This window comes from Deltaproteobacteria bacterium (genome assembly GCA_016178705.1).
Lineage (GTDB): Bacteria > Desulfobacterota > Binatia > HRBIN30 > JACQVA1 > JACOST01.
Window position 1 is genome coordinate 1 of record JACOST010000008.1, and the last position, 112,782, is coordinate 112,782.

Here is a 112,782-nt window from a genome sequence, read left to right on the forward strand (position 1 = left end):
GAAGGCGATGAACTGCGCCATCCCCTGCTCCGCCAGCACCTTCGTGATCGCCGCCGTCAGCGTCGTCTTGCCGTGATCGATGTGCCCAATCGTCCCCACGTTACAGTGCGGCTTCTTGCGCTCGAATTTCTGCTTCGCCATCTGCTGCGTGCCTCAACCTGCGTCTGTTGTCGTGCACAAAAGCCCAGGAGCGGAATCGAACCGCCGACCTCCTCCTTACCAAGGAGGTGCTCTAGCCGACTGAGCTACCTGGGCGTACCGCGCACACTGACCAATCGAATCGGGCTCCTTAACTTCACTTCTCAAAAAGCGGGAAACGGGATTCGAACCCGCGACCCTCAGCTTGGAAGGCTGATGCTCTAACCAACTGAGCTACTCCCGCACAACATCCTTCCCAATCGTCGCCGAATGCGCGCCTTCAAGTCATGGTGGAGAGGGGAGGATTCGAACCTCCGAAGGCTGACGCCGGCAGATTTACAGTCTGCTCCCTTTGGCCACTCGGGTACCTCTCCGTCGCTATGGAGCCGATGGCCAGACTCGAACTGGCAACCTACTGATTACAAGTCAGTCGCTCTACCATTGGAGCTACATCGGCCAACCGCCACGCCACTCCGCCCTGCGGATCCCCAATATTCCTATCCACCCGACGATTGGCCTGGCGCAAAAAGTGCTTCCTACCAACAGCCCCCCCCTGTGTCAATACGATCTTCAGCGGCTCGGATTGATCGCCGCGCGCCATTCCGTTGCCCGGCGCGAAAATCGGTTGTAGTCACCACCCATGACTCCGGCGGCCGCACCAGCGGGGAAGCTGAGCGAATCACAAGCCGCGCGCGAAATCACCCGCCTGAGTGCCGCAATCGAGCACCACAACCACCGCTACCACGTCCTTGATCAGCCGGAGATCCCCGACGCCGAGTACGACCAGTTGTTTCGCCGCTTGGTCGAACTCGAAGAGGCGTTTCCCCACCTGCGCAACCCGGCGTCCCCGACCCAGCGAGTCGGTGCCCCGCCGGCGCAAACGTTCGCCAGCGTTCGCCATACGATTCCAATGCTGTCGCTCGGCAATGCCATGTCCGCCGCGGAGTTCCAGGAATTCGATGAGCGGGTTCGCCGCGGACTCAAGACCACCAACGCAGTCGAGTACATCGTCGAGCCCAAGCTGGACGGTCTCGCCGTCGAACTCGTGTATGTCGACGGCGCCCTCACCATCGCTTCGACGCGCGGCGATGGCACCACGGGTGAGAACGTGACGGCCAACGTGAAGACGATTCGCAGCGTCCCACTGGAACTCCGCCGTCAGCGCGGCGCACCGATTCCAGCGCGGCTCGAAGTTCGCGGTGAGGTCATCTTTCCGCGCGCCGCGTTTGAACGACTCAACCGCGACCGGGCCAAACGCGACGAGCCGCCTTTCGCCAACCCCCGCAACGCCGCCGCGGGATCATTGCGCCAACTCGATTCGCGCATCACCGCGCAGCGCCCGCTCGACATCTTCTGTCACAGTTCGGGGCAAATCGAAGGCGCTGCCTTCGCGTCTCATTGGGACTTCCTTGCTGCGCTGCGCGGTTGGGGCCTCAAAATCAATCCGCTCAATCGTCGCTGCACCGGCGCCGATGAAGTGGTTAGCTACCACACCGAGATCAGCCAACGTCGCGAGTCGCTGCCGTATGAGGTCGACGGCATCGTTGCCAAGGTCAACAGCATCGATCTCCAGCGCCGACTCGGCGAGGTTTCGCGCTCGCCGCGCTGGGCGATCGCGTTCAAGTTCAAGGCCCAACAAGCGCGCACGCGAGTCAGGAACATCCTCGCCTCGGTCGGACGTACCGGCGCGCTCACCCCGGTCGCCGAACTCGAACCGGTGCCGGTGGGCGGCGTGACCGTCTCCAACGCGTCGTTGCACAACATGGACGAAGTTGAGCGCAAAGACGTGCGCATCGGCGACATGGTGATCATCGAGCGCGCCGGCGATGTCATTCCTTACGTCGTTGGAGTCGTCACCGGCGAGCGTACCGGCAGAGAGCGCAAGTTCCGCATGCCCGCAACCTGTCCCGTGTGCGGCAGCAAAGTCCTGCGCGAGGAAGGCGAGGCCGCGTACCGCTGCATCGGCATGAGCTGCCCCGCCAAGCTGCGTGAGACTGTCCGGCACTTTGCCTCCAAGTACGCGCTCGACATCGACGGCCTCGGCGACAAGTTGGTCGCGCAGTTGATCGACAGCGGGCTGGTGAAGACCATCGCCGATCTCTACGACCTGACCAAAGAGCAACTGACCGATCTCGAACGCATGGCCGATAAGTCGGCGCAAAACATCGTCGACGCGATCGCCGGCAGCAAGCGCACCACGCTTGCTCGCTTCATCAACGGGCTCGGGATTCCGCAAGTCGGCGAGCACATGGCCGCGGTATTGGCCGAGCAGTTCGGCAGCATCGACGCGTTGCAAAGTGCAACCGAAGAAGAGTTGCTCGCCGTGCGCGACATCGGCCCCGAAACGGCACGGGAGATTCGCGCCTTCTTCGACCAGAAGGACAACCGCACCGTGATCGCACGGCTCACGCGCGCCGGCATCCGTCCGACCGTCGAGCGCCGCACCCGCGGCGACAAACTAGCGGGCAAAACTTTCGTCCTCACCGGCGCCCTGTCGATGCCGCGCGACGAAGTCGTTCGCTTGATCGAGGCCCAGGGCGGAAAGATCACCGGCAGTGTGTCGAAGAAGACCGACTACGTCGTCGTCGGTGACGAACCCGGCTCGAAGTTCGACAAGGCCAAACAACTGGGCGTCCGCACGCTCGACGAACGCGGGCTGCGCGCACTCGTCGGTGACTGAATTGATGGCCGACGCATCGCAGGCCGTACGTCTCCAGCTCGTCATCACCGGACGCGTCCAGGGCGTCGGCTTCCGCTACGCGGTGCTCGATGAGGCGCGGCGCCTCCAAGTGGCGGGCTGGGTACGCAACCGCCGCGACGGCAGTGTCGAAGTGATCGCCGAGGGTTCCCGCGGGCGCTTGGAACAGCTTGCCGTTTGGTGTCACGATGGGCCGCGCGGCGCGCTGGTCTCGCATGTCGAGACCAACTGGGGCGAAGCGAGCGGCGAGTTTCACGAATTTTCCATCCGTCACTAGAGCGAGAGGAGGCGATCATGGCAACGCTCAATACTGTGCTCGGTCCGTGCAACGCAGCCGACCTCGGCGTCACCTTGATGCACGAGCATCTGGTGATCGGCTGGCCGGGGTGGGATGCGGATGTCGCCGCGCCGGCGTTCAACCGCAAGGACACGATCAAGCTCTGTGTCGACCACATGCAGGAGCTGAAGGCGCTCGGGATGCGCACGCTGCTCGATCCCTGCCCGATTGATCTTGGTCGCGACGTCGAGTTAGCCGCCGAAGTATCTCAAGCCACCGGCGTGCGCATCATCTGCGCCACCGGCCTCTATAAGGAAGAGTCCGGCGCCACTCCGTACTTCAAATTCCGCGGTCAGTTCACCGACGTGATCAAGGAGATGGCGGAGGGCTTCATCAACGAGATCGACGTCGGCATCGGTTCCACCGGCATCAAGGCTGGCGTCATCAAGATCGCCACCGGCGCGCACCAGATCACAAAATATGAAGAGAAAGTCATTCGCGCCGCGGCGCGCGCCCACAAGGCCACCGGTGCGCCGATTACGACGCACACCGAGGACGGCACGATGGGCCGCGAGCAGCTCGATTTGTTCGCCTCGGAGGGTGTCGACTTGAAGCGCGTGATCATCGGCCACTCGTGCGGCAGCGCGGATCTCAAATATCACACCGACATGCTCGACCGCGGCGCCTACCTCGGCTTCGATCGCTTCGGACTCGACTTCATCCATCCCGATCGGTTGCGCAAGGCCGCATTGATCGGCCTGCTCGGCATCGGCTGCGAAAATCAGATCGTACTCTCGCACGACACCGTATGGTGCTGGCGTGGCCGCTCGCTGCCGGTGCCTGAGTCGCAGCTAACGAACTGGAAGCCGACGCACGTTTTCAAGAACATCGTGCCGGCACTGCGCGACGCTGGCGTGACTAAGGAGAAGATCGACGCGATGCTGATCCACAACCCGCGGCGATACTTCGAGGGCGTGTAGCGCGGCGGTCGGAAGAAGAGGCCTCCACCCTAACCCTCCTCCGCGGCGAGTGGTGCCGCAGAGGAGGGAACTCTTGCGCGTCGCGCCTGCACCTTCAGGTTCCCTCCTCCGTGAACACTTCCGTGAACGGAGGAGGGATAGGGTGGAGGCCACCCGAGCCTCGGGCCTTGCCAATTCTATGAGCCGCCGCGGACGGCACGCACGGAGACGCCATTGGTCTTGTTGTGCGCGCCCACGTAGGGGGTGAAGAAGCCCACGTCCCACGCGAGGTCCGGGACGAGCTGGTAGGTAGTAGACGACCAGCAGAAATCGGACTGCGTGCAACTGCACGTCAGCACCGTACAACTCGCGGCGCAGTTCATGTTGAACGCCGCGTCAACCGCGGGGTTCACGTTCTGATAGTTCGCGATACTGTGTAGCTCATTCACGTTCGGGATGCGCCAGTCCGTATGCCCGGCAAATCCACCCCCCGCATTCAGCGTCGCCAGGAAGGCCGTCACCATCGTCCCGTTCATCGTGTACGGCGGCGACGTCATGCCCCAGGTGTAAGTGTCGTCCTTGTCGTGGATAGAGCCGTCGTCGCTCTTCTTTTCCCACATCAGCCCGGTCGCGTTGTCGGTGATCGTGCCGTCGCCATTGTCGTTGAACGAGTGCGTGGCGCCCTTTTGCACCGCGCCGTCGCTGCCGGCTCCGTACGACGTGGTCTGCCCCGTCGCCAGCACCGGCGCTGGCGCCGGCGGTACTGGCGGCGCTGGATTCACGTTCCCGTCGCGAACGGCCCGCGCGTAGTTGCTACTCGACTTCGGACCCACTGCGAAGGCACCGTTATCGAAGTGGACGCCCCACGCGCTCGATGGCGTGCTCTGCATCGTGCTGGACGACCAGTAGTAGTCGTTCACCGTGCAACTGCACGTCAGCACCGTGCAACTCGCGACGCACCCCGTGTTGAAGGCCGGGCTCACCGCTGGATTGGAGTTCTGGTAGTTGATGATGCTCTGCACTTCCTTGGCGTTCGGCAATCGCCAGTCGGTCTTCCCGGCGAAGGCCATGCTGTTCAGCGTCGCGATCTTGGTCGTCTGAGCCGTGGTCCACGTGTAGATGTCATCCTTGTCATGGATGGAGCCGTCGTCCGAGAGCTTCTCCCATACCAACTTGGTGTTGTTGTCGGTGATCGTGCCGTCGCCGTTGTCGGTAAATGCGAGGGGCGTCCCGGCTTTCACATCGCCGTCTTGCCCGGTGCCGGCGCACGCAATGATCGCCCCACCCGCATCCCAGCAGGTCGTCTGCCCGGTCTCAGGGAACGCTTGCGCGACGCAGTTGCTGGCGTTGAAGCCGCAGCCCGCCGTGCAGGTCAGCGACCCGCCGAGGGCGTAGCCGAGTCCGGTGCATGTCTGACCACCGAGATCGGAGGCATCGCACTGCTCGCTGCCGTCCTTGATACCGTTGCCGCAGGTTGAGGACGCTGCCGTTCCCACCACGCCGAAAATGGTGACACCGCTCTGGATGTTGCTCGCCACGAGGTTCGTATCATTCGCGGTGGCCGTCTTGGAGCCGGCGTAGAGCCCGTTGGGGATGGTGAAGGTCTTCAAGCCGTTGGCGCCGCTCACGTTCGACCCGGCGGGTACACTGCCGGTGACGAGGCTGCCGTTAACGAAGGCGGTCTTGCCGCTGAGCATATCGGCGGCGACCGCGGTGCCACTGCTAGTGTCGACCACCGAGGAACTGCCGTTGATGCCAAACAGATTGACGCCGCTCTTGATGTTGCCCGCCACCAAGTCGGTGTCACCCACACACTTGCCGGATCCATTGTGGTAGCCGGCAACGATGGTTTGATCGGCGGTGCCCGGCGTCAGTGTGACGGCGCCGTTGTTCGGCATGGTGCCCGTGATCCCGACTGAGCTGGCGTTGGAGAAGGTCTTGCCGCTCAGCACATCACCTACCGCCGCCGTCCCCGTGGCGGTGCGACAGTCGCAGCCGCTGACATTGAAGCCGCACGTGGCCGTGCAGCTCAACGTGCCGATAGCGTAGCCGAGACTCGTGCAACTCGCGCCGCCCAAATCGCTGCCGTCGCAGGCTTCGCTGCCGTTCTTCGCTCCGTCACCGCAACTCGATCCGCATTGGAGGTTGGGCTGCCCGTCGGCGTCCGGCCCGTCGATGGCGGCCACCACCGCATCGAGACCGGCCAGCGCGTCGCTGATCTTGGTGGGATCGCTGACTGGTGGAAGCAACGTCGCCATCACCGTGCGTACGTCCGCCAGCCATTCGAGCGCGCGCGGATACTGTGTGACGATGGCTTGCTGCGCGGCGCACGCATGCGAGGCGGCGATGCAGCCGCTCCACTCGTGCAGCGTGTCGATCGAGCCATCGCCGCCGAACTGCGCGCACCAGGTGTTGATGTTGTCCGCTTCAATCGGCTCGCTCAGCGCTGCCCCGGGTCCGAGCACGTCGGGCACACCGTGGGTGACGTTGAGCATGCCCGGCGCGCACTTCTTGTCGATCGCCGCCGTCAGCTTCTCGCCCAAGCTCTTGCCGGTGCCGCGGGTGTCGTGGATGTTGCGAAACTGGGTGGCGCAGCTCCCCGCCACAATCGTGGTGATGGCAGCGTGATCTTTGATCACCTTGCCGGCGATGGACTGCAGGCAGGTGGCCACCGCGTTGAGGTAATTGTCGGCGTAGGTTTTGGAGGCGGTCTTCACCGTGCTCTGGCAAGTGTTGAGGCTGGTTGCGGGCAGCGGCACGGCCGTAGCCGTGCTGGCCCACAGCAGGGCCGCAGTGATAGCGATCGATGATCGTGTTCTCATGATGATCCACCTCTCCCTTTTTTCGGACTGCTTTATTCGCTGCTCGCTTTGATTGCTGCGGTGAGCACGGCGGTCATGCTGGGCACTCCTGGCGGACCGCCGGACAGGCACGGAGGCCTGTCCCCACCGGATCGGATCTGGACTCCGGTCCGTCATTCCCGCAATCATCAGGCGGGAATCCATCCGATCCTTCGCCCACATGGCGAGGAACCGTCAGCGATCGGTAGGCAACTAGCGCGTGCGTGCGTGCGTGCGTGCAAAATACCGGCCGGGATTGCAGGCTCCAAGCGCGATCCGACCGGTGGCGGCGCACGAAGACATGTGGGTAATTTTGTACTGGACAGATCGGAAGCTTGTCAACCGGAGGAAAACCCGTAGTAGTTGCCCCGCATCCGCACGGTGAGCGACACTCGGATTCGGAGCCTCCACCCTAACCCTCCTCCGCGGCGAGTGGTGCCGCAGAGGAGGGAACGTTCACGCACGCTGCGCACTGAATTGATCGTCGCCTTGATTCACCAACCACCTTCAGGTTCCCTCCTCCGTGAGCACCTCCGCGAACGGAGGAGGGCCAGGGTGGAGGCCTTCCCTCTTGATCCGTTCCGCTCACGACGGGTTCGACTTGACGATTCGCGCGTACAACGCGCGCCGCGGGAGATGATGCGTCGCCGCCAGCCGATGCGCGATTTCGGCTGTATGCAGTCCTTCACCCTTGAGCCGCGTGATCGCGGTGTCGAGATCTTCGATTGGCGCCACCCGCGCAGCCTTGCCGCCGGCGATCACCAACGTCACTTCGCCTTGCACGCCGGCGCTCGGCAGTCGCGTGAGCACGTCGGTGGCCGTGCCGCGGAGAATCTCCTCGAACAACTTCGTCACTTCGCGCGCGACGACGACTTCGCGGTCGGCTCCGAGTGCAGCGATCAAATCGGCCAAGCTCTCCGACAAGCGCCGCGCCGCTTCGTATACAACGATGGTTCGCTCTTCGCCGATGAGTGTGTCAAGGAATTTCCGCCGCGCCACGGCACGCGCCGGCACGAAGCCCTCGAAGACGAAACGATCAGTGGGCAAGCCACATACGCTCAGCACCGCGGCGACCGCCGACGGACCGGGGATCGGCACCACCTTGATACCTGCTTCGACGGCCGCACGCACCAAGCGAAAGCCGGGATCCGCGATGCCGGGTGTGCCGGCGTCGGAGATCAACGCGATCGACTTGCCGGCCTTCAGCCGCTCGATCAATTCGGGGGCGCGTTCGCGCTCGATCTGGTCGTAGTAGCTAATCAGCGGTGTGTGGATGTCGAAGTGCGCGAGGAGTTTGCGGCTGTGGCGAGTGTCTTCGGCGGCGATCAATTGCACCTCGCGCAAGATTCGCAACGCGCGCGCCGAGATGTCCTCGAGATTTCCCAGCGGCGTCGCAACAACGTAGAGCGTACCTGGCATCGCCGAGCCTCACATCGTTGACGCGCGCTCATGCCGACAAGACGGCTTCATCATGGCGTCGCCCTACCCGGAAGCGATCGGCATGTCGAGTGCCGCTGGCGTGGCGTCACCCGCAACGGCGCGTTACACTGCGGCGCGTGCACTCAGTAGCGATTCGTGACGCGTGTGATGATGACGGGCCGGCATTGATCGCGCTTATCGACGCCGTCTTCCGCGAGTATCCCAACTGCATTCTCGACGTCGATGGCGAGGCGCCGGAGTTGCGCACCATCGCCACGACGTTCGAAGCCGCGGGCGGGCACTTCTGGATCGCCGAGCTATCCGGCCGCGTGGTGGGTTGCGTCGGGTTCACACCCGCGCACGCCGCAGGCGGCATCGAGCTGCGCAAACTCTACGTTGCCAAGGACGCGCGCCGCATCGGACTGGGAAACCGCCTGTGCGGATTGATCGAGAGCGAAGCGCGGCGACGCACAGCCGCGTTCGTCGAACTGTGGAGCGATACCCGTTTCCTCGACGCGCACCGGTTATACGAAAAGCGCGGCTACACGCGTGGGCCGCACACCCGAACGTTGCACGACATCAGCGCAAGCGTCGAGTACTTCTATCGCAAAGACCTGTAGCCGGCTGGCCCGGCTGCAGGCACCTAGACAACGCCTGTCGCCGTGCGTGTGGGCGGACGCGTAACCGTCGGCGTGCGCGTGATCGTCGGCCGCCGCGTCAGCGTCCGAGTCGGCGTGATAGTGGGTCGGCGCGTATTCGTCGGCGTCGGTGTCACGGTTGGACGACGGGTGCGCGTTCTCGTGCGCGTGGGAACCGGGCTGCGCGTCAACGTGGCCGTGGGAGTCGTTGTCCGCGTCCGCGTCGGCCGCCGGGTGAGCGTGCGAGTCGGCGTGAGCGACGGCCGCCGGGTGATCGTCGGCGTCGTCGTTATGGTGGGCCGGCGAGTCGCGCTCGGTGTACGGGTCGGCGACGGCCGGCGTGTGACCGTCATCGTCGGCGGCGCTGTTGGTGGCGGTGTAGACGTTGGTGACGGCGTCAGCGTCTGCGTTGGCGATGCCGTTTCGGTTCGGGTCGGCAGCGGAGTACCGCCGTTGTCGAAGTTGGTGCGCCACCAGCGCGCTAGATCGCGCAACGCTAGCGGCGGGTTGGTCGGCGGCGGCTGATGCAGCACGGTATCGGTGCGGTTGATGCCGTGACAGTTGGTACACGCGCGGATTTCACCGGGCGAGAACGTCACCCAGAAGCGCTCGCGCACCACCGGATCGCCGGCGTCGGTCACGAGTTGCCAAGTCAGCGCCCGACGCGCCGGAACCAACGCGGCATAGCTGCCGTCATCAGCGAGCTTGACCGTGCTCGGTGGCGCACCCGCCAGATCCGGGTTCAGTCCGTCGTGCAAGAGCTGCGCGATCGGCCTGCGGCCACCGTTGAACTGGCTGTAGCCGCGCACGAGATCGCCTTGGAACAACTGCAGGTACGCAATCTCCGTCGGCGTCGCGCCCGCATCAGCGGTCTGCGTCGAGCTGCCGGCGATCTTGAGATTGAACTCCTGTTGTCGATCGGCGCGCCGGGTCACGTTGCGGCTGACCATCAGCGCCAGGCTGTTGCTCTGCAGAAATGCGCGCAAGCGATCGATGCCGGCCTGTCCGCCGAGTTCGTCGCTGAGCACCTGCGTCTCAATCTCGGGCAACGGGCTAACGTGGCGCGCCGGCCGCGTGCGCGCGCGCACTTCGACCGGATCGAGTTCCCACAACCGACCGCTATAGGTCGCTTGCTCGTAGCGCTGATTGTCCCAATACGAAATCGTCTTCGTGATGCCCGCCGGGATCAGTTGCGCGCCCGGCGTGCGGTAGGGCGAACCCGCAGACAGACGCACCAGATGGAAGTCGTAGCGCGACGACAACTGGCCCGTCGCGGTGCGGTCCTGATACGCCGACACGGTCTGCACCGCGATCAGACTTCCGTCCGACAACGGCACCGGGTTGCGAAAGTGGCCCGAATTGCTCGACGGCTGCGCGACGTTGTCGGGCAAGATGCGGTTAGTAAGAGGATCGGTGATGTAGTCCACCTGCATGTCGTCAGCGTTAACGCTTTCGGCGCCGTTGAGGCCGATGATTTGTCCCGCAGCGTGCGTGCCGAACTCCGGCGCGTGGGTGCCGTAAAAGTATCCCGGCCGATTCGGATCCTCCTTGAGTTGCAACAACAGCTCGGCGGTGCGACGACCGGTCGGCGCGATAAACTCGGGCAGGTTGTCGTTGGCCGAATCGAAGTAGCCCGCCAGCTCGTGCCGCCCGACGTGATTGAGCGTCTCGATGCCGGTGCCGTCTTCGTTGAGCTGCCACGGAAAAAAGAAATTAAACTCGTGGGCGTGCTGGAACGATCCGTTCGGCTGCTCGCGCAGCTCGGGAAAGATCTCGGCGCTGGAGTTGAGCGCCTCCGTACTCGTTTCCGATGCGTAGTTGAAAGCGCCGTAGCCGAGCGTGCCCTCGGCGTTCTGCTGATCGCGCTGCAAGTGATCCCAGCGGGTGAAGATCAGCCTGCCATCGGCGGCGATGATCGGCGTGAAATCGCCCGACACCGAGTGATCGAGCAGCTGCAAGTCGGAGCCATCGGGATTCATCGACCACAACCCGGTCACCGTCGCCGTCGACTCGTACTCATCGAGCTGCGGGTAGGTGAGCGGATCGCCGCTGCGTGGCCGGTCGGAGGCAAAGATGATGCGATCGTCGGTTCCATAAATCGGCGCGACGTTGTTACTATTGAGCGGCTGGGGCAACTTGGTGATCTGCACCGTCTCCCCAATTCCGAAGCCTGTCACTTCGTAGATCTGCCAGAAGACCGGGCTGTAGTCGTTCATCGTGGTGCCGCCGACGACCATCGAGAACAGCGCCTTGGTGCCAGACCAGTGCACCGACGGTTCGCGCACGGCGATGTCCTGCTCCGGCGTGGTACCGTAGCCGGCCTCGGCGGTGAGGTTGCGCAGTGCGCCATCCGCGTAGCGGATGTACAGATCGCCGCCACGCGGCGCCGCCTCGGTGTCGCCATTCTGGTTACCGAAGGTCGAGTTCACGGTCGCGAAGTCGGCGCCGAACGGAGGCTGGGTGACGAAGAGGAGGACTGGATCGGCGGCGCGCGCAGCGTGCGCGTGCAGCATCGTGATGGCGATCAATCCGGAAAGGAGCAGGTTTCGTGTGCGGCGTGACATGCGTTCTCCGATGTTGCGGCGTCGTCTCATGCGCGCGTCCTCTGCCGTGAGAAAACGAAGAGCCCGAGCAAGACACAGACCGCACTTCGCCGACTCGCCCGCCTCCCATCGCCGCTGCGCCAGGTTGGCACGCAGATGTCGCTTCGGTGGCGGGCGCCAATGTCGTGATCGCCGGTGCCGCGCTGCGCCTATGGCAGGTGCGTGAACTCGATGTCGAGCAGATCGAATGACTCCCAGTCGGCCGCATCGAAGTGCCACCACTCGGTCGGCAAGCCGACGAAGCCGGCGCGAGCCATTGCCAATTCGAGCAAGGCGCGATTGGCAATCACCGGCGCCGGCAGCTGCATGTAGTCGCGGTGTGCGCGCTCACTGAAGTCGTCGAAGTCGGTCGGCATCGCGGCCGCTTTGCCGTCTGCCATTGTCAGCGTCAGGTCGACCGCGGCACCGCGATTGTGGCGCGAACCCTTGGCGGGATTGGCGACGTAGCGCTCGTCGGGCACCAGCGCCCACATCTGTTTCTGGACGGACCGCGGCCGGTAGCAGTCGAACACCTGCAACCCGCGCCCCACGCGCTCCAGGTCGGCTTGCGCCCGGCTGAGCTTCTCCGCCACAGCTCGGCGCAGGAAACACTTCGCCCGCGGATAGAGAATGAGATGCGTAAAGTTGTCCGAGGTCGCGTAGCGGATGTCGAGCCGGATGTGCGGATTGATCGTCTCGATGTCGACGAGATCGGTTACATCGGCGGGCTGCGCCCGCATTGCAAAAGTCAAAACGCAAAACGCAAAAGGCAAGAGTATGCGCGGCGCAATCATGCGGCCTGAGTAAACGCGTTCGTGTAGGCGGCTTCGCTGAGACAAAGTGCAGTGCGAAAGCGCGCATGTTCGTTGCCGCGTTCACGATCGAGGCGCTCGCGCAGCCGTTCGATCAGCACAGGTTCAGCGTCGAGACCATTGGTGACATCGGCCAGGGAGATGTGGTGCACTTCCGCCAGCAGGCACATCGCGAAGTAATCGAGTTGGCTCGCGTTCGGTTTGCGCCGCCACGCTTCGACGGCTGAGAGACAGTCAGTCACTCCCGTGGCAACACGGACAGGAGTCACCCCGTCGCTGCCGCTGCCCTCCAGTCCTGGCGCGAGGAAGGTCAACGCAGGCTCCGTACCAGTCAACGCGACCGGATGCGGAATGTAGTGCGGCGACGTGTACTCCACCGCCGCGAACAGGGCCCGGCGGTACCTCGCACGATCGAAGTGGTTGGCCACCAACTGCTGCCAGAGATACTCCGCTACACTCTGCCCCGCCGCCCGGGCGCGCGCCGCCAACGTCTGGATCGCGTCGGCGAGGTACCCTTCACGAACCGCAACCCTCGTAAAGTCATCGAGCGAGATGGTGAGCGCGAGCGCATCGATGCCGTCACGCTCATCGCGCGACTCATCGACGTAGCTTGCGCCGATCGGCTCGTTCGCGCGGACGGGCTCGAGGATCATCGCCAACCGATCGCCGTACTGCGAGACCTTGCCAAAGCCGCGACGACAGTTGTGCAACCGCACCGGCCGCGCCGCCACCACCGGCAGTGTGCCAAGGTGAGCCAGACCGAAGCCACTCATCAGCGAGCCGTACGCAATCAGCGTCAGCGGTGGACGCGCCATGGCCACTCTCTGCTAGCACAAGCCGTCATCCGTTGTCGCCGAGGGCGTTGTCGCAGAGCCGATTGACATCGTCGACCATCGCATCGTACCCATTCACCTGATTCATGGACGAGGATGTGTCTCGAACGGTGGCGGGAGCGCGGCTACGCGTTGGTTGGTCGGTGCTGCGTACCCCCGCGCTGGCATGCACGCTGCTGGCCGCCTGGCTCGCGGCGGTCGAAGTGGTGGCTCGTACCGACACCGTTCGAGCGTGGCTACCGGCACCCAGCGTCGGCAGCACGAATCGGCAATTCGAGGTTCAGCTGTCCCGATTGGATCGCTTCGCTGAGCGCGAGGGGGCGATCGACTCCCTCTTCATCGGCAGCTCGGTGGTCTGTCGCGCCATCGACCCGATCACCGTGAGCAGTGCGTACCACCAGCGTACCGAGCATGACCTGCACGGCTTCAGTTTCGGCGTCAATGGTATGGGTGCGCCGACGAGCGGTCTCATGGCCGAGATCCTGGTCGCGCAGTACCATCCGAAGGTCCTAATCTTCGGGACATCGCCCTTCGATTACTTGCCCTCGGGACCAGGGCGCGCGGCAATCGAAAGCTCGCCCTGGCTCCAATATCGCCGGGGTCACTCGACTCTCGCGGGATGGCTGACCACGTACTCGCTCGCCTATCGCTACTATCTGACGCACCGGGCATGGAGAGGACCGCGCTTCTGGTCCGACCTGCAGCGCGCGCAACGGGTCGAGAAATACATTTCGGCGTACGGCTTCGGTTTCGACCCTCGCCCTCCGTGGCGAGGCCGTAAGGGGAGCGGCCGTCGTTCGGATCATCCCGCCACCTTCGAGATCACCCGTGATGCCCGAGATGGACTGGCCCGCATCGCGCAACTGCATCAACACGGTCTGCGAGTCATCGTCGTCGAGGTGCCGGTGCAGAACCAGGCGATCGACGCACTACCCGGCGGCGAACAAGGCTATCGTTCATTTGTCGAGGCGCTGGAACGCTACGCCACCGAGCAGAGGATTCCGTTCTGGCCAACCCGATCGCTCAATCTCATTCCTCCCGACGGCTGGCGGAATCAAGGCCACGTGAACGTCGTAGGGGCACGCTCCTTCAGCCGCTGGCTCGGCGAGCGACTCGCGACCGACGACCTCAACCCGCGGGCGGCAGACGCGCTCGTGGTCGGTGATCGCTAGGCGCGTGGAAATCACCTCGGTCACCTTTGCCGTATTCGTCCTGGCGGTACTGGCGATCTTCTACCTGCTGCCGGCACGCTTACAACTGCGGTGGCTCTTGCTCGCCTCCTACGTCTTCTACGCGACCTGGTCCTGGCAGTTCGCGCTGGTGTTGGCGGCGCTAACGCTGGTGAACTTCGCGATGGCCCACGGCGTGCGCGCCGCCGATCGGCCGCGCCGCGGCGTGCTGGTGCTCGGCATCGCCATCAATATCGGCGTGCTCGCCGGGTTCAAGTACGGCGACACGTTGCTCCACATCCTGGCTTCCGGTGCCCAAAACGGTGTGCGCATCTTGCTACCCATTGGGCTCTCCTTCTATTCGCTGCAGGCGATCTCGTATCTCGTCGACGTGGCGCAGGGGCAGATCGCCGCCGAAACCGACTTCGTCGCCTTTGCCCTCTACCTAGCCTACTTTCCGAAACTGCTAGCGGGCCCGATCGAGCGCGCACGCAAATTTCTTCCTCAACTCTCCCAGCCACGCGTGGTGGATGACGCGCAACTCGCCCGCAGCGCGACCCTCATCGCGATTGGAGTGGTGCGCAAAGTCGTGATCGCCGACTCGCTGTTCGAAATGATCCCGCCGGCGACCTTTGCGACGCCGGCGCGTGCGAGCGGACTCGCTGTATGGCTGGTCGCCTACTCGTTCGCGCTCTACAACGACTTTGCCGGGTACACGAGTCTGGTGCGTGGGGTGAGCCTGCTGTTCGGAATCGAGCTGTCGCCGAACTTCGCCAGCCCGTATTTTGCGCGCAGCTTCTCCGAGTTCTGGACGCGCTGGCACATCTCCCTCTCGCAGTGGTTGCGTGACTACATCTATCTGCCGCTGAGTCGCGCGCTATTGCGCCGCAACCTCAGCCGTTCGAACGTTCCGAATCTCCTCCTGCCGCCGTTGACCGCTATGATCATCTGCGGGATGTGGCACGGCGAGGCGTGGCACTTCCTCGCATGGGGCGCCCTCCACGGCGTGTACCTAGCCGGCGAACGCGTCGCCACACTGTGGCGGCCACGGCGGCCGGCGCAGCAACTCCCGGCTTGGCGGCAAGCTCTCGCGATGCTGCGCGTGTTCACCTTGGTCGCATTGACGCTGATTCCCTTCCGCCTGAAGCTCACCGCAGCGGAAACGTTCACACGCGCGCTGCTGCGCGCCTCCGGCTGGTCACTCCCCGACCCGCGCGTCTGTGTACTGATCGCGCTCACGCTGTGGATCGATTGGGCACAGTCACGCCACGGGGACGAGCTCGTCTTCCTCCAGTGGCCGTGGGCAGCGCGCGCCGCGCTGCTCACCGCGGCGGTGCTGGCGGTTCTGTTGGTGGCGCAGAGTGATCTAAGCGCGCCATTCGTGTATCAACAGTTCTGAGATGCGTCGTTCACACGAGCCGACCCTGACCGGCATGGTGGTCGAGCGCGCGCGCCGCGCGCCGGACGATCTGGCGATCGTCTACATCGGCGAAGACGGCGTGCAGCAGCGCATCACCGCCCAAGCAGTGCACCACGATGCGGGTCTGGCCGCGCGCGCCTTAGCCGACGAGGGCGTCGAACCGGGGGACTGCACCCTGCTGGCTATGCGCTACTCGCGTTCGCTCATCGCCGCATGGTTTGGTGCGCTCTATCGCGGCGCGCTTCCGTCCGTCTTGCCCTACCTGACCGAACGGAGCGATCCAGCAACGTACGCCGCGCGCGTGCGCGGATTTGTCGGTGAGGCCGGCGCGCGTACGGTGATCACCGCGCCCGAAGTCGTCGAACACCTCCGGCCCCTCGTCGCCCCGCTTGGGTGTCAGGTAATCAGCAGCGAGCAGGTGCACCTCGACGCTGCGGCTGAGCCACTAAGCCCGGTACAGCGACGCGCTGATGACCCTGCATGGCTGCAATTTACTAGCGGCACGACCGGCGGGCGCAAGGGTGTGGTCGTGTCCCACGCCGCCGTCCTGGACTTCCTCGACGCCTACTGCAGCACGCTCCCCATACATGCGAACGATGTGATGATCACCTGGCTGCCGCTCTACCACGACATGGGGCTGGTGAGCGGGCTTGCCCTCCCACTCTCAATGGAGATTCCTACGGTGATGATGTCGCCCGCATACTGGGTGCGCAATCCGGTGGTTCTGATGCGCGCGATCCACGAGTTCCGCGGCACGCTCTGCAACATGCCGAACTTCGGGTTCGATCATTGCACGCGGAGCATTCGCGACCGCGACCTGGCCGGGATCGACCTCAGTAGCTTACGCCGGGCCGGGTGCGGCGGGGAGCCCGTGCGGCACGCCACGTTCGAACGATTTCGGCAGCGCTTCTCCGCGTACGGACTGCGCGAGAGCGTATTCATGGTCGGCTACGGGATGGCGGAAAACGTGATGACGGTCACGCAAACGCGCAGCGACCGTATGCGGGTCGAGTGGATTGCCCGCGACGAGTTGCAGGCCACGGGGCGCGCAGTCCCGGCCACGCCGGAGTCCGCTGGAGCAATCGCCGTGGTCAGCAACGGCCCACCACTCAACGGAACCGAGGTTCGCATCGTCGACGAACAGGGGACCACGCTGCCGGAACGCCGGCTCGGCGAGATCTCGGTGCGCAGCGCCCACATGATGAGCGGCTACTACCGGCTCCCGGAACTGAGCGCCGTCGCGTTGCGGGACGGCTGGATACGTTCGGGTGACCTCGGGTTCCTTGTGGATGGCGAGTTGTTCATCTGCGGACGCAAGAAGGACCTGATCATCGTCGCCGGCCACAACCTGCATGCCGAAGAGGTCGAGATGCTCGCCGAATCCGTGACGGGAATTCAACCGGGCCGCGCGGTCGCGTTCGGCGTCAAGGACGAGCGGCTCGGCACCGAGAGGCCGGTCGTCGTGTGTGAGCTGCAACTCGACATCACCGGCGATGACACACGTCGCGTCGACCGCGAATTGCGGCGGCTCGTCTTGCAACAGTTGGACGTCGCCTTGGGCGACGTGCGGTTCGTCGCCAAGGGCTGGATCATCAAGACCTCGAGCGGGAAGCTCGCCCGCGCCGCCAATCGCGACAAGTACCTCGCCGACGTGGAGCCGACGTGACCGGCAGCGAAATCCGCGCCCAACTCCGAACGTTCATCTGTAACGAGTTGATCCGCGATCCGGCGTTCGTGATCAACGACGACGAGCCGTTGATCACTGGCGGTCTGATCGATTCCTTCTCGCTCGCGTATGTCGGCGTCTTCATCGAAGAAGCGTTCGGCGTCTACATCCCCGACACGGACTTGACCGTCGAGAGCATGGATACGCTCGATCAGATGGTGACGCGCGTCTTGCAAGGCTGAGGGATTTGCTTCCCCCGCGAGCCATGACGATTCCAGAGACGATCGCGCGGCACGCCGCGCACGCTCCCGAGCGCTCCGCCGTGGTTTTCATCACCGAGGATGGCGTTCAGCAACTCGTCACCGCCGGAGAGCTACACCGCCAAGCCGAGCACCACGCGCGAGTGCTGCAGACGTTGGGGGTGGAGCCGGGCGACCTCGTAGTCATCGCGCTGCGCTACTCGTGGTCGCTGGTCGCAACGTTCAACGGTGCGACCTATCTCGGGGCGGTCCCGTCAATCTTTGCCTATCTGACGGACAAACAAGATCTCGCCATCTATGCGCAACGGGTGGCTGCATTGGTTGCCGCGTCCAGCGCCCGCGTGGTCATCTGCGTCCCCGAGGTGGCGAGGATCATCGCGACCCTCGTAGCGGTAGGTAAGTGTCGAGTACTGAGTAGCGCCGACATCGCGTCGATCGCGCCGCCGGATTCGCAGGCACTGCCCACCCGTCGCGGTGCCGACGAACTGGTGCTGGTGCAGTACACCAGCGGCACGACCGGTCAGCAAAAGGGCGTCGCCCTCTCACACCGCCAGGTGTTGGATTTTGTCGACGCATTCGTCGCCAGCCTTGGCGTCACGCCAAGCGACGTATTCGTGAGCTGGCTACCGCTCAATCATGACATGGGCTTGTTCACCGGGCTCCTGCTGCCGGTGTTGACAGGTGTCCAGTTGGTCATCATGTCGCCGACGTATTGGATTCGGAATCCGGTCACGCTCTTGCAAGCGGTCCACGACTTTCGGGGCACACTGTGCTGGATGCCGAACTTCGCCTTCAAGCACTGCGTGCGGCGCATCCGCGACTCTGAGCTGGCGGGGATCGATCTGAGTTCTTGGCGGGTACTCACCAACGCCGCTGAGCCCGTCCGGCGCGATGCCGTCGAATCGTTCGGGCAACGGTTCGCTCCGTCCGGATTGCGCCGCGGTACCGTGAGGGCCGCGTATGGGATGGCGGAGATCGTTCTGCTGGCGACAAGCACGCCGGGAGATGGTCCACCGCGCGTCGATTGGGTACAAGGGTCGGAGCTGCGGGGGCAGCAGCGCGCCGTCCCCACGCAACCGGAGGCGGCGGGCGCCCTCGCGCTCGTGAGTTGCGGGCGACCACTCCCCGGCACCGACCTTGCCATTGTCGACGAATCAGATCGGGCACTCCCCGAACGCCAGATCGGCGAGATCGCGCTGCGCAATCACTATGTCGCTCGCGGCTACCACCAACGACCAGGGGCAGACACACAAACGATGCGCGACGGCTGGTTGTACACCGGCGACATCGGCTACTGCGCTGACGGCGAGCTGTACATTTGCGGGCGCAAGTCGGACATGATCATCGTCGCCGGTAGTAACATCTATCCGGGGGAGGTGGAGACCATCACCGACTCGATGCCCGAGGTCCATCCCGGCCGCGCGGTGGCCTTCGGCGTGCGCGATGACGAGCGCGGCACCGAGCGTATTGTCCTCTTGTGCGAGTTGCACCAAAGCCTGACGGATGAGGAGATCCGTCGGCTCGATCGCGCGCTGCGACGACTCACCTTACAGCAACTGGACGTAACCCTCGGCGACGTACGGTTTGTCGCCAAGGACTGGATCATCAAGACCACCAGCGGCAAGCTGGCGCGCCGGGCGAATCGCGACAAATACCTGCAGATCTTCGCCACACCGTCTACGACGACCTGAAGGTTCACAGGCCGCCTGGCCGCGGTTGCACGCTCTCTCTGGTTCTGGCAATCGTTGGTCCGCATCGCATCATCTTGAGAATCGCACGATGGCTCACTTCGCCGACCGACTGATCCACCGCATCCGCCAGCTCGGCCATCCCTTGTGCGTCGGGCTCGATCCACACTTGCCGAGCATCCCGCCGCTGTTTCGCCGCGGCTCGATGAGCGCAAGCGATCCGCAAACCGCGCCGGCGGTCGAGTCGTTCCTGCTCGCGGTGCTCGATCGCGCCGCCGACCGCGCGGCGATCGTCAAACCGCAGAGTGCCTTCTTCGAGCAACTCGGCTGGCGCGGCGTGCAGGTCCTTGATCACCTCGTCGCCGCTGCGCGCGCGCGCGGCCTGCTCGTGCTGCTCGACGCCAAGCGTGGTGACATCGATTCCACCGCGGCCGCCTACGCCGCCTATCTCGATCCACACGGTGCGCTCCCGGTCGATGCGATCACCGTCAATCCGTACATGGGACGCGATACGCTCGCCTCGTTCGTCGACGTGGCCTCGCACAATGATCGTGGCGTGTTCGTGTTGGTGAAAACCAGCAACCCCGGCTCGGGCGACTACCAAGACCGGCTGATCGACGGCCGACCACTGTTCGAACGGATCGCCGAGTCGTTGGCGGAGATCGCCGATCGTCTGCGCGGACCCGCTACCGGCTGGTCGTCGCTCGGCGTGATCGCCGGTGCAACCTATCCAGCGCAAAGCCGGCGCATCCGTGAGCTGCTACCGCGCGCGCTGTTTCTCGTTCCCGGCTATGGCGCGCAAGGCGGCGGGGCGCGCGATGCCGTGAGCGGCTTCGCGCCGGGTCCGGACGGTCGACTCGAAGGCGGCTTCGTCAACTCGTCGCGCGGCATTCTCTTCCCCGCCGATGGTGCGACCGGCGACGCTCGCGCGTGGGAGCAAGCAATCGACGCGGCCATCGACCGAGGAATCGCCGAGCTGACTGCGGCCGTACAACCAAGCTGAGATCATGCCGAGTCTGTTCGTTGCACGCGCCGATCTCGACCCACTCAGCCAGTCGCCAGTCCTATTCGACGCGCTGATCGCCGAAGACGACGCCGGCGCAACGTTTCAGAAGACACTTACGCACGACGATCCCGGTGTCGCCGCGCAGCGCGTGACTGCACGCTGGCCGCATCATTTGCCGGGTGAGTTGATCATCGCGCTCACCGGGCAAGCAGCGGTCATCGCCACGCGTCGCAAGGGGCTCATCGGTGAGCATTGGCGCGGCCATGGCGTGCGCATTCGCGAGGCACGCTTTCGCGCGCCGGTCTTGCTCGGCGAGACCTTCTACACGCGGGTGGAAGTCGGCCGCACGCACAAGCTCGGCGACAACCTGCACGTCAGTTTTCGCCTTCGCATGTGGAAGCGCAGCGACGATGGCCGCGAGATCGAAACGTTTCGCAGCGAGCAAGAAGCAATGTTCTTCCCTGGGTGACGTGATCGTCACAAGGCAAGGAGTACCGACATGACGCAATTCAGCCGCGCAGAAATCGAAGCCGCTTGGAAGCATCGCATGGCGCTGCAAGACGCCAACGACTGGGAGGGGTTTGGAAAGACCTTTACCGCCGACGCCGTCTACATCGAACATCACTACGGCGTATTCGAGGGGCGCGAGAAGATCCTCGCCTGGCTGGTGCCGGTGATGGAGCACTGTAAGGAGTGGACCTTCCCGGTCGAGTGGGTGAACATCGATGGCAACCGCGTCGTCCACAAGTGGCTCAACCGCCTGCCCGGCAAGCGGACGGACGGTTCGTACTACGAGTTCGCCGGCATCACCGTGATGGAGTACGCCGGCAACGGCACCTTCTCGCTGCAAGAGGACATGTACAACCGCTTCGAGACCGACAAGGTGCTCGCGGAGTGGAACGCGGCGCACGGAAGCTGACCCTGATGTGAGATGAGCGGATTCACCGCAGAGCGCGCCGAGAGCGCAGAGCCCGAGACTGGGAGATCACGAAGTGGATATTACCTGCGGTCGCCCGAAGACGAAGAAATCGGGATTGTTGTAGGAGCGCTGCTTGCTGCGCCCCTCGCCGGCCCGAGCAAGCGCGGCCCCTACGGCCTCAGCCCTTGCAGCAATCTTCGACCGAGGAGCCAAACGAAAGTTCCATTGCCAATGAGGCTAACGACAGCGCTCGAATACTCTCGCGGCGACTCTCTCTCTGCGATCTCCGCGTTCTCGGCGGTGAGTCTTTCGTCTCACCAGGGCTAATTCGACGATCGCATGGCGAAAGCCCGCACACTCGAAGACACGCTGACGGCGCTGCACCAACTGCGCGGCGATCCGTCGAGCGCGGCGTCGCTCGCCACGCTTCGTCAAGTCCTCACCGGCAAAGCCTCGCACGCCATCGCCAAGGCCGCGCAGATTGCTGGTGAGTTCGAGATCTCCGCGCTCACGCCAGATCTCGTCAATGCGTTCGATCGTCTCATGAACAACGCGGTGAAGAGCGATCCGGGCTGCCGCGGCAAGGCGGAGATCGCCGACGCCCTGTATCGCATCGGCGCCGACGAGACGGCGGTGTTCCTGCGCGGCATTCGCCACCAACAAATGGAACCAGTGTGGGGCGGCCGAGTCGACACCGCCACCGCGCTGCGCGGCGCCTGCGCGCTCGGGTTGGTCCGCATGAACTACCGTGACGTGCTGAGCGAGTTGGCCGACCTGCTTGCCGATCCTGAAGTTCAGGCGCGCGTGGCCGCGGCGCGCGCGCTCGCCTACAGCGAGAACGAGCAGGCCTTGCCGCTGCTGCGATTGAAGGTGCTGGTGGGCGACGACGAGCCGGAAGTGCTCTCCGAATGTCTCACCGCGCTTTTGAAAATCGCGCCTGGGCCGTCGCTGGCCTTCGTGGCCAAGCAACTCGATGCGCCGCGCGCACCCACTCGCGAGGCCGCCGCATTGGCGCTCGGTGGCTCTCGCCTACGCGACGCCTTCTCGGTCCTGCGCGACTGGTGGAATCGCCTCGCCGACCCCGACCCGCGGCGGGTCGCCCTGCTCGCCATCGCCATGCTCAAGCACGACGAGCCGATCGAGTTTCTGCTTTCGCTGATCGCCACCGCGGACGGCCCGACCGCGCGCCAAGCAATCACGGCGTTGGCGCTCTACCGCCACGACGAGGTGTTGACCGCGCGCGTCGAGCAGACCGTCGCGCAACGCAAGGATGCGAAACTCCGCCCCGCCTTCACCGAGTCGTTCGGCGCGCCAGCGGAGCGATGACCGTGACTGAAGTCTGATGCGCGCCACGCTCAGGCTCGCCCGGCGTCGGCGCGGCGCGCGTAGTGGGCGGCGCCGAGGAGCGCGGCGCGCGGATTCAGCGCGACGCAAACCGGGACGCTCTTCATGACCTCGGCGAAGCGGCCTTTGTCGATGAACGCCTCCATGAATCCGCCGCGCCGCAACACCGCGAGGAGCTTCGGCGCGATGCCGCCGCCGACGAAGACGCCGCCGAGCGCGACGCACTGGAGCGCAAGGTCGCCCGCCTTCGCACCGTAGATCGACGCGAACAGTGCGAGCGTGTGCACGCACACCGCATCGTCGCCGGCGAGTCCCGCCTCGGCGATGCGCGCGCTCGGATCGCCTAGGCTCAATTTCTCTGTGAGCCATGCGGGCTCCGCCTCCGCCCCATGCGCACGCAGAAAGAGATAGATGTTGTGCAAGCCGGGTCCGGAGAGCACGCGTTCGTAGCTCACGTGTCCGCCGAACCGATCGCGCAAGAAACGCAGCAGTGCGATTTCCACATCGCTGCGCGGCGCGAAACCGACGTGCCCACCCTCCGACGCGATCGGGTGATGGCGCGCCCCATCCCAGTACAACATCGCCTCGCCCAACCCCGTCCCGGCCGCAATCACCGCGAGGTTCCCCTTCCCTCTCGCTCTCGTGCCCGCATTCAACACGGCGAGTTCGGTGTCGGCGAGATGCAGCATGCCGTACGCCATCGCCTCCAAATCGTTGAGCAGCGCGACGCGTGGCACGGCTATCAGATCAGCGAGCGCCGCCGAATCGAGACGCCAATCCAAGTTGATCAGATGACTCGCCCCATCAATCACCGGCCCCGCCACCCCGAGACACACGCCGCGTAACGGCAACGTCGCCGGTGCGTCGCGGAGAAATTTGGTGAGGATCTCATCGAGCGAGGCGTGTTGCGCGCTGGCATACGTGGCCTCGCGCACCAGTCGCAATTGCTCGCCGACAACCTCGAACAACGCGAGCACCGTCTTGGTGCCACCAACATCGCCGGCCAGAATCATGGCAGCGCTGTCTTATGCCGGCCGCGCATCACACACCAGCGCGCGACGCGCGCGCGGCCAGCGTCAACAGCGCCGGCAAGAGCACGATCGACAGCGCCAAGCACAGGAAGAGTCCGGCGCCGGCGAGCATCCCGAGTGAGGCGAGCGGCGGATAGCGCGACAGGCCAAGGAAGCCGAAGCCCGCCACCGTCGTCAACGCGGTGACCACCACGGCGCGGCCCGCGGAACGAATGGCGGGCGCGACTCCCGCCTGCTCGCGCGCGCGCGCGACGATGTATACGCCGTAATCGACGCCAATGCCGAAGATCAACGGAGTGACGATCAAGTTCACCGGATCGAGCGGCATGCCGCTCGCCCACATCGCGGCGAACAGCATGACGATCACCAAGACGACCGGCGCCAAGATCGCGAGCGCGGTCGCCAGACTTCCGAACGTGAGCAACAGCAAGACGAGATTGCCGCCAATGCCGAGCGCGAAGAACATCGCCAACTCGCGCCGCAACACCGCGCGCAGCGCATCTTCCAACAATCCACGCGCCGCCAGCGCAAACGCCATCGCCCCCAGATCACGCCGCAGCCGATCGGCAATCGCGCGCAAGTCGGCACCGGGCGCGGGCTGCAAATAGGTGGCGACCATGTAGTCGCCCGCGGCCGCGTGTACATGGTGATCGATGAGCACGCGCAGCGGTGCGAGCGAGGGATCGTCGATGCGTACAATCTCGCCGAGGTCTCGCGCGAAAGAGTCGAAGAACGCCGTGAAGCGTGCGGGTACGAAGCCGTGCGCGGCCAGCGCGCCGCGCAGCGTGTCGAGCGCGGCCGCGCGCGGCAACTGATTGTAGCGATCGAGTCGCGCCTGCTGCACCCGCGCCGACGGCAGCAGCGCGTCAACACTTTGCACTGTTTGCAACACGCCTTCGGCTTGATACGCGCGCAACTGCCGCGCCACCGTCTCACCATCGGCCAACGCCTGATCGAGATCGGCGCGTCGCACCAACACCGCCGCGCCTGTGCTCTGCTCGCCGAAGTACGCAGCAACGGCGTCCTGTACGCGCACGGCTTCCGAGTCGCGCGGCCGAAGATGCGTTAGCGCGACATCAAGCTCGACATGCCGGGCCGCCACCACACACGCAATGCCGAGCAGCAACGCACCAGTCGCACGCGGCAGCGGGCGCATCGCGGCACGTTGCGCCCAGCGCTCCAGCCGCACGGTATCGGCCACGCGCAGCCGCGCACTGCCCGACCACAGAAAGCCGAGCGCGGGATAGAGCGTGAAAAACTGCGCCGTCGTCAGCGCCATGCCGAGCGCGGTAAGAATGCCGAGCTGACTGACGGCAGTGAGCACAGACATCCCGATGACGAGAAACGCGACCGCGGTGGTCGTCGACGCGGCGAGGTTCGCCCGTCCGAGCCCAGCGAGGGTCGCGGTCACCGCATCGCGCGGCGTGGGATTCTCGGGACGCTGCCGCTCTTGCGCCAAGCGCGTGAAAAAATAGATCCCCGAGTCGATCGACAGCCCGTAGAGAATCGCCGCGAAGCTGATCGACACCGCATTCAGCTCATTGAAGAGCAGCAGCGAGAGCGCGAAGGTCAGCAGTGTCGTGACGATCAACGGATACGCCACCAACGGCAGAATGCGCAGACTCCGGTAGCCGACGGCGAAGACCGCCAGAACCCCCACGAGCGCGAGCGCGGTGTAGCGGGCGATGTCCCACTTCAAAGTAGCGGCATCTTCGAGCGCATAGGCGTAGCTGCCCGTGTAGCGCACGCGGACCAGGTCGGCGGCCGCCGGCAGTACGGAACGCGTGGCGGCTTCCGCAGCGTGGACTTGCTCCATCAATCGTGCGGTGAATGCGGCATCGAACGCCGACGCCTTCGGGCGCACCAACAGGAGCAACGCGCGCTCGTCGGGTGATGTGAAGTAGCCGCTGCCAAGCGCCGGCGCGGCCCTGCCGTACGACGCGGCGAGTGCGCGACCCGCCAGTCGGCGCACACCGAGGGGATCATCGAGCACCGCACGCGCCATGCTGAGATCGAACGGCGCGCTCAGGATTGCGCGATCAGCCGTCACTTGCGCCGCGATACCCTCGGGCGTCAGCCGTTGCGCCAACTCGTCGTAGTCCGACTCGGGCAGATAGTTAAACAGATAGCGGCCGAGCATGCCGTCGAGCACTTGATCGACGTCGATGCGCACCTGCACGTTAGCCACGGTGTCGAGCGCCGCCAGGCGGCCGGCAAACTCGTCGGCGAAGCGCTGTTGCCGCACCGGATCGGCGCCGTCGAGCAAGACGATCAGCTCGTTCAGCTCGCCGAAGTCTTTGACGAACGATTTGAAATCATCGAACTCGGGCGCGCCGCGCGGCAACATGCCGAGCACGTCGATATCCAGCCGCAGCCGCACCAGCGACACGGCCGACAGCAGACACGCCACCACCGACGCGATGACGATACGCCGCTGATGGCGCTCGATCGCCGCCACCCAAGCGCAATAGGTCAGTCGGGCCATGGTCTACGGCGCAGCGAGCCGGAACAGATCATCGCGCAGTGCTGGATTTACTTCGTAGCGTTGGACGGCGATGTCGACCGCGAGGTCACGCGCAGGATACCGCATGGTGATGTGGAAGGGCAGCGCAACGCCGTCGATCTCGCGATAGTCGTCATAGCCGATGATCATGCGCGGCTGGCCCGCTTCGTAGCTGGTTTCTTCGCGAATGGTCGCGGCACTCGCATCGAGGCGAATCTCGCGCACAATCTGCCCGGCTTCGCGGCAGACGATGACGGCGCCGTGATCATTCGATACTGAACTGCTTGGGGCGCACGCCCCCGGAAACGCAGCCTGACCGCGCAGGAAGGCTTCGGCGAAGTCGGCTTGCGAAAACGGCAGCGCGCCATCGGGCGGCGGATCGACGATCACCCGATCCTCCAGCGGCAACGACACCTGCGAGTGCGCGCCCGTACGCACGTAGTCGAATACGGTGAAGCCGATCGGCAGCAACATGCGCAAGCGAAAGCGGTCCGGCTTCTTCACCAGCAGCACGCCGGTGGTCGTGTGGCGTTCATCACCACGGCGCGACTCGGCGGTAAAGCGCGCGCGCAACGATGTGATCTGTTCCTCACGCGCGAGCACAGTGGTGAAGCGCGCGGCGGCATTCGGTTGCGCGCGCGGAACCTCTGCCGGTGGCGGCACGCAACTGAAGGCGACGGCTGTCAGCAGGTGCCAATGAAAGTTCACCACGAAGGCACGAAGAGCACGAAGGACGGCGGCCATGAGTGCTCTCAGGCGGGTTGTCGTAACCTCATTGGCGATGGAGTTACGCTGGGAACTCATGAACCCTTCCTGCTGGTCCCTCTTCGTGCCCTTCGTGTTCTTCGTGGTGAAGCTTCGTCTGATCAAGGCTTACGATGCTCCGCGGACTCATCCGCGCACAAGCTGGGCGAAGTGCAGCACGAGTTCCGCCGCGGCGCGCAGGCGCTCGTCGACCCGCAGGCTCGCGCGTACGATCACGCTCGAGCCGAAGCGGCGGACCACCTGCGCCCGGACTCGGATGCGATCGCCCACCACCAGCGGCGGACGACAGCGGAAGCGATCGACCTTCGCCAGCGTCGCCGGCGCGTCGCGCTCGTCGGCGCGCGCCGCCGCCAGACCCGCGGCCTGCGCCATCATTTCCACGAGCAACATCGGCGGCAATACGCCGTCGGCATCGACGAAGGGATCCGTGCGGCTCACCAGTTTCTCGGCGACCGCAGTGTAGCCCGGGTCGATAGACAGCACGCGGTCGAGCAGGATGAACGGATAGCGGTGGGGCAGCGGCATTTCTTGAGGCTGGGATTCAGGACTCATTGGCGCTGCTCACTGCCGCCGGCCGATGATCCACTGGCGTCGAACGACGCGTCGGGCACATCGCGGTTGCGTTGGACGTTGCGCAAGGTGATGTCGAGCTGATCGCCGAACCCGTCTTCAAGCCGCAACTGTTGCGCCAACAGATCGGGGCCGCCGAAGTGAATCTCGATGGAGCGAAACAAGCGCTGCCATGCAGCCACGCGGGGTTTCAGCTTCACTTCGATGGTGTCCGCATCGGCTTGCCGCGCCGCCACTTCGAAACCTTCTTGCAGCGTCCGCGTCGAGCCGGTGAAGATGGCACCGAGTTGGGTAAACATGCCTGCAATCGGCGCCATCGCGATCGCTTGCTTCTCGCTCGCCGGCAAGTTCATCAGGCTCGGAATGCTCACGTCCTTCCCATTGATCACGATCGTCGTCGGCTGCGGTTGGTCGACTTGCAGCCGGATACGGTCGGGCCGCTTGAACACGAACCGCCCGCTCGAGGTGAGCGGTTCGTCGAGCAGGCTGAGGTGTTTCACTTGAACGAAGTCGGCCTCGATCGTGCGTGTCTCTCGCTGCGCGGCTTCGATGGCACGCAGACAGGCTTCCGTCGAGGAACACTCCGCCAACGCGGGCGCGACGCCGGCAAGACTCGCCGCCAGTGTGACACACACCGCGGCGAGCCGGCTACGCGTGCGAGGCAGACGCGACACCTTGGTTCGCGAGGATGAAATCGGTCAGCGCGTTGATGGAGGCGAACGCGAGTTTGCCGACTTCTTCGTCGGGAATGCTGACGTGGAAATGCTCTTCGACCAACACCACTAGTTCGAGGGCATCGATCGAATCGAGACCAAGCCCATCGACGAAGATCGGCTCGGCGTCCTGGATATCTTCCGGCCGCGTCTCCTCCAACTTCAGTCCTTCGACCAACAACCGTTTCAAGCGCTGCTTCAAATCATCACGATTCAACGGAGTCACTCCTTGCTGGGCGCCTTCTACACATACGCTTCCACAAGGAGCAAGCGCTAGAACGCCTGCCGCGTGCCGAACAGAAACTGGACGTCGCCTGTTTTGCGCGAATCGTCGACGCGCGTGGCGACCTCCAGATACGCCACTGAAGGAAAGAATCCGAGGAACTCATAGACCGCGGCGAAGCCGGCGCCGACGCCCACGGCGAAGGCGCCGACATCGTACACGCGGCCGGCCGAGTTGTTCACGCGACCGCTGTCGGCGAACAGCCGCACTTGCCCGCGCCGCAGCACCAGCAGATCCAAGAGATTGAAGTCGATCTCTGGATAAATGTCCTGGCGCAACTCGGTGCGCACCAGCAAGAGGTTACGCGCGAGTTCATCCTCCACCCCAATGCCACGGATCGAGCGCGAACCGCCCAGACTGTAGAGGCCTTGATTCGGCACCCGACTCGATCCCAGCGGCTCGCTGAACCCGTTCAGCAGTTCCACCGCGGCGATGGTGCGGTGCGTCCACACCGGATGGGTACCGACCATGCGCACGCCCCAGTCGACATAGTTGAAGTCGCTGCCGAGGCCTTGATCGAACCAGTCGGCGTACAATCGCACATGCCGCTCGTCGCTGGGATTGTCGTACGAGAACACGTTGGAGTAGTCGTAGCGCATCCCGAGCGAAGCGAGTTGGCCGGGCGTGCGCACGGCGGGCTGTCGCGCGTCGGTGAAGCCGCCGTTCAACCACTGAAAGCCGTAGAACGCGTACACGTTGTGACGGTACAACGTCGCATCGATCGGTTCACCCCAATGCCAGCGTCCGCCGAAGGTAAGCGCGGTGCTGCGATTGGTGTAGGATGCCGCCAGCGCCAGGTCTTTGCGGTAGTCGTAGCGACCGCGGGCGACAACCAGGCCGGAGATGCCGAACTCGGTCGAGCTGACTTCCACCTCGGCGGTATCAAGGACGACCTGCGGAGTCGGCGGGCAGGCGTTGTCGTCGCGCCGGTCTTCGAGGAGTTTGCGATCGGGATCGATTGTCGCCTGCCACATGCGCTCCAGCGTTTCCGCACTGAGCTGCACGCGCTCGCCGCGTCCATCCCAACGCAGATCGACGTCACGACCGCCGACACTGCGCAAGCGCACCGTGACCGGTTCGGTGATCGATCGCGACGCATCGCGGCGAATCGTGAGCGTGTGGCGCAAGTGATCCGACTCGCGCTGGTTCAGATCAACCGCCTCGAAGCGATAGTTGAGTGCGGGATACGGTTGCAGCCATTGATCGGTCACGTCGTTCACGTCGCCCTCGCGCGCAACGCAGTGGCGAAACGGTGTGGGCGCGGTGGCACAGCGATCGATCGCCGCATCGAATTCAGTCTGACCCATGCTTTCGCGCAGCTTGCCAAAGATGACGTGCCCAGGCGGCCGCGTGGTGTTGAACGTGGCGATCTCGGCATGCATCGGGTCTACGACGCGCGCGCGTTCGAAGAACGTCTCGACGAAGGGAATCTTCGGAACCGTCTCGAAGCGATCGACGATGGCGAAAATATTGAACAGCTCGATCCATTGCTGCACGCTGCGGGTGTCCGGGTGCGCCTGCGCGGCGTAGCGGCGCGCCAGTTCGTGCGCCAGACCCTCGCTCACCCACCAGTAGTCGCCGGGGGGCTCGACGGCTGCGAGATGATCGCGTAGCAGTTCGGTGTACAGCGCTTGCGCCAGTTGGAGTTGGTGAAACGGACGCAGGAGCCAATTCACCTTGAGTGCGCGATCGGAAACCAACGCCATGCCCTCGCCGTTGGCGGTGAGATTCAACCGCAGCGGCACTTCGACCACGGTGATCTCGTCGGGCGGCGTGAGTTGGGCTGGACGCTTTGCGACGATGTCCCGCAGCGTGCTCATCATGATCGCGGTGATCGTCGGCTCGAAGGTGTCGCGGCGGGCGCGGCGTTCCGGCTGATGGAGAAACACGATGCGCGTGCCATCGACACGGGTCTCATCGCGCAACAACTGGGGCGCGGCGACGAGCGAGAGGTAGTGAGCGTCGACACTCGCTTGCACCGACTGCCCGCGAACGAACGATCGGCCGTTGAGAACAACATCGCGTTCGATGTCGTTGCTCAACTGAACCTCGAAATGTGCGAGCGGCGGTGGGCCAGCAAGGTTCCAGGTGCCGTCGGCATTTGCCGCCGCCAAGTACGGGTACCAGCCGCCGTTGAGCGTGAGTTGCTGCTCGAACTCGCCGAAGCTGCCAAAGCGGTGCGGCACCTCGGTGCGAAAATTCAGCGTCAGTCTCGCGACCTCGCCTGGCGGCAGCGGCGGCATGACCACCCGCACCAGCGCGCCGTCCGGCACGCCCGGCTCGCGGAGCGTTTCGGTGGGAAGAACGGCATCGCCAAGTCGAACGTCGCGGATCTCCATCCGTCCCGCATCAAACTCTAGCTCCGGGTACACGAACTGTCGGTTGAAGTCGTTGATGCCGGCATCCGGCTCGGCAAAGCGGTTGGCAAACCGCACGAACACCGCCTCATCGAGAACGCGATTGCTGGCGTTCGTGAACGATACCGCGATCGTGCCTTCGATCCGGTTGGCGGAGATTGCAGCGCGCAGTCGGTAGATTGGAATCGGCGGCGCGAGTTCACCGCCCGCCGCCGATGGCAATGCGAACAGCGCCAGTACAGCGATCACACCGGCCAGACCAACTCCGCGGCCACGCTCCCAAGCTCTATCCAGCGACGCGGGCACGGCGCCCGGTTCAGTGATGTGCAACGCCACGCTCGTGTTCCGTTTCAGAAGATCGCAGAATATTTCATCACCTCACCCCAACCCTCTCCTGGCAGGAGAGGGAGCAAGAAGGTTCCCTCTCCCCCAGGGAGAGGGTTAGGGTGAGGGGGAAAGATGTAGCGAAGCGTCTTGTTGAACCGGCCCTTCACTCATCGACCTTACGATTCAGGACGCTAGCGAGCCAAGTACTCCGGCGCGAACATCGCATCGGGCAGCTCGACGTTGTACTTCACATCGGTGACTTCCAGACGCGACTCGGTGTGCTCGACCAGATCCTTCATGCGCTGATCGCGCAGCGTCCAGTAGCCGTCGACCTTCTCCACCTTCTCTACTGTCCACACCTTGAGCAGCGTTCCCTTCTCGTCGAGGAAGAGGCGCTTGAGGACCAACGAGTCGGTTGGATCAATGGCCAAGACGGTCTTCGCATAGAGCGCGCTCGCCGGCGCCTTAGGCACGCTCTCGATCAACGTGCAGTGACGGCGGCCAACGTCATCGTGCCCGACGACCGTGTACGTGAAGGCCTGGAGTTGCGGCTCGACGAGATCGGCGACGTAGAAGCTCGATCCGAGAAACGAGTGCTTGCGCACCTCGTCGGCGATCTGGATGACTCGACGCACGTTGGCGATGCGGAGAAATTGTTCCGAGCGCGCGTCCGGATGTTCGAGAAACAAGAAGCGCATCCCTTGCAAATCGATCGGCGCCACGACTTCGAGATAGCTGGCGCGAGTGCCGTCGATGACTTTGCTGCTGAGGCGGACTTCGCGTGGCGCGCCGCGATCGACGGAGACCTTCAGCGTCGCCACGAAGGGCACGCGCGGCAAGGCGTCGAGGGCCGCTTTGACGAGATCACGCGCTTGATCCGCGCCGGCGCGACCCGGAGCGAACAGCACCAGTACGCCGAGCACGGCGACTGGGACGACGGGCAAACGAAGACGGCGAAGCATCTCGCTGCGCCGTGTATCGGATTTCGACCGCAAACACTACGGCGCGATGAGTATCCAATCGCTCTGGAGGCTGCGGAAAAGAGAAGGCGGGCGAGACGCCCGCCCTACCGAAGATTTCGGAAGTTCGAAACAGCCCCGGTGGCGCAGGCGTCCCGCCTGCGCTAGCGCCGACCGCCGCGTCCGCGTTGTTGTGGCCGGTACGACTGCATGCCCTCGCCCTTCTGATGTTCGAGCTTGGTGCTGAAGATGAAACCGGTTTCCGCCCACATCTGATCGCGCGTGCGCTTCAACGCGCTGCGCAGGCGGTTGCGACGCATCAGGTCGGTCTGCGCCGCGATCAGCTCCGCCTCGGCAATCCCGAGCGAGCCGGATCGCTTCTCGCACGACAAGTGCACCATCACCCCCGGGTGATCGGAGTCAGCACGAGGCTCAACCAGCAGCAGGGTCTTCTTGTCGATACCGCGCATCAAAGTGGTTAGCAGATTTTGAATTTCAGACATCGTCATGGGCCGTCCTCCACCGAGGGCGCGTGAGATTCGTCAGACGACCACGCCTCGATAGACGCTGGGAAGGCGACGTGCGCTCGGGTGTCGTAGTCTACAGGGACCACCCGCCAAGTCAAATTTGGTCGCCGCAGGTGCCGCGCCCGAGGCATTGGTGCACGGTTGTCTTCCCTATTTCTAATGATGCGCGGCGCTCAGCCGGGCTTTCCAAAATCCCGGCTAAACCAACGCTCAGGCCGGATGCGAATGACGACTTCGTTCGTGGCGCCATTGGGTCGGGTCGCGTCGAGGTAGCCGTTGGCGACATCCGCGCCTAGATACTTGTGAGTGATCGGCCGCAAGTCACGATCGACGCTAGCGGGCGCGACCGAGACCACGCGGCCTTCGACGCTCACATACTTCGGCGGCAGGTCTTCTGTTTGCACCAAGAACGAGACCGGCGTGCCGGTCGCGATCAGGCGCGCCTTGCGGGTTTCGGGCCGCGTCACGATGACAATCTCGCCGCCGGGCTCATAGACGTACCACAGCGGTGTCGTGAGCGGTGCGCGGCCGGGTCGGCTGACGCTCAAGATGCCCACGTGAATGGCTGCGAGAAACTGTTCGCGCTCCTCGCGCGTCATCGGTGCTGGCACGGCAGTGTCCTTTCTTTGTCGAAGCGCCTCGCAATTTTCGGCGTCTGGCTATCACCGGCAGTTGTCGCGAGCAATTGGCGGCGCAATGCGCGACCCCTCCTTCCGCCGTTGGCGCTTGGAAAGCCTGTCAGCTCGATGCTAAGAGCAGCCGCGGTAACCGACTCGAGAGAGGAGCACTCACGCCATGGCAGAAGCGAGCAGCAACCTGCGCATCCTCGGCAAGTACAGCGCGCGCATGTTGGCGGGAGACTACGACGCCGTGCGCGAGCATTTCGCCGCGGAGTTCGCCAGCCACGTCGCCGAACGCGTCAACCCCGCCGTGATGGGAACCGACATCCGTGCCCACGAGGAGGAGTTCTGGGAGCAGACCCGCCAGGCGTTCCCCGATCGCGAGTTCCACATCAACTTGCTGATCGAATCCGGCGACCTCGTGGTGTCGAACTGGACGCTGACCGGCACGCATAGCGGCGGCAATTACTACGACGTTCCGCCCTCCGGAGAGCGGGTCGCGATCAACGGCACGGCGATCCTTCGCTTCAAAGACAGCAAAGTCGTCGAGCATTGGGGCGGACCGCATTGCATGCGCGGCGTCGGCCTCACTCGCGGCGTCGACCTCAATCGCTGAATAGATCCCGGGCGGTTCTCCTGCAATGACCGAACCTGCACCCGCGCTCGAACCAGCCGACCTCGGATTCGATCCCGACGGGCTACGCGCGAAATATCGCGCCGAGCGCGACAAGCGGCTGCGCGCCGACGGCAACAACCAGTACCTCGAGGTCAAGGGCGCCCTCGCCCACTTTGTGGACGATCCCTACGTCGCGCCGGGATTCACGCGCGCGCCGCTGACGGATGAGGTCGAGGTGGTGGTGATTGGCGGCGGCTTCGGCGGGCTGCTGGCCGCTGCGCGCCTGCGTGAGGCCGGCATCGCGGATGTCCGCATCATCGAGCGGGCCGGCGACTTCGGTGGCACCTGGTACTGGAACCGCTACCCCGGCGCGATGTGCGACGTCGAGTCGTACATCTATCTGCCGTTGCTCGAAGAACTCGACTACGTGCCCAGCGAGAAGTATGCGCGCGCGCCCGAGATCCTGGCCCATAGCCAGGCGATCGGCCGGAAGTATGATCTCTATCGCCGCGCGTGCTTCCAAACCGAAGTGACCGAGATGCGCTGGGACGCCGACAGCGCGCGCTGGATCGTTGCGACGAATCGCGGCGATCGCATGAAGGCGCATTACGTCGTGATGTCGAACGGGCCGCTCAATCGACCCAAGCTGCCCGGCATTCCGGGGATCGAGTCCTTCGCGGGCCACTCGTTCCACACCAGCCGGTGGGACTACGCGTACACCGGCGGCGATTCCACCGGTAACCTGACGGGGCTACGCGGCAAGCGCGTCGGCATCATCGGCACCGGCGCGACGGCGGTGCAGTGCGTGCCGCATCTGGGCGCCGCGGCGGAGCATCTCTACGTCTTCCAACGCACCCCGTCGTCGATCGACGTGCGCGCCAACCACCCCACCGACCCCGAATGGGCGAAGAGCCTGAACTCCGGTTGGCATCAGCAGCGGATGGACAACTTCAACATCCTCGTCAGCGGCGGATTCCAGGAAGAAGATCTGGTCAGCGACGGCTGGACCGACATCATCCGCAAGCTCCTCGTCATGGTGCGAAAGGATGAGGGCGGCGCCGTCTCCCGCGACGGCATCGGGAAGACCATGGAGCTGGCGGACTTCCAGAAGATGGAGCAGGTCCGCGCCCGCGTCGACTCGATTGTCCGCGACCAGCAGACTGCGGAATCGCTCAAGCCCTATTATCGGCAGTTCTGCAAACGACCGTGCTTTCACGACGAGTACCTCGATACATTCAACCGGCCCAACGTCACGCTCGTCGACACCAACGGCAAAGGCGTCGAGCGGGTCACGGCGAAGGGTGTGGTCTTCGACGGCGTGGAGTACGAACTCGATTGCCTGATCTACGCCACCGGCTTCGAAGTCGGGACGGACTACACGCGTCGCGCCGGCTACGAGTTATTCGGGCGAGACGGACTGAGCCTGACTGAAAAATGGGCGAGCGGTGTCGCGACGCTCCACGGCATGCACACGCGCGGCTTCCCGAATTGTTTCATCATGGGGCCGCAGCAGACCGGCTTCACCGTCAACTATCCGCACATGCTGAACGAGCAGAGCAAGCACATCACCTACATCGTCAAGCACACCATCGACAACGGGGTACGCACGGTCGAGGTCTCGGAGGAAGCCGAGAAGGAGTGGGTCGACACCATCATCCAGCTCGCCGTCCTCGCCCAGGAATTTCTGGAGAACTGCACGCCAGGCTACTACAACAACGAAGGCAAGCCAGGCGAGCGCGCCGGTCAGAATGGTTTCTACGGCGGCGGTTCGGTGGAATTCTTCCGCATCCTACACGAGTGGCGCGCCGCGGGCGGGCTCAAGGGGCTTGATCTCGGCGATTGAGGCGCTCGACGACCGCCTGTGATTTCAGCCACGGGGCAGCTGAGCAAGGAAGTCTTCTGGTCTGCGACAAGGTAGAACTGTCGACACTGCGTCGAAATGAGAGTCGTATGTGACGATCGCTTCGCATCCATGGATGGCTGCAGCGACGGCGTGTGGCAAGTCGCTCGAATCGCGCAGCGAAGCAAATCGCGCTGCGTGCCGCCGCCGCTCGACACGGGAGAGGAGCGGAAAGAGTTGCAGCGGCAGCGAGAGAATCTGCACGAGTGCCGCACGCCCATAGGCTGCGCCAACAGAGAAGTCTGGGGCGCTGTTGAGTGCGAATACATGCACCTCGTGCAGCGCGTAGAAGGAAGTGGCCGCGGCGAGTGCGCCGGAAGCAACGTGCGCAAAGAACTCCGCGGTCGGTCGGTAGCGTTCGCGTTCGACAGTTTGGGTCAGTGTGTAGACGAGCAGGACCGACGTGTCGATGTAGAGCACCCTAGCGCGTTCCCGTACGTTTGAGTGGCGGCGTACTCGCCGGCATCTCAAGATCCTCGCCGTTGGCCGTGATCCGCTTGAGGCTCTCCTTGCGCGCGCGGTGCAACAGCTTCGCGACAGACTTGCCGCGTAGGTACTTTCCGAAGTCCTTCAGCTCCATATAGTCATCGTTGCCGACGCCCGGAGAGAAGTCAATTTGCCGGCCTACTACAAACGAAGGCAAGCCGGGAGAGCGTAGCGGTCAGAACGGTTTCTACGGCGGCGGTTCGGTGGAATTCTTCCGCATCCTACACGAGTGGCGCGCCGCGGGTGGGCTGAAGGGTCTTGATCTCGGCTCATAAGGGCGCCGATCTCGATCCGAGGGAAAGAACTCAACGCAAAGTCGCCAAGGCGCAAAGGCGCAAGGCACTCTCTTCACGGCCGTCGGCGTAACGAGGCTCGGCTCGATAGCGGTTCAGATTGACCATGAAGAACTCGCGCCCGTCGTCCGTGCGCGCGAACTCGCTCAGGCGAGCGCGAGCCTCGGGAGCGGGAATCGCGGCCTCCATTCGTGCATCGATCCGTTGCAGCTCGTCGGCGGACAGCGGCGCGCCGCAGCCGCCGTACCAGAAGAGGAACCCGGCATAGAGCAGTCCGAGCGGAAGCCAGACCTTGATCATCGTCGTGAACCTCCTCTGTCGAGTGCGCAACTGAGCAGGAGGCGCCGTGACTCAACCCCTTGCGCCTCTGCGCCTTGGCGACTTTGCGTTGGATGGTTTTCTTCTGGCGCTCCGTCAGCGACCCGTTCTTCCATTTCATCATCATCATCGATCTGACGAACCAAGGAACTCGCCGATCGCACGATTCACGGCATCGGGCTGTTCGAGCGGCGCAAGATGGGTCGCGTCCTTGACGATGTACTTTCGGCTGCCGGGGATAGCCTTCGCGAGCGCGTCCGTGTGTTCGCGCTTGATGTCATCGAACTCACCAGCCATCACGAGCGTCGGTGTTTTGATCTGTGCAAGGTCATCGAGGGTGTAGCTGGGCTGCGATCGCCACATGGCCACGACCTTGCGATAGAAGATCGGCCAGTGCGCGGGATCGGGAGCTACACGCGCGTAGAAGTCGCGCAGGTCCGCGACCTCCGCTGCATCGGGGGACGCATCGGCCGGGGGCAGATGCTCCACCCCGGTCACGTTGTAGTTCGCGCCGATCGCGACGAGACGGCCGACGCGCTCCGGATGACGCATCGCGAGGTCGAGACCGATGATTCCCCCGTCACTCCAGCCGACAATGTCCGCCTTGCCGACCTGCAGGTCATCGAGGAGCTTCAGCATGTCGTCGGCCATCCGCGCATAGCTCAGCGGCTCTTCCCCATCGGTCGAACGCCCATGCCCACGGCTGTCGGGTGCGATGACGAAATGAGACTGCACGAGCGCGCGGATCTGGTAGTGCATGGACTCATGGAACGCGGTGCCACCATGCAGCACCAGCACGGGCGCCCCGGCGCCAAACGTTTCGTAGTAGATGCGAACACCGTTGATCTCCGCATATCGACCACCGTGCGCCGTGCGCGAAACGGCCTTCCAGAGATAGAAAGCCGGAATCCCGAAGGCTAATCGATTGAGCGCACAAAAGCCGCCGCTGGACACCAGCATCACTCCGGCGAGCCCGAGCAGAACACGCTTCGACCTTCTAGTCATGATCTCCGCACATCTCGAGAAGCGCTGTCAACCGGGTTGTTCGCTCGGTTTCCGCTTCGCCGACTGGCTCAATTCGTCGTAGATCACTGCGCGGTGGCCCACAGCAACGATGCGCAGCGCGCGGTGGGCTCGATCCACCTCATAGACGATCCGAAAGCGCCGCACCCGGTACTTCCAGAGGCTGGCAAGTTCTCCGATCAGCGGCGCGCCAATCTGAGGACTCTGTGCAAGCGCGCGGATCGCCTGTTTGACGCTGTGCTTCACGTCCGGCGGAAGACGACGAATGACGTCGCTAACGTGGGGCGGAATGTCCGGCGCGAGCAGACGCATTAGCGGCGGCGCTTCACGCGCGGCCGCACTGACTCACCGAACACCTCGTCGAAGGACAACCCGTGACCGCCCTTGGCGTAGAACGCGCGACTGCGTTGGATCTGGCGCAGCAGGTCGGGATCGGAGAGCACGTCGAGCGTCTCTTTGAATCGCTCGTACTCCGCGTAATTGAGGATCACCGCCGCCGGCGTTCCGTTCCGCGTCACGACAATCTCATCCTCACGTTCGGTAACGCCGTTCAAAAGCGCGGGCAGATGGGTCTTCACAGCAGAGATCGGCAGCGTCTTCGTCATGGCAGTTCCCTATCGACCATAATTCTGGTCTGCTGGACAGTAACGCGACGGCACGGAGGCGTCAACGCCGTCGCGACACGCCGTCGCGACTGGCGACGAACCAAGGCCCCGCGCTCGTGCGCGCCACCGGAGCTTCCTGCCGCTGTCGCCGCGGCGGCGTGGCGCTCTTCGATGGGACCTGGGCGGAAGGGATCGAAGCGCTCCCTCACAACCTCACCGTGTGCGGTCGGCGTCCTCGTCATGGCGGGACTCTTGGCCCGCGATTGTGAGCATCACTGGACGTCGGAACCTGAGAGCAGGCGAAGTGCAGCAGCGACCACCGGGTCCTGGACGGAAGGGAAACCCATCGCGGGGTCGGCATCTATCAACAAATCGGGCTGCACACCGCTATCGAGCGAGGATCCTGTCGGTGAGTAGGTACGAGCAGTTGTTAAACGCAGGGCAGCCTCTCCGATGGGGATGATTGTCTGGACCGTGCCACGACCGAGGGTGCGCGTCCCAACGAGTACCGACCTTTTGTGCGCCTGTAGGGCGGCGGCCACGATCTCGCTGCCGGCAGCGGTTCCCCCGTTGACGAGGATCGCGATCGGGATGTCGCACCACGTGCCTTCCTTTCGGGCGTAGTACTTCTGGTTCTGGCCCTGAGCGCGGCCCTCTGTGTAGACGATGAGGCCCGCATCGAGAAAGACATCGGCAACCCTCACTGCCTGCGAGACGAGGCCCCCGGGGTCGTTTCGCAGGTCCAGCACCAGGCCATCCAACGAACCCTCTTGTTGTAACGAACGGAGCGCGCCTTCGACATCCGTGCCGGTGCGCTCCGAGAACTGGGAGATGCGGATGTAGCCATAGGTTTCTTTGACACGCGAGAACGTTACGCTGCGCAACCGAATCGCTTCTCGCGTGAGGGGTTGGGCCAACACGTCCGAAGAACCCGCATGCTGGACGGTGACCAATACTTGGGTCCCGACCGGACCCCGCAGACGACGGACGGCTTGGACAAGGCTGAGGCCCTCAGTCGACACGTCACCGATCGCAAGCAGTTGGTCACCCGGTCGCAGCCCCGCGCGGGCGGCAGGCGTTTCCTCTATCGGCGATACGATGGTGACCACTCCGTCCCGTATCGTGATCTCAAGCCCAACTCCGCCGAATCGCCCACGTTTGTCCACCTGCAGGTCCTGGTAGACCTCAGGACTCAGATAGACGCTGTTCTGATCTAGCGACGACAACATTCCGCTGATCCCTGCCTCCACCAGTGACTCGCTATCGCTGCGCTTCGCGGTGGCGGGATCGATATCCATTCCCGCGATTGCGCCATCGACTAGCTTGGCGGGATCGACGCGGTCGACATAGTTGTTCACCGTGGCCACGAATGCCGCAGTGAACAATTTCAACTCATCGCTGCTCGACTCGACTTGCCGCTCAGTCACGCGAGTCCCGAGAGCCGTCTGAAAACGGTCGAGTTGGGGACGGAGTGATTCGTCGACGGAAGGTTCCCGGCGTTCCACCGCGGACCCGCTCCTCGATGCGAGCAGCAGCGAACATCCCGCAGGGGAGAGTGCCAGAGCAACAATCAGAGACAAGCAGATGTCTTTAGGACCCGTCACGTTTGTCCGGCCTCTCCGCAGAGCTGAGAACGTTGCCAGTGTAGGAACTCTCCGAGCCTCACCACCGCTCGTTCGTCCTTCGACTCCCACATGTCGCAGGCCGTCGCAACCCGTCAAGCGCGCCGCCGCTGGCGTGGGAAGGCTGCGGGCTCGGGCAGCGAGAGATCGGGGCGAGAGTCTCAGGTCGGTCCGTACGCGGTCACCAGACAATTGCGCAGATGGCACTCGGGAGAGACGGGGCGAGATTGGACGCGCGTTGGAGCTGCCTATTTCCACCTTCAAGGGTTGACCCCGCATTACGCCGGGCTTCCTAGCGGGACCGTTCCGCTCGGTCTCCCGAACACAGCACTGGATTCCGTGACTTTGCCATTCAGTATCAACGCGAAGGTCTCAGTCGCAGAGAACACATGGCGACTTGCGTTTGATGCAGCCCGGTTGTTGAACTCCGCGACACCCTGCTCGGTCAGGTGAACGACCGGTGGAAGTCCTTCCTCAAACACGCCGTAGAGTCCGATCTTGTGGCTCAGCGGGACACACAGCTCCGTGCTCGGCAAGCCGAAGCCTATTGGCGCACGCATTCCCGGCTCCTTCCATCTCAACGTCACCGGATGATCTGAGCACACGAACTCGGGACCGTCAGAAGGTGCGAGGCACAGAGACCACAACCGTCGAGCGAACAGCTTAAGGAGGTTGTCGAAAGCCTGAAGCTCCACCAACTGATTCCCAGCCCGTGGACAGACGATGTCGTACTGACCACCCTTGATGAACCGTCTCGCCTGCTCGTACGATACTTGTAAAGCCGCTTCCGATAGATACCCCGCTTCACGTGCCTGCGCGACGACATGGTCAAAGACCGTCTTCTTGGACACGAGCAACTCGGCAACAAAACGTGCCTGCTGTGCCCTCGCTTGGTTCCACGATTCTCGCATTTGTGGGTTTCGCACCGCGATGAGGACAATGAGGTTGATGATGTTGTCGTAGTCGTCACCCTGCGGAGAAGAGCCAGCGTCGGCGGCTCTGCGAATGGCTGCTGCCGCGTGCCCCTCAAGTTCCGAAAACGCCTGCTCAAGGGCATCCGGGCGCTCTCCCTCGATCTCAATCCGATTGAAATCCCTTTCGACCGCGAGATTTTTCGGAGATGCCACAAAACGTTTGCCGGTTTGGACCTCCAGAACCCAGCAACGCCCGTCGATGGTTCCAGACTTGGTGAACCCGGCGAGATACGCTTGCGGAAGGTAATGGTGCCTTCGTGCCGTTGGCATGGTCGTCAGATGCTACGCCCGATCACAACGAACGCAACCTTCCTCCAAAACCTTGCTCAGCGTTCACGTTCACGTGAAGAGGGTCGCCGCGAAGGATCGTCCGGTGCTCTTCACTGCAATGGCGTTCAGCGACTTGTTGCTCACGCTGGACCGCGCCGACTTCGGCAGCTTTATGCAAACCGGCTTCTACGGGTTGCCGGTGTTGACGCCAGGAGAGTTCCTCCGACGCGAACGCGCGGCGGGACGCCTGCCGCCAGTGTGAACCCGTCGACGGGTCAGCTCACCAAGCGCGGATCGAGGAGAAACGGTATCGATCGCCCAAATCTGAGGCGCCCGAACGCGGGGTGGGCGGGATTGAGCACGTAGTTCAAATCCTCCGGCACGATGGTGCTCGGTACCGCCAGCGCCAGGGCGCGGCCGGACACGAGCCACTCGTCGCCGATCCGCTGCGTCGCCAGCAGCCCGCGTGACGTGCGCCAGTGTCGCGGCAACCGCCCGGCGGCCAGGCGATCGACTAGTTTGGAATCGACATCGAACGTGAACGCGACCAGACGCGGGAGCGGCCGGCCGACGTCGAGATGCACAAGCACCTCCAGCACGGCGAGCGACTTCGTGGCGCTCGCATACACCGCCCGACGACCAGGCGAGTTCCAGCGCCCACCGAAGCGCTGCGCCGCTTTGCCGTCGAATGCCGTGGCCGCGTGCTTGCGTTTCACAACGCGCCACAACTGCGGCATCAGGTGTACACGCCGTGCTCCAGGCGGCCAATGAGATTCTCGACCTCGCGCGCGCCGACTTCCGTCTGCGCGTGATCGAGAGGCGTTTCACCGTCGAGAACGCGGGCGGGTTTGCTCAGCCAAGCGCGCGCCGCATCCTCGTCGCCGTCGTGCAGTTCGGTGGCCAGACGGAACAGCCGCGCCAAGCGCAGCACCCGGTCGCTGTGGCCGGCGTCGAGGCGCTGGCCGCCTTGACGGCGGCGGGAGAGCGTCGCGATCGAGAGGCCGATCCGCGCGGCGAGGTTCTCCACCGTGAGGCCGAGCAGCTTGCGCAGGGCATCCAGCTCAGCGACCGGCAGGCCTGCTTTAACTCGTGCCGCCGCCTCCCCGGCGCGCAGCGGCAGACCCTTGGCATGGGCCTTCACCAGCATCCGGGCGTGGACTGTATGGGCTTTCATATGATTAGTATGAACCTTCCATTTGCAAGGAGCAAGAAGCATCCGTACGCCATGGCCCTGGTGGCGCGCACAGGGGCAACGACACGCTCGCCGCAGTCCTCACTTCGCCGGTGGCGGTACCGATCGGCGCCGGAGCAGATCATCGATGATACGCGCCATCTGGTGGCATGCCTCCTCGGCGCGGCTGAGGGAGCGAGCGGATTCCTCGTTCAGTTGCGGTTCCATCATGCCTACCAGTTCGAGGTAACCGGCGGCGGCGGTCAGCGGATTCTTCAGATCGTGCGCCACGGTCCTCGCGTAGGCGTCGAGCTCGCGAATGAGCCGGGCCCGTTCGGTGACATCGTGCAGCGCAACCAGCCGCCCGATCGTCGCTCGGGTTTCATCCCGAATCCGCAGCGACCTGATCTCGATCACGTGCCCGTCGTGGGCGATCTCGATACTGTCGCCGTCGCCTCGTTCCACCACTTCCCGCACTTGACTCCAGAAGGGGAGCAGCGCAGCCGCCAACGCCCCTTGTGCTCCTTCGTCGCCGAGCAGCAGGCGAGCGGCGGGGTTCGCGTCGATAACGCGCAGCGCCTCGTCCAGCACGATCACCGCGTCACGGTGTTGTTGGAAGAGCAGACTCCGCACCGCAGGCATGACATCGAGCAGGCGGTCGTGAAACGTGACCCAGGCCACAGCGGCGAAGGTCACGAGCAGCGCAAGGGGCGTCAGGTCGATTCCGCGTGTGAGCCGCGATACGACGAACAGGTTCACGATCAGCGGCGCCATCATGCCGAGGCTCAGCAGGACGGTCCGCCGCACGTAGAAGGTTGGCGACCCGATGGTGTGGGCGAAGAGCACGGCAACCCCGCCGAGGATCAGGCCATACGTCAGCGGCAGATGTAGCCAATAGAACGCTGGGCCCGGCACCAGCGCCGGAATTCGGACGAATCCCATATCGGTCCACTCCGACGGTTGCCACATGAGATGATGATACGCATTCGTCGCCATCAACATGATCTCGCCCGCCAGCGCGCCAACGACGGGCGCGCGAACCACCCGCCACCACCGCGTCCGCTGCGCATAGATGCAGGCGAAGCGGAAGAAGCAGACGGTCACACTCAAGATGACGGCCCAGGCCGCGCGACGTGCAAGCTCTTGAACCGGGGGAACGTCGAGGAGAAAGGACAGCGCATCGAGCGAGGTCCATAGCCCACACGACAGCAGGCAGCCGCCGAACCAGATCGCACCCGGTTGACCGCGGTTCTTCCAGAAGTACCACGCCAGCCAAAACGACCCGCCGGTCGCAGCTAGAAGGATCGGCGGGATTGCCTGTGCGAGGTTCAGCATGGAGCTGGTCCCTTTATTCTGCGGCACGGGCAGAAGTGCAAGCGCGACCGCAACGAATGGGCGTCCGAACCAACGGCACTCCGACCCGCCGCCAGCAGCCGCTCGAGAGTTTGTGCAAACCGGCGGCGCCCGATAAGCAGGCTGAATGCTCGAGCAAAAAGTCTACGAGCTGGTGCCGTGGGTGCTTGGGCTCGCCACGATCGGCGCCTTGGTCTTGTCGCTCTACACGTGGGCGCGTCGCCAACAGGCCGGGACGAGCTGGCTGGCGCTCACACTCTTCACCGGGGCTCTCTGGACCGCATTCGACTTGTTCAACTACGTCGTCGATCTCCCGGCCATCGAGGTGATCGTGAAGTGCGCGACATGGCCCTTGATCCTCATGGCCGGCGTTTCGTTCTTCCGCTTCGCCTGCATCCACGCCCGCCGAGAGCACTGGTGGGAGCTGGCGCGTGTCCCGGTGATGGTGGCCATTGTTATCAACCTGCTCCTTATGGTCACCAATCCGTATCATCATCTTTTGTGGCCGGGTGAGCGGTGGCTCACCTTCGGCGACGCGCATGTCCCGTGGCTCGAATCGGGGCCCGCGTTCTTCTGGATTTTCCGCAACACGGCCTGCGCCCTGCCCTTGGCCGGCATGCTCGCGCTGGTGATCAGCGCGGTCGGATCGCCGAGCGTCTACGCGCGGCAAATCGCGGCGCTGGTCACGGGGGCGCTGATCCCCATTTTCGTGAACCTCTTTCTCGTCTCTCCGACGGCTCCCGGAGTTGACCTCACTCCGATCGCAGTGGTCGGGTCCGTGAGCTTGTTCGCACTGTCCACGTTTCGCTTCGGTCTCCTCGACGTCATGCCTGTGGCGCGCAGTCTGCTGCTCGCGCAGCTCGACGACGGAGTCATCGTGCTCGACCCGGCGCTGCGCGTCGTGGATCTCAATCCCGCCGCCGAGCGCCTGCTGGGACTCCAACACGGATGGACACCGGGCCGACCGGCCGAACAGATGCTACCGTTCTGGGGCAGCGTGAAGCAATTGATCGAAACCAGTGACGGCCAGCCAATGGAGACCACGCTCGGTGGCGAGAGCGGAGCGGTCTTGGAGCTCACGTCGTCGATCGTCCACGGGGAAGACGGCGCATCGCGCGGCCGATTGATCGTCGCGCATGATATCACCGCGCGCGCACAGCTCGTCCGCGAGCTCGATGCCTATGCGCAGACGGTCGCGCGCGATCTCAAGAACCCGCTCGCCTCCGTGATCGATGCCATCGACGCGTTTCGCCAGCGCGGCGAGCGCGTCAGCGACACGTCGTCGCTGTACTTGCAGAATGCCGAGCGGGTGTGCGGACAAATGACGGCGACCGTGGACGCCCTTCTTCGCTTCGCGCAACTGCGCACGCTGGATGAAGTCGACGTCGAGGCCATCGACATGGCCAACATAGTCGACTCCGCGCTGCGCCGATTGTCGGCCGCGATCGCCGAGTCGCACGCCGAGATCGAACGTGGCAATCGCTGGCCCGCTGCCGTCAGCCATCCGGTCTGGGTCGAGGAGATCTGGACCAACTACATCTCCAACGCGATCAAATACGGTGGCCAACCGCCGCACGTCGAGCTGGGGGCGTCCGAAGAAGGCGATCGGATGGTGCGTTACTGGGTACGCGACAATGGGCCCGGATTGAGCGAAGAGCAGCGCCGCCAGCTCTTCACCGAGTTCACGCGTCTCGACCCGAAACGATCGGAAGGCCACGGGCTCGGCCTATCGATCGTGCAACGGATCGCGGAGAAGCTCGGCGGTGGCGTGGGTTGCAGCAGCACCATGGGTCAGGGCAGCACATTCTGGTTCACGCTGCCCACCTAGAGCGCCGTGCGTCGTGATCTCACTCACCTGCGCTATTCGCACCTAAGCTTGCCGCCGACGCGCGCGGCCTCTCGTTTCGCTGCGTCAGTGTCGCGGCCAGTGCGCCGGCCGCACCGGTGTGACGGAACTCCGGCCGCCTCACGCTGAGCCGGCTGGGTCCACTGGTCGTTCGCGCCGCTCCGCGCGGCGTCGCTGCAGGAAGCGGCGGACAGCGGGATCGGCTTCCAAGCCGATCGCTCGCTCGTAGGCGGCATCGGCCGCTGCCACGTCGCACGTCTGCGCCAGCAGTCCGGCGCGCGCGGCCCAATAGGGTTGATAGTTGGTGAGTCGCGGATCGTCCGAGACCGTATCGAGCGCCGCGAGACCGGCGGCGGGACCGCGCGTCTCGGCGACCGCGATAGCCCGATTGATCGCCACCACCGGCGAGCCGGTCATCACCAGGAGCGCGTCGTAGATGCGCTCGATAGCGGCCCAGTCTGAGCGGCCGGTGAGCCGGCGGACAACATGGGCCGACTGCACCGCGGCTTCGAGTTGGTAACGACCGGCCCCGGGCAAGGTACTGGCGCGCGCGAGCAGAGCTTCGGCCTCCTCGATCAGCGGTGTGTCCCACATGGTCGGGTCCTGATCCGCGAGCGGCACGTATTCGCCACGCGAGTCGCGCCGTGCGTCGCGCCGCGCTTGCGCATAGAGCATCAGCGAGAGCAGACCCAGCGCCTCGGGCTCGTCCGGCAACAGCGAGGCAACCAGGCGACCCAACCAGATCCCTTCCTCGGCGAGGTTGCGGCGTCGGGTTTCCGTGCCGGCGGGTTCCGACCAGCCTTCGGAAAAGGCGGCATAGATCGCCTCGAGCACAGCGTCTAGCCGCCCACTGAGTTCACTGCGCTCGGGCACGTGAAACGGTATGCCGGCGTGGCGGATCTTATTCTTCGCGCGCACCAATCGCTGGGCCATCGTCGCGGGCGAGACGAGAAACGCCGAGCCGATGGCAGCGGCGTCGAACCCCAGGATGGTCTGCAGAATCAGCGGCGCGCGGATGCCGGCGTCGATCGCCGGGTGGGCACAGGCAAACATCAGCGCGAGTCGCTCGTCGGGCATCCTCGTTTCGCTTCCTGCGGCGGCCTCGATCTCGTCGGCCATCAATCGGAGATGATCGGTCGCGTCTACCCGGCTGCGCCGGCGCCGGGAAGCATCGATCAGCTTGCGCCGCGCTACCGTCATCAGCCACGCCTCGGGAGTATCGGGAACGCCGCTGGCCGGCCAATCGACGAGAGCGGCCGCGAAGGCATCGGACAGCGCATCCTCCGCTCCAGAGACGTCGCCGGTTCGGGCCGCCAGAAAGGCGACGAGCTTGCCGTAGCTTCGCCGCGCTACCGCTTCGGCGGCGTCGCGGGCAGCGCCTTCGTCCGCTCTCGGCATCGCATCACTCCGCTTAACCCGGAGAAGCAGCCGCCTCTTTCTTCCGATAGGATTCAACGAACCGAGTTACCTGGGCCAGACCGGGCGGACTTCGACCTTACCACGACTCGCACTCGGGCAGCGGGCTGCCCACGCAAGGGCGGTGTCGAGATCGGGCACGTCGATGATGTGAAATCCGCCGAGCTGTTCCTTGGCCTCGGCGTAGGGTCCATCAACCACGTGGGTCTTACCGTCGGCCACGCGCACTGTGGTCGCCGTCGACATCGCTCGCAGGCGTTCCCCAATCACATAGATGCCCGCCTTCTTCATCGCTTCGGCGTAGGCGGCACAGGTGGGCATGCGCGTATCCATGTTCGCCACCCGCTCCGCGTCGTCTTCGTAGATCAGCAACATATACTTCATGCAGGTCTCCTTTACTCGCACGCTCCGACGACGGGTTGCTCATCGAACACGTTGTGGCCGCTTGATATCTCCATCCTCGCCGTGGTCCAAGGGCTGGGTACACCAGATACTCGTTCGGGGGAGCCCAGAATCGACAACCGGCGCGGAATTCTTTTCTTGAGTATGTCGATCTGGAGCCGGCCCGTGCGACATCATAGCGGAACCACCCGCAACGGCGCGGGTTGGTGGTGGAGCGATAGCGTGAAGAAGCGGCCGGCGAAGACCGGCGCGAAGCGTAGAAGGGAGTGAAGGATGAGTCGGGTACGGGTACTCGTTGGCACGCGTAAGGGCGCATTCGTCCTCGAGGCGGACGGAAAGCGCGAACGATGGGACGTCAGTGGTCCGCACTTTGCGGGTTGGGAGATCTATCATCTCAAAGGATCACCCGCCGACCCGATGCGGCTGTACGCGTCGCAATGCAGCAGTTGGTTCGGGCAGCTGATCCAGCGCTCCAACGACGGCGGCAAAACCTGGGAGCCGGTGGGCAACCAGTTCGCATACGACGGCGTCACCGGCACGCACCAGTGGTACGACGGCACGGCGCACCCCTGGGAGTTCGCGCGCGTCTGGCATCTCGAACCGTCGCTCGCCGATCCGGATACCGTCTACGCCGGGGTTGAAGACGCCGCGTTGTTTCGCACGATCGACGGCGGCCAGACGTGGCAGGAACTTCCCGGACTGCGGGGCCACGGCTCAGGATCCAAATGGCAACCGGGCGCCGGCGGAATGTGCCTGCACACAGTCTTGCTGGATTCCAGCCATCCCGAACGCATCTTCATCGCCATCTCGGCCGCGGGCGCGTTCCGCAGCGACGACGCCGGCAAGACGTGGCGACCGATCAACCGGGGACTACGGTCCGAACAAATCCCCGATCCGACCGCCGAGGTCGGCCACTGCGTGCACCGCATCGCCATGCACCAATCGCGTCCGAACGTGCTGTTCATGCAGAAGCACTGGGACGTCATGCGCAGCAACGACGCCGGCGAGTCGTGGCAAGAAGTCAGCGGCAACTTGCCGACCGACTTCGGATTCCCGATCGACGTGCACGCGCACGAGCCGGAAACCATCTACGTCGTCCCGATCAAGAGCGACTCGGAGCACTATCCGCCCGAGGGCAAGCTGCGCGTCTACCGCAGCCGCACGGGCGGAAATGAGTGGGAGGCGCTAACGAAAGGACTTCCGCAGCGCGACTGTTACGTCAACGTGTTGCGCGACGCGATGGCCGTCGACTCACTCGATGCGTGCGGCGTGTACTTCGGCACCACTGGCGGGCAGGTGTACGCATCAGCCGATGGCGGAGACAGCTGGGCTCCCATTGTCCGCGATCTCCCGCCCGTGTTGTCCGTCGAGGTCCAGACACTGCGATGATCCCTCGATGTTGCGGTCCCTGGTTTCTGGTCCGTGGTCCACGGTCCATAGTTTTGAGGGCCTGAAGTCATGAACGATCCTCACGAACCAGAAACCAGGAATCAGGGACCGGGGACCAAAGTGATCCGGGTCATGCTCCCGGCACATCTGCGCAAGCTGGCCCGCGTCGATCGCGAGGTGCAGCTCGACGTCGCGGGTGTCGTCACGCAGCGTTCGCTCCTCGACGCACTCGAAGCCCGCTACCCGATGCTGCGCGGAACGATCCGCGACCAGGTCACGCAGCAGCGCCGCCCGTTCGTACGATTCTTCGCCTGCGAGGAGGATCTGTCGCACGAACCACCAGACGCGCCGCTGCCCGACAAGGTCGCAACGGGAGTCGAACCGTTTCTGATCATCGGGGCCATGGCCGGCGGTTAGAGTGCCCCCGGTAGACGGCGCCCAAACTCGCGTGATGAGTCGGGCGCAGTGGCGGGCGACGCTCTGAACGCCTCGGGGGGTGTCGCTTGAGGATACGCAGTGAGCTATCGTCCGGTGCTCACAAAAGGAGGCCCACATGAACCACAACGATGCGATTCGGTCGTTCGCCAAGACGCTGCAGAACCTCGACCAGTGGATGGACAAGGCCGCCGCGTACGCGAAGGCGAAACCGTTCGAGGTCGACGTGCTCGTCCAGGCGCGCCTGGCGCCGGATCAGTTCGCGTTCGTCCAACAGGTGCAGGCCGGCTGCGACCAGGCGAAGTACGCGGCCGCCTACCTGAGCGGCAAGCCGGCGCCGTCCCATCCGGACACGGAGAAGACGTTCGCCGAACTGCGGCAACGGGTCCAGAAGTGCCTCAGCTTCCTCGAAACCGTGCAGGCGAAGGACTTGGTCGGTGCCGAAGAGCGGAAGGTGTCGCCACCGTGGCTCGGCGGCAAGTGGCTGCGCGGCGACGACTACCTCGTGCACGTCGCGCTGCCGAACTTCTTCTTCCATGCGACGATGGCGTACGCGATCCTGCGTCACAACGGCGTCGTCCTCGGCAAGATGGACTACATCGGCTCGCTGCCGACGAAGGAAGGCTGAGAACGGCGTATCGCGTATCGCGTATCGCCTTGATCGGGACGATCTACGATCCGCGACAAGGGATACGCGCGAGGCGTCTCGCCGCGTCTGAGGTGAAGCCTCGTTAGGTTTTCGAAGATCGCGTTGGGGCGGTCGAGTCCGGCGCGTTCAGGAGAGGAGCCACACCGATGGGACTGGTGAACGATCCGCGTCTCGAAGCGCTGCTCGACCGCCTGCACGCGCTGAGCACAGGACAAAACGAAACGGTCGTGTCCTACTTCATGAAGAAGGCCCAAGAGGGCACGCTTGACTGGAGCGGATTTGACGAGGACACGCACCGGTTCATGAGCGACAAGTTCATCGCGCTCGATCGCGACAAGGCGGAACTCTGCTACCAGCTCTGCCGTGCGCTCCGCGCGAAGCGAATCGTCGAAGCAGGAACCTCGTTCGGTGTCTCTAGCCTCTACCTCGCCGCCGCCGTACGCGACAACGTGCACGACGACGGCGGTGCGGGGTTGGTGATCGGTACCGAGCACGAGCCGCAAAAGGCGAAGATCGCGCGTGGCCATTTCGCCGAGGCGGGACTGTCGGACTGGATCGATCTCCGCGAAGGCGACTTACGCCAGACGCTGAAGGATGTCGGCGGCCCCGTCGACTTCATGTTGATCGACATCTGGACGCCGATGGCCCGCCCCGCACTCGAACTCGTCGCGCCCGCGTTGCGCCCGGGTGCGATCATCGTGTGCGACAACACCACGCAATTTCGAGACGCGTATCGCGAGTACTTCGAGTTCGTCAACGACCCGAAGAACAGTCTGCGCACGGTGACCCTCCCGTTCGAGGGGGGCTTCGAACTCACCGTACGTCAGTGAGACCAGCGCGCCTCGGCTTGCCGCCGTTGAAAGAGTGCAGCACCCTTCGAGACGGCGCTTCGCGCCTCCTCAGGGCGAACTGGAAAGCGACGGCGCATCCAGTTCGGGGTAGTGGCGGAAGATGCCCATTTGGTTGAAGGGCTGGCGCCGCTTCGATTTGAGGTACGCCGCGATGCGAGGTCTCGCCGCCACGCGATCGCGCAGCGCGATCACGCGCGGAACCTTCGGCTCGAGTCGCGCCATTGCATTCGGAAACGCGTAGCGCAGCCCCTCGACGATCTGGAATGCTGACAGATCGACGTACGTGCGATCGGACCCAACGAGCCAGTGCCCGCCGCTCTTTCGATTGCGCGCCAGCACCTTCTCCAACCACCCGAGGTACTTCGGCATCCGCTCCTTCACGAACGTTCGCGCGCGTCGATTCGCCGCGCCCTTCTGGTCTTCGTAGTAGAGGCTGCCGGCGATCGGATGATGGGTGTCGTGGATCTCATCGACGAAGTCCGCCAACGTAAGCTGGATCTGACTCGCCTCTGCACGGAGCGCCGCGTCGGCTGGTACCCGCCCGAGCCGCGGTGCGAGGTAGGCGAGGATGTTCGCGGTCTGCGCTACGACGACCGGGCCGACTTTCACGAACGGTGGCGCAAACGGCAACGCACCCGGCTCCCCGCCTTCAATGAAGCGTATCATGGATTGCAGTCCGTTCTTCCGCTCGCGCGCAACGTCGATGTAGGCGGCGCCCGCGTCCTCGAGCGACAGACGCACGAACTCACCGCGTCCTTGAATGCCGGGCCAATAGTAGAGCTCGATCGGGATTCCGCGTTTCGTCATCGTCACCTCGCTTCCTGGCGCGATTCTATCAGAACCTGGCCATCGGAGCGGACGGCCGTGGGTGTTGCGTCGACACCATCAAGCCGTCGCGGTCAAGCCCGTGCGCTGCGGGGAGCAGGGTTTCGAGCCGTGCCCGATCGTTCATGCCGAGTGCGTCCCACTCCGCGCGCAGGTCGCGCCAGACGCGCACTTGGAACGTCTTGGCGACGCTGCGGAACGGCCGGCCAAGCAGGGTGCCGTCGTAGAGCGCGCGACCGGCGTTGAACGCCGCTTCATTGAAGCGCGTCTCGCCGGCTGCCCGATGGCGCTGCCAAGCGGTGTGGTTCTGCCGCATCAAGGGCACGAACGTCCGGCAGATCCAATCGAGCAGCGGCGCGAGCGCGCCATCGACGAACAGCTCGCCATCCCGCCGATGTTCGTGGAAGTCGCCCTGCGCGATACGATCGATCCACGCTTGCGTCGCCGGTGCATCGCGCGAGATCCACGCGCGGGCGCTGGGATCGCTGCGGTTCATGCCGAGTTGTCCGTAGAGACTGGCATCCGCAAGTGTGAAGCGCGCGCCGAAGAGATACGGCTGGTGCGACAACACCGGCTCGATCGTCGTCAGCAACTCCGAAAACGCCTGCTCCAACAGGTCGTGCGTCGGCGGGACACCGGCACGTGTGGGTGGGCGCAAGCGTACCGGCAGATCGTCGTAGCGTCCAGCATCGGCCGGCGCCACACTGAAGAGATAAGGGAGACGGCGCACCTGCCGCGCCGGAAAGAAGTGGCCGACCAGCGGAGCGAGCGGACCCAACCGCGGCCGCATCTCGCGCGCTAAGCGCGCACCGGCATCGTTGTCGCGCGCCGACACCACCCAGCGGTTGTGATGGACGAGGTAGAGCCCTACTTCGTCGAGCGCTTCGTCGATGAGACGTATCGCGAAGCGGAGCGCCGGATCCGTTGTCGGGAGCAGCGGAGCGTACTCGATCGAGTTCGCGTGTCGCCGGTCGAGCCAGAGTGCGATCGCGGAGGAGTCGTAGAGGTTCTCTCCGGCGGGGCCGAACAAGAACGGCACCAGCGGGAACTCGTCGAGTTCCGTCGTCCGTGGCCAGGTGAGAGGAAGGCGACCAGCGACGACTCGGCGGCGACGACGATCGAGGCGGAATGCGTCGAAGAAGTTGCCTGACGCGGGCAGCCACCGAAACGTAACACGAGCGAACCGCAGGAGCGCCTCGACCTTGAGCGCAAACGGCGACAGCTCCGAGCCCCACAGAACCCAACGGTCGTCGGCCTGCATCAGAAGATCATCCCCATGGCGCACGGTGGCGTATCCATGAATCACACGGTCGGTCCTGATCGACACGCTTCTCGTCGGACTTCAGAAGACGTTGATGCCGTGCGCGAACGGTGCGCGCCCCTCGGGGTCGTGTCCCGAATCCGGATCGACCACGCGCCAGAGCGGCTCCCAACAGCCGTGTCGCTCGAGCAGCGCGCGGGCTTCGCGGCGCGCTGCCTCAGCGAGCGCGTTGCAGTGAACACGAAGTCGCTCCAAGCACCACACGCGGTACCGCGACGTGGGCAAGTCTTGGTAGGGCACACTTTGTATCGTGACGTCGAAGCGACGCTGCTTCGCCTTCCACGCTTCCGCGTTGGCGCAGAGGTAGGGCAAGTACGCCGAACCGATCTCGTCGAGGATCGGACCCCATTCGTTCGGGATGCCGTTCGACAGCGCTCCGCGCGTACGGCTGGCGCGCGCGTTCCACACCCGCGCCACCCACTCCCACACGGCCGGCGCGCGGGACCGCATGATCGCCGACGGGGTCGGGTCGAGACCGAAGTGACGAAACATGGAAGCGAAGAATCCGAAGTCGGCCAGCGTGGGCCGCTCGCCGAATAGAAACGGGCGCGTGGCGAGAATGGCTTCGAGGTGCGCCAAGGTTTTCAGATACACGTCCTCCACGTGCGAGCGCGTGCAGGCCGTCACGCCGTCCCCACGCACATAGCCGCGCTGCTGCCGCAGACGAATGGCCAATCGTTTCAGCGGGCCAGGCAGCGGAAGATCCGCGAGTATCTCGTCGACAATCTTCCGGCTCAAGAGGAGCGCATCGCCGCGGTAGCTCCAACGGTAGTGCAGCGCCGGTCGCCACAGCCATTCGTCGGCGTAGTCTTCGAGCAGACGACTCACGAAGCCTTGCAGCGGATCCCGCGGAATGACGGCCGGCTCAGGCCACTGTGTCTCCAACCAGTCGATGATCGGCGTCGTGTCCGTGATCCAACGTCCGTCGGGCAACTCGACCGCCGGCATCTGCGCCACACCCGTCTCTTTGGGGATGATGCGTTGCCAATGGCGTCGCGTCGTCGCGATGCGCTCGTAGGGAATTTCCTTGTAGCGCAGGTACCCTTCGAGCTTGCCCGTGAAGTACGATATCTCGGAGCCGTACACGCGCAGTGGACGAGCGGGGTCGCTGTTCATTGGCCCTCGATAGGAAATGAGGAACCACAGAGGCACCGACGACACAGGGGCTTGCCACAGGGAGTCAAGTGGATAGCGGCTTCCGTACGCAACGTCATCGGAAATGATACTCTTCTCGCCTGATCAATAACTCTCAGATCTGGCTCTCTGTGTTCTCTGTGCCTCTGTGGTGAATTCCCTTCTTCGGATCCGCAGTTAACTCTCCACTCGTCGGGTCGCGGCGAGCAGAAACAGACTCGCGACGATCTCCACCACGATGAATGCAGTGGCGAACGCCGCCCCGTGAACCGCCCACGCCATGGTACGACACAACGCCGCGCTACCCAGGAAACCGGCAGGGAAATGGAGCACGCGAGCGTGGCCGCGACGCGTCCCGACCAGGATACTGACGCCAAGCGTCATGAAGAACGCGGCGAAGTCGCCGAACTGCGTGCTGCGCGCGAGGCCATCGAGAGCGGGCATGCCGAGGGTGGCGGCGGCTCGGCCCGGAACGACGAGCCAGCCGACACCTTGCAACGTGAAACCGGCACCCATCACGATCGTGGCGATTCGGAGTGTTGAGCGCATCACGTTTTGTGCCTCCCGCGGACCGCCTCGCTAATGAACTGGCAGTAGTGGTGTCAATATTACCGCTTGTCGATCGACCCCGTCCGATCAATCGATCCGGCCCACGTCGATGGCATTCGACCCGACCGGCAGCGTGACAAGCAGACCGTCGTCCGCGAGCACCCAGTCACGCGGGCGCACGGCGTCGATCCCGCGCACGAACGCGCGCTCGACTAGCGCGACCGGCGGTGGTGGCGTCAGGTGGTACAGCACTAGGAACTTCACGCCCGCCTCGTTGGCAGCCTCCGCCGCTTGCACGGGCGACGTGTGATAACTGGGGATGTCGTGCAGAATCTTTGCGATGCGCGTGCGGCCGGTTTTCTCGGCCTCTTCGCGCATCATGGCGACGATGTGGTTGGCTTGCGCTTCGTGGACCAGGACATCCGCGCCCTTGGCCACGGCGATCAAGCCCGCGTCCTTCACCGTGTCGCCGCTCACAACGACGGAGCGGCCTTGATAGTCGAAGCGATATCCATAGGCCGGACTCACCGGTTGATGATTCACCGCGAAGGCGGTGATGGTGAGACCACCCTCTCGGACCACGACGGTCGGTCCCGCGCCCTCGGCCGGTCCCGCGATCACGACGGCCTCCAAGCGCCCGACGTCGGGCGGGAGGAGCGCGGCGCCGTGATGCGCGGTGCGGTAGCCCGAATCGAGGGCGTACGCCTCGGTGAAGCCCGCTACGACGCGCTCGACTCCCGGAGGGCCGAACACGCGAAGCGGACCGGGACGGCCCGCGGCCCAGGTCTGCAGGTTGAATTCGCCCAATTCGCCGATGTGGTCGGAGTGAAAGTGCGTGAGGAGAATGCCGCCGATGTTGCGCCCATCGACCTGCCACTGCGCGAGCCGATTCCACGAGCCGAGTCCGGTGTCGACCACCCAAAACCGGCCAGCGGCGAACACGGCCACGCACGCTTTGGCTCGCGTCGGATGCGGCATCGGCGACGACGTGCCGCAGAGCAGCACGCGCAGCGCGTCGTCACCGAGCAGTGTCGTCGGCGGCGCACTCATCCGTCGGGCAATCACCCGCCGCATGACGAAGTCCTGCACCGCCGGTACCCGCACACCGATGGCGCCAACCGCTCCTGCGGCTAAACCGATCCCGATCACCCAGAAGATCACTCGACGCATCGTCTTCTCCTCGTTCCCTCACCAGCGGGCCTGATCCATCCATCGATGCCCCACCCTTGACATACTGTCATACGATGTGTCAATAGATTGCTGCAACTGAGCTGCAGGGTCGCCTCAGACAGAGAGCACACAGCACGATGGCCACAGTCGCAACATTGACGAAGATTCCACACCATCTGGCGACCGACGGACGCGTGCGGCGTTCCCAGCGCAGTGGGCACTCGATCGTCGAAGCGCTGCTGCAACTCGTTGGCGAGGGCAGCGTCGCCCCGACGGCGCAACAAGTGGCAGTGCGCGCTGGCGTGGGCATTCGTACCGTGTTCCGCCGTTTCTCCGACATGGAGAGCCTGTTCGCGGAGATGGACGCGCGACTGCAGGCGGAAGCTCTGCCCCTGCTGCTCGGCGGTCGACCGGAGGGCCGGATCGAGGAGCGGGCGCGTGCGCTGGTCCGACAACGGGCGGCCTTGTTCGAGCGCATCGCGCCCTTCAAGCGCTCCGGCAACCTGAAGCGACAGCAATCTCCATTTTTGCAAGAACGTCACGCGCTGTTGGTACGGCAGCTCCGCGCCGACCTCCGGCGTTGGCTGCCGGAGCTGCGCCGGTCGCCGGCCGATCTCATCAACGCGCTCGATCTCGCTTTGTCATTCGAAGCGTGGGATCGGCTGCGCGTCGAGCAACGCCTGAGCCGGGAGCGGGCCCAGGCCGCGGTGGAGCAGATGGTGCTCGCCCTCGTGGCCAAGCTGCGGTGAGTAGGAGGTGATCCTCATGGTCGATCAACCGCTTCGTATCGTCGGTGCTCCCGGTTCGCCGTACAGCCGGAAGCTGCGCGCGGTGCTCCGCTACCGCCGCATTCCTCATGCCTGGGTCAATCAAGGTTCCCCGGAATGCCGTGGGTTGCCGCAGCCGCACGTGCAACTGCTGCCGCAGCTCATCTTGCCTGGCCCCGACGGTACGCTCGAAGCGCGCACGGACTCGACGCCGCTCATCCGCGATCTGGAGAAACGTTATCCCAGTCGCTCGGTGATCCCACCCGATCGCGCGCTCGCCTTCATCGATGCGTTGCTGGAGGACTACGCCGACGAGTGGCTCACGAAGGCGATGTTTCACTACCGCTGGGCCTTCGCCGCCGACATTGCAAACGCCGCCGCGATTCTGCCGCGCTGGTTCCGCACCAATCAACCGGAGAGCGACGCTGTCGCCAACGGCAAGATGTTCGCCGAGCGCCAGATCGAGCGTTTGCGGGTCGTCGGCTCGAATGAGGTCACCGCGCCCGTCATCGAGGAGAGTTACGTTCGTCTGCTGCGATTGCTCGACGCGCATCTGACTCACTCGCGATTTCTCTTTGGAGGTCGCCCCGCATCGTCCGACTTCGGCCTCTTCGGCCAGCTCACGCAGCTAGTCGGTTTCGATCCGACGCCCGCAGCTATTGCGCACCAGGACGCGCCGCGCGTCGTGGCGTGGGTTGACGTCACAGAGGACCTTTCCGGTCTCGAGCCCGACGAACACGACTGGACGCCGCGCGATGCTGTGCCGGACACGCTGCGCGCGTTGTTGGCGGAGGTCGGCCGCGTCTACGTTCCGTTCCTGCTCGCCAACGCCACGGCTCTCGAACGTGGGGCGGAGAAAGTCGAGTGTGTCATCGATGATCGGCCGTGGACTCAGCGGCCATTCCCCTATCAGGGCAAGTGCCTGCGTTGGCTGCGCGACGGCTACGCGGCACTTGCCGTGCAAGATCGCCCGGTAGTCGATGCGCTGGTCGCCGGTACCGGCTGCGAGCGTCTCTTCACTTGAACGCAAAGGGCACGGCGATGACGAAGAATCGATTCGTCCTGTTGCTAGCGCTAGTGGTGATCGCCGCGGGCGGTTGGAAAACCTACGGCTATCTGAAGTTGCATGGGCTCGGGCTGCTGTCGCGCATCATGGATCCGATCCAACCGCCGCGCGAGGTGACGTGGGAGGCGGGTCCGAGCGCGTCTGCGGCGCCGAGCGCTGAGCGGCCGCCGAACATCGTCGTCATCGTCGCCGATGACCTCGGCTACAACGATTTGACGTTCGCCGGCGGCGGTGTCGCCAACGGCGCGGTGGACACGCCGAACATCAACTCGATCGCGCGGGACGGCGTTCAGTTCACCGCAGGTTATGCGGGCAACGCGACCTGTGCGCCGTCGCGCGCGGCGATCTTGACCGGACGTTACCCGACTCGCTTCGGCTTCGAGTTTACCCCAGCACCGAAAATCTTCATGCGCCTCGTCGCCGGCATGACGCACGACCAACCCGGTTCGCTCCACGCGCCGATCTACCACGACGAGCGGGAGAAGGACGTGCCGTCGATGGATGATGAAGGCGTGCCGCCGGCGGAGATCACACTGGCCGAACTGCTGCAAGCGCAAGGCTACCGCACTCTCGGCTTCGGCAAGTGGCATCTCGGCGAAGCCAAGGCGATGCGGCCCGAGGCGCAGGGCTTCGATGAGTACCTCGGCTTCTACGCCGGCGGGTCGATGTATCTCGACGCCGACGATCCGCGAGCCGTGAACTCGGTGCAGGACTTCGATCCGATCGACACCTTCTTGTGGGCGAACCTGCCGTTCGCCGTGCGTAAAAATGGCGGCGATCGCTTTCGTCCTCCGGAATACATGACCGACTATCTCGCCAACGAAGCGGCTAAGGCGATCGCGGCGAACCGCAATCGTCCCTTCTTCATGTACTTTGCACCCAACGCGCCGCATACACCGCTGCAGGCGTTGCGGTCGGATTACGATGCGCTGGCGCAAATCAAAGACCACCGGTTGCGCGTGTACGCCGCAATGATCCGCGCCCTCGACCGCGCTGTCGGCCGCGTCTTGGAGGCGTTGAAGGCGAATGGGCTCGAACAGAACACCCTGGTGTTCTTCAGCAGCGACAACGGCGGAGCGAACTACATCGGCCTCCCCGACATCAACAAACCCTATCGCGGTTGGAAGATGACGTTCTTCGAAGGCGGGATGCACTCGCCGTTCTTCCTCAAATGGCCAGGAGCCGTGCCTGCCGGCACGAGCTTCACCGCGCCGGTGGCGCAGATTGATATCTTCCCAACGGCCGCAGCCGCCGCGCACGCGCCGCTGCCGGCGGATCGCACGATCGACGGCGTGAATCTGATTCCATTCATGCGCGGCGAAACGGCCGGACCGCCGCACCAATCGCTCTTCTGGCGCTCGGGTGGTTACAAGACGGTGCTCGCCGGCGGCTGGAAGTTGCAGGTGGCGGAGCAACCGAAGAAGGTCTGGCTCTTCCATCTCGATGAAGACCCGACCGAGCGCGTCGATTTGGCGGCAAAGAATCCGGATAAGGTGCGTGAGCTACAGGCCGTGCTTGCGGCCCACGAGGCCGAGATGGTGAAGCCGGCGTGGCCGTCGCTGATCGAGGCGGCGATCGACGTCGATCATCCCCTCGGCGTGCCGGAGCGCCCGGACGACGAGTACGTGTACTGGGAAAACTAGAGACCAACGCGATCAGCGCAAGCAAAGGAGAGCAAGATGAACGTTGTCAATCAAGTGTACCCCACCTTCGACCAACTTATGCCCCTCGCGCAGGATCCGACGCCGGGTCCGATCGCGATGGTCAATCTGCTCAAGTTCCACGACCGGGCGCAGTACCAAGACGGCCGCCCGAACGATGTCTCCGGACGGGAAGCCTACATGCGCTACGGCGCGGAGATGGGCCCGATCGTCGCGGCGGCGGGGGGCAGAATCCTCTTCTTAGGCGACGTACGGGGGCTCGTGATCGGCGAGGTCGAGGGGCTGTGGGATGCGGTCGCGATCGCAGAGTATCCGTCGCGCGTCGAGTTCCATCGCATCGCGACCTCCCCCGAGGTCCAAGCGATCGGGGTCCATCGTGAGGCCGGTCTCGCCGGGCAATTGCTGATCCTCGCCATCGGACAGGTTTTTCCACCGGTGGGTTGAGGCAGACTGGAGTTCCACCGGTCCAGGGAAGTTGTCCGCCATGCGCGTCCTACCGCCGAGCACCAATGCCGCATACTCCGGCTCGATGGTGTCCGCCTACTTCCTGACCTTGTTCAGCGTGCTGACCATCGTTCCGGGATGTATCCACACGTTCGCACCCGACGGGGGCGCGGGGACGATCGCGGGCCTCGACTTGAGCCAGAACGGCCGTGTCATCATCGCCGTCTTCGCCTGGGCCGGTGCCACCCAGATCGCCTTCGGTCTCGCCACCCTCATCGTTTCGCTGCGGTATCGTGATCTCGTGCCGCTGATGCTCGGTCTCGCTATCGTCGAGCGCACGCTTCATGCGCTCAACGCGTGGGTGATCAAGGGCGCAGGGGGACACCATCCGCCGGAACACTACGCCGTACTGGTTGGTCTTCCGTTACTGTTTGGCGCCTTCGTCCTGTCGCTGCGCGACCGCACGTCCACCGAAGACGCGACCGGCTGATGACGGTCGCGTCTTCGGTGCACAATCTTCGATCGAAGCAACGCCAGAGAAGCGTCCCCGACGGGATTTGAACTGGACCCCAGCGAAAAGAACGAGACGTTGGAAAGTCCAGAAAACCCGTGCCAATCAAGCGTTTCCGCGTCATCTCGGGCAAATGTAGACAGTCCCCAAATGACCCAAAATTCCCCCTCTCGGCCCACAAAAACTGCAACCGTTGCAGTTCGAAAACGACGGTCACCCCGTCGATCAGTCTGAGGTGCTTCCGCGAATCTACGGCTGTTGCTTGCGGCTCGAAAAAACAGGGCCAGGACGATATGATCAGCCGCAGAGGCAAACGAATGTCTCTAGCGATTGGTCCGGAGCACCTGCCGTTACCCAAAGACGCCGATGGCGTCATCCGGGTTGGTGGAAGCCGGGCGAATGGAGAAGACAAGTTCTGTCGGGTCCTCTTCGGTGATCGTTGGGGCGGGCAAGGCGAGGCCATGAACTTCGAATCCTCTTTCCGCCGCTTCGTCTCGGAGCTTCCGTATGCAGAGATCTACGACAATGGGTCCGGGGAAGGCAAAACAGCTGACTACCTATTCTTCGAGCGAAGGCTCATCGCCGAGTTGAAGTGCCTCGAGAATGATCCGAGTCATCAAATCCAGAGTTTGGCGGACCAGCTCGTGGCGCAGCGCGGAATAGTGTTGTACGGAAGCACCTCCTTCGTCCGTTTGTTTCAGTCGCAGCCGGACTCTGCAGCCATAAATGACGAGGCAAGACGCATTGCGAGCGTCTGTCTCAGGAAGCACGTGCGCAAAGCCAACGAGCAGATCCGCGACACACGGGACCGCGAACGGTTGGCCGATTCGCTGGGATTGCTAATCGTTGCGAACGTTGAGAATCGACCATTGACAGAGGAAGTCTTCTTGTGGGCGCTTGGTCGCCTACTGCGCGGCCGTAAGCGAGATGGCAGTCGCGTATTCAGCTCGATCGATGCCGCCCTTTACATTCCGACGCAGGAGCAACACTTCGTCCGAGTGTCCGAAAAGGGCCCATCGGTCGCGCGCTGCTGGTGGGTTTACCGAGATAATGGGCCGCGCGCGGGCTACCTAAGACGTATGATCGAGATCATCATCGGAAGATGGGCCGCATTCAACGGGGCGCCATACGTGAGTCATTCGGAAAGTCTTGAGTACTTGCGCTCGGGTAGATTCTCTTGAGTCTATTCCGACTGGTTTCGATACCGGGCGACGGTCGTAACGCCGCGGTGTTCCGACCTTGGGCATGTTCTCCGTCGCTGTCGCCATCCCGGCTATCACTTCATTTTATCGAAGTGAGCGTTGGAAAGGGTGAGCCACCCGCTTGCCAAGAACCCGTTGCGGTAATCCAACAGACCCACGATCAAGCGCTGGTTCAGCTTGTGTAGAAAACGCGGCGCGCGAAACGCCGCGTCGGACCCCTTGGTCGACGGCTGCGCGCCAGACCATCTGGCCTCGTGAAGCAATTCGTTACGTAGACAAACTGCGAAATTTACCCACGCGTCTTCCTCAGCGCCGAATGGCAGGCCGAACTCCCTGCACATGAGTTTGATCCTGTCACCGTGCTTGGGTCTCTTCCCCTTGGCCTTTCCATGGCGTCGAAACCGGCCGGGGCAAACGGTATCTGCGACCTTATAGCAAGCATCGGTCACAGTGTACTCCCACGAGAAGCGTTCCCAGTGCCACCTGTGGCCCGGAGCCCGGCCGTGCATGTTGAGGAGGGAGATCATGAGCTGTTGGGGTTCGGGTCCCCAGGCTCGCCACGTTGCATAGGCGTGGGAGACGAAGTCCTGAAGTACAAGCGGGACCGGATGGAGACTTTTACCCCCGATCGACACAGGCCCGTCAAACCACCAGTCCCAGAACTGAGTGGGTGCGTCGTAGAGGAAGCCGATTACATTCGTGACGAACCCCACAGATCCTTCCCGCTCCGCACCGGCGACGACATCATCAAGCCGTACGTAGTGCGACGTTGGAACACGGTGCAGCAACGCGGGGCCTTCCGAACCTGGAACCACGCTAACAAGATCGTCGGTTCTAGGATCGTGCTGCTGCCTCCACGAAAGGGGTGGGAACAGAATTCCTGGCTCAAAGCTGCTACTTGGTTGCGCCAGCAGGTTCTCGAAATAGAGGTGGTGCTGTACCCACTTCCAAACGTCATCATAGTTGGGAACAGGCTCAATTGCGCCTCCCTTGAACTGGCAACTCGCGTGAGATGGCAGGAAGCCAAACCGATCCCACCCGTCCCGCTCCGTTGTTGGCGGTGGCTGCCGATCATGCATCTCCTTCTCGACCAAAAACACTGTCAGGCCTCCCAACTCACGACGTCACTCCTGAGAAGATCCCTGCGCCTGCCGGGTCATCTTCCTTCGCTAGGGAGCCAAAGGCCACCATCGTCACGGCTCCAACCAAACCCTTCGAGCCATACTCGGAGGAGCTCAAAGTCGGCGAGCGCGAGTTCAAAACGCCACTCCTTGGCTTGGAGATCTCTTGCCTCTGTCGTAAAGCGGGTGGTCGTGGCTATCATGCCTACGTTCGCCTTGTGCTGCTGCCGAAGGCCAGCCAACGTTCGAATCATGCCGATACCGATCGGGTTGGCTTCAGAATATTTCTTGCAATCAACCACAGTGAGAACTGGCGAGATTCCGTCTCGCCTCAGCGCAAAGATGTCGACGCCGTCGTCTTTTGAGTAGCGCGTCAACGTGACTTCATATCCCATGTTCTCAATCAAATGGGCGACGACTTCCTCGAAGCGTCGAGGGGTGAGCTGATGGAGCCCCTCCGGATGCTGACGCAGTCCCTCAAGTAGCTGTCGATCGATGGTATCAACCAATAGGATAGTCTCTCTGTGAGCAGGAATGCACTCGTAGGCTCCTGCGAAACCTCTGATCTGAAAGCGATGAACGTATGCTCCGGGGAACCCGGCGGCCGAAAATTCGAACTCGATGTCGGTGCCGTTGTAACGGACCACGTGAAGAGTGTCGACGTACTGTGCATACTCGCCGTTACGAACTCGATCGAGAAGTTGCTCAACCATTTCTGCTGGGGGCACATCTGAAAGCCGTTTCACGGCCAACTCGATGGACTGCGCAAGAGCGTACACGCCGCTTACAGTCTCAAGGTCTTTGGTCGCACTGTTGAACACGAAGTCCCCGTTCCGCATCTTGAGATCGGTGCCACTGAACTTCTTGCTGCCACCGACACGAACGGGCCAATTGGCTGAAAGGTCAACCATTCGAGCTGTCATCTCGACCGCTTCGCGACAAGGCCCGGCAGCGGCTGTCCATACCGCTCTTGATTTGCACGGTCAGACCTCCTGCCACCCAATGAGACTGTTGCTTGCGTTTGCTGGGACGCAAAACTGTCGAACATGTAGGGACCGAAAAACACGCGGGGCCAATGGACATCGCGCAAACCGGTTGTGAAATAGATCGAGATACAAGCTGGCGGGATCGTCTGCTCTGAGCACCGCGATGCCACTAATGGTGGTGTTCGCGTCTGGTCGCATTCCGCGCTGCTTCCCGGAGTAAGTTGGACCGAAGGTCGGCGATTGGCATGGATTCACGGGTACGGAAACGTCAACCGTATCAATCCCCATCATGGCCGTCATCACTCCGTACGGATCAGTATGCAAGTGACAGTCTGTATTGTTGAAGATCACCACAAGTGTCGGTGACTTCCCGCTCGCAAGTCTTTTGAGTTGTGGGTTCGCTTCGCGTACCTGGCGACGAATTCGTTCCCCGGGGGTAGAGCCAAAGGCTACCACTTCACCGCGCGCGCGGCGTGCGGCAAGAAGTTTCTCCTCGGCGTTGGGATCGAGTTGTTTTACCTCCACGAAGACACGAACGGCGTGTGGAAATATCTCGTAATCCGGGCGCCTCTCCGAAGACTCAGGGATACGTCGCCATCGAACCCCGGCCTGACAGCAGAAGCTTTCGAAGAGTCTCTCAGATATGGTTGAAGCCACGGGGTCTGAATCCAAACTGACACGCTTGAGCCAAGCACGACTTTGCAAGCGTCATCTCAGACTGCCGTCGGGAGCGCTAGTGTCATTCCGGCGCCGACGCATCTCTACTACAGGCAGGGTTGGCCCGGACTAAAGACAACACAAGTATCGCGTGAAAGATACGATCAGCAACTTCCCGCCCAAATGAGGCCGGCAGCAGGAGTCCATGGCACACCGAGTTGCGTAGGTTCCAGCCGCGCGCATCCGTCAGCAGAACACGGAAGTACCAGGTGACGCGTTGGCCCAACACTTCCGCCACTGCCCCGTCTCTCAGCATTTCCTCAAGCGTGCGGACGAGAAGACCGCCGGTTCTCGATCTCCGATATATCTCCCCACCGTTGAGAACCAAAAGACGTCGCACGGCAGCTTCGATCTCAGGAATCAAGGTACAAGCTGTGGCATGGAATTCTCGACGGAGGTAGGCGGTAAGTCCACTTTCAAGCAACCCGTCCCTGGATCTCTCAAAGAGAAGCGTTCCAACGAGGTACTCAACGATGGTTTGCGCTGACGGTAAATGCTTCGAGAAAAGGGTATCGATCGACAGGCCAAGCAGGGGCGCCTGAACCTGCAGGTTTAGGGACCCATACAAAATCACTCGTCCGTCGAGATCTTCTTCTACGGAGCCCACGCTCGCCGTTGGTCGGCCGTCGGCATCATGAAGCACTTGGCGTATCCTCGACATGAGCGGCGCTTCCTTTGCCGCTCGTTCTACCGTCTCAGCGGCTGAAACGGGGTCGGGTAGGAATCCTGCCACCACTAGCTTGAAGCCATCTGCCAGGGTTGCGTCGCGAAGCGTCTGAAGATGCCTCTCGACTTCGTCTTTGGGAATATTCACGGTGGTCGAGACAGCAGCCATATGATCGGCCGCGCGGGTGTTGAGGTCCTTTAGTGAGTGAGCCACCAAGTTGGCCTCATCCTTCAGGCCGAACTCAACGAGTGTCTCGTGAACCTTGTCGATCCAAGCGGACGCCACCAAAGGCGAAGCCGACTTTGCTAACATCAGAAAAGCCGAGGCGTACAGATTCAGCACTCGGTGGACATCGGAGTCCTGTCGTTGGGCGCGATAGTAGCGAGCGAGTCTTCGAGCAGCTGCCTCGGCCGCGAACGGATCACACGCCGAAGCCTGATCCGACCTAGACACCCGCCCCAGTCGAGCTTCCAGATCGGTGATGATCTTCTTTTCTTGTGACAGCCCCAAGTATCCTTTTGCTTCGCCAATCAAAAGATCGAAGGAGAATCCCCACAGGCCACGCTTGCCGTCGATGGCGACGTTGTCTTCATAGGCGAGAATCGCATCAGCTACGCGCTGCTCACGCGTAGGATCGTTTGTCCTGAGGGAGAGTTCCAGCGCTCTTCGGAGTCTAACAATCACGATGCTCTCGAACTCGTGCAGAGCCCGTGAGGCGACTTCGATGGTTGCGTCGATGACAGCGTGCGCCATCTCTATCTTAGGAGCGGAGTCCTTGATCATGCGCGAGAAGTCCCACACGAGATCGGCGTACCGTGCACGCATGAGGGGGTGTGTTGTCTGCGTGGCACGTTGCTCCCAGTAGTCGATCATCTCAGGCGTCACGAGCTCAATGCTTGGCGACTCGACCCGTCGCCCATGTCCGTCTTGGCCAGTGATTTCCGGGCCGTAGTAGGTGTTCCAGGGTGATCGCTGTCGAGAGCCCCTCTCTGTGAACCTGAAGGCTATCGATTCGGCAGCTAGCGAAAGCTTCGTCACGGCGTCGGTTGCCTCTGAACCTTCACCTGTCTCTCCTAGTAGCCGGCCTATCTGAGCCGCAATCGAATATTCGGAGGTGCGAACCGGTCGCGACTCGATTTTCGCGAGTAGGGTTTGAAGTGGCGGACTTTCAGTAGACATGTGGCGAACCCCATCTCGCCAGCGCCGCGATCTCCGCTAACTCAGCGCTGAGGGCATCCTTGCAACGCAACTCAGGCCTTCACCTTCAAGAAGAGGGCTTCGGCTTCAAGAGGAACACCGCCCGGCTGACAGCCTTGTTCGCCGTCTTGATTACGGCACGATCGAGAATCTTGTAAAACGAATTCAATTCAAGAAATTTCGCCAACGACCTGACATCATATCGCCTGACGTGCAAAAGGGGCTGCCCGGTCGCCTTTGCTACGAAGGTGAAGCCCCTTGTGTCTCCGATGTCGCTCGGCGGCCGCTCTGTCCCTACCGATACGACACCAGCGATATCCTTAGTCGATCGCCTGACCGGAAACCGACTCCAGAAGAACTCCTGCACTGACCTAGGTTGCTTGACCAAATTGCTAAATGCATCCGCACTGACGGAATACCTGTCGCCCATTACAAAGGTGTCGAGGACAAATGTGTCTGTTGGCCTCATGCCACTTCGGAGGGCTCGGAGAAATATGGCTTCTGATCCTTCTATATTCCCGAACGTTCCCCCAAGCATGAGGAAGAGCCTGCTTCCCGACGCCTGATGGTTCAGTACCTTGGTGATCTCACTCATCCCGGTTTCGAAGTCGCCACATATGCCGAACGGCACACTCGTGTGCCTGTCCGCGTGATCCACATTCTTGGCAGCGAGGACCATCAAGTAGAAATTTATGTCGATTGGGATGAATCGCTTGGAGCCCTTCGATGGCAGTTGGGCCAAGACGGTGCTGTCAAGGGTGCCGACGCCTGGGCCAAAGGAAACCACGACGTTCACGTTCTGCTTCAATAAGTGCTTCCGGGTCATCCTGTTAATCGCTCTGGCAACGTCTTCGTGACCCCGTTTCCCGACGTATGTAGGGTCTGTTTCTACGGCCTGCCAGCAGCGTGCGCCCGCTGCACCGACGTAGAATGCTCTAGCGGACCAGTTTGGTGGGGTACCGGCAACAGGGATCGTTGCGTGTGCATAGTCGGTGACGGCGATCTGTAAGCCTCCCGCAGGCCCCACCGGGTCGGGCCTGTTGAACTGATCGCGGACCTTCGTAAGGTAGTCCATGTCTATGTACGTCACCCCAAGGAGGTCACTGGGGAGCTTGACTTCAGGGTCAGTCACAATGGCGACGCGACTGCGCCCGTGACGCGTGACAAACATTCCATACTCGAGGACAACGTTGTCTCTTGGGGCCCTGCGAGAAGCGCGTGGCTTGCGCGCGGGTGGCTTGGCACTCGCAGTGGAGAACCAGACGGTGTCGTCCTTGCCAAACACGAATACCGCGCCGTCGCACTCCGCCGCTAGCTCAATCAGACGGTCTAAAGTGTAGTCACCAGATCGGAATGCGCCGGTATCCCACCAGCACATGACGTTGTGGCCATCCCTCCGAAGCGCCTCGGCGATCCGACGCGCTCGCTTGTTTCGCTCGCTAGTCGAGCTTCCGACGAAGATCAGCATGTGTTTTCCGTCTTTGCGCAAAGTACGACGCCAAAACAAGAATAAGATGGAGAGATGGATATGCGATTGCCTTTCCTGTGAGCTGGATGCCGCTGCTTTCGACGGCCACAATGAGCACGATTGTCGTGAGCGATGTACCGAAGAGTGTTCGGGTTGTGAGCCGAAGGGCATTACCGGCGGCGAGGGGAAGAAGAACAGCGACGTATATCAGAAGGCCGGTCAGTATGAGTGCCAGGATCTTGTTGAAGTAGAGCGCGAGCGCGAGCGACGTGCTGTACACGAGTACGCTCGCGCAGAGAACTCGCGCCCTGTCTCCTCGGGTAGCGAAGGGGGGTACGCGCTTGAGGATGTCGTTCGCGCAGGACACGATCGCGCTGAACGCCCACCCATCGAGGGTTGATGCGATTGCGGCGAAGACGGCGACAATTGCAAGCACGCCAGCCCGCGGATAGTGGGTGGAGAAGAACAATGGCAGGGCTTTCTCCGGATCAGTGAGCACGCTGCCGTCACGTGCCAAGCTGAAGCCGGCGTAAATGCAGCCGGCCACGATCACGAAGTAGGAGAGGCCCCCCAAGAGGAAGCCTACAGCGGCGTGACCATAGGTCCGTGCAGCTTTGGCGCGAATTGTGACGTCCTGTGACATCGGGACGAAGAGGATTGAAAAACCCAGCAACAGGAATAGGTCCGCTGGCATCGTTGCGAACGGAATAGGGGGTTCGTGAGTCGGGGCGGCCGTGAGGGCCACATACACGATCGGCGGAACCAGAAGGCCGGTGACGAAACAGTATTGGAGCGCATCGGTCTGAGTCACGGACGAGAGGCCATTGGTAAGCACGTACGAGAAAACGGCGGCGGACAGGAGTGCCGTTAGAAGCGAGCCGTCGATGTTCGGGAAAAACGGGGAGAGTAATTTCGAGAGTGCCACAAATTGTGCCCCGACAAGCATCACATAAACTACGAGGCTGACACTCCCGGTGAGTAGCGCGAGACGCAAATCGGCCCCGGCAAGCAGGTCAGAGATGGTGATGCCTGCCCCGTCACGGTATCGGCGCAGGAAAATGATGGCTGCCAATGTGCCGAGGAAGACGGCGGAAGGATCGACTAGGCTCCACCAGGAGTACTGGTAGCCAAGGCCGGCCATGTTGAGGGTTGCGGCACCGCCAACAAAAGTCATGCTTATGCCGGCAGCGATGAAGAACCAACCCTGGCCGTGCTTGCTCAGGGCGTAATCCCTGAAGGTCACGAATCTCTTGCTTTTGCGAACGAAGAAGCCGCAACCAAGGAAGAGGAGTAGGGCAGCTAGGAGCACAAGCTGGTCCAAGATCAGGGTCCTTTCGCTGATTGGCGGGTACCAATTTCTCGTCCCCTCCACAAGGGTAGCTCCGATTGCGTGGAAATTCGCTGCTATCTCCCCTCCTAGGATTGGGAGCCCGGTACACTGGCCGTAGGGTGGTTGCGGATCTCACGCGACGGCGAAAAGTAGGCGAAACCGGCGAGGTAGATCATATCTCCGCTCGATCTCGTCGAGCGTGATGTGGCCCCAGGTTCGGTCGTAGACATCGGTGGCGTCCGGTAACTCTCGGGCCGAGAAGGCCCGCTGTCACGGGATGGGCTGGCCGCGCGCCGCGCGCGCTTTCGTGCTTGGTGGTACGTCGTCCAGAAGACGAATTGCTCTCGATCGTTCAGTCACCGTCGGGCTTGCAATGCCAACAATACTCCCAGTCCTTCCAGCCGTGGAAGTTGCAGACCAGCTTGCTACAACTTCCACACGGTCTGACATCAGAGGAGTCGTCGCAACCGGGATACGAGCAGTCTTCTTCCATCTATCCCTCCAATTCGCGTCGCAGTGATCTCATTATCTGCCGGCGAGCGTTTGCTCGCTCCTCGTGGGTTCCCGCTTACTTTCTTCAAGGGCGTGCTCAGACGTGCCGCAGTTCTTGAGGTAGCCAGTGATGCAGGTGTGGGTCAGAACGTGTACGTCCATCGCCGTATCGGTGCGGGCGGCTTCGGCTCGCCGGCGGATCATCGGAATGGCGCCAGCAGCCAAGCTTGGTCGTACGGCGAATTACCTTTTGAACTTACCCGTAGTCGGATCGTACACATGACCAGTTTTCACGGTGCGACCGCTCGAATCTTCACGGTAGACCTTTTGACGGTCGGGTCGGTCCCCGTCGCGATCACTCCATTTGAGACCCGTGTCCTTCCCCTTGCTGTCTCGAATCTTGTGTGTTGCCATCGCACCTCCCTCTAGTCGCTTCAGTCAGTATACACCTGGCGCCCCTATCGAAAAATAGCCCATTCCATGGGGCGGCCGTCTCGTTGCACATGGCGTGGTACGATCTCGTGAGAGTTCACGAGACCTTGCGTTGCACGCCTGCGACGGCGGTCAAGGTCACCGATCACATTTGGAGCATTGGTGAACTGATCGAACACGCGCTGGCAGCTCCGATTGCCCCAAAATACGCCCCCGGCACCACCAACTTCGGTGCGGCCCGGCGCGGAGCCGTTCAAGCTGCGGGTGATCCGGGGCGGCAAGATCAGTGCACCGAGAAGATTGGTCGTCCTTTTGTTCGACATCAAACCCAATAGCGGCTGGTGGCCCATCGTGGTAGATGAAAACCATGCCCGTCCTTGTGGGTATTCTGTTCATTGTTCTGCTTCCGGTTGTTGCCCTGCTTCTCCTATGGGAGTGGGTCAGCACTCCTACTCGCAAGAAGCACGACGCGACGCGTTGTACGCAGTGCAAAACGCCTTTCAACGCCGATGATCCCGGGACGTTGACAGACACCAGGTTAATGGGTGGTGGATTCTTGTATACCGTGCTGTGCAAGAGCTGCGTCGAGCGCGACCGGCTGAGTACCCCTATCCCATCGGCCCCTGGTAGTTCATATCGAAAACACTAAATAGGCCACTCACTGAGCGAAATCGGGTCACTGGCACTCAAATTGGGTCTACCTTCCAAGTCGGCCGGTTGTAACGAATGAGGTCGTGAGTGTATTGTACAGAGTTGCGTCGAGAGGAGGCGCGGAAAAATGGCAGACGGAGAGAGACCAAAGCCGAAGGAGCAAGTTCTCGGGGAACACAACAGGAACTGGCTCAACAAGACCCTGAAGAAGATCGAACGAAGCGATCCTATTCGCAAGGCCCTCGGAAGGAGTGGCGGTAAGAAGCGCGGATAAAGACCTCAGGTCAGATCACGATGCGCTCGATCTCGTCGAGCGTGATCTGGTCCGAGGTCCGATCGTAGAGTTTCGTCGTGCGCGGCGACTCGTGCGCCGCGATCTGCTGCGCGTGCTCTAGCGTTCCTCCGTTCTCGAGGTAAGCGGTGATGCCGGTTGCTCGGAACGTGTGACAGCCGATCTTTGTCCTGATGCCGACGTGCTTCGCGCGCCGGCGGATCATGCGCCAAGCGTCGGGCTGAGTCATCGCGTCTAACGATAGCGGTCGACCGAGCGCGGTGGTGAACGTCCGGAAGAGCGGTCCCTTCTTCTCCTCGCGAATGCCGGCACTAGCGAGGTATGCGTCGAGGTACTCTTCGAGCGTGTGGTGTACGGGCACGACGTGTTCCTTACCGCCCTTCTCGTGCAAGCGCAGCTTCCAGCGCTTGCCCTCGGGAAAGTAGTCGTCGACTTTCAGCGCGAGTGCAGCGCCGATGCGCGCAAACGAATAGACGAGCACGCCGATCAACGCGCGATCGCGAAGCCCACTGAGGGACTCGGTGTCGATCGCATCGAGAAGCTCGCGCGTTTCCTCCGCGGTCAGCACCGGTGTCTTGCCGCGCTTGATGACGTACCTCGGGCCGCGCACCGAGTGCGCCGGGTTCACTGGCATCACTTGCCCGGTCACCAACCAGTCGAAGAGCATTCGCACTGCCGCGAGGTGCTGCTTTACGCTCGGCTTGGCGTGCGTCTGCTGGAGTTGCTCGACGTAGGCGGCGACGACCGTTGGGGTAATGTGCGCAAGATCGCGGACGCGATGTTCGCCGCACCAACGAAAAAAGTCGGACACGGCGCGACCATACGCTCGTCGGGTGTTTACGTTCCGGATGTTCGCGGTGAAGAACTCGATGAAGCGCCACGACGCGCGGTCGCCGGCGGCGGCAATCGGGGCTGGGACCTGGTTGAGGCCGGCCTTGGCGAGCTGGCGATCGGAGGGGATCGGGGTCATGGATACTACGTATGATAAAGGACGTTATCATACGTAACAAGGAGCCGCGAAGCAGCCCTGGGAGATCTGCAACCACAAGAACGCAAATGGGCAACCGCCCTTACAGGCTGCCTGTCTTGGAAGGGCTGCGATTCCTCCCAATCGCGTAGGATGCCAAGCCGGTGAGCGCGAAAAGTACCAAAGCGTACCCAACCCATGAAACTACTGGTACTGCTACGGGTTCGGGACCAATCACTTGAAACTCAGGAGAGGGAGCGCTTGTTACGGTGCCGCGGAACAATGACGTTAGATCACCCTCACTGGGGAGGTTGGTGTCATTCACGTCAAGGTGCGCGACAACTGTGAACATACCCGCGATCGGGTTGGGTTGCCCTGGATTGCGTTCGGCCAGGGGCCCGACCCCTTGGTAGTTCAAAAACATCTCGAATGCTTTTTCTTGATCCGGTTGGAGCACCTCAGTGGCTGGCGCTCTTCCCTGTCCCAGCGTTCCTTTCGCAGGATCGACGAAGAATGCAGTTAGTCCGGACCGATGGATTAGCTTCAGGGTTATGTAGTTGTCCGGAAATGGCTCCATGGCCGGGATCACGAGAGGGGCCACACCAACGTTCTTCATCCGAACGGTCACAAACACCGGATCGTTTGGAGCAAAGGTAGTACCCTGCACTTCGGCGGTGAGTTGGAGTGGCTGGGCAGCCCCCACAACGGGGAACGTTATCCATGTCACCAAAGAGAAGGCGATGACTGGGAGAAGTTCTCTGCGTGCGTTGATCATTCGCATACACCGAGAAGTATACAGCCAATGTTCTTTATGAGAAAGTTGCTAACTAGGCAACTAGTTAATGCACGAGCGGTCACTGAAGCAAAGCTGACCGCGGCTGTTGTCGGGCTGCTGACTGCTCCGATCGGCAGATCAAGATCGAGACCGAGATCGGTAATTCTATGCTGACACCAAACGTTGCTGTTGTTTGAGAGTATGTGGTACGGGCCTTGAGGAGGAGCTGCTACCGCAGTTTCGAGGTATGCCACGATTTGCTCCAACGTCAGTCCTGGCGGCGGGACGACGGCCGTGCAGACCGATTGAAAAACTCCCACGAGCCCTCCCGGGCCGCAACCATTAGGCGGTGAAAAAGGGTCTCCGTCCTTCGCCGGCGTAAGGAGTCGGTCCGCGTACGCCCCATAGGTGTGGTGGGTTCCGTTCGAATTGGTCGTGAGAAAGTAACAGTGCCGGCCAGTCTTGGATGTGACACGTATGGAATCTTCTGGATCACTCGCAAGCGGGCGACAGATCAAATCTATAGACGTGATCGATGTGAAGGTGATGCTTACGTGACCGTCGCCCGATTGGAAACCCTGAGCGTGAGTCGCCCCCGGCGGATAGCTAGATCCGCCCCCACCGCCAGAGCCGAGGAATCCTCCCGTTCCACCACCACCACCGTACCACCCTGCGCCGCCGCCCCCTCCGGCGCGGTTACCGTTCCCGCCTCCGCCGCCTTGCCCGGCGCTTCCAGACGCTCCGTTGCCTCCACCCGACCCACCGTTAGTCTGGGTGCCACCACCACCTGGGGCGCTACCCCCTCCAGATGATCCAGTGATACCACCGCCATCTCCGCCGCTTCCGTCTTGGCAGCATTCACCACCACCACCACCACCACCAACCACGACGCGCTTGTCCGGCGTGTTACCTCCTTGGCGAATATCGGACGCACCGCCGCCGCCTCCTGCGGGGCCATTCGCGTCCACGTTGTCTATTCCTCCCGGCCCACCACCGTTAAACCCACCCGCTCCAGCGGTGTTCGGCGGAACAAGATCACCGCCATACCCACCGACATAGATGTACAGCGTCTCGCCCGGTGTTACGGCGAGCGTGGTCTGCACACGCCCCCCCTTACCTCCGAACTCGGTCGGGATACCTTCGACCCCACCTCCTCCCTGGGCGCCGCCCACGTCAACGTCGATCGATGTGACCCCGCTGGGGACTACCCAGGTTTGCTCGGTGCCGGTGAAGTCGAACGACTCCGTGGCGGCTGAGACATGCTGAGGCGTGATGACTATGCAGATGAACAGTAGACCCACTAGGACGCGAACTCTCATATGCCCCCCAAGAGTTCCAGAGCACGATCTGTCGGCAGCGCAATACTGCGACGTAAGACTACAAGTTTCAGGTTTTCTCGCTCGACCGCTGTCTTGATTTGCAGCGACCTCACGCGCCGTTGTTCCAGATGATCGTGGACCGACACCGCCACCGCATCTTGCTACTCTGGGAGCAACTCGCGAATCGGCACATCGAGAGCCTTGGCAATGTCGGCCAAGACTCGGAGTGTGGGATTGCGCTCACCGCGCTCCAGGCCGGCAATGTAAGTCCAGTGGTGATTGGCCTTCTCGGCCAGCTTCTCTTGGCTCCACCCACGGGTCTTCCTCAACATCCGAATGCGCTCTCCGAGTCGCTGTTGGATTGGCTTCACACAGCGCAGAAGACCCGTGGGAAGCGTATCCGTCTAGAGACCAGACTACCTAGCACTATAGGCATAGATGACCGGGGAGCGGCAAGGATAAAATGAGTGACGTATTCTCCCTCTCCGGGGGAGGCGTGCCGTTGGGCACGATGGCGGAGAGGTGGCGAGCGGAGCGAGACGGAGAGGTGGGGGCGCCCCCGAACCGTTCCCATGTTTTCAGCCGAGCAAAAGAAAAAGCCCCGGTTGCCCGGGGCTCTGTCTTCAGCCTGCCTGCATCAGACCGGCAAATCCCGTGGAGCACAATCGCGGTGGCAGGGCGCCTGAAACTCATCGTCCCAACCAGCCGAGAGGATCACAAGATCATCGTCCCTCTCGATGGGCCCGCCGCACACGTAGCACTCTGCGCGGGGATCACTCATCACGTTTCTCATCCTTCGCCTCAGGCAGCGGCTTCCCCGCGACCTCGGCGGACATCGAGAGGATCTTGTCGAGGTACTTCACAACCGCCCCGACTGCCACCGCGTTCCACTTGCCGCATCCGCACTTCACCCACAGCGGCTTGAACCCGCCCTCGTCTCTTTTTTTCCACATGGTGTTCTCGAATTTGGTTTTCGACCTTTTGCTCGGCTCGGCATCTGCCTCACCGCAAAAGATCGGGAGCGCCGGGAGCCCCGCCGCAGTCAAGGGAGAGGTCGCGCGGCACGCGCTCTCCAGAGCACCGCTCGTTCGAGACCCTTGACGGCGGTGGGGTGGCGCTACGCTGAAGAGACAGGTGAGGCAGAGAATGGATTCCAAGGTTCGGGCGCCGGGGGAAAAATCGCCACCAGAAAACGTTGAGTTTCGGTGGCTACCTTGGCCTTCACCGCTCCCGTTTGATCCGTCCTGGGGCTTCTGAGCGCGTCGGTTTTCTGCAGGATGGCCTCGGGGGGCGCCTGAACAAAAAAAGCCAACCTGGAAATAGGTTGGCGTTGATTGCGGTTGAATTGGATCGTGGTGCTGCTCACCAGTATCCATCGTCGACGAAAGACACGTAGCGGCCCTTGCCGATCACGATGTGGTCGAGGACTCGGACACCGACCAAGTCGCCGACCTCACGCAAGCGCCGGGTGATGTCGATGTCTTCCTTGCTCGGCGTCGGATCGCCGCTCGGGTGGTTGTGAACGAAAACGGCGCCGGCAGCGCTGTGGCGCACCACTTGGGCGAAGACGTCGCGCGGGTGGACGATCGAAGCGGTGAGTGAGCCCTTACTCACGAGGATGTCGCGAAGCTTGCGCTGTTTGTTGTCGAGCAGCACGGCGTAGAAGAACTCGCAGACCTCGGCCGCCAGATGTTCGCGGAAGTGGGCGTAGATATCGTGACTGCCGCGGAGCGGTTCTCCCGGTTTGAACTCGTGCTCGCCGTAGCGCTTCGCAATCTCGAAAACAGCGGAGAGGCGCTGGATGCCTGCCGGCTTGAGACCATACCCAGCAAGCTCGTCGGGCGTTGCGCCGGCGAGATGCCGGAAGCTTTCATAGGTCGTCGTCAGTTTCTCACACACGAGCGACGTAGCCGGTCCGAAGAGCTGAGTGAGAAGCTGCGCGTCGGTGAGCTCCACCGGCAGTGGCGGCGTGTTGCCGGTTGGCCAGCCACCGTGTGCGATGGTCGTCGCCGGCCCGTTCAGCGCACTGAAGTCGGCCACGCACGGCGTGATGTTCTCGAAAGGAAACGAGAACTGATGGCTGGCGTCCTTCGAGGCCATCAGCGGCATTCCTTCAAGGGCTTCGGCTTCCAGTAGAGGTCGCGCTCGATCTGCAGGCCTCCGGGGCCGCGGATCGCTTCTAGTTCCTCAAGCGAGAAGTAACCGAACTCGCGTTCATGGCCAACCACGACGCCGAAGCAGAGACGCTTCTCCCGATCGTACTCGGACGCGTACCACGTCCAGTTCGTCCATGGGGTGAAGAACTTCACCACGGCGATCGCGTTCTCACCTTGCTCCTCCTGGCTGTAGAGGGGCGGGAGTTTACGTGCGATCTCCTCCGGCACGAGCACGTTAGCGGCTTCGGCCTCCCGGCGGGCCAGGGCCTCGTCTTCCAGCAAATCGTCGATAGGCGGGCCGGTGTCGTTTGACATGTGGACCTCCTCTCCGTTGGTTGGTCGGGGTGTTCCCCCGTCAGTGCCGAGCTGACGGGACTGGCGGGGAGATCCGACCGGAGAGGGATCCACCGAAAAGATGTCGGCATCACGTCCAACGATGAGGAAGGCGAGAACGAGCGGAGTCAATGAAGGACTCCGCTCGTCTGCGGGGGAAGGACCGACGATCCTTCAGCTAGAGGGCGCCGACGTGGCGGGCCGTTGCGGCGTTCGTAAGATGAGCTTGCCGCTCACGGGCAACGCATCGAGCAGCACGGTGATGCTGCCGCTTGTGTCGCTCGTGAAGGCCACGCCGATGTCACGCCACCGGTCGCCGTTATCCGTCTGGACGACGGTGCTGACCGTGTAGTCCGGGCGTTTTCCCTTCATGGGACTATCCTCCTTTCCGCGATCTATTTTTGCTGACGGGCACACCCGAACGGGGGCCCGAGAGAGCTGCTCCTCATGGTACGACAGCACGGTGATCTGTCAAATCACCGTAGGCCGCTACCGACATCGGATTCGGATCAAGCCAGGACCACGTGTTTACCCTACAAGGCCCGGTCTTTGGGCGGCGTGAAGCCAGAATGTCTGTACGATGCGGCCAGAGGGGTTAGGGGTTTCCCCGTAGTGCTCATTGGAGGTTGGAAGATTTCTAGGTTCGCTTGCTGGGGCAGAAAGGGGGGCCCCGACCGGCTCACCGCAGAGCGTGCACGGATCCGTTTCCCCCGTCGCGACACGACCCGTCATCGTCAGAAACCTTGCATCACGCTCAGCGGCTAGAGATCCTCCAACAGAGGTGGAAGGTCTCGGGCACCGTGAAGGACACGAACGATGTGAACGCCGCGCGGAGTTGGTCGGTAGAAGATCACGTAGGTGCGGTGCGGAAAACTCCGGAGGCCGGGCGCGAGTTCGGGACGGGCTCGGCCGATCAGAGGAAAAGTAGCGAGACGGTCGAAAGTCGTGGTGAGGGCGTCAACGAAGCGATCAGACGCGAGGGGGTCACCCTCGGCGATAAAGAGCGCGGCGTCGAGAATGTCGAGCTGTGCCTGGGGACTCTTGGAAACAACGCCGCGCCTCATTACGCTTTCGCGGCAGCGATTCTCCGACGCACTTCGCGCTTAGTCTCCTCGGGATCGAAGAGCGTGGTCTTGCCCTTCAATCCCTTTTGGATGTCCTTGCGAAGTTCGTGAAGGCGCAAGGCGGCCACCTGGTCGCGTTCTTCGAGGGCGCGAAGCGCGTCGCGCACAACTTCACTGGCCGTCTGGTAGCGGCCGGTCTTGACCTTTCGGTTGACGAGCTTTTCCAGCTCGGGCGTGAGAGATACGTTCATGGAAGGAAGGCTACCACGGGATAGCAGTTTTTGGCAAATCCTGTTATCCGGAACCAACTGAAGCGACTCGCAAGGACTACCACAAACCGCGGCGCTTGCCGCACCAGTAGCAGACACGGCCGAGGGTGGCGCGGCGACAGTGCTGACACGCGCGCACGTGCGGTCCGTCGTTGAGGCCGAGGACATACTTCATGTGCGCGTGGTGACCTTTCCGGCGCGCTTCGTCGGCTTCGCGGGCTTTTCTCGTGCTCATGCTTCGAGTTCGATGATCGGCAAGCTCGATATGATGAGGTGATGCGCGGTGATCAGGCGATCGAGCGCCTGCGGAGTCGGGAAGAGTTCGTACAAGCGCAGTGCGTCGACGTACTCGTCGACGACGCGACGTTCGGCGCGCGGAAAGTACTCGCGGAGCAGGGCGCGTGTGGTGGCGTAGCGTTGCGCAAGTTGTTTCTCAGTGATTTGCATGGTGTGGTGCCGAGGTGAGCAACCGAGAAATGCACCCTTCGGTTCTCGGCTGCTCCCCATCCTCGGCCAGGGTCTCGGGTGCGATCAGGGTTGCCGCCGAACTTCAGATCATGGCCGCACAAGCCACGAACGATGTCACCGCAAGCGGTGGTGCGCGCTTCGGTTGCGCTACGGGAATTGGATCAGCCGTTGAGAGTCCCTGTGCATAAGAGGGACTCCCAAGAAAATGGCTGCCCCACTTCGACAATGAGCGTAGAGGACGATCGATCCCTGCCGAAGGGCTGGTTTCAGTGTACCCCATCACCACTTGAAACGCTCTGTGGATTTCCCGTGCCTCTTAGCTGGAATGGGCGAGGCAAGCTCTCGCAGCCGCTCGATGTGGGTGTTGCGAAGTTCCTCGAACCGCCGGTGGGCCTCGACAAGCGGCAGCGTTGCCGGCTGTGAAGCTTTGAAGGTGCGCAACCAGTCCTTCATTTTTGGCATCGAATAGAGGGCGGGCGGGAGCAAAGGAATTTCTATCTGGCCAGCGGCCTCATCGTTCACACGAGCAACGCCGAAGCGTTGCGTTTGCCCTTTTTAACCGCAGAAAGAAGAGACGGGCAAAATGGCGTTCTTGCTCGTCGATGGACCAGTACTTCGTATCCCGGTGTTTCTCGTACTCATACTCTACGTGGTAGCCATCGCTTTCGCTTTCCTGTTCGATAGTACTCGATGACTCCGTGTCCGTCAGATCCTCGTCGTCTTCACTGCGCGCAGTGTGAGAACTTCCTACTACGGTGCTGCGCGAGCGCGTCGTCGTAGTGTGACCCACTGTGAGTGGAATTGCAGAAGTTTGTATCTGCTCATCCTTCACGGCCTTCAAGTCCATCTGGTGAGCATAGAACCGCCGGCCGAAATACATGCTCTCCTCGAAGTCGGTAAGCCGCATGACGACTTCCGCATTGACGTTGGCGCGCAACGCCACATAGGTCTCCTCGTTCTCAAGCCGCGCCTGTTCGATCGACTGCATCCCCACGACAAGGTAGAGGCCGTAGCCGGCCGTCTCTGCGAGAATCCGCGCCGTGTCGGCCGTGAGGTACCGGCTTGCTTCGTCAATTGCGAGAAAGAACGGTGCCGTCTTATCCACTTTTTCCCGCCGCTTGGCTCCCATGAAGAACGATTTGATGAGTAGGCGAATAAACAGCGCCGCAGCCTCGTCGTCCTGGTCCTTCGGCTCGGCGTTCACGAGGATAATCCAGCCCTCATCCATGAGTTTTCTGAAATCGAGGCCGGCCGTTGTGAAGGTGAGCCTCAGGCGATCATCCTGAAAGAGGTTTTCTAGGCGTCGGTACGGCGCCGCAAGCTCGTGGTAGCGGTCCAAGAGCCGCGGAAGCTCGGCGATCGCGCCGAGCATCGAGGAGCGCTCAAGACTACGCGTGACCGCCTGCTTGATTGTCGTATCCTGGGGATCGAACAGGTCGCGGGTGAGCAGGAACGGGATACCAAGTTTCAAGAGCGAGAGAAGACCCGACTCCGTCGTCGTTTTCAGGTGGGGTTGTTCGCTGGCCGATCCCTGTTTTCCAAGCGTGCTCAGAAGGGCGCTGGTCAAATTGCCGGCGATGTACGCTTGAGACTGCCCCGGAGCATCGAACGGATCGTACGTAACCACGAACTCAGGATCGTTGATATCCCAGAAGATGACCCGCTTACTGATTCCCTGCTGGCGAAGGAATGAGGCCATGCGCCAGTAACTCGATCCGTGTGGGTCGATGTAACAGAAGCCCGCCTTGCGGCGGCGAGCTAACTGTTGAAGGGCATACTCAATCGCGAACGTTTTTCCACTGCGCGTCGTGCCGTAGTAGGCGAGGTGCGGTCGCTTGCTCGCCTCGCGCGGGTAGATGAACGGTTTCTCCGAATCGTTTGGAGCGTGCCCGAGAAGAAACAGGCTCCCTGCGGAGACCTCATCAAATTTAGTCCAATTCGAAGCCATCTTTCTCGAGCTTTTTCTTCAGGTCCGGATCGGTGCGTAGTTGTTCGCCGTAGTACTTCTTGATCTCTTCGAAACAACGAGCCCGGAGGGTGTCGTCAGCGGCTTGCGCAAATTCGGCGCGTGTGGTTCCCGTCGGCGCTTCACGCCGAAAGCGATCCAGAATGTCATAGTAGGCGTCGAACTTCGTTCCTCGGTCCGATCCCTGGCCCGGCTTCTTGCGCTTTTGACGAAGACTCTTGAGTCTTTGCTTCTTCTCTTCAATAGAAATATCAAGATCGAGATCCTTGTCCTCCTTCTCTTTTGCGAGGCGTTCCACGTCAGCAAATTTTCTGCTCAGAGCCAGAAAATTGTCCACTTTCTGGAGCGCCTGCGCCTCAATCCTCAACCGCACTTCGTTGTAGCGCTCATGTGCCCGGTCGACCTGTCGCTCCTTGAGGTACGTCCAGAATTCCGACCAGGCGGCGACGGAGGCTCCGCTTCCTGGAATCCGCTTCGACGCATCCGACGGTTGATTTGCAAAATCGGTCGCCAACTCTTGTCGGAGCTGCGCCTCTGCTTCCTTGAGGCGTTCGCTGAAGCCTTCGCCCACCCCTCTGATTTGCCGATTCTCTGCCATGGACGGTTGTCCAACACTATCCGAAAGGTCCACGCGCGCCAACGCTTCTCGCTCGACCGCACCTCTCGGCCGAGGGCGACCGCCGAAGAAGGCCACGGAGATCGCGATCCAATCGGCCAAGCGCCAAGCCAGAGGTGTGAGAGGGCCGCGGAAGACGTAGCCAGCGACGCTGGCAGTGACCAGGATGACCAGCAGCACGATTGCCTTCTGGGCGATGGGCATCGGGATCTTGTACGCGGTGGCGGTGGATAGCACCAAAACCCGCACTTTGGGCGGATCAAAACCCAGTACGCCGATGGAGCCGTACATGACGGGTGGGGGAACATCGAAGCGAAAGCGGACCCGTTCAAGCACCCGTTCTGAGGGGAGTTCCCCTGGGCGCGTCCACCGCAACACCTGATGAACTCCAGAATTGTCAGCGAATACCACCTCCGCGTATGGCCTGACGTCTGCCCCCGGCGGCGTAAGGGGATGCACCATTTTGTGTTCGTACTTGATCTCAAAGTTGTCGTCGGCAGCGATCATAATTCCACCCCAACCTGGGGCTGGGTAAATCCAGCTGCTCCAACACTCAGGAGGGCCAGCCTCTATCGTGAAGCGATAGAGTTGGTTGGCCGGCACGCAGTAGCCGTCCGCACAGTGAACGGTCGGCGTTTCCTCGCTTGGTGGAGGCAGTGGCCTCGGCGCATAGCCACAGACCAACGATGCATCGCCTCGAAAAATGTTCACTGATTGCGCTTCGCTGCTCGATGCGCCGCACAGAAGAAGCAGGAGGATCACTTCACAGATCGCCATCTGGTGGTAGAATGAGGTCAGTCGTTGGTGGCCTCTCCCGAGGCCCTCACTTCCGGCAGCGAGCGGCTCATAGATTGGGCCACTCGCACGCCGACAAGGGAGGAGGAATCTCATGAGACCGGCCACGCATACCTTGCAGCACGAGATCGAGAATCTCGATCGGCTCTTTACTGGAGAGTTGAGGCTCGTCAACGAGCGCATCGCGCTGGAGTTTCTACGGCAGAAGCTCCGTCTTGAAAAGCAAAAGGCTCAACTCCTCAGAAGGCTTGCCGGCAGGTTGACGACTCCTGACCGGTAAGGGTGCGACCGGAGCACCACGCAGCAGAGACGCAGGGGCTCCACCCTGGGTAAAGAGAAGAGGCGGAGCACCTGGCGGACACTGCCGCCCAGGTGATCTCACAAGTCCCTCATCTCGCCTCCGGAGCCCCTGCGTCATCCGGTACAGCTCTTTGAAATGGTTTTCGTTTCATTCACGACCCTTCCATCACGGACGGGTCTTTTTCTTTCTGAGGTTGGCTAACGACCGTCGGTCTCGGCGCCTGATCATCTCCTACTCGAAGACTGTTTGAGATCGTTTGTTCCCCAGTGTTCCAGATCGCGATCAGCAAACGGTTCAATCGGCGAAATGTGCGGTCGGTACCGTAGCGCCGAAGGCGAGATGTCGAGACGCTCCCCGAGCGCGCGCTTATATTCGATGGCCACCCTGCTGTAGCGGAAGGTCTGTCTCGGAAGGACGATTCGGGCATATTTCTCGATCTCGACCTCAGCTGCCCTGGGCCTTCTTAGCTTCAGGGCGCGGCTGATCTTCGGTCGAAGCGGGGAGACCGCCATGACCCAATCGAGCTTCTCGTCGTTGAAGTACCTATCAAGGTTGGTAAGGTCGGCCAGCTTTTGCTCCGCTTCTTCCGAATCGAGTTCGACGTGGTGGCCCGCAATCTCGATGCGCGCCTCGGACCGGACAAACGACGAGTTGCTAGTCCTTGCAATCTTCTCAAGTGCGGGAAGGTGGCGGGCAATCTCGAACTTGTCCGGCAGAAGTGTCTCCAACGTTCTCCGACACCTCAACACGTTGAAGTGATCGCGCCACTCACGGATCGCCGGAGGCGCGCTCCGCTTGCAGCTCGCAACGATCAAGTGATCGAGTGCCTGCGCGACCTTCTGAGTAGCCAGATCGCTCGATTCGAGACGAAGTACATCGTAGTGGAGCTCGAACCAAGGGGCCGCCGCGAGAGGATCGCCGACGGCGAGGTAGTGGCGGACAATGGCATCGATGCAATCGCGGAGGTACTCCATCTCATCCGCGGCCCAGCCGGTTTCAAGGATAGTGGACTGGGCTCCCTTGGGGCCGCCGAAACGACTCAGAATCGTCCGACTCACGCGGTACGCCGCTTTCTCCGCGCGGCACTTTGACTGGTCAACTCGCCATCGTCGTTGGAGTTCGAGCACTCCGAGATTCCGTTCCCACTCTGCCTTGGCCGCCCCGCCCATCCTACATTCCGCACAATAGCGCGGAGGCCGCCCACGGCCGCCTGAGAACAAGGTGCGCGGGCAAATTCCTCGCCCGGCGAGATCGCAACTCCGGCACCCCGTGCACTCGCAGTGCCTCGGAGTAACAACATCAACCCTTGGTGCTTCGCCGGGGCAAAACGTTCGTGCAGGCGATGATCGCATTCGGCATCTCCTTTGCCGCTCGCCACTGGCCAGGGTGCCAGGCCATAGAGGTTAGCCCTCTCTTTGATCCAAATCGATCGATGTGTGAAGATCCGGTCCGGAATTTTAATCGGCAGTAGCTCCTTGGGGATGTCCACTGCTGCCCTCCAACACGGAAGGGCTCTTTGCTTTTTCAGACGGAAGCCGCCGTTGCAACGGACTTCCAACAAGTGCACGAAGCGCATACGGATCATCCGCGCTGCGCCATACGGTGGCGAACACGTTCGACGGACAGTCCCCGTATGTCTCCTCCGTGGTGAACCAGAAGAGCCGGCGTTCGTCCGGCCGGATGTCGGTTCCATCGAGTAAGAGGTTCAGCAAGTTCGAAGCGCGCTCTTCAGTCTTGGTGATCACGCACACGCGAAAGCTCGGCACGCCGAAAAACTCAAGATGGCGTTTCTCCCGGTACATTGCCGCGTAATCTTCGAACTTCTCGGCCATGCGGTTGTGGTCCATGGTTGACCGATCGGCTTCGAGGAAGTGGGCATTGGGATGAACGTCGGCACCGGCGAGGATCAGGAACGCGTCGGGGTTCACCTTCCGGAGGTGTCCGTCTAGGCCGCGCCAGTTGCGCAGCAAGGCATACTGCCCGCGAGGGCGGCTTTCTCTTTCGTAGTGCTCGATCGTCAGAGACGACAGTGCTTTCGCTCCGGCGAGCACAGCGACATACCAGCGCGCCACCATGAGTGTGTGTTCGATGAAGAGTGTTTTGACGTCGCGGTTCTTCTCGGGCCAGTCAGCGAACGGAAGCGGCAGTTGGTGCTTGGTCAGGATCTCGGCGCCGGCGCCGGTGAGTGCGTACACAAACTCGCTCCGGCGGTTCTCCCGCGGCAGCCGGCGCACGTAACCACCTGCCGCGAGCTTCCGCAGGCGACGATCAAGGTTTGTGTCCTCTTCCGAGGCAGTGACGCCAAAGAGCGGCAGGATGAGTGCGCGCGTCAAGAAGCGATGCTCGTAGATCGCCTTGAGGATCTTCACGTCTCTTGATTGGAACGCGAATGGGGATGTCTTCCGGGACATGGTTACACGTCTTCTGGCCGCCGAAGCTCCGGGAGCACCGCGTTCAAAGTTGGCCGCTGAGCCCCCTTTGAAGGGGGCGTTCCGCAGTGCAGCGAAGGACAGCGGAACGGGGGTAGATTCCGCCGCAGGCGAATGGAGGGGCTACCACTGTTCCGGCGCAAATCGTCGGGGGCGTCAGCTCCCGACTGCAGACAAAAGGGTGGAGCAACGCGAAACCCCGGAGCTTCGATCGACAGGATCGAAGCGGAGTGTCCGAGCCCAACGACGGCTCGGACATTTTGGCTGCAGTCGGGAGGTGCGGAGCAGGGTTCATCCTGGAAAAAGGGCAAGCACTGCGCGGCCTTTTGTAAGGATGACCTGTCGGGACACGTTTTGACGTGACCCGACACCCTGCGGAGAGCCTCCCGACGATTTGCGCCGGGGTGGGGTTCCGTTGATTCCCTCCTCTCTGTGAACCCAGGTTCACTGATGTCGTTCATGTTCCTATTCCTTTGTCCGTTGGTTCGCCGAAGGCACCGAAGTGTGCGCGAGAAATGCCTCGCGCGCGGCACGAATACTCGCCCGCTCGCCTTCGACACTTTCAGGAGCAGCGAATGAGGTTGCGGCACCGGATGACTGGTTGCGCCGCCGCTTCACGGCCCCGTGAAAGTACTGGCTGGGGGTTTCTCGGATACTGCCGTCGTGCATCCGTTCTTTGGTTTCGCCGAGCGCTTGGAAGATGAGTTCCGTGTCGCTCGCGTGGCCGGTTCGCACAGCGGTCGCCGCGATCTTGAAATACGAGCGATAGTTCTCCGGCTGACCGATGGTCTCTGAAATGGTCTTGGCGAGCCACTCTGCCTTGCCGAACTGATCCCGTGTGAGGCGCGGGGTCCCGTCTGCCGCCCTCCATGGTTTGCGTTCACCAACGTCATTAACGTTTTGAGTATTCTTCATTGGGTATTCTTTGTCGGAAGCCTGCTTCCGTTCTTGTCCGGAATCGTCGTTCCGTTCCGGAGCGGAAAAATCTTCCGGACCGGAGTGACCGCCGTCGTTCCGGCGAACTCGTTCGGGAAGTTTCAGGATGTAGTAGATGTTCGGGCGATTGAGGCCCTGCTGCTTCCAGTCGATGAGAGCGCGGTCGCGCAGCTCCCCCAGGAATGTGCGTACGCTACGATCGGTGATCCCGAGATCTCGCGCTAGCTGTTGCTGCGCCGGGAAGCAGAAATCTTTCTGCCAGGCATATTTCAGGAGCATGGCATAGGTCATTCGGGCACCGAGCGAGAGATCGTTGTTCTCCAGAATACGATTCGGAATCGAAGTGAAGCCGCCCTCAAATTGGCGGAGACTGGCATCCTTGAGGACGACGGTGCGACTCGGTTGCTCGGGTGAAGCGGCCATGGCTCAAGTGGCAACAATGTCTTCCGTCCTTTTCGACTGCCGCGCTTGTCGGAGTTCCGCCAGCTTCGCCTCAAGCGCGATGATGAGTTCGTCGGCGGTCCGATAGTTCACATTGAACGCCTGCAGTCGTTGCTCGGACACGCCGGTCTTCAACGTCTTCACAAGGTCGAGCGCGCCCTCACCCGTAAGGTGCTCTCGAATCATTTGCGTGTGCGCCTGCTCGAAGAGTTCGGGGGTGCTTTGGACCCTGCGGAGCGCCCGGCCGTGCTTCTCGGTCAGCAGTCCGGAACGAATCTCCTCTTGGACGGCCTCGGGGAGTTGCTTCAAACCAAGCAGGTTGAAAATCTGCCGCTTGGTGAGACCGATTGCGTTATGCTTGCTCAACTCGTCCCAGCTTGGTGAACCCAGGTTCATTCGAACTTGGATGAGCGCTTCGGCACGGTCGACCGGGTTCAGGTCTTCGCGCACGATGTTCTCGATGAGGGCATCGATGTACGCCTGTTCCGGTGTTTGATCACGCACAATCACCACGGCGATGTCGGGAATGCCGAGTTCCTTGTGGGCCAACCAGCGACCTTCGCCGGCGATGATTTCGTATTCGGAATTCGTCTTGATCTCACGGACACGGATCGGTTGCAGCAGTCCGCGCGCGCGGATGGATTCCACCAACTCACGGAACTTGACTGGCGAGCGGTGCCGGCGCGGTTGATTGGGATTCGGTCGTATCTTGTCGATCGACAGCGTCGTGAGCGATTGCGTGCGCTCAATGCCGAGAGCGTTGCTCATCGCCTCGGCCCTGCTCGTGCCGATCGGAAACGAATCAAATTTCCCAGCGAAGGATTTCTTCATCGCCGTTCGATCTCCTCGCTTAGATCACGGTACGCCGCGGCGACCTCGGAATTCCGCGCGTACAGGACCACTGGGGCGTCGGCGACGGACGATTCTCCCACGGCCGTGGATCGCTTGATGACGGTTTTGAACAGCAACGGTCCGAACTGTTTGACCAGCTCCGCCAAGATGTCTCGGCTGAGAACCGTGCGGCCGTCGTAGAACGTGCACACGACTCCCAGCACGGCGAGGCTTGGGTTCAAGCGTTTGCGAACCAGTTGAATGGTGTCCTGGAGCAACCGGGTTCCTTGCAGCGGCCATTTGCCCGTAACCGCGACGGGGATGATGACGTGGGTAGCGGCCGTGAGCGCATTGAGCGTGAGGCGGCCAAGGGACGGCGGGCAGTCGAGCAACACGTAGTCATAGCCGCTGACCTTCGAGAGCGCTTCTTGGAGCAGCTTCTCAGCCCCCACCATCTGTGGGAGCTGCATTTCCGCCGCCGCCAAGTATTCGCTTGACGGAATGAGATCGAGGTTCTGGATGCTCGTGGGATGGATCACTTCGGCGGTCTCAAGCTTCGATCCAAGAAACAGATCGTAGACGGTGCGGGAGTTGCCGTTCGCGGTTGGATCGACACCGACTCCGGCTGTCGAGTTGCACTGATGATCGAGATCGATCAGAAGCACCCGTTGCCCGCGTTCGGCGAGAGCGGCTGCCACATTGATGGCCAGCGAAGTCTTTCCGACTCCGCCCTTCTGGTTGGCGATGGCAATGGTCTTGGTCATGGTGGATCGGAGAACGTTCCGCCGCGTTCTCCGGAGATGTCGTGCGTATTGCTGCGAGCGGTAGCCGCATGCACTTTCATAGTACGGCTCTGCACGTACTCGTGTCAAAATTCGCCGTCCACAGTCTGTCAGGAATAATAGTGAGAGAGGACACGGCGACGGAGCGGAATTGAATTCCTGATGCGTGCGCGCTTCATGTGTCGTGTCGTGCTAGCTCAGAACGACGATGAACGCGTCCAGCGGAGTCCGCTCTTTGGATGGCGGGGATGAGTATCTGTCCATCGCTGAGACGGCGGCGCGCCTCCGCCTCAGCCCAAAGCGCGTCCGAAATCTGATGTCAGCGGGCGTGTTGAAATGCGGCTACCACTTCTTTCGCACCGAAGGCATCGGTCCTCGTTTCAAATGGTCACGGATCGTCGAATGGATGGAGGGCAGAGAAGCCTCGCCGCCCGGCAACGATGTCGCCAGACGCAGTCTATGCCGAGTTGACCTCTCCCTGATTCCGGCGCTACGAGACAAGAGGAATGGGCTGTAGGGTCAAAACCAATCAGCACGGTACGCTCGCGTTGAGCGTCCATTGGAACCGTCGCCGGTTTTGGGAGGGCACGGGATTGCCTGACAATGCGAGGAACCGCAGTCAGCTGCAGCGCCTCGCAGACCTGATCAGCGCAGAGATACGGGCACACCGATTCAGCGCGGAGCGCTATCTGCACTACTTTCCGAGCGGCAACCACACTCACGAATTCTCGCCGGTTGAAACGGGACCGGCGAGGACTCACAGCATTCCAACTGTCCGCGAATACTTCGATCTGTGGATCAAGCGTCAGCAGCCGCCATTCGTTCGGCCTGCCTTGACGCGCGACTATCGGCAGAACATCACGCGATCGGTTCTGCCCGTGGGAATCGAAGGTGGCAACGGAGGTCGGCGTGCGTTCGGTGAGCTGTTGCTCACGGAAGTCACCGCGCCGCTTCTGCTTCAGCTTCGAGAGAAACTCGTGGGTCGCGGTTTGGCGCTCAAGTCGGTGCGCAACATCATGGACGCGTCATTCCGCGCGATGCTGCGCGACGCGCGCATCGTGGATCAGCTCATCGACCGTGATCCGTTCACAGGTTTGATCTGGCCCCGCATGCCGAAGCGGCCGGCAGATCCCTTCACCGAGGAAGAGCGCGAGAAGATCCTGTGGTGGTTTCGCAAGAAGGACCCGTTCTACTACCCGTTCGCTTTGTTCCTCTTCCACACGGGGACTCGCCCTTCCGAAGCAGTTGCTCTTCGGTGGGGTGCCGTCGACACGGGACACGGCACCGTAACCATCCACTTATCGCGATACCTCGGCAGCGAGGCAGCAACCAAGACTCAGCACAGCGAGCGTACGATCCGGCTCTTGCCGGAGGTGCGCGATGCGCTGAGAGTGCTCCGGCCACTGCACGCGACCGAAGACAGCTACGTGTTCGTAAACGCGAAGAACGGCGGGCCGATCGAGCAGCGCGAATGGCCAAAGGACCATTGGCGCCGGGCGCTCACCGCGACCAAGGTACGGCCGCGGAAGTTCTACGCCACGAAGCACACGTTCATCAGCGTGGCGCTGACCAAAGGCCTCAATCTCAAGTTCATCGCCGAGTACTGCGGCACGTCGGTGGCGATGATCGAACAGCACTACGGCCGGTTCCTGGCGAGTCGAGTGGACGACCAGCTCGCACTACTGTCCGGCTCCTCTGTCGCCGCCAAAGTCGGACGACGTGTTGCAAAAACTGCAACCTTCGGAGGGGGGTTGCAGTTTCCCGCCGAAAAACCCTTGTGGAATATAGCGTCCCCGACGGGATTTGAACCCGTGTTGCCGACGTGAAAGGCCGGTGTCCTGGGCCAGGCTAGACGACGGGGACGATGGAGCGCGCGATCGGGAGGTGATCCTCGATACCAGTTGAAGTGAGCCGTGCTGGACTCGAACCAGCGACCATCTGCTTAAAAGGCAGATGCTCTACCACCTGAGCTAACGGCTCGTGCCCATGTGGGAGCGTGGGAGCTACCACGCGCTCCAGAGAGGGTCAAGGCAGCGATTCCCGCAGAGGCAATCAATCACCGAGCACTCGCTTGGAAACGATGCGCATGTGCGAATCGAATTCGTACACCACCGGCACGCCGGTGGCCAGGTTCAGCTCCAACACCTGTTCGCGCGTGAGCTGATCGAGCTGCATCACGATCGCGCGCAAGCTGTTGCCATGCGCCGCGACGAGTACGTTCTTGCCCGCCGTGAGATCGGGAACGATCTTGCGATCGAAGTATGGCAGGGTGCGGGCGGCAGTGTCCTTCAGGCTCTCACCGCCAGGCGGTGCGACATCGTAGCTGCGCCGCCAGATGTGAACTTGCGCGTCACCGAACTTCTTGGCAGTCTCGGCCTTGTTGAGGCCCTGCAAATCACCGTAGTGGCGTTCGTTGAGCGCCTGATCACGTTCGATGGAGAGATCGCGCTGCCCGATGACATCGAGCACGATGGCGAGGGTTTCGTTGGCTCGCTGCAACTCGGAGGTGTACGCGCAATCGAAGCGAACAGCGCGCAGCTTTTCGCCGGCGCGTCGTGCTTCCGCGCGCCCGTTCTCGGTCAGCGGCACATCGACCCAACCGGTGAAACGGTTCTCCAGATTCCATTGCGACTCTCCGTGTCGCAGCAAGACCAGCAGCGCCATGCGGGCGTGGATAGTGGGCGGGCAGCGTCAAGTCAACAATCGAGGACGATCGCTGTTATTCTTCCGGTCCAAGTGCGGGCGGGCTCGGTGTCGGCTTCACCTTCTGGTGCCGCTGCGACTCTAAGTGCAGCTCGTCCTCCTTCGCATCACCGGTTTGCTCGGGACCGATCTCGTCGGCTTCCCCGTCTTCCCACTGGGCATCCTCCTCCTCGCGAATCTCCTCGTGAACCGGTGCCGGCTTCAACGGACGGCGCCCATACAACAGCATGCAGCGCTCGACCCAGCGAAAATCTTGATTGAGCGCGCGGCCGACGTCGACCACTTCCACTTGTCGCGTCGGGCGGCGGCTGCGCATGTGGTCCACATGCTGCACGATCTCGACACAGGGCAGCCGCATCCGCGGAGCGACATTCGCGCGCGGGGTCGGCACGCGCTCGCTCAGCGTCGCGGCCGACGCCATCATCGCGAGCGTACTCAAGGCGGCGACCATGAGGTACACCCCAGCGCGGCGAAGCAACAGCATGGAGGCACTGTACCGGCTGAGCCGCCCTCGGTGCAACCGTGCGACCGCTCCGCGTCGCCGATCCGACGACGCACGCAGCGGCAGCGCTATGCCGGGCGGCGGGCGAAAATGATCGTGGTCGATTCTTCGCGCGCGGCGGCCGCGCGCGCTGCGCGCAACTGCTTCACCAGCGCCGTCGGCTCGGCGTCGCCGCTCTCCAGCAACAAGCGATCGAGCCGCTGCCGCGCCATCTGCGTGCCCTGGCTCGCTTGCGGCCGGGCCGCTCGCTCCGTGCTAACGTCGACAAATCCGACGGTCGCGACGCGATCGGACCAGCACGCCAAGTTCTCACCTGGCACCGCGGCCAAGCGCAGGCGAATGGCGAAGTGCGCACCCGGGCGCAACACGCGCCACGCTTCGCGCAAACCAGCGAGCGGATCGGCGAGCCCTTGCAGCGCCGCACCGCCCCACACATGCGTGAACACCCGCTCGCGCAACGGCAGCGCAGCGCCCTCGCCTGCGAGAAAACGGACTTGCGGGACCAGTCGTGCCCGCGCGGTGAGCCGGCTGGCGGCCCACACCAACGCCGCCGACTGATCGACGCCCACGACGGTGCAACCGAACCGGGTCGCCAACCAGCGCGCCGGCCCGCCGAGCCCCGCACCGATCTGCAGCGTGTGTTCGTATTTGCGAAAGATGCCGCGCGAGCACAGCACATCGAGCGGAGCGAAGTCGCCCGGGGCGTACTCGACGCCGGAGAACGGTGCGCCGCGCGGCGGCGGCATGCTGCGCGACAGCTCGCGGTTGAGCCGCTCGAGCGCGTCAACCAGCACCGCAGCATGGGCCATGCTCATGCCGGCCAGCCCGCGCCCGGCTTTGACTTCGTGCCGCGCGGTTTCTACGGTCGCGGCGCCGTGACGGTCGTCAGTCATTTCTTCTGGAACTGGTATTTGTTCCGTAACCGCCCATGGGTCTGGAAGCTTGCCTGGGGCGGCGTATTGCCGGATCTGCCATACATCGTCCTGCTCGGTTACTACTCGCTGCAACTGCGAGTCAACGGCCTGCTCGATCTCAGCGCGTGGGATCGCGCGTGGCACCATCCGTTGGTCTGCGCACTGCACTCCTTCGTCCCTTGCCTCGTGGTCGGCGCCCTGAGCTATGTGGCAGTGCGCCGCTTGTGGCTGGCGTGGTGGCCGCTATGGGCGGGATGGCTGTCGCACGTGGTGCTCGACATGCTCACCCATCGGAGCGATGGCTATCCGATCTTCTATCCGCTCAGCGACTACCGCTTCCCGACCCCGGTATCGTATTGGGAGCCCGCCTACCACGGCTATGCGTTCATGGTCGTGAACGACTCGCTCATGCTCGCGTTGCTGGTCCGGCACTTCGTTGTGCGGCGTCGCATCGCACGCCTGGCCTTACGTTGACAGTCCGGAGGGCGCTTGTCATTATCCCGCGCCACACGATCCTCGTTTGCCACCTGCCGCGGAGATTTCGTTTATGGCCGTTGTTCATAAGAAGAAAGGGAACTTCCTCGAAGACTTCACGGTTGGCCACGTGTTTCGCCACAAGGTGGGACGCACGGTGAGCGAAGGTTTGCTCAACGCCTTTACGGCGTTCGACATGACCACCAATCCGCTGAGTAAGAATCGCCGCTACGCGCAGCGCTATGGGTTCAAGGACATGGTGTTGCCGCCCGGGCTGGTGATGGCGGTCGTCTTCAGCCAAAGCGTGGAGGATATTTCCGAAAACGCGCGCGCCAACCTGGAGTACATCAACATGCGCTTCGGTGCGCCGGTCTACCTCGGCGACACCATCGAAGTGCACTCGATCGTGCTGGGAGTGAAGCCGTCGAGCCGTGACAAGGAACTCGGCGTCGTCCACGTGCAAACCACGGGTCAGAACCAGGACGGTCTCGTGGTGCTCACCTATGAGCGAAAGGTACAGGTGTGGAAGGGCCGGGCCGACGCTGAGATTGTCGAAGCGGCGATCGCGGCGCCGCCGGTCGAAGTGACCCCCTGGCTCCCACCCTACGACCGCGCTCGCGCCTACGCCGAGCTGGCGCACTTGGCCAGTTCCGACACGTACTTCGAGGACTTCAACGTCGGTGACACCATCGAGCACTCACGCGGACGGACGATGACCACCGAGCACATCGCATTGACCGCGATGCTCGACAACACCTCGCAGGTCCACTGCAACCAACACTTGATCGATCAGAATCCCAGCAAATTTCTCGGTGGGCAGCTCATCATCTTTGGCGGCATCCCGTTCAACCTGTGCCTCGGCTTGTCGTGTCCCGATGTCGGCGACAACGCGCTGGCGGATCTGATCTATACATCCGGCCGCCACACCGGCCCGCTATTCGCCGGCGAAACAGTTTTCGCCAGCACCGAGATCCGCGCCAAGCGCGAGTATCCAGGACGCGCCGACCTCGGCGTGTTGGCAACGACCTTACGAGGCCACAAGCACAAGCGCGACGGCGCCACCTTTGAGCCGGTCGAGATCTTCTGCCTGGAGCGCGAGTTGATCGTGAAGCGCCGCACGCACTACGCGTGAGCTGAACGCCGAGCGTTGGCGAGAGCGACAACCACGGTCCGCTCTCGCCAACGCGAGCGAGCTGGTCACGCCTGAAGCTTGCCGCGACGCGACGCTTGGTAGTGATTGGCGCAGTATCCCTTAGCCACGTAGGCCTTGCCGCACCCCTTCACTCCGCACACACGCTTTGGCGGCGGTTGATTGTCTTTGGGTGGCTTCCAGCCCTTCAAGGCGTGCTTCGAGATGTCGAGCCCCTCGTTGAGCAGGGCAATCACCACCTCGGTCTTGGAGGCACCCAAATTCTTCGCGACATTCTGAATGGCATCACTAATATGGGCGGGGATCTTGACGTTCATCAGCTTGCTCAGGCCCTTTTCGCGCCCCTTCAGATCCTGCAGTCGTAGATCAGCTCGCATACGTTCCTCCTCAAATTCCGCGGCCCTTCAGGGCCGACGATCCACTTCGGTGCGATTTCTGTCTACCCAAAACTGCCACAGAAGAAAAGCCCCGCGTGTCGTGGAAACACCTGAGTTCAACCGACGAATCCCCCCTACATGCGATTCAACAAACCACGATGTCGAGTTGGCCCGCGACCAACCGGCTGCCCGCCCCATGACGCGACCGTTCAGCCATCCCGGATACAGCAACGACGTGTTGGCAGACCGCTACCTACTCACAATGCCCGCGGGCACGGCTCCTTTTCGCAACCGCGTGCTGGACCGCTCCGGCGCGCGACGCTAGAAGCGTGTTGTGCGTTCCCCTCTCCCGGCCTGGTGTCACGTGCAGCGCGGACGCTCCGACCTCGTGTTGATCGCGCCGCACGGCGGACGCCGGCCGTTGACAGATCCAGCGGCACCGCGCGAACGCAAGGTCAACGACCTGCACACCGCCGACCTCACCGCGAAACTCGCCGCCGCCCTCGACGCCACCGCAATCATCAACCACGGTTGCGACCGCAACGATCTCGATCTCAACCGCATCGGACAGATCACGCGGCGCGCGCCGTGGTTTCTCGAACTCTTGCTCGAAGAACTCGCGACGATACTCACCCGCCACGCGCGCGCGCAAGTCTTACTGATCCACGGATGGAACGTGTGTCAGCCTAAGTGCGATCTCGGTGTCGGCGGGATCGAGGAACCCGACGGTTTGCACGCTCTCGGCGACGCAGCGCTGAGCGTCGACGTGGACTATTGGCGCACGCGCATCGCCACGTTTCGTACCGCGACTGCCACTGCCGGCATCCGCACATCGGTCGGCGAGCGCTACCCCGCAGCGCACCGGAGCAACCTGCTGCAGGCCTTCACCACGCGCTTTGCCGACAGTTCCAATATTCACCTTCGTCAGCTCGCGCAGTGGGCGCGCGACGGCCGACTCAATTCAGTTCAACTCGAACTCGGCATCCCCGTACGCTGGCCGGGATCCTTGCGCTGCGCACTGCATGCCGCTGCAATCACAGCATTCAGCGGGACACCGGCGACCGCAACCGACTGGGCGCCGCGCTCCCATCGAGCGCGCGGTGTCGCACCGCTCGGGTTTCACTTTCACGATCCCGCGGCTGGCATCACTGCGTTCACCAGCATCACACCATTCAGCGCCGCGACCGCCGGGCGCTTGCTCTTGTTTCTCGGCGGGAAGGAAATCGCGCTCTTCACCGGCGAGGAGTCAGGGGAACGAGAGTCAGTGGGCGGCCTCACCTATGCCATTGATGGCAACGACGTGACGCTCCACTTCGAAGGCTACGCGACCCGCCTCGCCGATGCAGATCTCTATCTCGATCTCGAGGCCGCACTCGCGGCTTCGGTTCTCGCCGAGATTCAGCTCGATCTCCGCTACCGCCCGTCGGGGGTTGCGAACGAGCACGGCGCGCGCGCCGGTCACTTCGTCGGCACGGTGCGCGTACACGATCGCTCCCACGTCATCAACGCCCGCGGCTTCTGCGATCCCGGCATCGCGATGCGCGGCCCTGGATCGCACGGCGCCCGCACGCACCTCGCCGCGAGCTTCGACGATCAGCGCGCCTTCAATCTGCGCGCGAGCGACGGCGTCGTGCCGTTGCGCGGCCTGGTGATCGCGAACGCATTGACGGAGCGCGAACCCACCGGCGAGCTGACGATTGCCCACGATAGCGATCCCTACACACCCCGGCGGTTTGATCTATCACTCCGCGATGCAAGCGCCCCCATCGTGGCTCATCCGCTGGCGCGCATGCCGATCCTCCGTCCGCTGAGCGACGGGGCGCACGCGCGCATCACATTTGGACCGGCGCGTTTCGAGTGGGACGGGCGAATCGGCTGGGGCGTGTACGAGTACGCGCGCCGGGTTCTCTGAGCCCGCCAACTAACGGATTGGCAGCGCCGCCTTGAAGCTGCCGTGGATGGCAACTTCGCCCTTCTGATTGATCGCCTGCACGTTGCCTTCAATCAAGTGGCTGCCGTCGGCGTCGTACTTCTTGGTGACCGTGCCCTTGCAGGTGATCGTGTCGCCCGGCCACACGCGGGTGGCGAAGCGCACCTTGAACTGCCGCAAGTTCTGCACACCGACATAGTCGGTGACGCACTTCCCGACGAAGCCGGCGTTGAGCATGCCATGCGCAAAGACGCCGGGTAGGTTCGCGCCCTCGGCGAACGTCTGGTCGTGATGAATCGGATTGAAGTCCCCCGACGCTCCAGCGTAGCGCACCAGATCGGTACGGGTAAGATTCTTCACCACGAACGCAGGAACCTCGTCGCCTTCCTTCACGTCATCGAAGTACAGTCTCGTACGCTCGCCCATGGCTAGTCCTTCTTCACCACTTGTCCGGTCTCGATGACCGTTGACCGGCTAATCGCCACCAGTTCACCCTGCTGGTTGCGGTACTCGGTGGCGGTAATCCCAAAACTCATCGTACCGCCGCGTGAGCCGGCTTTCTCGAAAACGTTTTCGACCTTGCTGACGGCGGTGAGCACGTCGCCAACGTGGATTGGCTTCAGGTACTCGAACTCCTGCTCCCCGTGCAGCACACGGCGCAGATCCATCTCCAGCTTCGGCCGCCCGCGGCCGTCGTCCCAGAATCCCAGAGTCATCATGAACGTCGGCGGGGCCATGATGCCGCCGGCCTCACGCTTGGCGAAGTCGTTGTCGAAGTAGATGGGATTGTCGTCCTTGATCGCGCGCGCGAACTCGCGCACTTTGCCCAGCTCGACAATCATCGTTACCGGTTGCCCGCTACGGCCGATCGCGCTCTTGTCCATGATTCAACTCGGCTTCCGTCCGTCGCTGCGGTCGGCGGCGATTCAAGCGGCGCCGGCGGCGAGCGACTCCGGCTGATCGAGCACCACCTGCGCGACCAGTTCGCGGTTCCAGGTCGCGTCGCCGAAGGTGACTTCCGATCCCTTGGCGCGCTTGAAGTAGATGTGCATGTCGTGCTCCCACGTGAAGCCGATGCCGCCGTGGATTTGAATCCCTTCACCGCTCACCATGCGATAGGCGTCCGAGCAGTACGCCTTCGCCATGCACGAAGCGAGATGCGCTTCGGGCACGTCGTTGGCCACCGCCCACGCCGCATAGTACGTCGCCGATTTCGAACTTTCGACCTGCACCATCATGTTGGCGCACTTGTGCTGGATCGCTTGAAAGCTGCCGATCGGTTTGCCGAATTGCTCACGGACCTTCGCGTACTCGACACTCATCTCGAGCACCTTCTGAGCGCCGCCACACATCTCGCCGCACAACGCGACCTTGGCACGATCGACGACGCGATCGAGCAACGCCCACCCCGCGCCAACTTTGCCCAGCACGGCGTCTTTGCCCACCGCCACGTTGCGGAAGTTCACCTCGCACAGCTTGCGCGTCTGATCCATCGTCTTGAGCAACGTGATCGAGACGCCGGGGACCTTGGCATCGACGAGAAACAGGGTGACGCCCTTTTCGCTCTTGCCAGATGTGCGGGCTGGCACGAGCAGCAGATCGGCGTTGTGCGCATCGTGAACGAACAGCTTGGTGCCCGACAGTTCGAACCCGGTGGCGGTCTTCACCGCCGGCAAGGTGATGCCCGGCGCGTCCCAGCGACCGCTCTCTTCAACCTGCGCCAGGGTGGCCTTGAGGCTGCCGTCGGCGATGCCGGGAAGATACTTCTTGCGTTGCGCCTTGCTGCCGCCGAGCAACAACGGTATCGCGCCGAACATCGCGGTCGCGAAGAACGGCCCCGGCATGACCACACGGCCCATCTCTTCGAGCACGACGATGAGGTCGACCATGTCGAGGCCAGCGCCACCGAACTCTTCGGGGACGATCAACCCTTGCCACCCCAGCCCAGCCATCTTCTTCCACTGCTCGTCGGAGAAGCCGCGGTCGTCGTCCATCATCTTGCGGACGTAAGTCATCGCGCACTCGGTTTCGAGAAACTGGCGCGCGCTCTGGCGCAGCATCTCTTGTTCTTCACTGAATCCAAAATCCATCTAGTCCTCCACTGTCACGAATCGCCAAATTAGGAGTTACCCAGAATAGTCACGCAGCCAACGGAGCCCGGCCCGCCGAGATTGTGCGCGAGGCCGAGTTCCGCGTTCTTGACCTGTCGCTTCCCGGCCTTGTCCCACAAATGCTGGCACACCTCGTAGATCATGCGAATGCCGGTCGCGCCGATGGGATGGCCGAACGACTTCAAGCCACCACTCGGATTCACCGGCAACTCGCCGCCGATGCTGGCGCGGCCTTCGCCGACAAAGTGTGCACCTTCGCCGCGGCCACAGAATCCTAAATCCTCGTAGTTGAGGATTTCGGTGATGGTGAAGCAATCGTGCACCTCGGCGAGGTCGATGTCCTTCGCGGTCACCCCCGCCTGCTCGTACGCCGACTGCGCCGCCATCGTCGTTGCGGGAAAGCCGGTATACGCAAAGCCGGGTTTCATGTACGGCTCGCCGCTGGTCACCGCCAAACCGATGCCCTTCACCTTGATGGCATCGGGGCGAAAGTTTTTCGCGAGATCGGCGCGGCACACAATCGCGGCCGCAGCCCCGTCCGTGGTCGGGCAGCAATCGAACAGACCGAGCGGGCTGCAGATCAGCGGTGCCTTGAGCACTTGTTCTTCGGTCACCTCCATCTGGAAGTGCGCCTTCGGACTCATCGTGCCGTTGTGATGATTCTTCAGCGCGACTTTCGCCAAGGCGTCCTTGCCGATGCCGTAGGTCTTGAAGTAGCGATTCGCAGCCATCGCGAACAGACTCGGCGCGGTCGTACCGTGGCCGATCACGGGATGCGTGCCGAAGGTTCCCAAGCCGCGCTGGCCCGAGTCGCGCAGCTTCTCGAAACCGAGCGCGAGCGCGACGTCGTACATCCCGGACGCCACCGCCATGCAGGCGTTGCGAAACGCGTCCATGCCCGACGCACAATAGTTCTCGACGCGCGTGATCGGAATGTTGAACAGCTTGAGCGGATCGCCGAGCGCGGTGCCCGCAGTGCCGGAACCGATAGTACCGACCCAGGCGGCTTGAATCTGATTCGGCTCGATGTTGGCGTCCCGGTAGGCCTCCACCGCCGCGTCGACGATCATGTCCTCGGCGCTCTGGTGATAGTTCTCCCCGAACTTGCAGCAGCCAACGCCGATCACCGCCACCTTGTCACGAATGTTCATGGTGAGCCTCCGTGGTTACGCGGCTGGCCGCGCCTTCCAGAAGTAGTTGTTCATGCCAAAACCTTGGTGGTACTTGCGAAACGTCAACTCGAGCCGCATGTCGATCTCGACTTGCTCGGCCGGACAGTCGGTCATCTGCACGTACACCCGCCCGCCGCCGTCGAGTTCGACCACCGCGTGCGTCACCGGCTGGTCGGGCGAGTCGAACAGAAAGTCGTTGGTGAAGGTGAACAGCGTGCCGCGACGCGACAGCTTCACGTCGTCGAGGCCGTCGCGATGGCCGCACTCAACGCAGATGCGGTGCTTGGGAAACTGCACCGTCCGGCACTTGGGACACTGGCCGCCGTAAAGCGGCAGCACCGCCTTCTGATCGCGAAACAACACGACCGGGGTCGAGAGATCGGCGTTGTGGTCTTCCTTGCGGATCAATTTTCGAAAGCGCGCGTATTTGCCGTACGACGGCAGGTGGCGCTTGGTTTCGATTTGCGAGTAGGCGCTGCGGGCGGTGTGATAGCTCGCAATCGCGTCGGTCACTTTGAACACGAACGCATCGGCGCCGTCGCCGTAGCTGGCGAGGAGGATGACATCGCCGGGCTTCGCGCGTTCGAGCGCGGCGGCGAGCAACAGCAGCGGCTGCGTTGTACCGGTGTCACCCAGTAGCGCCCACAGCGTGTCGGCGATCTGTTTCTTTGGATCGAGCCCGACCGCCTTCGCGACGCCGGCGATCGCGCGCGGATTCGGCGCCGCGATCACCGCCGCGGTGATCTGCTCCGCGGTCAAGTTGCAGCGCTTGAGCACGCCTTGAATCGCGGCGCTAACGAACGGTGCGTACCCAAACTTGGTTTCGAATCCGCCGGGAAACGAATGCAGATAGTCTTGCCCGTCGGTGCGCCAGGTGCCGTGGAAATCCTCACTGACGCTGAACGAACCGAGCACCTCAGCGATGACCGCGCTGTTGCCAAGCAACATCGCCGCGCCCGCATCGCCACAATTCTGTTCCGCCGGACTGTCGGGCTCGCCCATGCGGCAATCGCCGGCGCACACCAACACCCGCTGCGCACCGGCGCTGAGCGCATCGAGGCCGGCCTGCAACGCCGAAGTGCTGGCGCGCAGACTGTCGCAGAAGTCAGTCGTCCGCACTTGTGCGCCGGTATCAAGTACCGCCGCCACCGTCGCCGCGGCTTGCTTCTCGCGATACGGCGACGTCGTCGACGCGAAGAACACCGCGTCCAACTTCGCCGGCGACGTGTCGGCGAAGCAGTTGGTCGCGGCATTGACCGCGAGTGTCAGACTGTCCTCGTCATGATTGGCGACGGCCTTCTCGCCGCCCATCGACGGCTGCCCCCACTCCTTCGCGATCACCTCACGCGGCAAGCGATAGCGTGGAATGTACGAACCGAATCCGATAATGCCTGGCATGGTGACCTCAACAACGGATTGAGCAGATTAAACAGAGCGAAGCCTTGAATTCACAACCACTCATCTCTGCCAATCCGTTCAATCCGTTTAATCCGTTGTAAAACTTCCGCTTCCTAGATCACCCGCGTCGACCTCAATCGCTCGATGTCAGCGTCCCCGAAGCCGAGTTGCTGCAGCACTTCCCCGGTGTGTTGGCCGAAGTCGGGCGGCAGCGATGGCGTGCGCGGCGGCGTGTCGGAGAATTTGAGCGGTGATCCGAGGGCGCGCTGGCCTTCGACCACCGGCAGCAGGCCACGATGCTTCACCTGCGGATCCTCGAACACCTCCGCGATGTCGCTGACCGGCCCGAAACAGATGTCGATCGGATCGAGGATGTCGAGCCACTCCTTCTGGGTCTTGCTCTTGAACTTCGCGCGGATCACTCGAAACATTTCTTCGCGCCGCGCACCTTCCGCGAATTCATCCGGGATGAACTCATCGACCCCGAGCGCCACGCAAAGATTTTTCCAAAAATGTTCTTCGAGCGCGCCGACGGTGACGTACTTGCCGTCCTTGGTCTCGTAGATCGCGTAGCACGGATGATGGCCGGTGAGGCGCGTCTTGCTGCGTTGCGGTTGCTGGCCGGAGACCAGGTGCATCAGGATGTGGAATACGTTCCACGTCACGGCCCCATCCATCATCGACACATCGACGAACTGGCCGCGACCGGTGTGATCGCGTGCGAGCAAGGCCGCGAGCATGCCGATGACCGCCATCTGCGCACCGCCGCCGATGTCGGCGATCTGCACGCCGGCGGAAACCGGCGGGCCATCGGGCGGACCCGAGACGCCGAGCACACCCGCGTATCCGAGATAGTTGATGTCGTGGCCGACCTTGTTGCGGTACGGACCATCTTGCCCGTAACCGGATATCGAACAGTAGACGAGCCGCGGATTGATCTTCGCCATGGTGGCATAGTCGATGCCGAGCCGGTCGGTTACGCCAGGTCGAAAGCCCTCGAGAATGATGTCGGCATCTTTGGCCAAGCGATTGAAGATCTCCTTGCCCTCGGGCGATTTCAAATTGAGCGTCATGCTGCGCTTGTTGCGTTGGATCATCGGAATGCCGACGCCCATCACGTCGTTGGGCGCGGCGATCACCAACACATCGACCCCCAGGTCGGCGAGCATCATCGACGCGAACGGGCCGGGCAGTTGGCGAGAGAGATCGAGTAGTTTCAGACCCTTGATCGGTGGCACAAACGCTCCTGGCGGAAGTATGAAGCCGTTCCTCGGGGAATTGAATCGCGGATCACCTAACAATTGTTCATCGCCGTTGTCAACGCGGGATCCTACCGCAGCAACTTCGCCAACTGCCGCATCTCGTCGCCGATACCTCCCGGGATGATGTACTGGTCCGTGCCGCGAATCTCTCCGAGGTGCTCGGCGATGTCCTCGACGGTCGGAACAACTTCCTTGCCGGCGAACCAACCCGGTGTAAGACCGATGAAGATGCGGGCGAAGCGGCCGCCGCCGACTGAAAAGATTTCGTGCGTGGTCTCGCACTGCTCGGAGACGAGATAGGCAACGAGCGGCGTGACCAGATCGGGTTTGACGAACTCAGCCAGCGGACCGAGCAGCTCTTCGGTCAAGCGCGTCTTCGCGATCGGCGCGATGACGTTGCTCAGGATGTTGTTCTTCATCCCTTCGACGGCGAGCACGTTGGACAGGCCGACGAGTCCCATCTTGGCCGCTCCGTAGTTGGTCTGGCCGAAGTTGCCGAACAGTCCGGCGGCCGACGCGGTGAATACGAAGCGCCCGTAGCTCTGCGTCTTCATCGCGCGAAACGCGGGCTGGCTGACGTAGAAGGCGCCCTTGAGATGCACGTCGAGGACGATGTTCAACTCCTCGGGGGTGAGCTTGACGAAAGTCTTGTCGCGCAGCACACCGGCATTGTTGATGACGATGTCGACGCGACCAAAGGTGTCGAGCGCGGCCTTGATGATCGCCTCGCCGCCTTCCGGCGTGGAGACGCTGTCGTAGTTGGCAACCGCCTCGCCACCCTTGTCGCGAATCTCCTTCACCGTCACGTCCGCCATGCTGTGGCCGGCGCCGGTGCCGTCGGACTTGCCGCCGAGATCGTTGACGACGATTTTGGCGCCGCGACTGGCGAGCAACAGCGCGTACGTCTTTCCCAAGCCGCCGCCCGCTCCGGTGATGACAGCAACGCGATTGTCGTAGCGAATGTCTCCCATAGTCAGACTCCCTTAGTAGTCGGCAGTATCGCGGCCGCAACCGGCCGGCAACGTCACTAGACTCATGCGCCGCTGAGAGTCAATCACCGACTGGCCGGTGTCGTTCGGGTTGGTTGTACCATCCGTCGCTCCCTCCTATACTTCCGACATGCGCTCGGACATTCCACCATGGGTCGGTAAGACCAGCGATCTCTCCGATACCGAACGTTACGCGGCGATGACGCCTGTGCAACGTCTGGCTTGTTTTGTTGAGGTGTGCGAGCTGAGCCGGCGCATTCTCGAAAACCGGCACGATCGACGCGAGGTTCTGGCGCGCCAGGAGCCGATGTCGCCACAGGCCGAGCGAACCTGGCTGCGTCTAGTTGACGAGGCGCGTCGTGCGCGATCAGCTCGGTAGTCTCGTTGATGTCGTCGAGCGATTGATCGACGCCTTCGAGGCGACGCAGATTCCGTACGCGTTGGGGGGCGCCATCGCATACAGCGCGTGGGCCGAGCCCCGGGCAACGCGCGATATCGATCTCAACATCTGGCTCGATATGGAACATTTCGAGCCCGCATTTCGCTTGTTGGAAGCGTGCGGCGTCACGCTCGATCGGCCTGCCGCGCTGCAGGCCGCGCGGGAGCGCGGGATGTTCGTCGTCCGCCACGGAGAGTATCGCATCGATGTCTTTGTCCCGAGCGTGCCCTTCTACGCCGAGGCGCTGGCGCGGCGTCAACGCGTCCGGATGGTCGATCGCGACACGTGGGTGCTGTCCGCGGAAAGTCTCGCGGTGTTCAAGATGTTGTTTCATCGTCCGAAGGACATCGCCGACGTCGGCCGTCTCATCGAGATTCGCGGCGACGTGTTCGACGTCGACTTTGTCCGCCGGTCGTTGGTCGACATGCTCGGCGAAGACGAAGAGCGAATCGCCAGTTGGGACCGCCTGGTTCACGAGCATCGACGGTAGCGTTCGGTGCGCAAGGCCGCACCGTTCAATGATAGGCATTGATGTGAAGGCTGCGATTCGCCGGGACGCGCGACAGCTCGGCTTCCCGCTGTGCGGCTTCGCCCCACTACAGCCGCCCCCGCACGGCGAGTTCGTGCGCACGTGGCTGAAGGACGGCAACGCCGGCAACATGAGCTACCTCGGTCGTGGCTTGAAGAAGCGCCTCGATCCGGCGCGCGTGCTGCCGACCGCGCGTAGCGTCATCACGGTGGGATTTCCGTATCGTCCGACGCGTCCCGCGGCGATCGATTGGCGCGCGGAGATGCGCGGACGCATCGCCGCCTACGCGTTCGGTCCCGACTATCACGACATCGTCCGCGGCAAACTCGAGCAACTCGCCGCCTCGGTCCGTGCACTCGGCGCGGCCGGGACGCGCACGTACATCGACACCGGTCCGATCCTCGAGCGCGAGTGGGCGAACCTCGGCGGGCTCGGCTGGTTCGGCAAGAACACCACGATCCTCCACCAACACGAAGGCTCGTGGTTCTTCCTCGGCGAGATCTTTACCGATCTCGAATTCGACCCCGAGCCGATCGTCGCCGATCACTGCGGTACCTGTCGCCGCTGCCTCGATCTGTGTCCGACCGGGGCACTCAAGGACGGCTACGTCATGGACGCGCGGCTATGCATCTCGTACCTCACCATCGAGTACCGCGGCGTGATCCCGCGCGAGCTCCGCTCCAAGATGGGCGAGTGGATCTTCGGCTGCGACATTTGTCAGGAGGTCTGCCCGTGGAATGACACGCAGCGATCGCACACAGCGGAAGAGTTGCATCCGTATCTTCCCGATCTCCTGGCGCTCGACGCTGACACCTACCAACGCCGCTTCGCAGGGAGCGCGGTCAGCCGCGCGAGTCGCGATTGTTTCGTCCGCAACGTGGCGGTGGCGTTGGGCAACAGCCGGAATCCACGCGCGGTGTCGTGTCTGAGCACAGCGTTGGACACTGACCCGTCACCACTCGTACGTGCGCACGCCGCCTGGGCGCTGTCGCAGATCGACGATGCGGCCGCGCGGCGCGCCTTGGATCGAGTCTGGAGAAGCGAATGCGAGGAGACTGTTCGTGCCGAGATCAAAGCGTCCCTCGATACGCCCGCTGCGCGGACTACTCGGGAAAGCGGAACCATAAACTGCAGGTAGTGGATAGATCCATCCGTTTCCCCGAGTAGCAGTCCTGAGTAGAAGCCGAATGGCTTCGTATCGAAGGGCGGTCGCGTATCGAGGGGCGCTGGTTGACTCAGCGCCGCCAATACCTCAATGACCCCAAAAGACCCCAATCACGCGATGATGCGATGAACTCAACGATTCACCTCCGGAGGAACCCATGGCCGATTTGATCTTGCACCAGTACGACACCTCGCCGTTCTCCGAGAAGATCCGCAAGATCTTCGCGCACAAGCATCTGGCGTGGCGCGCGGTCGAGCAGCCGACCATCATGCCGAAGCCGCAACTGATCCCGCTCACCGGCGGCTACCGCAAAATTCCGGTGCTACAGATCGGCGCCGACGTGTATTGCGATACGCAGCTCATCGCGCGCATTATCGAAGGGCTACATCCCGAGCCGACACTCTATCCCGACAACAGCGAGGGCGCGTGCCACGCCATCGGGATGTGGGCGGACCGGTTGTTCTTCTTCTCCACCATCCCAGTGCTGTTCGCGCTCCTCGGCGACAACCTGCCGCAGGCATTCATCGACGATCGCACCAAGATGATGCCCGGCCGCAACTTCGCCGACATTCCGAAGCTGGCACCGTACGCGAAGGAGCAGTGTCGTGGCTTCGCGGCCTGGCTCAACGCACAGCTCAGTGACGGCCGCGCCTTCCTTCTCGGTCAGCGGTTCAGCTTGGCCGACGCGGCGTGCTACCACCCGGTCTGGTTCCTGCGGAACGTGCCGCCGGCGGCGACGGTGTTCGACGAGTTCCCCAAGCTGATCGCCTGGTCGGAACGCATCAAAGCCATGGGTCACGGCCAACGCAGCGACATGGACCCCGCCGACGCGTTGCGCATCGCGCGTGAGAGCAACAGCGCGACGAAGGAAGTCATCGATCCGAACGATCCCAGCGGTTTGAAGCCGGGCGACAAGGTTGCTGTCACTCCAGACGACTACGGCTTCGATCCGGTCGCGGGCACGGTAGTGATGTCGTCAGTGCACGAGGTCGCCATCCGGCGGCAGGCAGCAGAAGTCGGTGAGGTAGTGGTGCACTTCCCGCGCGTGGGATTTCGCGTCGACCGAGCGTGATTGACGCTCATACGCGGAGGAATTGCCCAGCCAGAATCAACGGGGGCGCCGCGCTGGTCGCCTGACGCGGATTTTGCGGCCTGTGGCGACCACGAAGCAGCGGCGCCATCGCTCCACTTCTTCGCTCGCGAAGATGGCACCTACCCGCTCCGCGAGAGCACGCCGCCCAGGCTGGTTCAATCGAACCAGCAGCAAGCCGTGATGCGTACCCGGTGCGAACTGGCGCAGGTCGGAGAAGTCGAGGTCCTGCGTGATCAAGAATCGGCGCGTGCGCTGTGCGGCTGCCCAGATATCCGAATCGGGTCGGCTCGCGAGACCTTCGTCAGGCACACTGTCCACATCATGCCCAAGCGCCACGAGGCGCTTCACCAACGCGACGGGCATGTTCTCGTCGAGTTTGATTCTCACAGTTTGGCTGGAATCGCGGAGGCCGGCAGGTCTTCCTCGGCAGAGGCGGCAGCGAAGGCAATGACCGCACGGACGTCATCTGCGGTGAGCGTGGGGAAGTCGGCAAGGATTTCCTCGGTGCTCGCACCTTCCGCCAGACTCGCCAACACGGTGCGAAGCGTCACGCGCGTACCCTTGACGACGGGCTCACCGCCACACACCTTGCGGTTCCGAACAATTCGACTGCGGTAGTCCATGATGACCTCGCTACCCCTCAATACCAGCATGTTCTGCGCGACACCATCCGAAGGACCCTGCGGGATGAGCCTCCGACGCGTTACGCATCGCCCACGAGAGCACGAGCACGACGAAAGAAGCCGCCGACCCGAACGACCCGAGCGGCCTCAAACCCGGCGAGAAGGTCAGCGTCACCCCAGACGACTACGGCTTCGATCCGGTCGCGGGCACGGTAGTGATGTCGTCGGTGCATGAGATCGCCATCCGCCGCAACGCAGCGGAAGTCGGTGACGTGGTAGTGCACTTCCCGCGCGTGGGATTTCGAATCGACCGAGTGTGATTGACGGTCTAACGCTTCGAAGACTGCGCCGCGAAGCATTCAACTCGCGAGGCACCGGCTACGAACCGAGGATTGCCTTCTTCGCATCAGCGAGTTCCTCGTCGCGGCCATGGTAGCCGCAAGCGTTGATGAGTTTCTCCGCTGCGGCGAGATCGGCTTGCGGCGATTCCCACGGATAAGCCGCCCCTTCATTTCGCATCCCGGAATCCGCATTCCGCATTCCAAAGAGCCGGGCGCGATGCAGGTGAATATCCGCCATGAACAGCCTCATGGGGCCGCGCTCGGCGATGTCCCAGGCTTCGTCCAGGTCGCTCTGGGCACTCTCGGGGCCGATGCGCGCGCCGGTGAGAAGCCGCAGCCAGGCGCGAGTGAGGAGGCCGAGGGGAATCATGTGCTGCGTGCCGGCGCGTCGGAGGCCGGCCACGGCCTGATCAATTTCCGATTTCGGGTTTTGGATTTCGGACTTTTCCAAGATCACCGCGTAGAGCGCAGCGCGGCCCAGGGTGAGGTGGTGAAGCGCGAAGTCGAGAATAGGAGCGCCGCGCATTCCTTCCTCCCACTTGAGCGTCTGCGCCGCGCGCTGCTCGACCGCGCGGCATGCCTCAACCAATTTCGGATTTCGGACTTCGGATTTCGAATTCAACAACAGTTCCCACGCGGCACGCTCCGCCTCCGTCAAGAGCAGGTCGCAATACTGGAAGCCCTGCACCGAATACAGCAGCGGGTAGCCGGGCTGACTCTCGGCCTGCATCTGCTCGGCCTCGCGGAAGCGCGCCTCCGCCTCGGCCCGGCGGCCCGCCTGGTGCAGGGCGTCGGCATGGGTCGTGCGCACAATATTCCACATGCCAGCATCGCCGCTGCGGTCGGCGTAGGTCACGGACTGCTCGGCGTCCCCCACCGCCCCGGCCACCTCGCCCAGCGTCAGCTCCAGCTCGCTCAGGTTGCTGGCGCCCGCGGCAGCGTGCTCCCAGTCCTTCTTCTTGGCCGCCCATTCTGTTGCAGCCCGCATCGGATCGAGGGCCTCGGTCAGCCGGCCCAAGGCGCGCAGGGTGAAGGCGGCTGCATTCAACAGCCAGGCTTGGTCGGCTTCCGTGAGCGCGGGCGAGACGCGGCTCCACGGGGTCTCGAAGAAGCAGGCGATCGCTCCCAGGTTGGAACCAAGCGCCCCGAGTTTTCTCACGCTATAGATTTCGTTTCCACGCTGGATGCGCGAGAAGAAGACCTTGTCACACGCCTCCTGCTGCCACCCCGCCTGGCAGCCGTGGGCCACGCTTTGGTAGAGCGGTTGGAGGTCTTCGAGGGTGGGCTGGTCGCCTTCCTTCGTGCTCGCGCAGAGGTGTTCGTAGAGCCGCCGGTGCGAGCCGCGCCAGGCCTCGGGCTGCCGCGTGCGGAGTTGCCGGGCGAAGTATTCGCGCAGCAGCGGGTGGGCATCCAGCGAGACCAGCGTGCCGGCCGCGTCCCGGTTCACCGTGAGTAGCTTCGCGGTCTCCAGCCGGGTGAGGGCCACGTTCCGCTGCGCCTCGCTGATCCGGACAAGCGCCCCGGTCAGGCCCGGGACGGCGGGAGCCTTCAGCAGCGCGGCCAGGCAGTCGGCGGTCGCGGGCCGGTCGAACAACCCGAGCAGTCGCAGTAGGGCGAGAGCGCGCTTGCCTTTCTCCCCCTCGCTTTCGTACGACAGCACATACGCATCCATCACACGGAAGGCGTGGCCGCCCTGTTCCTCGGCGTCGGCTTCCTCAAACTTCACGAGGTCGCGCTTGCGGATGTCCCCGGCATGCGCGTCGTGGAGGTAAGCGCCAAGCAGGTTCAAGGTGAGCGCGTGGCCTTGCACGTCTTCCACCAGCGCCGCGAATTCCTTTTGATTCCCCGTCACGCCGAGTCGCTTGAGCAGCGCCACGCCGGCGTCCTTGGACAGGCGCGTGAGCTTCACTTCCGGCGCGGTGGTCTGCCAGTAGGCGCGCAAGTCGGGGATGGAATACCGAGTGGTGACGACGCACAGGCCGTGGCTGGTGGCGGCCAGCCCTTTGAGCAGGGCGGCGAGACCCTGGTCTTTGAGTTCGCCCGGCGTGGGTGAGGTGGGCGCGTATTGCAGCGGCTCCAGGCCGTCGAGGATGAGCAGCGCCCGCCGCTCACCGACGAGCTGCGCCAGCCGCCGGCCTTTGTCGAACGCGCCCTGCGCACTGCCCGCCATCGCCGCGTCGCCGAAGAAGGTGAGCGCTTCCTTGAGAAACACGTCGGACGATGCCGCGGCCTGCTCGCGCGTGCCCTGGCTGTAGAAAGACCACGCGAAGACTGCGTCGCACCCCGACCAGTCCTGACCCGCCAACTCCGCCGCCCACTTCGCCACCAGCGAAGTCTTCCCCTCGCCGCCGAGGGCGACGAAGGTGAGCACGTGCGGGCGCGGTGCGGCGGCGTTGCGGACCTTCGCCCAGGCGTCGGAGAGCAGCTTTGTTTCCGCCTCGCGGCCGATGAGTTCCGCCGGGGCGTATTTGATGATGCGGGAGATGTCGAACCTGCTGGCAGGAGTCGGGGTCGAGTCGGGTGGTTTCCGTGGCGGGGTGATGCCTTGGTTGAGGGAGAGGCGCTTGAGAATCTCTTCCGCGATTTCCTTCGCGTTGCTGGTGTCGATGTCGATGTATCCATCTCCACTGAGAATGCCGAGTTCGGTAACATCTCCAGGGTTTCCGAAGCTGAGGAACATGATTCTCCGTGCCTCCACCGTGGCGAGCATCTGGCGGATGAATCTCCATTCAAGCCGGCACCAACGCTTGGCGGCATACTCCGGACAGAGAAAGAGCACGATCAGCTCCGACTGCGTGCGGTAGAGATTGGGCAGATAGACATCCAAGTCCGGCGCAGCGAATTCCGCCTGGTGGTACTTGTCGTAGAGTACCCGATCCGTGGTGAATTGGGCGGCCAGATGGCCTGCCACCTGTTTCACAAATTCCCGATGCTCGCCCGGAAACGAGAGGGCGACGTCGAAGCGGCGTGGAGTGTCCGCATCTGTACTCATGGCTGGGCAGAGGGATACCAGTCATGGGCAGGCGTAGACAAGGATTTCGCTTTGACGTGGACGATTCAGTAGGACAGGCACCCCTTCTCACCCAGGAACGCGCAGGAGCGTCACCGGCCTTGGAACCGCACCAGCCTCCAAGCTATTGTAGTTGCATGCTGCCGCGAGGAGTTGCCAGCGTTGTTACTGCTGCCACGCACGACCGCGTGGTCATCGGCGACGCCGAGCTGGATCACGCCAGGCGCCATTTCCCCTTGCCGCGCGACCTCCTGCTCAAACTCGTAGAGCGCGTCCTCATGCACCCCACGGCGGTACTCGTTGATGACGCCAAGAGCCCACGGCAATATCGTCTGTTCTATCGATTGGAGGACGGCCGCTACCTGCTGGCCGTTGTGAAGGTCACACGCGCCTTTTTCGCCAGCATGTAACCCAACGGGACGGCGCGTTCGGCGGCGCGCACCGCAAGTTCAGGAGGCTCCTATGATGAAGAAGCCCAGCATCTCGTTCCGCCACTTCGAGGGCTCCGGCCCGTTGTCGGTCTACTGGTACCCGGGGCCATACGGCGACGCCGTAGATGCCAGAAGCGGCGCCGGCGTCGGGTGGTTTGCGCCCAACGGGGAATTGCTCGGCGTCGAGTTCGACGACGTCACCGTTGAGCACGATCACCAAACACTTCCGTTCGCGAATGGAGAGAGCGTTGAAATCGAGGTCAGCCGCGGCAAGGTATCCGTCCGGCGCAAGCGGATTCGAAACGTTGCGTAGCGCACGGAGACCAGGTGCAGCGTTTACTTGCGAGACCGCCAGAGCTGAGCGCCTCAGTCAACGTCGCCGCGCGGCTGCTGCTGCGTCAGGCAGTGGAGTGTTCCCAAACCCCACACGAGGTCGACGGCGTGGATGCCGATGATCTCGCGGGTTGAGAACAGTTTCGCGAGCGTGTCGAGGGCGACACGATCGTGCGGGTCGTTGAAGGTTGGGACCAACACCGACTGGTTGGCGATGTAGAAGTTGGCGTAGCTCGCCGGCAAACGCAGCGCCTCGTATCGAATCGGCTCGGGCATCGGCAGCTCGACGATTGCGAGCGGGCGACCGTCTTGATCGCGCATCGCTTTGAGCCGTCGCAGGTTGTCGGCCAGTGGCGCGTGATTCTCATCGTGTCGGTTCGGTTCGACGACGGTGACGACGGTGCGCGGATCGACGAAACGCGCGAGATCGTCGACGTGACCGTGCGTGTCGTCACCAGCGATGCCGCGGCCGAGCCACAAGATATTCGTCACCCCGAGATGATCGGCCAGAGCTTCCTCGATCTGTTGGCGCGACAAGCGCGGATTGCGTGCTTGGATTGGTGAGAGCAAACACTCTTCCGTCGTCAGCAGCGAGCCGCGGCCGTTGACGTCGATGCTGCCGCCTTCGAGCACGACGCGCTCGCCCTGCACGGTCGGCACGAACCGCGGCAGCCGCAGTCGGCGAGCCAGCTTGGCGTTGACGGCGTCGTCGAGCTGATGGTTGCGATATTTCGCCCAGCCATTGAACCGCCAGTCGGTGATCGCGATCCGACGCCCGCGTCGGACGAAGATGGGACCGAAGTCGCGGGTCCAACCGCGATTGGTCGGGATGATGAAGAACCGGATCTGCCTGAGCGGTACGTACGCCTTGGCCAGTAACCGCCGCACGCGCACGCGCGCAACAACGTCCTTAACGATGATCCGCAGCGGCTCGCTGCGCGCGAGCGCGCGCGCGATCTCGACGTAGACGAAGTGAATCGCGGCGATCTTCCCCGGCCAGTCCGCGCCATGATGCGGCCAGGCAATCCAGGTCGCCGCGTGCGGCTCGAACTCGGCCGGCATGCGGTAGCCGAGTTGCGCGGGGGTTTCGGGTTCGTCGTCGCTGCGCACGGTCGGCTCCACTATCGTCACGCCCGCCGCATGACAACCCTAGCGTGGGCTCAGCGGCTCAGATGCGCGGCTTGACTCGCACGGCGAGCCGTAGTCTGTTCCCGCCATGCCGCGCCGCGCTCCCACACCAAAGCGAGCAGCCGCCCGCCCGACTCCTCCGTCGCGCCGCAAACCCTTGGTGCCACTGAGCGCGGTGCGCGCGTATCTCGTCGCGCAGTCTGAAGTGGTGGCGCCCGAGGACATTCGCACGTTACTCACTCAGGTCGATTCCATTCGCCACAAAGCCAAGCTCGACATGGTGCAGCACCCGCGGTTTCACCGCCAGGTCGATGTCGCGCTGGAACTGTTGGTCGACCACACCGCCGGCGAGTGCCCGCAGATCCCCCTCTACACCGTCAGCTTGCTGGCCGCCGCGCTGTTCTACTTCATCGAGCCAATGGACCTCATCCCCGACTTCATTCCGCGCATCGGTCTGACCGACGATGCCCTCATGCTCGAACTCGCCTGCCAACTCGGCGCCCCGGGCCTCGATCGCTATTGCACGTTCAAGAGCATCGCGACCGACGGTGTGTTCACAAGGCCGGGCACACTCGCACGACGCCGATCGTAGTCTCCAGGGAAGCTGCGCAGGGCTAGCGAGCTTCCCACCAAAGTCGCCCCTCGATACGCCGTCCCTCGATACGAAGCCTTCGGCTTCTACTCGGGACGACTACTCGGGGAAGCGGTGCGGGTCAGGAACTCCAACACCCGTTTGCCCGAGTAGATCGCAAAGCGATCGTATCGAGGGTGCGAAGCGCGCGACCGTGAGAGTCGCGCGGCGGTCGTTACGCGACCAAGTCGGTCGCGCTCTTCTTCTCGATGCCAAGCGCGGCGATCAGCCGCTCGCGGACGTGCTGCGCAGCGGGCTGCCAGTCGCCGTCGGGAACCGGCATGCGTCCGCCGGCGATTTGATCGTGGCCGCCCGCGTGGTGGCTGCCGAGGACCTTTTGCAGCAGCTCGCCGGCGTTGACGTCGCGATTGACCGTGCGCAGCGACACGTACAGCGCGCCCTGATAGTAGCCCATCGCCGCGGTCCATTCGGCCTGATCGAGCCGCAAAAGAAAATCGGCAACTTCAGCCACCATGTCGGGATAGCGCACCTCGCCGATCGAGGTGATCACGGCCTTGTCGTCGTAGATCACCGCCGACTCGATAGCGTCGCGGAAGCCGCGGAAGTACTCGCGCGGCACGCGCGCGTTCTCGATCTTCGCCAGACGCCGCTTGTTGGTGTGCGGATAGAGAAACTGGCTGGCGTGAATGTCCGCCTGCGTCGCTTCGCGGCCAAGGTCTTGGG

114 protein-coding genes, 6 tRNA genes and 1 pseudogene (1 of these 121 only partly in view) are annotated in these 112,782 nt (G+C 62.8%); 39 read left to right on the forward strand and 82 right to left on the reverse strand.

Annotation, left to right across the window (positions count from 1 at the left end):
* From tuf to HYR72_03310, 5 genes are all read right to left on the reverse strand, one after another.
* A partial coding sequence (gene tuf / locus HYR72_03290) for an elongation factor Tu (protein ID MBI1813982.1) occupies nt 1-141 on the reverse strand: 141 nt, incomplete at its 3' end.
* Nucleotides 142-181: 40 nt separating this feature from the next.
* Nucleotides 182-255: transfer RNA gene (locus tag HYR72_03295), tRNA-Thr, on the reverse strand.
* A gap of 53 nt (nt 256-308) precedes the next feature.
* Nucleotides 309-382, reverse strand: a tRNA-Gly gene (locus HYR72_03300).
* A 44-nt stretch (nt 383-426) separates the two neighbouring features.
* Nucleotides 427-512: transfer RNA gene (locus tag HYR72_03305), tRNA-Tyr, on the reverse strand.
* A gap of 7 nt (nt 513-519) precedes the next feature.
* Nucleotides 520-595 (reverse strand) — tRNA-Thr (locus tag HYR72_03310).
* Between the two features lie 183 nt (nt 596-778).
* Between HYR72_03310 and ligA the strand changes: the two genes are divergently transcribed.
* Genes ligA through HYR72_03325 form a run of 3 tightly spaced genes read left to right on the forward strand, consistent with a single transcriptional unit; the run spans nt 779 to nt 4,093 of the window.
* Nucleotides 779-2,818: an NAD-dependent DNA ligase LigA gene (gene ligA, locus HYR72_03315; protein MBI1813983.1), complete on the forward strand. Its 2,040-nt coding sequence runs from the start codon at nt 779-781 to the stop codon at nt 2,816-2,818.
* A gap of 4 nt (nt 2,819-2,822) precedes the next feature.
* On the forward strand, nt 2,823-3,113 hold the full coding sequence (locus HYR72_03320; GenBank protein ID MBI1813984.1) for an acylphosphatase: 291 nt from the start codon (nt 2,823-2,825) through the stop codon (nt 3,111-3,113).
* 17 nt (nt 3,114-3,130) lie between these two features.
* Nucleotides 3,131-4,093, forward strand: a complete 963-nt coding sequence (locus HYR72_03325) for a phosphotriesterase (protein MBI1813985.1) — start codon at nt 3,131-3,133, stop codon at nt 4,091-4,093.
* 176 nt (nt 4,094-4,269) lie between these two features.
* On the opposite strand, the gene HYR72_03330 is transcribed toward HYR72_03325, so the two are convergent.
* Entirely contained in the window at nt 4,270-6,894 is a 2,625-nt protein-coding gene (locus HYR72_03330) for a DUF1566 domain-containing protein (protein MBI1813986.1), read from the reverse strand.
* 603 nt (nt 6,895-7,497) lie between these two features.
* The gene (gene rsmI / locus HYR72_03335; GenBank protein MBI1813987.1) at nt 7,498-8,331 is read right to left on the reverse strand and encodes a 16S rRNA (cytidine(1402)-2'-O)-methyltransferase; all 834 of its coding nucleotides are present in this window, start codon (nt 8,329-8,331) and stop codon (nt 7,498-7,500) included.
* 89 nt (nt 8,332-8,420) lie between these two features.
* On the opposite strand from rsmI, the gene HYR72_03340 reads away from it, so the two are divergent.
* Entirely contained in the window at nt 8,421-8,951 is a 531-nt protein-coding gene (locus tag HYR72_03340) for a GNAT family N-acetyltransferase (protein ID MBI1813988.1), read from the forward strand.
* A gap of 23 nt (nt 8,952-8,974) precedes the next feature.
* On the opposite strand, the gene HYR72_03345 is transcribed toward HYR72_03340, so the two are convergent.
* The 3 genes from HYR72_03345 to HYR72_03355 all read right to left on the reverse strand — a co-directional run bounded on the left by HYR72_03345 (nt 8,975) and on the right by HYR72_03355 (nt 13,178).
* Complete coding sequence (locus HYR72_03345; protein ID MBI1813989.1) at nt 8,975-11,533, reverse strand: hypothetical protein; 2,559 nt, start codon at nt 11,531-11,533, stop codon at nt 8,975-8,977.
* 188 nt (nt 11,534-11,721) lie between these two features.
* Nucleotides 11,722-12,345, reverse strand: coding sequence for a M15 family metallopeptidase (locus HYR72_03350; GenBank protein MBI1813990.1), 624 nt, complete (start codon nt 12,343-12,345; stop codon nt 11,722-11,724).
* Nucleotides 12,342-13,178 carry a hypothetical protein gene (locus tag HYR72_03355; protein ID MBI1813991.1) on the reverse strand — a complete coding sequence of 279 codons (837 nt, stop codon included), beginning with the start codon at nt 13,176-13,178 and terminating at the stop codon, nt 12,342-12,344. The genes HYR72_03350 and HYR72_03355 overlap by 4 nt, the downstream gene beginning before the upstream one ends.
* Nucleotides 13,179-13,294: 116 nt before the next feature.
* On the opposite strand from HYR72_03355, the gene HYR72_03360 reads away from it, so the two are divergent.
* The 9 genes from HYR72_03360 (at nt 13,295) to HYR72_03400 (ending at nt 22,650) form a co-directional block, all read left to right on the forward strand.
* A complete protein-coding gene (locus tag HYR72_03360; GenBank protein MBI1813992.1) occupies nt 13,295-14,368 on the forward strand; it encodes a hypothetical protein in 1,074 nt (357 codons plus the stop codon).
* 4 nt (nt 14,369-14,372) lie between these two features.
* A complete protein-coding gene (locus HYR72_03365) occupies nt 14,373-15,764 on the forward strand; it encodes an MBOAT family protein (protein ID MBI1813993.1) in 1,392 nt (463 codons plus the stop codon).
* A 1-nt stretch (nt 15,765) separates the two neighbouring features.
* Nucleotides 15,766-17,451, forward strand: a complete 1,686-nt coding sequence (locus HYR72_03370; GenBank protein ID MBI1813994.1) for an AMP-binding protein — start codon at nt 15,766-15,768, stop codon at nt 17,449-17,451.
* Complete coding sequence (locus HYR72_03375; GenBank protein ID MBI1813995.1) at nt 17,448-17,693, forward strand: acyl carrier protein; 246 nt, start codon at nt 17,448-17,450, stop codon at nt 17,691-17,693. Before HYR72_03370 ends, HYR72_03375 begins: the two co-directional genes overlap by 4 nt.
* Nucleotides 17,694-17,716: 23 nt before the next feature.
* Complete coding sequence (locus tag HYR72_03380) at nt 17,717-19,402, forward strand: AMP-binding protein (GenBank protein MBI1813996.1); 1,686 nt, start codon at nt 17,717-17,719, stop codon at nt 19,400-19,402.
* Between the two features lie 88 nt (nt 19,403-19,490).
* Entirely contained in the window at nt 19,491-20,402 is a 912-nt protein-coding gene (pyrF, locus tag HYR72_03385) for an orotidine-5'-phosphate decarboxylase (GenBank protein MBI1813997.1), read from the forward strand.
* A 4-nt stretch (nt 20,403-20,406) separates the two neighbouring features.
* Nucleotides 20,407-20,874: a hypothetical protein gene (locus tag HYR72_03390; protein MBI1813998.1), complete on the forward strand. Its 468-nt coding sequence runs from the start codon at nt 20,407-20,409 to the stop codon at nt 20,872-20,874.
* Nucleotides 20,875-20,904: 30 nt separating this feature from the next.
* Nucleotides 20,905-21,324, forward strand: a complete 420-nt coding sequence (locus HYR72_03395) for a nuclear transport factor 2 family protein (GenBank protein MBI1813999.1) — start codon at nt 20,905-20,907, stop codon at nt 21,322-21,324.
* A gap of 339 nt (nt 21,325-21,663) precedes the next feature.
* The gene (locus tag HYR72_03400) at nt 21,664-22,650 is read left to right on the forward strand and encodes a HEAT repeat domain-containing protein (protein ID MBI1814000.1); all 987 of its coding nucleotides are present in this window, start codon (nt 21,664-21,666) and stop codon (nt 22,648-22,650) included.
* Nucleotides 22,651-22,679: 29 nt separating this feature from the next.
* Here HYR72_03400 and glk read toward each other — a convergent pair whose 3' ends face one another.
* From glk to HYR72_03450, 10 genes are all read right to left on the reverse strand, one after another.
* On the reverse strand, nt 22,680-23,681 hold the full coding sequence (glk, locus tag HYR72_03405; GenBank protein MBI1814001.1) for a glucokinase: 1,002 nt from the start codon (nt 23,679-23,681) through the stop codon (nt 22,680-22,682).
* Nucleotides 23,682-23,709: 28 nt separating this feature from the next.
* Nucleotides 23,710-26,184, reverse strand: a complete 2,475-nt coding sequence (locus HYR72_03410) for an MMPL family transporter (protein MBI1814002.1) — start codon at nt 26,182-26,184, stop codon at nt 23,710-23,712.
* Nucleotides 26,185-26,187: 3 nt separating this feature from the next.
* The gene (locus tag HYR72_03415) at nt 26,188-27,006 is read right to left on the reverse strand and encodes a hypothetical protein (protein MBI1814003.1); all 819 of its coding nucleotides are present in this window, start codon (nt 27,004-27,006) and stop codon (nt 26,188-26,190) included.
* Nucleotides 27,007-27,093: 87 nt separating this feature from the next.
* Entirely contained in the window at nt 27,094-27,519 is a 426-nt protein-coding gene (locus HYR72_03420) for a hypothetical protein (protein ID MBI1814004.1), read from the reverse strand.
* The gene (locus tag HYR72_03425) at nt 27,516-28,211 is read right to left on the reverse strand and encodes an outer membrane lipoprotein carrier protein LolA (GenBank protein MBI1814005.1); all 696 of its coding nucleotides are present in this window, start codon (nt 28,209-28,211) and stop codon (nt 27,516-27,518) included. The genes HYR72_03420 and HYR72_03425 overlap by 4 nt, the downstream gene beginning before the upstream one ends.
* Nucleotides 28,186-28,467 carry an acyl carrier protein gene (locus HYR72_03430; GenBank protein ID MBI1814006.1) on the reverse strand — a complete coding sequence of 94 codons (282 nt, stop codon included), beginning with the start codon at nt 28,465-28,467 and terminating at the stop codon, nt 28,186-28,188. Before HYR72_03430 ends, HYR72_03425 begins: the two co-directional genes overlap by 26 nt.
* Before the next feature lie 56 nt (nt 28,468-28,523).
* Nucleotides 28,524-31,226: a hypothetical protein gene (locus HYR72_03435; protein MBI1814007.1), complete on the reverse strand. Its 2,703-nt coding sequence runs from the start codon at nt 31,224-31,226 to the stop codon at nt 28,524-28,526.
* A gap of 182 nt (nt 31,227-31,408) precedes the next feature.
* Nucleotides 31,409-32,179: an outer membrane lipoprotein-sorting protein gene (locus tag HYR72_03440; protein ID MBI1814008.1), complete on the reverse strand. Its 771-nt coding sequence runs from the start codon at nt 32,177-32,179 to the stop codon at nt 31,409-31,411.
* A gap of 161 nt (nt 32,180-32,340) precedes the next feature.
* The gene (locus HYR72_03445) at nt 32,341-32,685 is read right to left on the reverse strand and encodes a hypothetical protein (protein MBI1814009.1); all 345 of its coding nucleotides are present in this window, start codon (nt 32,683-32,685) and stop codon (nt 32,341-32,343) included.
* A 191-nt stretch (nt 32,686-32,876) separates the two neighbouring features.
* Nucleotides 32,877-33,314 carry a pyridoxamine 5'-phosphate oxidase family protein gene (locus HYR72_03450; protein ID MBI1814010.1) on the reverse strand — a complete coding sequence of 146 codons (438 nt, stop codon included), beginning with the start codon at nt 33,312-33,314 and terminating at the stop codon, nt 32,877-32,879.
* A gap of 184 nt (nt 33,315-33,498) precedes the next feature.
* Between HYR72_03450 and HYR72_03455 the strand changes: the two genes are divergently transcribed.
* The gene (locus HYR72_03455; protein MBI1814011.1) at nt 33,499-33,939 is read left to right on the forward strand and encodes an ester cyclase; all 441 of its coding nucleotides are present in this window, start codon (nt 33,499-33,501) and stop codon (nt 33,937-33,939) included.
* 25 nt (nt 33,940-33,964) lie between these two features.
* Nucleotides 33,965-35,782, forward strand: a complete 1,818-nt coding sequence (locus tag HYR72_03460) for an NAD(P)/FAD-dependent oxidoreductase (protein ID MBI1814012.1) — start codon at nt 33,965-33,967, stop codon at nt 35,780-35,782.
* A gap of 24 nt (nt 35,783-35,806) precedes the next feature.
* Here the strand turns inward: HYR72_03460 and HYR72_03465 are convergent, their stop codons facing one another.
* The 8 genes from HYR72_03465 to HYR72_03500 all read right to left on the reverse strand — a co-directional run bounded on the left by HYR72_03465 (nt 35,807) and on the right by HYR72_03500 (nt 41,430).
* Entirely contained in the window at nt 35,807-36,259 is a 453-nt protein-coding gene (locus tag HYR72_03465; GenBank protein ID MBI1814013.1) for a type II toxin-antitoxin system VapC family toxin, read from the reverse strand.
* 1 nt (nt 36,260) lies between these two features.
* A complete protein-coding gene (locus HYR72_03470; protein ID MBI1814014.1) occupies nt 36,261-36,419 on the reverse strand; it encodes a hypothetical protein in 159 nt (52 codons plus the stop codon).
* Between the two features lie 211 nt (nt 36,420-36,630).
* The gene (locus HYR72_03475) at nt 36,631-36,918 is read right to left on the reverse strand and encodes a hypothetical protein (GenBank protein ID MBI1814015.1); all 288 of its coding nucleotides are present in this window, start codon (nt 36,916-36,918) and stop codon (nt 36,631-36,633) included.
* A gap of 144 nt (nt 36,919-37,062) precedes the next feature.
* Nucleotides 37,063-37,899, reverse strand: coding sequence for an alpha/beta hydrolase (locus HYR72_03480; GenBank protein ID MBI1814016.1), 837 nt, complete (start codon nt 37,897-37,899; stop codon nt 37,063-37,065).
* A gap of 69 nt (nt 37,900-37,968) precedes the next feature.
* Entirely contained in the window at nt 37,969-38,271 is a 303-nt protein-coding gene (locus HYR72_03485; protein MBI1814017.1) for a type II toxin-antitoxin system RelE/ParE family toxin, read from the reverse strand.
* Nucleotides 38,271-38,564, reverse strand: a complete 294-nt coding sequence (locus HYR72_03490; protein ID MBI1814018.1) for a type II toxin-antitoxin system Phd/YefM family antitoxin — start codon at nt 38,562-38,564, stop codon at nt 38,271-38,273. The genes HYR72_03485 and HYR72_03490 overlap by 1 nt, the downstream gene beginning before the upstream one ends.
* Before the next feature lie 272 nt (nt 38,565-38,836).
* Entirely contained in the window at nt 38,837-39,955 is a 1,119-nt protein-coding gene (locus tag HYR72_03495; protein ID MBI1814019.1) for a S41 family peptidase, read from the reverse strand.
* Between the two features lie 509 nt (nt 39,956-40,464).
* Nucleotides 40,465-41,430, reverse strand: coding sequence for a DUF4238 domain-containing protein (locus tag HYR72_03500; GenBank protein MBI1814020.1), 966 nt, complete (start codon nt 41,428-41,430; stop codon nt 40,465-40,467).
* Nucleotides 41,431-41,533: 103 nt separating this feature from the next.
* On the opposite strand from HYR72_03500, the gene HYR72_03505 reads away from it, so the two are divergent.
* Nucleotides 41,534-41,692, forward strand: a complete 159-nt coding sequence (locus tag HYR72_03505) for a hypothetical protein (protein ID MBI1814021.1) — start codon at nt 41,534-41,536, stop codon at nt 41,690-41,692.
* Nucleotides 41,693-41,705: 13 nt separating this feature from the next.
* Here HYR72_03505 and HYR72_03510 read toward each other — a convergent pair whose 3' ends face one another.
* From HYR72_03510 to HYR72_03520, 3 genes are all read right to left on the reverse strand, one after another.
* Complete coding sequence (locus tag HYR72_03510) at nt 41,706-42,167, reverse strand: RES family NAD+ phosphorylase (GenBank protein ID MBI1814022.1); 462 nt, start codon at nt 42,165-42,167, stop codon at nt 41,706-41,708.
* Nucleotides 42,167-42,604, reverse strand: a complete 438-nt coding sequence (locus tag HYR72_03515; protein MBI1814023.1) for a DUF2384 domain-containing protein — start codon at nt 42,602-42,604, stop codon at nt 42,167-42,169. The genes HYR72_03510 and HYR72_03515 overlap by 1 nt, the downstream gene beginning before the upstream one ends.
* A 99-nt stretch (nt 42,605-42,703) precedes the next feature.
* Nucleotides 42,704-43,936 carry a PAS domain-containing protein gene (locus HYR72_03520; GenBank protein MBI1814024.1) on the reverse strand — a complete coding sequence of 411 codons (1,233 nt, stop codon included), beginning with the start codon at nt 43,934-43,936 and terminating at the stop codon, nt 42,704-42,706.
* Between the two features lie 145 nt (nt 43,937-44,081).
* Here HYR72_03520 and HYR72_03525 point away from each other — a divergent pair, with 145 nt between their 5' ends.
* Nucleotides 44,082-45,782, forward strand: a complete 1,701-nt coding sequence (locus HYR72_03525) for a PAS domain-containing protein (GenBank protein ID MBI1814025.1) — start codon at nt 44,082-44,084, stop codon at nt 45,780-45,782.
* A 138-nt stretch (nt 45,783-45,920) separates the two neighbouring features.
* Here HYR72_03525 and HYR72_03530 read toward each other — a convergent pair whose 3' ends face one another.
* Nucleotides 45,921-47,198, reverse strand: coding sequence for an RNA polymerase subunit sigma-70 (locus HYR72_03530; GenBank protein MBI1814026.1), 1,278 nt, complete (start codon nt 47,196-47,198; stop codon nt 45,921-45,923).
* Nucleotides 47,199-47,264: 66 nt separating this feature from the next.
* The gene (locus HYR72_03535) at nt 47,265-47,600 is read right to left on the reverse strand and encodes a YciI family protein (GenBank protein MBI1814027.1); all 336 of its coding nucleotides are present in this window, start codon (nt 47,598-47,600) and stop codon (nt 47,265-47,267) included.
* Between the two features lie 291 nt (nt 47,601-47,891).
* Between HYR72_03535 and HYR72_03540 the strand changes: the two genes are divergently transcribed.
* From HYR72_03540 to HYR72_03555, 4 genes are all read left to right on the forward strand, one after another.
* On the forward strand, nt 47,892-49,007 hold the full coding sequence (locus HYR72_03540; protein MBI1814028.1) for an exo-alpha-sialidase: 1,116 nt from the start codon (nt 47,892-47,894) through the stop codon (nt 49,005-49,007).
* Nucleotides 49,008-49,127: 120 nt separating this feature from the next.
* The gene (locus tag HYR72_03545) at nt 49,128-49,424 is read left to right on the forward strand and encodes a MoaD/ThiS family protein (protein ID MBI1814029.1); all 297 of its coding nucleotides are present in this window, start codon (nt 49,128-49,130) and stop codon (nt 49,422-49,424) included.
* Nucleotides 49,425-49,560: 136 nt separating this feature from the next.
* A complete protein-coding gene (locus HYR72_03550) occupies nt 49,561-50,070 on the forward strand; it encodes a DUF1993 domain-containing protein (GenBank protein ID MBI1814030.1) in 510 nt (169 codons plus the stop codon).
* Nucleotides 50,071-50,237: 167 nt separating this feature from the next.
* Nucleotides 50,238-50,921 carry a class I SAM-dependent methyltransferase gene (locus HYR72_03555; protein ID MBI1814031.1) on the forward strand — a complete coding sequence of 228 codons (684 nt, stop codon included), beginning with the start codon at nt 50,238-50,240 and terminating at the stop codon, nt 50,919-50,921.
* 69 nt (nt 50,922-50,990) lie between these two features.
* Here the strand turns inward: HYR72_03555 and HYR72_03560 are convergent, their stop codons facing one another.
* From HYR72_03560 to HYR72_03580, 5 genes are all read right to left on the reverse strand, one after another.
* Nucleotides 50,991-51,734 (reverse strand): glutathione S-transferase family protein, encoded by a 744-nt coding sequence (locus HYR72_03560; GenBank protein ID MBI1814032.1) that lies wholly within the window; start codon nt 51,732-51,734, stop codon nt 50,991-50,993.
* Between the two features lie 43 nt (nt 51,735-51,777).
* Nucleotides 51,778-53,094 (reverse strand): glutathione S-transferase family protein, encoded by a 1,317-nt coding sequence (locus HYR72_03565; GenBank protein MBI1814033.1) that lies wholly within the window; start codon nt 53,092-53,094, stop codon nt 51,778-51,780.
* 15 nt (nt 53,095-53,109) lie between these two features.
* Nucleotides 53,110-54,204 carry a glutathione S-transferase family protein gene (locus HYR72_03570; GenBank protein ID MBI1814034.1) on the reverse strand — a complete coding sequence of 365 codons (1,095 nt, stop codon included), beginning with the start codon at nt 54,202-54,204 and terminating at the stop codon, nt 53,110-53,112.
* 195 nt (nt 54,205-54,399) lie between these two features.
* Nucleotides 54,400-54,771, reverse strand: a complete 372-nt coding sequence (locus tag HYR72_03575; protein ID MBI1814035.1) for a hypothetical protein — start codon at nt 54,769-54,771, stop codon at nt 54,400-54,402.
* A gap of 87 nt (nt 54,772-54,858) precedes the next feature.
* Nucleotides 54,859-55,941 (reverse strand): MBL fold metallo-hydrolase, encoded by a 1,083-nt coding sequence (locus HYR72_03580; protein MBI1814036.1) that lies wholly within the window; start codon nt 55,939-55,941, stop codon nt 54,859-54,861.
* Nucleotides 55,942-56,078: 137 nt separating this feature from the next.
* Between HYR72_03580 and HYR72_03585 the strand changes: the two genes are divergently transcribed.
* The 6 genes from HYR72_03585 to HYR72_03610 all read left to right on the forward strand — a co-directional run bounded on the left by HYR72_03585 (nt 56,079) and on the right by HYR72_03610 (nt 61,571).
* Complete coding sequence (locus HYR72_03585; GenBank protein ID MBI1814037.1) at nt 56,079-56,690, forward strand: TetR family transcriptional regulator; 612 nt, start codon at nt 56,079-56,081, stop codon at nt 56,688-56,690.
* A 16-nt stretch (nt 56,691-56,706) separates the two neighbouring features.
* The gene (locus HYR72_03590) at nt 56,707-57,732 is read left to right on the forward strand and encodes a glutathione S-transferase C-terminal domain-containing protein (protein MBI1814038.1); all 1,026 of its coding nucleotides are present in this window, start codon (nt 56,707-56,709) and stop codon (nt 57,730-57,732) included.
* Nucleotides 57,733-57,749: 17 nt separating this feature from the next.
* Nucleotides 57,750-59,417, forward strand: a complete 1,668-nt coding sequence (locus HYR72_03595; protein ID MBI1814039.1) for a sulfatase-like hydrolase/transferase — start codon at nt 57,750-57,752, stop codon at nt 59,415-59,417.
* A 36-nt stretch (nt 59,418-59,453) separates the two neighbouring features.
* Complete coding sequence (locus HYR72_03600; protein MBI1814040.1) at nt 59,454-59,879, forward strand: DUF1330 domain-containing protein; 426 nt, start codon at nt 59,454-59,456, stop codon at nt 59,877-59,879.
* Nucleotides 59,880-59,919: 40 nt separating this feature from the next.
* Nucleotides 59,920-60,369 carry a hypothetical protein gene (locus tag HYR72_03605; GenBank protein MBI1814041.1) on the forward strand — a complete coding sequence of 150 codons (450 nt, stop codon included), beginning with the start codon at nt 59,920-59,922 and terminating at the stop codon, nt 60,367-60,369.
* Between the two features lie 338 nt (nt 60,370-60,707).
* Nucleotides 60,708-61,571 (forward strand): hypothetical protein, encoded by an 864-nt coding sequence (locus HYR72_03610; GenBank protein ID MBI1814042.1) that lies wholly within the window; start codon nt 60,708-60,710, stop codon nt 61,569-61,571.
* Between the two features lie 95 nt (nt 61,572-61,666).
* Here the strand turns inward: HYR72_03610 and HYR72_03615 are convergent, their stop codons facing one another.
* The 21 genes from HYR72_03615 to HYR72_03715 form a co-directional block, all read right to left on the reverse strand.
* Nucleotides 61,667-62,692, reverse strand: a complete 1,026-nt coding sequence (locus tag HYR72_03615; protein MBI1814043.1) for a hypothetical protein — start codon at nt 62,690-62,692, stop codon at nt 61,667-61,669.
* 56 nt (nt 62,693-62,748) lie between these two features.
* Nucleotides 62,749-63,636, reverse strand: coding sequence for a restriction endonuclease (locus HYR72_03620; GenBank protein ID MBI1814044.1), 888 nt, complete (start codon nt 63,634-63,636; stop codon nt 62,749-62,751).
* Nucleotides 63,637-64,438: 802 nt separating this feature from the next.
* A complete protein-coding gene (locus HYR72_03625) occupies nt 64,439-65,956 on the reverse strand; it encodes a DUF4209 domain-containing protein (protein ID MBI1814045.1) in 1,518 nt (505 codons plus the stop codon).
* 391 nt (nt 65,957-66,347) lie between these two features.
* A complete protein-coding gene (locus tag HYR72_03630; protein MBI1814046.1) occupies nt 66,348-67,748 on the reverse strand; it encodes an L-histidine N(alpha)-methyltransferase in 1,401 nt (466 codons plus the stop codon).
* Nucleotides 67,720-69,069, reverse strand: coding sequence for a hypothetical protein (locus HYR72_03635; protein MBI1814047.1), 1,350 nt, complete (start codon nt 69,067-69,069; stop codon nt 67,720-67,722). Before HYR72_03635 ends, HYR72_03630 begins: the two co-directional genes overlap by 29 nt.
* Nucleotides 69,070-70,937: 1,868 nt before the next feature.
* Nucleotides 70,938-71,915, reverse strand: coding sequence for a tyrosine-type recombinase/integrase (locus tag HYR72_03640; GenBank protein MBI1814048.1), 978 nt, complete (start codon nt 71,913-71,915; stop codon nt 70,938-70,940).
* Nucleotides 71,916-72,015: 100 nt separating this feature from the next.
* Nucleotides 72,016-72,687: a hypothetical protein gene (locus HYR72_03645; protein ID MBI1814049.1), complete on the reverse strand. Its 672-nt coding sequence runs from the start codon at nt 72,685-72,687 to the stop codon at nt 72,016-72,018.
* Nucleotides 72,684-74,006: a hypothetical protein gene (locus tag HYR72_03650; GenBank protein ID MBI1814050.1), complete on the reverse strand. Its 1,323-nt coding sequence runs from the start codon at nt 74,004-74,006 to the stop codon at nt 72,684-72,686. The genes HYR72_03645 and HYR72_03650 overlap by 4 nt, the downstream gene beginning before the upstream one ends.
* A gap of 161 nt (nt 74,007-74,167) precedes the next feature.
* The gene (locus HYR72_03655; GenBank protein MBI1814051.1) at nt 74,168-74,386 is read right to left on the reverse strand and encodes a helix-turn-helix transcriptional regulator; all 219 of its coding nucleotides are present in this window, start codon (nt 74,384-74,386) and stop codon (nt 74,168-74,170) included.
* Nucleotides 74,387-74,779: 393 nt separating this feature from the next.
* Nucleotides 74,780-74,959, reverse strand: coding sequence for a hypothetical protein (locus HYR72_03660; GenBank protein MBI1814052.1), 180 nt, complete (start codon nt 74,957-74,959; stop codon nt 74,780-74,782).
* A 164-nt stretch (nt 74,960-75,123) separates the two neighbouring features.
* Nucleotides 75,124-75,372, reverse strand: a complete 249-nt coding sequence (locus tag HYR72_03665) for a hypothetical protein (GenBank protein ID MBI1814053.1) — start codon at nt 75,370-75,372, stop codon at nt 75,124-75,126.
* A complete protein-coding gene (gene radC, locus HYR72_03670; GenBank protein MBI1814054.1) occupies nt 75,369-76,106 on the reverse strand; it encodes a DNA repair protein RadC in 738 nt (245 codons plus the stop codon). Before radC ends, HYR72_03665 begins: the two co-directional genes overlap by 4 nt.
* Nucleotides 76,106-76,477 (reverse strand): DUF2958 domain-containing protein, encoded by a 372-nt coding sequence (locus HYR72_03675; protein ID MBI1814055.1) that lies wholly within the window; start codon nt 76,475-76,477, stop codon nt 76,106-76,108. The genes radC and HYR72_03675 overlap by 1 nt, the downstream gene beginning before the upstream one ends.
* 192 nt (nt 76,478-76,669) lie before the next feature.
* Nucleotides 76,670-76,867, reverse strand: a complete 198-nt coding sequence (locus HYR72_03680; protein MBI1814056.1) for a hypothetical protein — start codon at nt 76,865-76,867, stop codon at nt 76,670-76,672.
* Nucleotides 76,868-77,256: 389 nt separating this feature from the next.
* Nucleotides 77,257-77,559 (reverse strand): type II toxin-antitoxin system RelE/ParE family toxin, encoded by a 303-nt coding sequence (locus HYR72_03685; GenBank protein ID MBI1814057.1) that lies wholly within the window; start codon nt 77,557-77,559, stop codon nt 77,257-77,259.
* Nucleotides 77,559-77,810 carry a type II toxin-antitoxin system ParD family antitoxin gene (locus HYR72_03690; GenBank protein MBI1814058.1) on the reverse strand — a complete coding sequence of 84 codons (252 nt, stop codon included), beginning with the start codon at nt 77,808-77,810 and terminating at the stop codon, nt 77,559-77,561. The genes HYR72_03685 and HYR72_03690 overlap by 1 nt, the downstream gene beginning before the upstream one ends.
* A gap of 76 nt (nt 77,811-77,886) precedes the next feature.
* Nucleotides 77,887-78,063, reverse strand: a complete 177-nt coding sequence (locus HYR72_03695) for a hypothetical protein (GenBank protein MBI1814059.1) — start codon at nt 78,061-78,063, stop codon at nt 77,887-77,889.
* Nucleotides 78,060-78,275: a hypothetical protein gene (locus tag HYR72_03700; GenBank protein MBI1814060.1), complete on the reverse strand. Its 216-nt coding sequence runs from the start codon at nt 78,273-78,275 to the stop codon at nt 78,060-78,062. The genes HYR72_03695 and HYR72_03700 overlap by 4 nt, the downstream gene beginning before the upstream one ends.
* Nucleotides 78,276-78,575: 300 nt before the next feature.
* A complete protein-coding gene (locus HYR72_03705) occupies nt 78,576-78,818 on the reverse strand; it encodes a hypothetical protein (GenBank protein ID MBI1814061.1) in 243 nt (80 codons plus the stop codon).
* Entirely contained in the window at nt 78,808-80,244 is a 1,437-nt protein-coding gene (locus tag HYR72_03710) for a type IV secretory system conjugative DNA transfer family protein (protein ID MBI1814062.1), read from the reverse strand. The genes HYR72_03705 and HYR72_03710 overlap by 11 nt, the downstream gene beginning before the upstream one ends.
* Nucleotides 80,225-81,385, reverse strand: coding sequence for a hypothetical protein (locus HYR72_03715; protein ID MBI1814063.1), 1,161 nt, complete (start codon nt 81,383-81,385; stop codon nt 80,225-80,227). The genes HYR72_03710 and HYR72_03715 overlap by 20 nt, the downstream gene beginning before the upstream one ends.
* 382 nt (nt 81,386-81,767) lie before the next feature.
* Here HYR72_03715 and HYR72_03720 point away from each other — a divergent pair, with 382 nt between their 5' ends.
* Entirely contained in the window at nt 81,768-81,953 is a 186-nt protein-coding gene (locus tag HYR72_03720; GenBank protein ID MBI1814064.1) for a hypothetical protein, read from the forward strand.
* Between the two features lie 245 nt (nt 81,954-82,198).
* On the opposite strand, the gene HYR72_03725 is transcribed toward HYR72_03720, so the two are convergent.
* The 5 genes from HYR72_03725 to HYR72_03745 all read right to left on the reverse strand — a co-directional run bounded on the left by HYR72_03725 (nt 82,199) and on the right by HYR72_03745 (nt 87,375).
* Nucleotides 82,199-83,143 carry a hypothetical protein gene (locus HYR72_03725; GenBank protein ID MBI1814065.1) on the reverse strand — a complete coding sequence of 315 codons (945 nt, stop codon included), beginning with the start codon at nt 83,141-83,143 and terminating at the stop codon, nt 82,199-82,201.
* Nucleotides 83,144-83,431: 288 nt separating this feature from the next.
* Nucleotides 83,432-84,343, reverse strand: a complete 912-nt coding sequence (locus HYR72_03730; protein MBI1814066.1) for a replication-relaxation family protein — start codon at nt 84,341-84,343, stop codon at nt 83,432-83,434.
* Between the two features lie 525 nt (nt 84,344-84,868).
* A complete protein-coding gene (locus HYR72_03735; protein MBI1814067.1) occupies nt 84,869-85,762 on the reverse strand; it encodes a helix-turn-helix domain-containing protein in 894 nt (297 codons plus the stop codon).
* Between the two features lie 3 nt (nt 85,763-85,765).
* Entirely contained in the window at nt 85,766-86,611 is an 846-nt protein-coding gene (locus HYR72_03740; protein MBI1814068.1) for a ParB/RepB/Spo0J family partition protein, read from the reverse strand.
* On the reverse strand, nt 86,608-87,375 hold the full coding sequence (locus HYR72_03745; protein MBI1814069.1) for a ParA family protein: 768 nt from the start codon (nt 87,373-87,375) through the stop codon (nt 86,608-86,610). Before HYR72_03745 ends, HYR72_03740 begins: the two co-directional genes overlap by 4 nt.
* 524 nt (nt 87,376-87,899) lie before the next feature.
* On the opposite strand from HYR72_03745, the pseudogene HYR72_03750 reads away from it, so the two are divergent.
* Both HYR72_03750 and HYR72_03755 read left to right on the forward strand, forming a co-directional pair.
* Nucleotides 87,900-88,100, forward strand: a pseudogene (locus HYR72_03750) (DUF3596 domain-containing protein).
* A gap of 309 nt (nt 88,101-88,409) precedes the next feature.
* On the forward strand, nt 88,410-89,219 hold the full coding sequence (locus HYR72_03755) for a site-specific integrase (GenBank protein MBI1814070.1): 810 nt from the start codon (nt 88,410-88,412) through the stop codon (nt 89,217-89,219).
* On the opposite strand, the gene HYR72_03760 is transcribed toward HYR72_03755, so the two are convergent.
* The 5 genes from HYR72_03760 to HYR72_03780 form a co-directional block, all read right to left on the reverse strand.
* Nucleotides 89,182-89,256: transfer RNA gene (locus tag HYR72_03760), tRNA-Glu, on the reverse strand. The genes HYR72_03755 and HYR72_03760 overlap by 38 nt on opposite strands.
* Before the next feature lie 44 nt (nt 89,257-89,300).
* Nucleotides 89,301-89,373, reverse strand: a tRNA-Lys gene (locus HYR72_03765).
* Between the two features lie 72 nt (nt 89,374-89,445).
* Nucleotides 89,446-90,057 (reverse strand): 2,3-bisphosphoglycerate-dependent phosphoglycerate mutase, encoded by a 612-nt coding sequence (locus HYR72_03770; GenBank protein MBI1814071.1) that lies wholly within the window; start codon nt 90,055-90,057, stop codon nt 89,446-89,448.
* Between the two features lie 55 nt (nt 90,058-90,112).
* On the reverse strand, nt 90,113-90,580 hold the full coding sequence (locus HYR72_03775) for a hypothetical protein (GenBank protein ID MBI1814072.1): 468 nt from the start codon (nt 90,578-90,580) through the stop codon (nt 90,113-90,115).
* 86 nt (nt 90,581-90,666) lie between these two features.
* The gene (locus HYR72_03780) at nt 90,667-91,413 is read right to left on the reverse strand and encodes a class I SAM-dependent methyltransferase (protein ID MBI1814073.1); all 747 of its coding nucleotides are present in this window, start codon (nt 91,411-91,413) and stop codon (nt 90,667-90,669) included.
* Between HYR72_03780 and HYR72_03785 the strand changes: the two genes are divergently transcribed.
* Nucleotides 91,399-91,986 carry a metal-dependent hydrolase gene (locus HYR72_03785; GenBank protein ID MBI1814074.1) on the forward strand — a complete coding sequence of 196 codons (588 nt, stop codon included), beginning with the start codon at nt 91,399-91,401 and terminating at the stop codon, nt 91,984-91,986. The genes HYR72_03780 and HYR72_03785 overlap by 15 nt on opposite strands.
* A 73-nt stretch (nt 91,987-92,059) precedes the next feature.
* On the forward strand, nt 92,060-93,118 hold the full coding sequence (locus HYR72_03790) for a MaoC family dehydratase (protein ID MBI1814075.1): 1,059 nt from the start codon (nt 92,060-92,062) through the stop codon (nt 93,116-93,118).
* Nucleotides 93,119-93,183: 65 nt separating this feature from the next.
* Here the strand turns inward: HYR72_03790 and HYR72_03795 are convergent, their stop codons facing one another.
* Nucleotides 93,184-93,513 carry a hypothetical protein gene (locus HYR72_03795; protein ID MBI1814076.1) on the reverse strand — a complete coding sequence of 110 codons (330 nt, stop codon included), beginning with the start codon at nt 93,511-93,513 and terminating at the stop codon, nt 93,184-93,186.
* A 334-nt stretch (nt 93,514-93,847) separates the two neighbouring features.
* On the opposite strand from HYR72_03795, the gene HYR72_03800 reads away from it, so the two are divergent.
* On the forward strand, nt 93,848-95,425 hold the full coding sequence (locus tag HYR72_03800; protein MBI1814077.1) for a hypothetical protein: 1,578 nt from the start codon (nt 93,848-93,850) through the stop codon (nt 95,423-95,425).
* A 9-nt stretch (nt 95,426-95,434) separates the two neighbouring features.
* Here HYR72_03800 and HYR72_03805 read toward each other — a convergent pair whose 3' ends face one another.
* The 7 genes from HYR72_03805 to HYR72_03835 all read right to left on the reverse strand — a co-directional run bounded on the left by HYR72_03805 (nt 95,435) and on the right by HYR72_03835 (nt 102,357).
* Nucleotides 95,435-95,869: a MaoC family dehydratase N-terminal domain-containing protein gene (locus HYR72_03805; GenBank protein MBI1814078.1), complete on the reverse strand. Its 435-nt coding sequence runs from the start codon at nt 95,867-95,869 to the stop codon at nt 95,435-95,437.
* A gap of 2 nt (nt 95,870-95,871) precedes the next feature.
* Nucleotides 95,872-96,327, reverse strand: coding sequence for a MaoC family dehydratase N-terminal domain-containing protein (locus HYR72_03810; GenBank protein MBI1814079.1), 456 nt, complete (start codon nt 96,325-96,327; stop codon nt 95,872-95,874).
* A gap of 42 nt (nt 96,328-96,369) precedes the next feature.
* Nucleotides 96,370-97,533 carry an acyl-CoA/acyl-ACP dehydrogenase gene (locus HYR72_03815; GenBank protein ID MBI1814080.1) on the reverse strand — a complete coding sequence of 388 codons (1,164 nt, stop codon included), beginning with the start codon at nt 97,531-97,533 and terminating at the stop codon, nt 96,370-96,372.
* 29 nt (nt 97,534-97,562) lie between these two features.
* Entirely contained in the window at nt 97,563-98,705 is a 1,143-nt protein-coding gene (locus HYR72_03820) for an acetyl-CoA acetyltransferase (GenBank protein ID MBI1814081.1), read from the reverse strand.
* A 15-nt stretch (nt 98,706-98,720) separates the two neighbouring features.
* The gene (locus HYR72_03825; GenBank protein MBI1814082.1) at nt 98,721-100,124 is read right to left on the reverse strand and encodes a hydroxymethylglutaryl-CoA synthase family protein; all 1,404 of its coding nucleotides are present in this window, start codon (nt 100,122-100,124) and stop codon (nt 98,721-98,723) included.
* 113 nt (nt 100,125-100,237) lie between these two features.
* The gene (locus HYR72_03830) at nt 100,238-101,362 is read right to left on the reverse strand and encodes a CoA transferase (GenBank protein MBI1814083.1); all 1,125 of its coding nucleotides are present in this window, start codon (nt 101,360-101,362) and stop codon (nt 100,238-100,240) included.
* 92 nt (nt 101,363-101,454) lie between these two features.
* Entirely contained in the window at nt 101,455-102,357 is a 903-nt protein-coding gene (locus HYR72_03835; protein ID MBI1814084.1) for an SDR family oxidoreductase, read from the reverse strand.
* Between the two features lie 377 nt (nt 102,358-102,734).
* Between HYR72_03835 and HYR72_03840 the strand changes: the two genes are divergently transcribed.
* From HYR72_03840 to HYR72_03850, 3 genes are all read left to right on the forward strand, one after another.
* Nucleotides 102,735-103,304, forward strand: coding sequence for a hypothetical protein (locus HYR72_03840; GenBank protein ID MBI1814085.1), 570 nt, complete (start codon nt 102,735-102,737; stop codon nt 103,302-103,304).
* A 43-nt stretch (nt 103,305-103,347) separates the two neighbouring features.
* Nucleotides 103,348-104,481, forward strand: coding sequence for a tRNA epoxyqueuosine(34) reductase QueG (gene queG / locus HYR72_03845; GenBank protein MBI1814086.1), 1,134 nt, complete (start codon nt 103,348-103,350; stop codon nt 104,479-104,481).
* A 184-nt stretch (nt 104,482-104,665) separates the two neighbouring features.
* The gene (locus HYR72_03850; GenBank protein ID MBI1814087.1) at nt 104,666-105,580 is read left to right on the forward strand and encodes a glutathione S-transferase family protein; all 915 of its coding nucleotides are present in this window, start codon (nt 104,666-104,668) and stop codon (nt 105,578-105,580) included.
* A 36-nt stretch (nt 105,581-105,616) separates the two neighbouring features.
* Here the strand turns inward: HYR72_03850 and HYR72_03855 are convergent, their stop codons facing one another.
* The 3 genes from HYR72_03855 to HYR72_03865 all read right to left on the reverse strand — a co-directional run bounded on the left by HYR72_03855 (nt 105,617) and on the right by HYR72_03865 (nt 109,557).
* Complete coding sequence (locus HYR72_03855; GenBank protein MBI1814088.1) at nt 105,617-105,988, reverse strand: DUF5615 family PIN-like protein; 372 nt, start codon at nt 105,986-105,988, stop codon at nt 105,617-105,619.
* The gene (locus tag HYR72_03860) at nt 105,985-106,224 is read right to left on the reverse strand and encodes a DUF433 domain-containing protein (GenBank protein MBI1814089.1); all 240 of its coding nucleotides are present in this window, start codon (nt 106,222-106,224) and stop codon (nt 105,985-105,987) included. The genes HYR72_03855 and HYR72_03860 overlap by 4 nt, the downstream gene beginning before the upstream one ends.
* Nucleotides 106,225-106,602: 378 nt before the next feature.
* Complete coding sequence (locus HYR72_03865; GenBank protein MBI1814090.1) at nt 106,603-109,557, reverse strand: TIR domain-containing protein; 2,955 nt, start codon at nt 109,555-109,557, stop codon at nt 106,603-106,605.
* A 155-nt stretch (nt 109,558-109,712) separates the two neighbouring features.
* Here HYR72_03865 and HYR72_03870 point away from each other — a divergent pair, with 155 nt between their 5' ends.
* Nucleotides 109,713-109,985 (forward strand): hypothetical protein, encoded by a 273-nt coding sequence (locus tag HYR72_03870; GenBank protein MBI1814091.1) that lies wholly within the window; start codon nt 109,713-109,715, stop codon nt 109,983-109,985.
* 52 nt (nt 109,986-110,037) lie between these two features.
* Nucleotides 110,038-110,319, forward strand: coding sequence for a hypothetical protein (locus HYR72_03875; GenBank protein ID MBI1814092.1), 282 nt, complete (start codon nt 110,038-110,040; stop codon nt 110,317-110,319).
* A 53-nt stretch (nt 110,320-110,372) separates the two neighbouring features.
* Here the strand turns inward: HYR72_03875 and HYR72_03880 are convergent, their stop codons facing one another.
* Nucleotides 110,373-111,401, reverse strand: coding sequence for an agmatine deiminase family protein (locus HYR72_03880; protein MBI1814093.1), 1,029 nt, complete (start codon nt 111,399-111,401; stop codon nt 110,373-110,375).
* 154 nt (nt 111,402-111,555) lie between these two features.
* Here HYR72_03880 and HYR72_03885 point away from each other — a divergent pair, with 154 nt between their 5' ends.
* Nucleotides 111,556-112,059 carry a DUF1232 domain-containing protein gene (locus tag HYR72_03885; protein MBI1814094.1) on the forward strand — a complete coding sequence of 168 codons (504 nt, stop codon included), beginning with the start codon at nt 111,556-111,558 and terminating at the stop codon, nt 112,057-112,059.
* 214 nt (nt 112,060-112,273) lie between these two features.
* Here the strand turns inward: HYR72_03885 and HYR72_03890 are convergent, their stop codons facing one another.
* Nucleotides 112,274-112,782, reverse strand: partial view of a DHH family phosphoesterase gene (locus HYR72_03890; GenBank protein ID MBI1814095.1) — the 3' end only. The gene runs 511 nt beyond the window's last position; the window shows 509 of its 1,020 coding nt (coding positions 512-1,020); the start codon falls outside the window, past its right edge — the gene reads right to left on this strand; it ends in the stop codon at nt 112,274-112,276.

Bases quoted from the DNA above. Each gene is read 5' to 3' on its own strand.
- ligA (MBI1813983.1), top strand. From the start codon at position 779: ATGACTCCGGCGGCCGCACCAGCGGGGAAGCTGAGCGAATCACAAGCC.
- HYR72_03320 (MBI1813984.1), top strand. From the start codon at position 2,823: ATGGCCGACGCATCGCAGGCCGTACGTCTCCAGCTCGTCATCACCGGA.
- HYR72_03325 (MBI1813985.1), top strand. From the start codon at position 3,131: ATGGCAACGCTCAATACTGTGCTCGGTCCGTGCAACGCAGCCGACCTC.
- HYR72_03330 (MBI1813986.1), bottom strand. From the start codon at position 6,894: ATGAGAACACGATCATCGATCGCTATCACTGCGGCCCTGCTGTGGGCC.
- rsmI (MBI1813987.1), bottom strand. From the start codon at position 8,331: ATGCCAGGTACGCTCTACGTTGTTGCGACGCCGCTGGGAAATCTCGAG.
- HYR72_03345 (MBI1813989.1), bottom strand. From the start codon at position 11,533: ATGTCACGCCGCACACGAAACCTGCTCCTTTCCGGATTGATCGCCATC.
- HYR72_03350 (MBI1813990.1), bottom strand. From the start codon at position 12,345: ATGATTGCGCCGCGCATACTCTTGCCTTTTGCGTTTTGCGTTTTGACT.
- HYR72_03355 (MBI1813991.1), bottom strand. From the start codon at position 13,178: ATGGCGCGTCCACCGCTGACGCTGATTGCGTACGGCTCGCTGATGAGT.
- HYR72_03370 (MBI1813994.1), top strand. From the start codon at position 15,766: ATGCGTCGTTCACACGAGCCGACCCTGACCGGCATGGTGGTCGAGCGC.
- HYR72_03380 (MBI1813996.1), top strand. From the start codon at position 17,717: ATGACGATTCCAGAGACGATCGCGCGGCACGCCGCGCACGCTCCCGAG.
- pyrF (MBI1813997.1), top strand. From the start codon at position 19,491: ATGGCTCACTTCGCCGACCGACTGATCCACCGCATCCGCCAGCTCGGC.
- HYR72_03390 (MBI1813998.1), top strand. From the start codon at position 20,407: ATGCCGAGTCTGTTCGTTGCACGCGCCGATCTCGACCCACTCAGCCAG.
- HYR72_03395 (MBI1813999.1), top strand. From the start codon at position 20,905: ATGACGCAATTCAGCCGCGCAGAAATCGAAGCCGCTTGGAAGCATCGC.
- HYR72_03400 (MBI1814000.1), top strand. From the start codon at position 21,664: ATGGCGAAAGCCCGCACACTCGAAGACACGCTGACGGCGCTGCACCAA.
- glk (MBI1814001.1), bottom strand. From the start codon at position 23,681: ATGATTCTGGCCGGCGATGTTGGTGGCACCAAGACGGTGCTCGCGTTG.
- HYR72_03410 (MBI1814002.1), bottom strand. From the start codon at position 26,184: ATGGCCCGACTGACCTATTGCGCTTGGGTGGCGGCGATCGAGCGCCAT.
- HYR72_03415 (MBI1814003.1), bottom strand. From the start codon at position 27,006: ATGAGTTCCCAGCGTAACTCCATCGCCAATGAGGTTACGACAACCCGC.
- HYR72_03420 (MBI1814004.1), bottom strand. From the start codon at position 27,519: ATGAGTCCTGAATCCCAGCCTCAAGAAATGCCGCTGCCCCACCGCTAT.
- HYR72_03440 (MBI1814008.1), bottom strand. From the start codon at position 32,179: ATGCTTCGCCGTCTTCGTTTGCCCGTCGTCCCAGTCGCCGTGCTCGGC.
- HYR72_03445 (MBI1814009.1), bottom strand. From the start codon at position 32,685: ATGACGATGTCTGAAATTCAAAATCTGCTAACCACTTTGATGCGCGGT.
- HYR72_03455 (MBI1814011.1), top strand. From the start codon at position 33,499: ATGGCAGAAGCGAGCAGCAACCTGCGCATCCTCGGCAAGTACAGCGCG.
- HYR72_03460 (MBI1814012.1), top strand. From the start codon at position 33,965: ATGACCGAACCTGCACCCGCGCTCGAACCAGCCGACCTCGGATTCGAT.
- HYR72_03470 (MBI1814014.1), bottom strand. From the start codon at position 36,419: ATGGAGCTGAAGGACTTCGGAAAGTACCTACGCGGCAAGTCTGTCGCG.
- HYR72_03475 (MBI1814015.1), bottom strand. From the start codon at position 36,918: ATGATCAAGGTCTGGCTTCCGCTCGGACTGCTCTATGCCGGGTTCCTC.
- HYR72_03485 (MBI1814017.1), bottom strand. From the start codon at position 38,271: ATGCGTCTGCTCGCGCCGGACATTCCGCCCCACGTTAGCGACGTCATT.
- HYR72_03490 (MBI1814018.1), bottom strand. From the start codon at position 38,564: ATGACGAAGACGCTGCCGATCTCTGCTGTGAAGACCCATCTGCCCGCG.
- HYR72_03500 (MBI1814020.1), bottom strand. From the start codon at position 41,430: ATGCCAACGGCACGAAGGCACCATTACCTTCCGCAAGCGTATCTCGCC.
- HYR72_03510 (MBI1814022.1), bottom strand. From the start codon at position 42,167: ATGCCGCAGTTGTGGCGCGTTGTGAAACGCAAGCACGCGGCCACGGCA.
- HYR72_03515 (MBI1814023.1), bottom strand. From the start codon at position 42,604: ATGAAAGCCCATACAGTCCACGCCCGGATGCTGGTGAAGGCCCATGCC.
- HYR72_03520 (MBI1814024.1), bottom strand. From the start codon at position 43,936: ATGCTGAACCTCGCACAGGCAATCCCGCCGATCCTTCTAGCTGCGACC.
- HYR72_03525 (MBI1814025.1), top strand. From the start codon at position 44,082: ATGCTCGAGCAAAAAGTCTACGAGCTGGTGCCGTGGGTGCTTGGGCTC.
- HYR72_03530 (MBI1814026.1), bottom strand. From the start codon at position 47,198: ATGCCGAGAGCGGACGAAGGCGCTGCCCGCGACGCCGCCGAAGCGGTA.
- HYR72_03535 (MBI1814027.1), bottom strand. From the start codon at position 47,600: ATGAAGTATATGTTGCTGATCTACGAAGACGACGCGGAGCGGGTGGCG.
- HYR72_03540 (MBI1814028.1), top strand. From the start codon at position 47,892: ATGAGTCGGGTACGGGTACTCGTTGGCACGCGTAAGGGCGCATTCGTC.
- HYR72_03550 (MBI1814030.1), top strand. From the start codon at position 49,561: ATGAACCACAACGATGCGATTCGGTCGTTCGCCAAGACGCTGCAGAAC.
- HYR72_03555 (MBI1814031.1), top strand. From the start codon at position 50,238: ATGGGACTGGTGAACGATCCGCGTCTCGAAGCGCTGCTCGACCGCCTG.
- HYR72_03570 (MBI1814034.1), bottom strand. From the start codon at position 54,204: ATGAACAGCGACCCCGCTCGTCCACTGCGCGTGTACGGCTCCGAGATA.
- HYR72_03575 (MBI1814035.1), bottom strand. From the start codon at position 54,771: ATGCGCTCAACACTCCGAATCGCCACGATCGTGATGGGTGCCGGTTTC.
- HYR72_03580 (MBI1814036.1), bottom strand. From the start codon at position 55,941: ATGCGTCGAGTGATCTTCTGGGTGATCGGGATCGGTTTAGCCGCAGGA.
- HYR72_03585 (MBI1814037.1), top strand. From the start codon at position 56,079: ATGGCCACAGTCGCAACATTGACGAAGATTCCACACCATCTGGCGACC.
- HYR72_03590 (MBI1814038.1), top strand. From the start codon at position 56,707: ATGGTCGATCAACCGCTTCGTATCGTCGGTGCTCCCGGTTCGCCGTAC.
- HYR72_03595 (MBI1814039.1), top strand. From the start codon at position 57,750: ATGACGAAGAATCGATTCGTCCTGTTGCTAGCGCTAGTGGTGATCGCC.
- HYR72_03600 (MBI1814040.1), top strand. From the start codon at position 59,454: ATGAACGTTGTCAATCAAGTGTACCCCACCTTCGACCAACTTATGCCC.
- HYR72_03605 (MBI1814041.1), top strand. From the start codon at position 59,920: ATGCGCGTCCTACCGCCGAGCACCAATGCCGCATACTCCGGCTCGATG.
- HYR72_03610 (MBI1814042.1), top strand. From the start codon at position 60,708: ATGTCTCTAGCGATTGGTCCGGAGCACCTGCCGTTACCCAAAGACGCC.
- HYR72_03620 (MBI1814044.1), bottom strand. From the start codon at position 63,636: ATGACAGCTCGAATGGTTGACCTTTCAGCCAATTGGCCCGTTCGTGTC.
- HYR72_03625 (MBI1814045.1), bottom strand. From the start codon at position 65,956: ATGATCGACTACTGGGAGCAACGTGCCACGCAGACAACACACCCCCTC.
- HYR72_03630 (MBI1814046.1), bottom strand. From the start codon at position 67,748: ATGCTGATCTTCGTCGGAAGCTCGACTAGCGAGCGAAACAAGCGAGCG.
- HYR72_03640 (MBI1814048.1), bottom strand. From the start codon at position 71,915: ATGACCCCGATCCCCTCCGATCGCCAGCTCGCCAAGGCCGGCCTCAAC.
- HYR72_03645 (MBI1814049.1), bottom strand. From the start codon at position 72,687: ATGATCAACGCACGCAGAGAACTTCTCCCAGTCATCGCCTTCTCTTTG.
- HYR72_03650 (MBI1814050.1), bottom strand. From the start codon at position 74,006: ATGAGAGTTCGCGTCCTAGTGGGTCTACTGTTCATCTGCATAGTCATC.
- HYR72_03660 (MBI1814052.1), bottom strand. From the start codon at position 74,959: ATGTGGAAAAAAAGAGACGAGGGCGGGTTCAAGCCGCTGTGGGTGAAG.
- radC (MBI1814054.1), bottom strand. From the start codon at position 76,106: ATGGCCTCGAAGGACGCCAGCCATCAGTTCTCGTTTCCTTTCGAGAAC.
- HYR72_03675 (MBI1814055.1), bottom strand. From the start codon at position 76,477: ATGTCAAACGACACCGGCCCGCCTATCGACGATTTGCTGGAAGACGAG.
- HYR72_03680 (MBI1814056.1), bottom strand. From the start codon at position 76,867: ATGAAGGGAAAACGCCCGGACTACACGGTCAGCACCGTCGTCCAGACG.
- HYR72_03685 (MBI1814057.1), bottom strand. From the start codon at position 77,559: ATGAGGCGCGGCGTTGTTTCCAAGAGTCCCCAGGCACAGCTCGACATT.
- HYR72_03690 (MBI1814058.1), bottom strand. From the start codon at position 77,810: ATGAACGTATCTCTCACGCCCGAGCTGGAAAAGCTCGTCAACCGAAAG.
- HYR72_03695 (MBI1814059.1), bottom strand. From the start codon at position 78,063: ATGAGCACGAGAAAAGCCCGCGAAGCCGACGAAGCGCGCCGGAAAGGT.
- HYR72_03700 (MBI1814060.1), bottom strand. From the start codon at position 78,275: ATGCAAATCACTGAGAAACAACTTGCGCAACGCTACGCCACCACACGC.
- HYR72_03710 (MBI1814062.1), bottom strand. From the start codon at position 80,244: ATGGCTTCGAATTGGACTAAATTTGATGAGGTCTCCGCAGGGAGCCTG.
- HYR72_03715 (MBI1814063.1), bottom strand. From the start codon at position 81,385: ATGATCGCTGCCGACGACAACTTTGAGATCAAGTACGAACACAAAATG.
- HYR72_03720 (MBI1814064.1), top strand. From the start codon at position 81,768: ATGAGACCGGCCACGCATACCTTGCAGCACGAGATCGAGAATCTCGAT.
- HYR72_03725 (MBI1814065.1), bottom strand. From the start codon at position 83,143: ATGGGCGGGGCGGCCAAGGCAGAGTGGGAACGGAATCTCGGAGTGCTC.
- HYR72_03735 (MBI1814067.1), bottom strand. From the start codon at position 85,762: ATGGCCGCTTCACCCGAGCAACCGAGTCGCACCGTCGTCCTCAAGGAT.
- HYR72_03740 (MBI1814068.1), bottom strand. From the start codon at position 86,611: ATGAAGAAATCCTTCGCTGGGAAATTTGATTCGTTTCCGATCGGCACG.
- HYR72_03745 (MBI1814069.1), bottom strand. From the start codon at position 87,375: ATGACCAAGACCATTGCCATCGCCAACCAGAAGGGCGGAGTCGGAAAG.
- HYR72_03755 (MBI1814070.1), top strand. From the start codon at position 88,410: ATGGACGCGTCATTCCGCGCGATGCTGCGCGACGCGCGCATCGTGGAT.
- HYR72_03770 (MBI1814071.1), bottom strand. From the start codon at position 90,057: ATGGCGCTGCTGGTCTTGCTGCGACACGGAGAGTCGCAATGGAATCTG.
- HYR72_03775 (MBI1814072.1), bottom strand. From the start codon at position 90,580: ATGCTGTTGCTTCGCCGCGCTGGGGTGTACCTCATGGTCGCCGCCTTG.
- HYR72_03785 (MBI1814074.1), top strand. From the start codon at position 91,399: ATGGGCCATGCTCATGCCGGCCAGCCCGCGCCCGGCTTTGACTTCGTG.
- HYR72_03780 (MBI1814073.1), bottom strand. From the start codon at position 91,413: ATGAGCATGGCCCATGCTGCGGTGCTGGTTGACGCGCTCGAGCGGCTC.
- HYR72_03790 (MBI1814075.1), top strand. From the start codon at position 92,060: ATGGCCGTTGTTCATAAGAAGAAAGGGAACTTCCTCGAAGACTTCACG.
- HYR72_03795 (MBI1814076.1), bottom strand. From the start codon at position 93,513: ATGCGAGCTGATCTACGACTGCAGGATCTGAAGGGGCGCGAAAAGGGC.
- HYR72_03805 (MBI1814078.1), bottom strand. From the start codon at position 95,869: ATGGGCGAGCGTACGAGACTGTACTTCGATGACGTGAAGGAAGGCGAC.
- HYR72_03810 (MBI1814079.1), bottom strand. From the start codon at position 96,327: ATGGACAAGAGCGCGATCGGCCGTAGCGGGCAACCGGTAACGATGATT.
- HYR72_03815 (MBI1814080.1), bottom strand. From the start codon at position 97,533: ATGGATTTTGGATTCAGTGAAGAACAAGAGATGCTGCGCCAGAGCGCG.
- HYR72_03820 (MBI1814081.1), bottom strand. From the start codon at position 98,705: ATGAACATTCGTGACAAGGTGGCGGTGATCGGCGTTGGCTGCTGCAAG.
- HYR72_03825 (MBI1814082.1), bottom strand. From the start codon at position 100,124: ATGCCAGGCATTATCGGATTCGGTTCGTACATTCCACGCTATCGCTTG.
- HYR72_03835 (MBI1814084.1), bottom strand. From the start codon at position 102,357: ATGGGAGACATTCGCTACGACAATCGCGTTGCTGTCATCACCGGAGCG.
- HYR72_03850 (MBI1814087.1), top strand. From the start codon at position 104,666: ATGGCCGATTTGATCTTGCACCAGTACGACACCTCGCCGTTCTCCGAG.
- HYR72_03860 (MBI1814089.1), bottom strand. From the start codon at position 106,224: ATGGACTACCGCAGTCGAATTGTTCGGAACCGCAAGGTGTGTGGCGGT.
- HYR72_03865 (MBI1814090.1), bottom strand. From the start codon at position 109,557: ATGAGTACAGATGCGGACACTCCACGCCGCTTCGACGTCGCCCTCTCG.
- HYR72_03870 (MBI1814091.1), top strand. From the start codon at position 109,713: ATGCTGCCGCGAGGAGTTGCCAGCGTTGTTACTGCTGCCACGCACGAC.
- HYR72_03875 (MBI1814092.1), top strand. From the start codon at position 110,038: ATGATGAAGAAGCCCAGCATCTCGTTCCGCCACTTCGAGGGCTCCGGC.
- HYR72_03880 (MBI1814093.1), bottom strand. From the start codon at position 111,401: ATGCCGGCCGAGTTCGAGCCGCACGCGGCGACCTGGATTGCCTGGCCG.
- HYR72_03885 (MBI1814094.1), top strand. From the start codon at position 111,556: ATGCCGCGCCGCGCTCCCACACCAAAGCGAGCAGCCGCCCGCCCGACT.